General features: G+C 64.3%; 100 protein-coding genes, 2 tRNA genes and 1 riboswitch (1 of these 103 running past the window's edge). Of the genes, 35 read left to right on the top strand and 67 right to left on the bottom strand.

Annotation, left to right across the window (positions count from 1 at the left end; translation table 11 throughout):
- Positions 1–224 carry the 5' end (the start) of an apolipoprotein N-acyltransferase gene (lnt, locus tag BLV04_RS00530; protein WP_093027060.1) on the bottom strand. 1,300 nt of this gene lie to the left of the window's left edge, so 224 of the gene's 1,524 nt are visible here — the first part of the coding sequence; the start codon lies at positions 222–224; its stop codon lies off the left edge, out of view.
- Between the two features lie 149 nt (positions 225–373).
- Positions 374–1,150 (bottom strand): hydroxyacylglutathione hydrolase, encoded by a 777-nt coding sequence (gloB, locus tag BLV04_RS00525; RefSeq protein WP_093027058.1) that lies wholly within the window; start codon positions 1,148–1,150, stop codon positions 374–376.
- Between the two features lie 337 nt (positions 1,151–1,487).
- Between gloB and BLV04_RS00520 the strand changes: the two genes are divergently transcribed.
- From BLV04_RS00520 to BLV04_RS00510, 3 genes are all read left to right on the top strand, one after another.
- Positions 1,488–2,504 (top strand): hypothetical protein, encoded by a 1,017-nt coding sequence (locus BLV04_RS00520; protein ID WP_093027056.1) that lies wholly within the window; start codon positions 1,488–1,490, stop codon positions 2,502–2,504.
- Between the two features lie 206 nt (positions 2,505–2,710).
- The gene (locus tag BLV04_RS00515; RefSeq protein ID WP_245731631.1) at positions 2,711–3,796 is read left to right on the top strand and encodes an AAA family ATPase; all 1,086 of its coding nucleotides are present in this window, start codon (positions 2,711–2,713) and stop codon (positions 3,794–3,796) included.
- 18 nt (positions 3,797–3,814) lie between these two features.
- Entirely contained in the window at positions 3,815–5,173 is a 1,359-nt protein-coding gene (locus BLV04_RS00510) for a vWA domain-containing protein (RefSeq protein ID WP_093027052.1), read from the top strand.
- A gap of 127 nt (positions 5,174–5,300) precedes the next feature.
- On the opposite strand, the gene BLV04_RS00505 is transcribed toward BLV04_RS00510, so the two are convergent.
- From BLV04_RS00505 to BLV04_RS24730, 11 genes are all read right to left on the bottom strand, one after another.
- Positions 5,301–5,660 (bottom strand): sulfur globule family protein, encoded by a 360-nt coding sequence (locus BLV04_RS00505; protein WP_093027050.1) that lies wholly within the window; start codon positions 5,658–5,660, stop codon positions 5,301–5,303.
- Positions 5,661–5,802: 142 nt separating this feature from the next.
- Positions 5,803–6,369, bottom strand: a complete 567-nt coding sequence (locus BLV04_RS00500) for a protein disulfide oxidoreductase (protein ID WP_093027048.1) — start codon at positions 6,367–6,369, stop codon at positions 5,803–5,805.
- A complete protein-coding gene (locus BLV04_RS00495; protein ID WP_175534426.1) occupies positions 6,359–7,636 on the bottom strand; it encodes an MgtC/SapB family protein in 1,278 nt (425 codons plus the stop codon). Before BLV04_RS00495 ends, BLV04_RS00500 begins: the two co-directional genes overlap by 11 nt.
- Before the next feature lie 195 nt (positions 7,637–7,831).
- Positions 7,832–8,905, bottom strand: coding sequence for a tRNA pseudouridine(13) synthase TruD (gene truD / locus BLV04_RS00490; protein WP_093027044.1), 1,074 nt, complete (start codon positions 8,903–8,905; stop codon positions 7,832–7,834).
- 1 nt (position 8,906) lies between these two features.
- A complete protein-coding gene (ispF, locus tag BLV04_RS00485) occupies positions 8,907–9,380 on the bottom strand; it encodes a 2-C-methyl-D-erythritol 2,4-cyclodiphosphate synthase (protein ID WP_093027042.1) in 474 nt (157 codons plus the stop codon).
- A gap of 100 nt (positions 9,381–9,480) precedes the next feature.
- Positions 9,481–10,191 carry a 2-C-methyl-D-erythritol 4-phosphate cytidylyltransferase gene (ispD, locus tag BLV04_RS00480; protein ID WP_093027040.1) on the bottom strand — a complete coding sequence of 237 codons (711 nt, stop codon included), beginning with the start codon at positions 10,189–10,191 and terminating at the stop codon, positions 9,481–9,483.
- Positions 10,188–10,496, bottom strand: a complete 309-nt coding sequence (ftsB, locus tag BLV04_RS00475; protein ID WP_093027038.1) for a cell division protein FtsB — start codon at positions 10,494–10,496, stop codon at positions 10,188–10,190. The genes ispD and ftsB overlap by 4 nt, the downstream gene beginning before the upstream one ends.
- A 61-nt stretch (positions 10,497–10,557) precedes the next feature.
- Positions 10,558–11,835 (bottom strand): phosphopyruvate hydratase, encoded by a 1,278-nt coding sequence (gene eno / locus BLV04_RS00470; RefSeq protein WP_093027036.1) that lies wholly within the window; start codon positions 11,833–11,835, stop codon positions 10,558–10,560.
- Between the two features lie 232 nt (positions 11,836–12,067).
- The gene (gene kdsA / locus BLV04_RS00465) at positions 12,068–12,904 is read right to left on the bottom strand and encodes a 3-deoxy-8-phosphooctulonate synthase (protein WP_217633632.1); all 837 of its coding nucleotides are present in this window, start codon (positions 12,902–12,904) and stop codon (positions 12,068–12,070) included.
- Positions 12,901–14,544 (bottom strand): CTP synthase, encoded by a 1,644-nt coding sequence (gene pyrG, locus BLV04_RS00460; RefSeq protein WP_093027034.1) that lies wholly within the window; start codon positions 14,542–14,544, stop codon positions 12,901–12,903. Before pyrG ends, kdsA begins: the two co-directional genes overlap by 4 nt.
- Before the next feature lie 210 nt (positions 14,545–14,754).
- Positions 14,755–15,039 (bottom strand): hypothetical protein, encoded by a 285-nt coding sequence (locus BLV04_RS24730; protein WP_175534419.1) that lies wholly within the window; start codon positions 15,037–15,039, stop codon positions 14,755–14,757.
- Here BLV04_RS24730 and fnr point away from each other — a divergent pair.
- Positions 14,957–15,715, top strand: coding sequence for a fumarate/nitrate reduction transcriptional regulator Fnr (gene fnr / locus BLV04_RS00455; protein WP_093027032.1), 759 nt, complete (start codon positions 14,957–14,959; stop codon positions 15,713–15,715). The genes BLV04_RS24730 and fnr overlap by 83 nt on opposite strands.
- 204 nt (positions 15,716–15,919) lie before the next feature.
- Here the strand turns inward: fnr and dnaQ are convergent, their stop codons facing one another.
- The 3 genes from dnaQ to BLV04_RS00440 all read right to left on the bottom strand — a co-directional run bounded on the left by dnaQ (position 15,920) and on the right by BLV04_RS00440 (position 18,017).
- Positions 15,920–16,642, bottom strand: coding sequence for a DNA polymerase III subunit epsilon (gene dnaQ / locus BLV04_RS00450; protein WP_093027030.1), 723 nt, complete (start codon positions 16,640–16,642; stop codon positions 15,920–15,922).
- A gap of 189 nt (positions 16,643–16,831) precedes the next feature.
- Positions 16,832–17,263 (bottom strand): ribonuclease HI, encoded by a 432-nt coding sequence (gene rnhA, locus BLV04_RS00445; RefSeq protein ID WP_093027028.1) that lies wholly within the window; start codon positions 17,261–17,263, stop codon positions 16,832–16,834.
- Positions 17,256–18,017 (bottom strand): class I SAM-dependent methyltransferase, encoded by a 762-nt coding sequence (locus tag BLV04_RS00440; RefSeq protein WP_093027026.1) that lies wholly within the window; start codon positions 18,015–18,017, stop codon positions 17,256–17,258. The genes rnhA and BLV04_RS00440 overlap by 8 nt, the downstream gene beginning before the upstream one ends.
- Positions 18,018–18,196: 179 nt before the next feature.
- Here BLV04_RS00440 and BLV04_RS00435 point away from each other — a divergent pair, with 179 nt between their 5' ends.
- From BLV04_RS00435 to mobA, 4 genes are all read left to right on the top strand, one after another.
- Complete coding sequence (locus BLV04_RS00435) at positions 18,197–19,615, top strand: transglycosylase SLT domain-containing protein (protein WP_093027024.1); 1,419 nt, start codon at positions 18,197–18,199, stop codon at positions 19,613–19,615.
- A 76-nt stretch (positions 19,616–19,691) separates the two neighbouring features.
- Positions 19,692–20,063: a DUF2237 family protein gene (locus BLV04_RS00430; RefSeq protein ID WP_093027022.1), complete on the top strand. Its 372-nt coding sequence runs from the start codon at positions 19,692–19,694 to the stop codon at positions 20,061–20,063.
- Positions 20,064–20,148: 85 nt separating this feature from the next.
- Positions 20,149–20,637, top strand: coding sequence for a L,D-transpeptidase family protein (locus tag BLV04_RS00425; protein ID WP_093027827.1), 489 nt, complete (start codon positions 20,149–20,151; stop codon positions 20,635–20,637).
- Positions 20,638–20,668: 31 nt separating this feature from the next.
- Positions 20,669–21,283 (top strand): molybdenum cofactor guanylyltransferase MobA, encoded by a 615-nt coding sequence (gene mobA, locus BLV04_RS00420; RefSeq protein ID WP_093027020.1) that lies wholly within the window; start codon positions 20,669–20,671, stop codon positions 21,281–21,283.
- A gap of 189 nt (positions 21,284–21,472) precedes the next feature.
- Here mobA and BLV04_RS00415 read toward each other — a convergent pair whose 3' ends face one another.
- From BLV04_RS00415 to BLV04_RS00390, 6 genes are all read right to left on the bottom strand, one after another.
- Positions 21,473–21,685: a cold-shock protein gene (locus tag BLV04_RS00415; RefSeq protein WP_007193172.1), complete on the bottom strand. Its 213-nt coding sequence runs from the start codon at positions 21,683–21,685 to the stop codon at positions 21,473–21,475.
- 592 nt (positions 21,686–22,277) lie between these two features.
- Positions 22,278–23,621 carry an EAL domain-containing protein gene (locus tag BLV04_RS00410; protein WP_093027018.1) on the bottom strand — a complete coding sequence of 448 codons (1,344 nt, stop codon included), beginning with the start codon at positions 23,619–23,621 and terminating at the stop codon, positions 22,278–22,280.
- A gap of 105 nt (positions 23,622–23,726) precedes the next feature.
- Positions 23,727–25,757 carry an ABC transporter ATP-binding protein gene (locus tag BLV04_RS00405; protein ID WP_093027825.1) on the bottom strand — a complete coding sequence of 677 codons (2,031 nt, stop codon included), beginning with the start codon at positions 25,755–25,757 and terminating at the stop codon, positions 23,727–23,729.
- 81 nt (positions 25,758–25,838) lie between these two features.
- Positions 25,839–27,257, bottom strand: coding sequence for an ABC transporter permease (locus tag BLV04_RS00400; RefSeq protein WP_093027016.1), 1,419 nt, complete (start codon positions 27,255–27,257; stop codon positions 25,839–25,841).
- Entirely contained in the window at positions 27,254–28,234 is a 981-nt protein-coding gene (locus BLV04_RS00395) for an ABC transporter permease (protein ID WP_093027014.1), read from the bottom strand. Before BLV04_RS00395 ends, BLV04_RS00400 begins: the two co-directional genes overlap by 4 nt.
- Positions 28,231–30,405 (bottom strand): ABC transporter substrate-binding protein, encoded by a 2,175-nt coding sequence (locus tag BLV04_RS00390; RefSeq protein ID WP_093027012.1) that lies wholly within the window; start codon positions 30,403–30,405, stop codon positions 28,231–28,233. Before BLV04_RS00390 ends, BLV04_RS00395 begins: the two co-directional genes overlap by 4 nt.
- Before the next feature lie 269 nt (positions 30,406–30,674).
- Here BLV04_RS00390 and BLV04_RS00385 point away from each other — a divergent pair, with 269 nt between their 5' ends.
- Positions 30,675–31,451 carry an enoyl-ACP reductase FabI gene (locus tag BLV04_RS00385; RefSeq protein ID WP_093027010.1) on the top strand — a complete coding sequence of 259 codons (777 nt, stop codon included), beginning with the start codon at positions 30,675–30,677 and terminating at the stop codon, positions 31,449–31,451.
- Between the two features lie 81 nt (positions 31,452–31,532).
- Here BLV04_RS00385 and BLV04_RS00380 read toward each other — a convergent pair whose 3' ends face one another.
- From BLV04_RS00380 to htpG, 17 genes are all read right to left on the bottom strand, one after another.
- Positions 31,533–33,455 (bottom strand): SurA N-terminal domain-containing protein, encoded by a 1,923-nt coding sequence (locus tag BLV04_RS00380; protein ID WP_093027008.1) that lies wholly within the window; start codon positions 33,453–33,455, stop codon positions 31,533–31,535.
- Positions 33,456–33,544: 89 nt separating this feature from the next.
- Positions 33,545–33,621: transfer RNA gene (locus BLV04_RS00375), tRNA-Asp, on the bottom strand.
- 40 nt (positions 33,622–33,661) lie between these two features.
- Positions 33,662–33,737: transfer RNA gene (locus BLV04_RS00370), tRNA-Val, on the bottom strand.
- Between the two features lie 13 nt (positions 33,738–33,750).
- Positions 33,751–34,023: an HU family DNA-binding protein gene (locus BLV04_RS00365; protein ID WP_093027006.1), complete on the bottom strand. Its 273-nt coding sequence runs from the start codon at positions 34,021–34,023 to the stop codon at positions 33,751–33,753.
- A 439-nt stretch (positions 34,024–34,462) separates the two neighbouring features.
- Positions 34,463–36,922, bottom strand: coding sequence for an endopeptidase La (gene lon / locus BLV04_RS00360; RefSeq protein ID WP_093027003.1), 2,460 nt, complete (start codon positions 36,920–36,922; stop codon positions 34,463–34,465).
- Between the two features lie 196 nt (positions 36,923–37,118).
- A complete protein-coding gene (gene clpX / locus BLV04_RS00355; protein ID WP_093027001.1) occupies positions 37,119–38,393 on the bottom strand; it encodes an ATP-dependent Clp protease ATP-binding subunit ClpX in 1,275 nt (424 codons plus the stop codon).
- A gap of 204 nt (positions 38,394–38,597) precedes the next feature.
- Positions 38,598–39,242, bottom strand: coding sequence for an ATP-dependent Clp endopeptidase proteolytic subunit ClpP (gene clpP / locus BLV04_RS00350; RefSeq protein ID WP_093026999.1), 645 nt, complete (start codon positions 39,240–39,242; stop codon positions 38,598–38,600).
- Positions 39,243–39,365: 123 nt separating this feature from the next.
- Positions 39,366–40,670: a trigger factor gene (gene tig, locus BLV04_RS00345; RefSeq protein WP_342721879.1), complete on the bottom strand. Its 1,305-nt coding sequence runs from the start codon at positions 40,668–40,670 to the stop codon at positions 39,366–39,368.
- Between the two features lie 128 nt (positions 40,671–40,798).
- Complete coding sequence (locus BLV04_RS00340; protein WP_093026997.1) at positions 40,799–42,370, bottom strand: AMP-binding protein; 1,572 nt, start codon at positions 42,368–42,370, stop codon at positions 40,799–40,801.
- Between the two features lie 14 nt (positions 42,371–42,384).
- Positions 42,385–43,770: an oxygen-independent coproporphyrinogen III oxidase gene (gene hemN / locus BLV04_RS00335; RefSeq protein ID WP_093026995.1), complete on the bottom strand. Its 1,386-nt coding sequence runs from the start codon at positions 43,768–43,770 to the stop codon at positions 42,385–42,387.
- A gap of 64 nt (positions 43,771–43,834) precedes the next feature.
- Positions 43,835–43,996: a hypothetical protein gene (locus tag BLV04_RS00330; RefSeq protein WP_245731629.1), complete on the bottom strand. Its 162-nt coding sequence runs from the start codon at positions 43,994–43,996 to the stop codon at positions 43,835–43,837.
- Positions 43,993–44,919 carry a 50S ribosomal protein L3 N(5)-glutamine methyltransferase gene (gene prmB / locus BLV04_RS00325; RefSeq protein WP_093026993.1) on the bottom strand — a complete coding sequence of 309 codons (927 nt, stop codon included), beginning with the start codon at positions 44,917–44,919 and terminating at the stop codon, positions 43,993–43,995. Before prmB ends, BLV04_RS00330 begins: the two co-directional genes overlap by 4 nt.
- A 140-nt stretch (positions 44,920–45,059) precedes the next feature.
- On the bottom strand, positions 45,060–45,530 hold the full coding sequence (locus tag BLV04_RS00320; protein ID WP_093026991.1) for an Rrf2 family transcriptional regulator: 471 nt from the start codon (positions 45,528–45,530) through the stop codon (positions 45,060–45,062).
- Between the two features lie 182 nt (positions 45,531–45,712).
- Complete coding sequence (locus BLV04_RS00315; RefSeq protein ID WP_245731627.1) at positions 45,713–46,147, bottom strand: DUF1249 domain-containing protein; 435 nt, start codon at positions 46,145–46,147, stop codon at positions 45,713–45,715.
- A 106-nt stretch (positions 46,148–46,253) separates the two neighbouring features.
- Positions 46,254–46,637 carry a thioredoxin gene (gene trxA, locus BLV04_RS00310; RefSeq protein ID WP_093026987.1) on the bottom strand — a complete coding sequence of 128 codons (384 nt, stop codon included), beginning with the start codon at positions 46,635–46,637 and terminating at the stop codon, positions 46,254–46,256.
- 180 nt (positions 46,638–46,817) lie between these two features.
- Complete coding sequence (gene adk, locus BLV04_RS00305; protein WP_093026985.1) at positions 46,818–47,477, bottom strand: adenylate kinase; 660 nt, start codon at positions 47,475–47,477, stop codon at positions 46,818–46,820.
- A 199-nt stretch (positions 47,478–47,676) separates the two neighbouring features.
- Entirely contained in the window at positions 47,677–49,596 is a 1,920-nt protein-coding gene (gene htpG / locus BLV04_RS00300) for a molecular chaperone HtpG (protein WP_093026983.1), read from the bottom strand.
- Between the two features lie 305 nt (positions 49,597–49,901).
- Here htpG and BLV04_RS00295 point away from each other — a divergent pair, with 305 nt between their 5' ends.
- On the top strand, positions 49,902–51,536 hold the full coding sequence (locus BLV04_RS00295; RefSeq protein WP_093026981.1) for an alpha-D-glucose phosphate-specific phosphoglucomutase: 1,635 nt from the start codon (positions 49,902–49,904) through the stop codon (positions 51,534–51,536).
- A gap of 152 nt (positions 51,537–51,688) precedes the next feature.
- Positions 51,689–52,249 (top strand): gamma carbonic anhydrase family protein, encoded by a 561-nt coding sequence (locus BLV04_RS00290; protein WP_093026979.1) that lies wholly within the window; start codon positions 51,689–51,691, stop codon positions 52,247–52,249.
- Between the two features lie 128 nt (positions 52,250–52,377).
- On the opposite strand, the gene ccoS is transcribed toward BLV04_RS00290, so the two are convergent.
- From ccoS to surE, 13 genes are all read right to left on the bottom strand, one after another.
- Positions 52,378–52,638, bottom strand: coding sequence for a cbb3-type cytochrome oxidase assembly protein CcoS (ccoS, locus tag BLV04_RS00285; RefSeq protein ID WP_093026977.1), 261 nt, complete (start codon positions 52,636–52,638; stop codon positions 52,378–52,380).
- A 233-nt stretch (positions 52,639–52,871) separates the two neighbouring features.
- Positions 52,872–55,346: a heavy metal translocating P-type ATPase gene (locus BLV04_RS00280; RefSeq protein ID WP_245731680.1), complete on the bottom strand. Its 2,475-nt coding sequence runs from the start codon at positions 55,344–55,346 to the stop codon at positions 52,872–52,874.
- An 85-nt stretch (positions 55,347–55,431) separates the two neighbouring features.
- Positions 55,432–55,947, bottom strand: a complete 516-nt coding sequence (locus BLV04_RS00275; RefSeq protein WP_093026973.1) for a FixH family protein — start codon at positions 55,945–55,947, stop codon at positions 55,432–55,434.
- Between the two features lie 111 nt (positions 55,948–56,058).
- Complete coding sequence (ccoG, locus tag BLV04_RS00270) at positions 56,059–57,489, bottom strand: cytochrome c oxidase accessory protein CcoG (RefSeq protein ID WP_093026971.1); 1,431 nt, start codon at positions 57,487–57,489, stop codon at positions 56,059–56,061.
- 337 nt (positions 57,490–57,826) lie between these two features.
- Positions 57,827–57,973: a hypothetical protein gene (locus BLV04_RS24725; protein ID WP_175534425.1), complete on the bottom strand. Its 147-nt coding sequence runs from the start codon at positions 57,971–57,973 to the stop codon at positions 57,827–57,829.
- Between the two features lie 71 nt (positions 57,974–58,044).
- Complete coding sequence (gene ccoP, locus BLV04_RS00265; protein ID WP_093026969.1) at positions 58,045–58,959, bottom strand: cytochrome-c oxidase, cbb3-type subunit III; 915 nt, start codon at positions 58,957–58,959, stop codon at positions 58,045–58,047.
- The gene (locus BLV04_RS00260; RefSeq protein ID WP_093026967.1) at positions 58,946–59,161 is read right to left on the bottom strand and encodes a cbb3-type cytochrome c oxidase subunit 3; all 216 of its coding nucleotides are present in this window, start codon (positions 59,159–59,161) and stop codon (positions 58,946–58,948) included. Before BLV04_RS00260 ends, ccoP begins: the two co-directional genes overlap by 14 nt.
- A complete protein-coding gene (gene ccoO / locus BLV04_RS00255) occupies positions 59,154–59,900 on the bottom strand; it encodes a cytochrome-c oxidase, cbb3-type subunit II (RefSeq protein WP_093026965.1) in 747 nt (248 codons plus the stop codon). Before ccoO ends, BLV04_RS00260 begins: the two co-directional genes overlap by 8 nt.
- 18 nt (positions 59,901–59,918) lie before the next feature.
- The gene (gene ccoN, locus BLV04_RS00250; RefSeq protein ID WP_093026963.1) at positions 59,919–61,352 is read right to left on the bottom strand and encodes a cytochrome-c oxidase, cbb3-type subunit I; all 1,434 of its coding nucleotides are present in this window, start codon (positions 61,350–61,352) and stop codon (positions 59,919–59,921) included.
- 228 nt (positions 61,353–61,580) lie between these two features.
- Complete coding sequence (gene rpoS / locus BLV04_RS00245) at positions 61,581–62,615, bottom strand: RNA polymerase sigma factor RpoS (RefSeq protein ID WP_093026960.1); 1,035 nt, start codon at positions 62,613–62,615, stop codon at positions 61,581–61,583.
- Between the two features lie 30 nt (positions 62,616–62,645).
- Complete coding sequence (locus tag BLV04_RS00240; protein WP_093026958.1) at positions 62,646–63,542, bottom strand: peptidoglycan DD-metalloendopeptidase family protein; 897 nt, start codon at positions 63,540–63,542, stop codon at positions 62,646–62,648.
- A gap of 14 nt (positions 63,543–63,556) precedes the next feature.
- Entirely contained in the window at positions 63,557–64,189 is a 633-nt protein-coding gene (locus BLV04_RS00235; RefSeq protein ID WP_175534456.1) for a protein-L-isoaspartate(D-aspartate) O-methyltransferase, read from the bottom strand.
- 29 nt (positions 64,190–64,218) lie between these two features.
- Complete coding sequence (surE, locus tag BLV04_RS00230) at positions 64,219–64,968, bottom strand: 5'/3'-nucleotidase SurE (RefSeq protein WP_093026954.1); 750 nt, start codon at positions 64,966–64,968, stop codon at positions 64,219–64,221.
- 680 nt (positions 64,969–65,648) lie between these two features.
- On the opposite strand from surE, the gene BLV04_RS00220 reads away from it, so the two are divergent.
- The 3 genes from BLV04_RS00220 to lgt all read left to right on the top strand — a co-directional run bounded on the left by BLV04_RS00220 (position 65,649) and on the right by lgt (position 69,256).
- Positions 65,649–66,197 carry a Smr/MutS family protein gene (locus BLV04_RS00220; RefSeq protein ID WP_093026950.1) on the top strand — a complete coding sequence of 183 codons (549 nt, stop codon included), beginning with the start codon at positions 65,649–65,651 and terminating at the stop codon, positions 66,195–66,197.
- Between the two features lie 4 nt (positions 66,198–66,201).
- Positions 66,202–68,301, top strand: a complete 2,100-nt coding sequence (locus tag BLV04_RS00215; RefSeq protein ID WP_175534424.1) for a hypothetical protein — start codon at positions 66,202–66,204, stop codon at positions 68,299–68,301.
- Between the two features lie 127 nt (positions 68,302–68,428).
- The gene (gene lgt, locus BLV04_RS00210) at positions 68,429–69,256 is read left to right on the top strand and encodes a prolipoprotein diacylglyceryl transferase (RefSeq protein WP_093026948.1); all 828 of its coding nucleotides are present in this window, start codon (positions 68,429–68,431) and stop codon (positions 69,254–69,256) included.
- A 170-nt stretch (positions 69,257–69,426) separates the two neighbouring features.
- On the opposite strand, the gene rpsT is transcribed toward lgt, so the two are convergent.
- Entirely contained in the window at positions 69,427–69,690 is a 264-nt protein-coding gene (rpsT, locus tag BLV04_RS00205; protein WP_093026946.1) for a 30S ribosomal protein S20, read from the bottom strand.
- 421 nt (positions 69,691–70,111) lie between these two features.
- Here rpsT and BLV04_RS00200 point away from each other — a divergent pair, with 421 nt between their 5' ends.
- The 8 genes from BLV04_RS00200 to BLV04_RS00160 all read left to right on the top strand — a co-directional run bounded on the left by BLV04_RS00200 (position 70,112) and on the right by BLV04_RS00160 (position 79,949).
- Positions 70,112–70,408: a YMGG-like glycine zipper-containing protein gene (locus BLV04_RS00200; RefSeq protein ID WP_093026944.1), complete on the top strand. Its 297-nt coding sequence runs from the start codon at positions 70,112–70,114 to the stop codon at positions 70,406–70,408.
- Positions 70,409–70,674: 266 nt separating this feature from the next.
- Positions 70,675–72,210, top strand: coding sequence for a murein biosynthesis integral membrane protein MurJ (gene murJ, locus BLV04_RS00195; protein ID WP_093026942.1), 1,536 nt, complete (start codon positions 70,675–70,677; stop codon positions 72,208–72,210).
- A gap of 120 nt (positions 72,211–72,330) precedes the next feature.
- Positions 72,331–73,326: a bifunctional riboflavin kinase/FAD synthetase gene (gene ribF / locus BLV04_RS00190; RefSeq protein ID WP_093026940.1), complete on the top strand. Its 996-nt coding sequence runs from the start codon at positions 72,331–72,333 to the stop codon at positions 73,324–73,326.
- A gap of 136 nt (positions 73,327–73,462) precedes the next feature.
- Positions 73,463–76,294, top strand: a complete 2,832-nt coding sequence (ileS, locus tag BLV04_RS00185) for an isoleucine--tRNA ligase (protein WP_093026938.1) — start codon at positions 73,463–73,465, stop codon at positions 76,292–76,294.
- 94 nt (positions 76,295–76,388) lie between these two features.
- Complete coding sequence (gene lspA / locus BLV04_RS00180; protein WP_175534423.1) at positions 76,389–76,871, top strand: signal peptidase II; 483 nt, start codon at positions 76,389–76,391, stop codon at positions 76,869–76,871.
- Positions 76,868–77,773 carry a 30S ribosomal protein S6--L-glutamate ligase gene (gene rimK, locus BLV04_RS00175; protein ID WP_093026934.1) on the top strand — a complete coding sequence of 302 codons (906 nt, stop codon included), beginning with the start codon at positions 76,868–76,870 and terminating at the stop codon, positions 77,771–77,773. Before lspA ends, rimK begins: the two co-directional genes overlap by 4 nt.
- A gap of 458 nt (positions 77,774–78,231) precedes the next feature.
- Positions 78,232–79,275, top strand: coding sequence for a succinylglutamate desuccinylase/aspartoacylase family protein (locus BLV04_RS00165; RefSeq protein WP_093026930.1), 1,044 nt, complete (start codon positions 78,232–78,234; stop codon positions 79,273–79,275).
- Positions 79,276–79,484: 209 nt separating this feature from the next.
- Entirely contained in the window at positions 79,485–79,949 is a 465-nt protein-coding gene (locus BLV04_RS00160) for a DsrE family protein (RefSeq protein WP_093026928.1), read from the top strand.
- A 202-nt stretch (positions 79,950–80,151) separates the two neighbouring features.
- Here BLV04_RS00160 and ppdK read toward each other — a convergent pair whose 3' ends face one another.
- The 13 genes from ppdK to BLV04_RS00095 all read right to left on the bottom strand — a co-directional run bounded on the left by ppdK (position 80,152) and on the right by BLV04_RS00095 (position 98,572).
- Complete coding sequence (ppdK, locus tag BLV04_RS00155) at positions 80,152–82,926, bottom strand: pyruvate, phosphate dikinase (protein ID WP_093026926.1); 2,775 nt, start codon at positions 82,924–82,926, stop codon at positions 80,152–80,154.
- 459 nt (positions 82,927–83,385) lie between these two features.
- Positions 83,386–85,248, bottom strand: a complete 1,863-nt coding sequence (gene atzF / locus BLV04_RS00150) for an allophanate hydrolase (protein WP_093026924.1) — start codon at positions 85,246–85,248, stop codon at positions 83,386–83,388.
- Positions 85,245–88,910 (bottom strand): urea carboxylase, encoded by a 3,666-nt coding sequence (gene uca / locus BLV04_RS00145; RefSeq protein WP_093026922.1) that lies wholly within the window; start codon positions 88,908–88,910, stop codon positions 85,245–85,247. Before uca ends, atzF begins: the two co-directional genes overlap by 4 nt.
- 133 nt (positions 88,911–89,043) lie before the next feature.
- Positions 89,044–89,724, bottom strand: a complete 681-nt coding sequence (locus tag BLV04_RS00140; RefSeq protein WP_093026920.1) for an urea amidolyase associated protein UAAP2 — start codon at positions 89,722–89,724, stop codon at positions 89,044–89,046.
- 10 nt (positions 89,725–89,734) lie between these two features.
- Complete coding sequence (locus BLV04_RS00135; protein ID WP_093026918.1) at positions 89,735–90,472, bottom strand: urea amidolyase associated protein UAAP1; 738 nt, start codon at positions 90,470–90,472, stop codon at positions 89,735–89,737.
- A 141-nt stretch (positions 90,473–90,613) separates the two neighbouring features.
- Positions 90,614–91,420, bottom strand: a complete 807-nt coding sequence (locus BLV04_RS00130) for an ABC transporter ATP-binding protein (RefSeq protein WP_093026916.1) — start codon at positions 91,418–91,420, stop codon at positions 90,614–90,616.
- Positions 91,417–92,241 carry an ABC transporter permease gene (locus BLV04_RS00125; RefSeq protein WP_093026914.1) on the bottom strand — a complete coding sequence of 275 codons (825 nt, stop codon included), beginning with the start codon at positions 92,239–92,241 and terminating at the stop codon, positions 91,417–91,419. The genes BLV04_RS00130 and BLV04_RS00125 overlap by 4 nt, the downstream gene beginning before the upstream one ends.
- Before the next feature lie 282 nt (positions 92,242–92,523).
- Positions 92,524–93,615, bottom strand: a complete 1,092-nt coding sequence (locus tag BLV04_RS00120) for a putative urea ABC transporter substrate-binding protein (RefSeq protein ID WP_093026912.1) — start codon at positions 93,613–93,615, stop codon at positions 92,524–92,526.
- 59 nt (positions 93,616–93,674) lie between these two features.
- A riboswitch (guanidine-I (ykkC/yxkD leader) is annotated at positions 93,675–93,848 on the bottom strand.
- Between the two features lie 527 nt (positions 93,849–94,375).
- The gene (locus BLV04_RS00115) at positions 94,376–96,220 is read right to left on the bottom strand and encodes a RyR domain-containing protein (protein WP_093026911.1); all 1,845 of its coding nucleotides are present in this window, start codon (positions 96,218–96,220) and stop codon (positions 94,376–94,378) included.
- Positions 96,221–96,231: 11 nt separating this feature from the next.
- Positions 96,232–97,005 (bottom strand): hypothetical protein, encoded by a 774-nt coding sequence (locus BLV04_RS00110; protein ID WP_371828624.1) that lies wholly within the window; start codon positions 97,003–97,005, stop codon positions 96,232–96,234.
- Position 97,006: 1 nt separating this feature from the next.
- Positions 97,007–97,468: an OsmC family protein gene (locus BLV04_RS00105; RefSeq protein ID WP_007193096.1), complete on the bottom strand. Its 462-nt coding sequence runs from the start codon at positions 97,466–97,468 to the stop codon at positions 97,007–97,009.
- A 31-nt stretch (positions 97,469–97,499) separates the two neighbouring features.
- The gene (locus tag BLV04_RS00100; protein WP_093026909.1) at positions 97,500–97,985 is read right to left on the bottom strand and encodes a gamma-glutamylcyclotransferase family protein; all 486 of its coding nucleotides are present in this window, start codon (positions 97,983–97,985) and stop codon (positions 97,500–97,502) included.
- Positions 97,985–98,572: a DJ-1/PfpI family protein gene (locus BLV04_RS00095; protein WP_093026907.1), complete on the bottom strand. Its 588-nt coding sequence runs from the start codon at positions 98,570–98,572 to the stop codon at positions 97,985–97,987. The genes BLV04_RS00100 and BLV04_RS00095 overlap by 1 nt, the downstream gene beginning before the upstream one ends.
- An 81-nt stretch (positions 98,573–98,653) precedes the next feature.
- Here BLV04_RS00095 and BLV04_RS00090 point away from each other — a divergent pair, with 81 nt between their 5' ends.
- The 13 genes from BLV04_RS00090 to BLV04_RS00020 all read left to right on the top strand — a co-directional run bounded on the left by BLV04_RS00090 (position 98,654) and on the right by BLV04_RS00020 (position 113,745).
- Entirely contained in the window at positions 98,654–99,778 is a 1,125-nt protein-coding gene (locus tag BLV04_RS00090) for a glycosyltransferase (RefSeq protein ID WP_093026905.1), read from the top strand.
- Between the two features lie 60 nt (positions 99,779–99,838).
- Positions 99,839–101,284, top strand: a complete 1,446-nt coding sequence (locus BLV04_RS00085) for a TrkH family potassium uptake protein (protein WP_093026903.1) — start codon at positions 99,839–99,841, stop codon at positions 101,282–101,284.
- Positions 101,285–101,563: 279 nt separating this feature from the next.
- Positions 101,564–102,037: a thioredoxin family protein gene (locus tag BLV04_RS00080; RefSeq protein ID WP_093026901.1), complete on the top strand. Its 474-nt coding sequence runs from the start codon at positions 101,564–101,566 to the stop codon at positions 102,035–102,037.
- Between the two features lie 8 nt (positions 102,038–102,045).
- Positions 102,046–103,290: a hypothetical protein gene (locus BLV04_RS00075; protein WP_139191830.1), complete on the top strand. Its 1,245-nt coding sequence runs from the start codon at positions 102,046–102,048 to the stop codon at positions 103,288–103,290.
- Positions 103,291–103,433: 143 nt separating this feature from the next.
- Positions 103,434–104,408 (top strand): VanZ family protein, encoded by a 975-nt coding sequence (locus BLV04_RS24720; protein ID WP_175534422.1) that lies wholly within the window; start codon positions 103,434–103,436, stop codon positions 104,406–104,408.
- 193 nt (positions 104,409–104,601) lie between these two features.
- Positions 104,602–104,880: an AbrB/MazE/SpoVT family DNA-binding domain-containing protein gene (locus BLV04_RS00065; protein ID WP_093027817.1), complete on the top strand. Its 279-nt coding sequence runs from the start codon at positions 104,602–104,604 to the stop codon at positions 104,878–104,880.
- Positions 104,881–104,917: 37 nt separating this feature from the next.
- The gene (locus BLV04_RS00060; protein ID WP_245731624.1) at positions 104,918–105,961 is read left to right on the top strand and encodes an IS630 family transposase; all 1,044 of its coding nucleotides are present in this window, start codon (positions 104,918–104,920) and stop codon (positions 105,959–105,961) included.
- The gene (locus BLV04_RS00055) at positions 105,948–106,367 is read left to right on the top strand and encodes a type II toxin-antitoxin system VapC family toxin (RefSeq protein ID WP_093026895.1); all 420 of its coding nucleotides are present in this window, start codon (positions 105,948–105,950) and stop codon (positions 106,365–106,367) included. The genes BLV04_RS00060 and BLV04_RS00055 overlap by 14 nt, the downstream gene beginning before the upstream one ends.
- Before the next feature lie 350 nt (positions 106,368–106,717).
- Complete coding sequence (locus tag BLV04_RS00050) at positions 106,718–110,209, top strand: class I SAM-dependent DNA methyltransferase (protein ID WP_245731623.1); 3,492 nt, start codon at positions 106,718–106,720, stop codon at positions 110,207–110,209.
- Positions 110,210–110,753: 544 nt separating this feature from the next.
- On the top strand, positions 110,754–111,026 hold the full coding sequence (locus BLV04_RS00045; RefSeq protein WP_093026893.1) for a BrnT family toxin: 273 nt from the start codon (positions 110,754–110,756) through the stop codon (positions 111,024–111,026).
- Between the two features lie 648 nt (positions 111,027–111,674).
- Positions 111,675–112,841, top strand: a complete 1,167-nt coding sequence (locus BLV04_RS00035) for a hypothetical protein (protein WP_093026889.1) — start codon at positions 111,675–111,677, stop codon at positions 112,839–112,841.
- A gap of 341 nt (positions 112,842–113,182) precedes the next feature.
- Positions 113,183–113,455: a DUF4160 domain-containing protein gene (locus BLV04_RS00025; protein WP_175534421.1), complete on the top strand. Its 273-nt coding sequence runs from the start codon at positions 113,183–113,185 to the stop codon at positions 113,453–113,455.
- Entirely contained in the window at positions 113,452–113,745 is a 294-nt protein-coding gene (locus tag BLV04_RS00020) for a DUF2442 domain-containing protein (protein ID WP_093026883.1), read from the top strand. Before BLV04_RS00025 ends, BLV04_RS00020 begins: the two co-directional genes overlap by 4 nt.
- Before the next feature lie 589 nt (positions 113,746–114,334).
- Here BLV04_RS00020 and BLV04_RS00010 read toward each other — a convergent pair.
- Positions 114,335–115,069: a DUF1275 family protein gene (locus BLV04_RS00010; protein ID WP_175534420.1), complete on the bottom strand. Its 735-nt coding sequence runs from the start codon at positions 115,067–115,069 to the stop codon at positions 114,335–114,337.
- Between the last annotated feature and the right edge of the window lie 274 nt (positions 115,070–115,343).

The following is a 115,343-nucleotide window of genomic DNA, read 5'->3' as shown; positions in this document are numbered from 1 at the left end:
ATCCAGAAGACCCCGAAGCCCATCAGGCCGACCCCGAAGAGCCAACCCCTCAGCAATCCGGCCTTCGGCGATGCGCCGTTCAGCGCAGCCAAGAACCCCAATAGGCCGATCACGACCAGCGGATACCACCCGAAGGGTGCAAACCCGAGCACCATGATTGCGCCGCTTGCACAGGCAAGCACGGCCGACAAAAGCGGTGTAAAGCGAAACGCCGGTGACAGCATGGGTTCACGCCCTGGGCTTGAGGATGACCGCGCGGGTTCTAACAGCCGAGGAGATCCCGGTCAAACCTAAACCGCAACCGTCTGGATTTGCACCCTCGTCGAGCCACGTCGGCCGCGTCTGCACCCGGAGACGTCTCGGCGGACGTAGTTCAGTCATATCGCTCGTCCTTCCACTGCCGCAACGCCTTGAAGACCTCGCGGCCGGGGCGGAGCGGTTGCCCGGCCGTGCGCTCGGCGGCTTGGACAACCTCCGGCACACGGGTGCGCAGGAAGGGGTTGGTGACCAGCTCCAGCTCGAGACGCGACGGGACCGTCGGTACCTCTAGCGCCCGTCGCCCGCGGTCGGACTCCATCCGCGCGCTCAAGGCTGGACTCCTGGGCTCGACCCAGGCGGCAAAGCCAAGATTGGCGAGCGTGTACTCATGTGCGCAATAAACCAGGGTCTCGGTCGGCAGCGCAGCGATCCGATCCAAGGAATCGGAGAGCTGCTCGAAGGTGCCGTCGAAGACGCGTCCGCAGCCGCCGGCAAACAGGGTATCGCCGCAGAAGAGGCTGCCGGCACCGAGATAGGCGATGTGCGTGGAGGTGTGACCCGGCACCTCCATCACCCGAAAATCCACGCTCAGACCCTGCGGACGCACGACAGCCCCCTCGCTCAGCGGATCGGTCAGGTCGCGAATCCTGCGGTCGACGGGGCCATAGACGCGCACATCCGGAAAGACCGCGCGCAGCTCGCTCAATCCGCCGATGTGATCGCCGTGGTGGTGGGTGATCAAGACGGCGGTGAGGACGCGATTCTCCGCGCGCAGGAGATCCAGGACCGGATCGGCATCGCCCGGATCCACGACCACTGCCGTTTCAGGCGTCTCGGCCAAGAGCCAGATGTAGTTGTCCTCGAAGGCAGGGATGGGGCGAATCTCGAGCATGGGCGGCTCCGGGGTATCAATCGTCAATAGGGATGAGCCGAAGGACCTCGGGCGTGCTCGGCGTTTCGGAGCGAGACAGGCACGAGCAGCGATCGTCGCGAATCGACGATTCCGGCGGCCTCGGCAACCCGTCTATGATCACACGAACCGGTGCCTGGCAGCGCCTTGCCCGCATCGCGCCCGGCCTAAGAACAAACCGGTGTCCGGACCGATAACCGGATTTTTGTTGATGTTGTGCACGGGTATCCGGGCGTTACAGTTGCAAGCTGGACGCGCGGTCCGCTCCGGATGCCGCGACGTTCGGGGCTTCCCCATCCGTTTCCGGCGAGGGTTGGTTATGAGCTCGCAGCCTTTGACACATCACGAGATCTTCACCCTGGTCGAGCCCTTTACGCGGCGCGGACGCCATGTCGACCTCGCCGCGAGCGACCGGATCGAGCGACGGCTTCTCTTCAAGCCGTTCGATCACGGCGAGGACGCGGCAGAGCTGAGCGGCGTGCGCGAGATCCTGCTGCTCGAAAACCCCAAACCGGACAGATTCCGGCTCACGCGCACACTGCGCCATCCCGATGGATTGGAGGCGGATCTCGTGATCGAAGGCCCGGACCCCGGCAACCTTCTCGACCGTATCGAGTCCATCGATCCGGGTCGCCATTTCCGCGGGAAGAGCGGATACAGGATCGCCCGAAGCTACCGTTTGGAATCCGCCACGGGAGGTATCGTCGACGCCGCCTCCGCGACGCGCCTGCTCCTGACGCGCGGTGCGGCTCACGTCGATGGCCTGACCCTGACGATGAAAGCGCAAACCGGGCGCGGCATGCCGGCGGAGCTTGAGCTGCACGCCGAGGACGGCGATACCATCGCGTTGCCGGAGGACATGCTGGCGGTGATCGGATGGGATTGGCGTCGTCTCAATCGAGTCAAGACCTGTTGGAAAAGCACCCTGCGGCTGCGCGGGAAGGAGCCCGGCCGCAGCCGCGACGCCGAGGTGAAGCTGACCCGAACCGTCGAGCATCTGGCCGAGACGCTCCGCGAGCCGCCTGCGCATTACCATGAGCGGCTGGTTGCGGCACGTTGGAATGTCGCCTTTCGGCGCGCACTCCCGCTGCTGATCGGTTTGGGTTTGATCTTCGGTGCACCCGCGATCCAGTTCCTGGAGCTCTCGGAGGGATCGCTGATCCGCATGCTGATCTTCCACTCCCCGCCCCTGCTGATGGTGCTCTTCTTCTCGATGAAGGAGATGCCGCGCATCGAGATCCCGCCCTTTCCCAAGCCTTTGACCATCTCCTCTTGGCGAGAAGGGCCCTTGAGCCCGCCCGGCGAGATCCCGAAGACCTCGACGCAGGACGCCTGACGGTGAGCGTCGCCGAAACCGAGACCGGATCGGATCGGATCGGTATCGGAATCGCCCAAGACGCCAAAAAGAATTCAATGACTTAAACCGCGTCCGCTGCGACGCTCATTGAGATCACCCAACGCCGAGCCAACTCATGGGGGTGCATGTCGTACCAGGACGCGGTTTAACCTCGGAGAGAAGCGCTCAAGATGCTCGGCAACCCGATGAACATCCCCCCCGTCTCGATCGCCGCGGCCAAGGCCGCACTGGTCGAGCAGTATTCCGATCCGACCTTACGGCGACGCGCCTCCATGCTCTGGGGTACGCGTGGCGTGGGCAAGTCCTCGATCGTGCGTCAGGTTGCCGATCACTTCGGGGTCCCCTTGGTGGATCTGCGCCTGACCACGATCGAGCCGGTCGACATCCGCGGCGCCATCTATGCCGACGACACCCTGGCCAAGACGGTCTGGTTCCCGCCCGAATTCCTGCCCTCGCCCGACCAACCGGACGGCATCCTCTTTCTCGACGAGCTCACGGCCGCGGATCAGCGACTGCAGATCTCGGCTTACTCGCTGATCCTCGACCGGCGCGTCGGTCACTATCGGTTGCCCGACGGCTGGCAGGTGGTGGCGGCGGGGAATGCGAGCTTTCACGGCGCAGTCTGTCACGACATGGGCACGGCCCTAGCCGATCGGATGTTTCATTTCAATGTCCAGACCGTCATCGATGCCTTTCTGGCACACGCGATGGCCATGGACTTTGCGCCCGAGGTGATGGCCTATCTCAAGGTCCGCCCGGACAAGCTCGACGACACCCAGTCGCAGCTTGCCAACGACCACCTGATCGGCGCCAGCCCGCGGGGATGGGAGGACATCTCCAACGTCCTGAAATCGGGGTTGTCGGAAGGGACCAAGCGGGTCTTCGTGCAGGGGCGCATCGGCGCCGCCAACGCGGCGGAGTTCTTCGGCGTGCTGCGCGAGATCCAGGCCGGCACCGACGTGGTGCGCCTGCTGGCCAGCCGGCCTGGCCCGGAAACCGCCGCCTTGCTGCCCCGCACGCTCGACGGGCTCTACGGCATGATCTACGGGCTGCTCGCCGCCAGTACGGACGCCGACGCCATGGCGCGCGCACTCGAGATCGTCGAGCAGTTTCCGGACATCCGAAGCGAGGTCCCCCTGCCGATACGCGAGTCTCAAACGCTCGCGATGGAGCTTCTGATGCAGAGGGCGTTGGAGCTCGGGTTGGAGGCGACCGTTTTGGACAGCGCGAGTTACCGGCATTATCTGGAGCAACGCCATGGCGAAGGGTGAGCTGCGAGCTGATGCGTGATGAATGATCTTTACCGGCACCGCGGGACGCGGGCGATTCAGCAGATGGTGGAATTCGCGCCGTCCACGGGCGGTCTTGCGCTCTGGGTGAAGCACCGGGATCTGCCGCCCGAGATCGACCCGGGCCCGGTCGCAACCGACGGGGACACCGTCTATTACGGCGCCTCCTTCGAGCGGCTTTCGCTTCATGCGCAGGTCGGTCTCGTCGCGCACGAGGTACTTCATATCGCCTTGCGGCATCCGCAACGTTATCTGGATCTGCAACACCTCTTGGGCGATGTGGATCTCGAGCTCTTCAACATCTGTGCGGATGCCATCGTCAACAGCGCCTTGAGTCACTTGAGCTGGCTCGAGCTGCCGGTGTCGTCGGTGTTTCTGGAGAAGCTCCTGCTCGCCACGCTCGGTGTGGATGTCGGTGTGGACAAGGCCCTGCTCGAATGGGATGTCGAGCGCCTCTATCGCGCCATCGACGACCGCCGGGCAGCAGAAAAGGGCCGCGCCCAAAAGACCCGCCGACGTCGCCGCGGCGGCATCGGCGACAGCCAACCGGGTGCGGAGGGTCGCGCATCGCGCAACCCGGTCGAGGACTCGACACGCTCGGAGGCGCGTGAGGACGGCCCGATGTCCGCGCGGGTCAGGTCACTCGGCGCCGAGACCCATGCCGATCTCTTCCCCCAGCCCGATGTGCAGAAGCAACCCGAGCTGGAGGCCGAGCAAGCACGCGAATGGAGCGAGCGCATCCTGCGTGCCCATGCCGGAGACGGCGCGCACTCGATGCTGCGCGCCCTGATCGCGGATCTTCCGAAGATCCGCACGCCATGGGAGCAGATCCTGCGCACACAGCTGGCACGCGGTCTCTCGATTCAGCCCAATCTCTCCTGGTCCAGACCGGCCCGATCCTACATCGCCAATCAGGGCCGGATCGGACCGGGGCGACGCCTGCCCTGGGAGCCCGGCATCAACTCGGCGAAGTCGGTGCCGCGACTGGTGGTGATCGTCGACGTCTCGGGCTCGATCGAGGACAACCTGATGGAGCGCTTCGCCGGCGAGATCGAGGCGATCACGCGACGCTTGGAGGCCGGCCTCGTGCTGGTGATCGGCGATCGCATCGTTCAACGAGTCGCGCACTTCAAGCCGGGGCAATCGGACCTGCGCGGCATCGCATTCAACGGCGGCGGCGGGACGGATTTCACCCCGCTGCTCGAAGAGGCCGACAAGCACGGCCCGGATATCGGCGTCGTCCTGACCGACCTGGACGGCCCCGCGCGTTTCAGACCACGCTGGCCTGTCATCTGGGCCGTACCCGAATCCTATGCAACGCCGGAGCAGCCGTTCGGGCGCAAGCTGATCCTGAGCTGATGTTCGGTCTCGGCGGATGCGATGGTCCGCTGATCGAGAGCGCACGCGCACAACGAAAAAAGCCAGGCTGATGCCTGGCCTTTTTCGTTCCGGCGCACCCGAGGCGCGCCGGCGGTTCAAGCAGCTCTTACTTGACTTGGGGCTGAGCCGGAGCAACAGGCGCCATCGGGGCGACCGGCGCTGCGTAGGGGTAGGCGTAAGGGTAGCCGCCTCCGTAGTAAGGCGCGCCATAGCCGTAGTAGGGGTTGTTGTAGCCGTAGCCATAACCGCGACCCTGACCGCGGCCGTAGCCACGACCGCTGCCGCCGCCGCTCATGCCGAAGTTGAAGTCACCGTAGCCGTCGCCGAACATGTCGCCCATGGCATCGCCGAGACCGGAGCCGTAGCCCGGGCCGTACCCGCCGGCACCCGGACCCCACCAAGCGGAGGCGGACGCGGAAGCACCGAGGAGGGCGGCGATGGCAGCAGCAGTAGCAAGCTTGTTCATTCTATTCTCCGAATCGATTTTATGTTGTTGGCAGCAAGCGTGAAGTCCGTATCGGCCTCCACTGACGAGCAGTATATTAGAAATTACTAAATTAGCAAGCGCTAATTTACGATTGGATTGCGGATTGCCGTTGTTCACCCGGCTATCCTGATGCTGCAGGCTCCAGTGCACCCTCGGGCGATGCCGGGCCGGCGCGCCACAAACGCCAACGCAGGCCGGGCTGGGTCGCGATCCCGACGACGGCATCGCGGATCCGCCCCGAAGGATCGACCACGAAGGTGGCCGGCACCCCGACGACGCCCCAGCGACTCGCGATATCCCCGGTCGGGTCGGCGATGACCGGGTAAGCGTGCCCCGCCTCCGCCATGTACCGACGCAGCTCCTGCGGACCGCCCGATTGCATCGCGACGGTCACCACGGCGTGATCCTCGGCGATCGCGGCGACGGCACCGTCCATCAGACCGCAGACCGGGCACCAGCTCGCCCAGAAGTGCACCAGCACAGGCCGCCCGGCAAGCGCGGCAAGGTCGAACGCCTGTCCATCCAGTGTGACACCGACGAGCGGCGGTGCCGTGCCGGTGACCAAGGGTCGCGCCTTCCACCATTGGACGGCGCCGACAATCGCCAGGATCAGCGCGATGTTGATGACCCAATCGCGCAGACGTTTGGCTCGCCGAGCCGAGACGCTCGGGGACTGATTACCGGACATGCGCAAGACCGTCGAAGACGCAAGCGACGACAGGGCCGGCCAGACCCGCACCGAGGAGCGGCAGGGTGACGCGCAGACCCAGCGCCCGGCCACCGATCGATGCTGCAATGATGCCTTTGACCAGGCTATTGACCGCCGCGGCAATGACGATGCTCGAGACTGCAATCCCCGCGGGGAGCGCGTCCCTGCTCATGCGTGCGATCGCGAGGGTGATGGCATCCACGTCCGCGATACCCGAGGCGGCGGCCAGCATCATGACGCCGCTCGCACCGATCCAGCTCTCGATCCCCTTCGCCGACACCATCACCAACGCCAGCAGAAGTCCGAAGCCGACCGCGGATTTCAGCTCAAGCGGGTTGTCGAGAAGAGCGTCCGCCTCCACGTCGCCGCGCGGCTGGGTCAGCCAGAAGAAGGCCGCGAATCCGTAGGCGATCAGGGCCATCGTCGCGGCAGGCCAGAGCAAGGACAACAGCAGTGGCGGGTGAATCAGCGTCGACACCAGCAGCATTCGGGGGAACATGGTTGCGCAGGCCACCAGGATTGCTGCGGCCAGCACGGGGGCCATCTCAACGCGAGCACGCGCCAGACGCGAGAAATGCAGAGTCAGCGCGGTCGAAGACGCAAGACCGCCGAAGAGCCCGGTAAACAGGATCCCGCGCCGAGCTCCCACCAGCTTCATCGCGTAATAACCGACAAAGGAGATGCTTGCGATCAGCACCACCATCCACCAAATTTCACGCGGGTTGACGGCATTCCAGGGGCCATACCCTTGATCCGGCAACACCGGCAAAAGCACCACCGAGATGAGCAGAAGGGTGAGACCTGCCCTGAGATCCTTCTGCTCGATGGCGTGGATCCAGCGATGGATGAGCGGCTTGGATCCGAGCAGCAAGGCGGTCACGACGGCCGCCGCCGCAGCGGCGGCCGGATCGCCGAGCACCGCGAGCGCCCCGAGCAAGAAGGTCATCAAGCCGGCGACGAGGCTGGTGATGCCGACATCCTCGTCGTGCCTGTAGTCCAGGACGTGCGCAACCGTCAGGGCCCCGGCAAGCCCCACGAAGATCAGCCCCAGCGTCAACCCGCCCGAACGCCCGGTCACAAGTCCGGAAATCCCGCCGAGAAAACCGAGCAAGGCGTAGGTGCGAACACCCGCGACGCGTCGTCCTTCCTCGGCGCTGCGCTCCTTCCAACCGCGCTCGACACCGATCAGCAGACCGATGGCCAAAGCGACGGCCAGCCCGGCGAAGACCTGGTGATCCTCGAGCATCACGTGACCGCGTCGGCTTCGCTAGGGTTGCTTCGGGCCGGCCGTCGGAACCACGCTCCGCGCGGTGGCCACGCGGGTGTACCCGAGATCGTGCCGTAATCGGCGCCGGGGCGCCCGGATCTCGTTCATGAAAGCCCTCCACGCGCGGTTGTGCCGTTGCTCCCGAACCCTCGCATTCTGCTCTGTCATCTTAGATCAATGGTCGGGTGTCGGGCGGATCGCTGCGGTCTCGCTCACGTCGACGATCTCGTGCAGAACCGTCGTCGCATAGGCGCCGGCAGGCAGGGAAAAGCTAAGCCGCAATCCGCCGTCGACCCGTTGCTCGCCCAGATCGGCCACCGGTAGACGTAGAGACCGACGCTCCTGCGCCAGACCGAAGGCGGCAAGTCCCTCGCACCAGGTCGGAAAGCGCATTCCGACGCCGTCTTCGAGCAGCCGGACCGATCCACGCGAAGGCAGCTCGCCGTTGCCCCACAAGGGACCCGTCGGGTGCACGTCCATACCCTCGCAGCGCGCGCTCGTCAGGGCGTCGATGGTCTCGGCGAGGAAATAGGAGTTGGATCCGGCAAGCTGGAGACAGTCCCCGTCGAGCGCCGAGTCCCAGTCGCCACGCCGAACCCGTTCGGCCAAGACCTCGTTGAAGATCTGCGAGCGTGCCGCGGAGAGCCAGAGGCCGGACAGATGACGGGGTACACGACCGGCCGTCCCGGCGAAGAGTGCATGGGCACGCACCAGATTGGAGTGGTCATGCCCGAAGCGTTGCTCGCCGAAGTAGTTCGGGATCCCGCGCACGCGAATCCTCGCGAGCCGCTCGTCGAGCCCGGGTAGGGTCTCGCGGTCGAGCTCGCGGACCAGGATCTCGAAACGGTTTCCGGCCAGGGCGCCCCGCTTGAGCTTACGTCGATGCGGGTGCGATTCCAGGACCTCGATGCCCTCCTCGACAAGGCCCGACCAATCGGGTATGCCCTCGCGCGGACGCGGGATCGAGAACCACTGGAGGGTCACGGCGTGACGGTCCTTCAGGCCGGCATAGCCGACGGTGGAGACCGACACACCGGCCACACGCGCCAGGCGGCGTGCCGCCCATTCGGTGTTCGCGCCGGTCTTGCGCACCCACAACAGCAGATGATCGCCCTCGCCGTCCGGGGCGAACCCGAGCTGCTCCTCGACCCGGAAGTCTTCCGGTCGAGCACGCAAGCGCCCACGGGCAAGGGCAGCGCCGTGCGCTCGGGGTAGTGCGTCGACCGGTATCCAGCTCGGCAGGGACACCTCAGGCGTCCGCCAACAGCACCACGGCGCTCGCCGCGATGCCCTCGCCTCGGCCCGTGAATCCCATCTGCTCGGTCGTGGTTGCCTTCACGTTCACGCGCGCGGGGTCGCACCCCATGTCCGCGGCAAGACGGGCGCACATCTGCGGGATATGAGCCGCGAGCTTAGGGCGCTGGGCGATGATGGTGAGATCAGCGTTGTGCACGCGCAGCCCACGCTCGGCGAGGCTCTCGATCACGCGCCGGAGCAAGATGCGGCTGTCGATACCGGCATAGGCTGCATCCGTATCCGGAAAATGCCGACCGATGTCGCCGAGCCCGGCCGCACCGAGCAAGGCATCGCAGAGTGCGTGGATAGCCACGTCGCCGTCGGAATGCGCGAGCAAGCCCTGATCGTGCGGGATCTCCAGACCGCCGAGCACTAGCGGGCGTCCGGGGCCGAAACGATGGGCGTCGAAGCCCTGACCGATGAGCATGTTGGAAAGCCTCCAGCCTCATGCCTCGTGCCTCCTGCCTCCTGTACGCTCGCGCGACGGTGGCCGGAGGCAGGAGGCCGGAGGCTCTTGCGAGTTTGGATTAGCCCAGCCGTCCCTGCTGTTGCAGGTAGAAGCGGGCGAGCGGGAGATCCTCGGCGCGCGTGATTTTGATGTTGTCGGCATGGCCTTCGATCAGACGCGGTGCTTGACCGATGCGCTCCATGGCCGAGGCGTCGTCGGTCACCAGATCATTGGCGGCCAGTGCGTCGGTCAGTGCGGCACGCAACCGGCCAAGACGGAACATCTGGGGCGTGAAGGCGTGCCAGAGCGAGGCGCGATCCACGGTCGCGCCGATGCGATCGTCCGGCTCGGCCCGTTTCATGGTGTCGCGCACCGGGATGCCGAGCAGGCCGCCGACCTCGTCCTCGATCAGCGCCTCGATCAGCCGATCGAGATCGGCCGGGCGCAGACAGGGTCGCGCCGCATCATGCACCAACACCCAATCCTCGGCATGGGCACGGGTACCCAGTGCGTCGAGCGCATTCAGGACCGAATGGCAACGCTCGGCACCGCCGTTCGCGCGGGTCACCTTGGGATGGTCGGCATAGGCCGTCGCGTCCCAGTAGCGATCGGTCGGGTCCAGCGCAACCACGACGCCCCGGATCCGCACGTCGGCCACGAAAAGATCCAACGCATGATCGATCACCGCGCGACCGGCGAGATCCAGATATTGCTTCGGCGTCGCACTGCCCATGCGCCGACCCACCCCGGCGGCAGGGAGCACGGCCCACAAGTCCGGTGAAGGGCTCATCGCTTCACCTCCGGGGGCGTCTTCTCCGGTGCGTCGCGCTCGATGACCTGAATGAAGATCTCGCCCGGTTTGATCATCCCCAGATCGCGGCGCGCGCGCTCCTCCAATGCCTCGACCCCTTCGCGCAGGTCCATCACCTCGGCCTGGAGCTCCTGATTACGTGCACGCAGACGCTCCAGCTCCTCCTCCTGAGCCGCGATCTCGTTCTTGAGCCCGTGCACCTCGGCCAAGCTCCCCTCCCCGACCCACAGCCGAAACTGCAGGCCGGCCAGCAAAAGGATCAGCACGAGGATGAGAAGGCGCATGGAGGGTGTCTTCAGCGTCGGCAGCAGGGGACGGAGACGCCCGACCCCTGAGCGCCAACCATCAAAGCCACTTGAAGGCAGAGCGACCCGCATAGGTGGCCTCGTCGCCCAACTGATCTTCGATCCGCATCAGCTGGTTGTATTTGGCAACCCGGTCGGAGCGCGAGAGCGAGCCGGTCTTGATCTGGCCCGTGCCGGTCGCGACGACCAGATCGGCGATGGTGGTGTCCTCGGTCTCGCCGGAGCGGTGCGAGACCACGGCGGTGTAGCCGGCAGCGTGGGCCATGGCGATCGCCTCAAGGGTCTCGGTCAGGGTACCGATCTGATTGACCTTGATGAGGATGGAGTTGGCGATGCCCTTGTCGATCCCTTCCTGCAGGATCTTGGTGTTGGTGACGAAGAGGTCGTCGCCGACGATCTGGACCTTGCCCCCGAGACGCTCGGTCTGGCGCTTCCAGCCGTCCCAATCGCCCTCGGCCAAGCCGTCCTCGATGGTGATGATGGGGTATTTCTCGACCCATTCGAGTAGAAGGTCGGTCATGCCGTCGGAGTCGAGCGTGCGGCCTTCGCCCTTCAGATGATACTTGCCGTCCGCGTAGAACTCGGAGGCCGCCACGTCCATGCCGAGATAGATGTCCGATCCGGCCTTGAATCCCGCCTTGTGGATCGCCTCCAGGATCGCCTCGATCGCTGCCTCGTTGGAGGGCAGGTCGGGGGCAAACCCGCCTTCGTCGCCGACGGCGGTCCCGAGGCCACGCCCGTGCAGGACGGACTTGAGGGCATGAAAGACCTCGGCACCGTAGCGCACCGCCTCGCGGATGCTGGGCGCGCCGACCGGCAGGATCATGAACTCCTGGAAGTCCACGCTGTTGTCCGCGTGCTCGCCGCCGTTGATGATGTTCATCATGGGCACGGGCAGACGGTAGGGTCCGGTCGAGAGCGACATGAAGAGCGGCAGCGCCTTCTCCTGCGCTGCGGCATGCGCGGCGGCGATCGAGACGCCGAGCAGCGCGTTGGCGCCGAGACGGGCTTTGTTGTCGGTCCCGTCGAGCGCAATCATGGCGCGATCGAGCGCCGCCTGGTCACCGACCTCCATGCCGACGACCGTGTCGCGCAGCTCGCCTTGGATGTTGGCGACGGCGGTCAGGACGCCCTTGCCGCCGAAACGGGAGCGGTCGCCGTCGCGCAGCTCGAGGGCCTCGCGCGAGCCGGTCGAAGCACCGGACGGCACGATGAAGCGGCCGATCGCACCGTCGGCCGTGATGACATCGGCCTCGACTGTGGGATTTCCGCGAGAGTCCAGTACCTCGCGGGCGCGGACATCGACGATCTCGGACATGGCATGTCTCTCCAAAAACAAAAGCAAGAACGGCGCGATTCTTCAATAGAATCGCATGGGTATATAGACCTCAGCGGGGAGTCTCGCGACGATCGGTCCGACGCAGGCGCGTGTCCGATTCCGTTGTGCAATTCACATCGGCTCCGACAGAGCGACCCCGGAGGTCGACCCGATCGAGCACGCGCAGGGGGACAGGCTCGCCGGCCCTACCGCACGCGGCCTCATGCCGACCTCAAAGCGATTGCTCTGCGAAACCTGCCGATTTTACCAGTCGGTCGATCTGAACCAGGGTTTCGAGCAGGGCGCGCATCTTGTCCAGAGGCCAGGCGTTCGGGCCGTCGCTCAGGGCCACATCGGGATTGGGGTGGGTCTCCATGAAGAAACCGGCGACCCCCACGGCCACCGCGGCGCGGGCCAAGACCGGGACAAACTCGCGCTGACCTCCGGAACGATCGCCCTGCCCGCCCGGCAGCTGTACCGAATGGGTGGCATCGAAGACGACCGGGCAGCCCGTCTCGCGCATCACCGAGAGTGCGCGCATGTCCGAGACCAGATTGTTGTAGCCGAAGGAGACGCCGCGCTCGCAGACCAAGATCTGCTCGTTGCCGGTCGCGCGCGCCTTCTCGACCACGTGGCGCATATCCCATGGTGCGAGGAACTGACCCTTCTTGATGTTGACCGGCTTGCCCTGGCTGGCGACCGCTTGGATGAAATTCGTCTGGCGACAGAGAAAGGCCGGCGTCTGAAGCACATCCACCACGTCCGCGACCTCGCCCAGCGGCGTGTCCTCGTGCACGTCGGTCAGGATCGGGACGCCGATCCGCGCGCGCACGGCATCCAGGATCGTCAGCCCCTGCTCCAGCCCGAGACCGCGGAAGCTGCCCGAGGAGGAGCGGTTGGCCTTGTCGAAGGACGACTTGTAGATGAAGGGGATCCCCAGATCGTCGGTCATCTCCTTGAGCGCGCCGGCGGTGTCCTCGGCCAGTCCGGCGCTCTCGATCACGCAGGGACCCGCGATCAGAAAGAGCGGCCGATCCAGCCCGACCTCGAAACCGGGGAGGAGCATCATGCGGGGGCGCCCTGCACCAGCTCACGCCGCGTCAGCGCGGCACGAACGAATCCGCAGAAGAGCGGATGACCGTCGCGCGGGGTCGAGGTGAACTCCGGATGGAACTGGCAGGCGATGAACCAGGGATGGTCCGGGATCTCGATGATCTCCACGAGCCGGTTGTCGAGCGACCAGCCGGAGAAGCGCATCCCTGCGTCCTTCATGACGTTCAGATAGCAGATGTTGAACTCGTAGCGATGCCGATGACGCTCGCGGATCTGCGGCTTTCCGTAGACGCTGCGCGCCAGGCTACCGGGTTCCAGACGACAATTCTGGCCGCCCAGGCGCATCGAGCCGCCCAGATCCACGCCTTCGGCACGGGTCTCGATCCGCCCACGCTCGTCGCGCCACTCGGTGATCAGCGCGATCACGGGATGCGGGGTCTGGCGATCGAATTCGGTGCTGTGCGCGCCCTCCAGCCCGGCGACATGACGCCCGTACTCGATGACGGCGATCTGCATCCCCAGACAGATCCCGAGATAGGGGATGCGGTGCTCGCGCGCGTACCGGGCCGCCTGGATCTTGCCTTCGATCCCGCGCTCGCCGAACCCGCCCGGCACCAGGATGGCATCGAGCCCTTCGAGACCGTCGGTCCCCTCCTGCTCGATCACCTCCGAGTCCAGATAGACGATCTCGACCTTGGTCTTGGTGTGCACTCCGGCGTGGGCCAACGCCTCGGAAAGCGACTTGTAGGCCTCGGTGAGGTGCATGTACTTGCCGACCATGCCGACGCGTACGAGCTGCTCGGGGTGATCGAAACCTTCCAGGACGCGATCCCATTCGCGCAGATCCGCCTCGGGGGCATCGATCCCGAACTGACGCACGACCAGATCGTCGAGCTTCTGATCATGCAGCAGACGCGGGATGCGATAGATGTTGTCGGCATCCACGGCCGAGATGACCGCATCCTCGGTCACGTTGGTGAAGAGTGCGATCTTGCGACGCTCCTCGTCGGGCAGATTCTTCTCGGCGCGGCACAGCAGGATATCCGGCTGGATACCGATCGAGCGCAGCTCCTTCACCGAGTGTTGCGTCGGCTTGGTCTTGATCTCGCCGGCGGTGCGGATATAGGGCACCAAGGTCAGGTGCATGAAGAGCGCGTTCTCGCGCCCCTCCTCCACCCGCATCTGGCGGATCGCCTCCAGGAAAGGCAGCGACTCGATGTCGCCGACCGTGCCGCCGATCTCGACCATGGCGACGTCGGCGCCCTCGGCACCCAGACGAATCGCCTGCTTGATCTCGTCGGTGATGTGCGGGATGACCTGGACCGTGCGCCCGAGATAGTCGCCGCGCCGCTCCTTGCGGATGACGCTCTCGTAGATCTGCCCGGTCGTGAAGTTGTTGTTGCGGCCCATCGGGGTGCGCAAGAAGCGCTCGTAGTGGCCGAGATCCAAGTCGGTCTCGGCCCCGTCGTCGGTCACATAGACCTCGCCGTGCTGAAACGGGCTCATGGTGCCCGGATCCACGTTGATGTAGGGATCGAGCTTGATCATGGTCACCCGCAGGCCGCGAGCCTCCAGAAGCGCCCCGAGAGACGCCGACGCGATGCCTTTACCGAGCGACGAGACGACACCGCCGGTGATGAAGATGAACTTGGTCATGGGGGTAGAGGAGGCTGTCGAGGGCAGAGGCCCGTATCCGCCGACAAGCTACCAAAAACCCCGCAACGGCTCAATGCGAATGGCGCCGGACCACCGCTCGGAAGGGGCTCGACGGAAGACGTCGGGCGTTCCGGCAGAGAACAACTCCGTGTACCCGAGGACACGCGAAGCCTTCACAAAACCCGAGGAGGTTTTTTTATGGTCGTCGCCCTATGTCGCGCCGGAAGCTCGCGCGACCGGCGAAGGGAAGTAGACCAAACGCAGATTCGGCATGCTCCCGTCAAGGCCGCGCCCGTGAGAGCGCGGCTTTTTTGCGGGTTCAGGACGGTCCGGTGACAAGAAGATAATCTTCGCTTGATCCAGATCAAGCGACGGTTCAAAATCCCGCGACCGAAGACCGAGGGGCGATGCCGTGAGCCACCATAAAGTAATCTCGCTGGAGACGATTCGCATCGCCTGCAGGAACTGCTCTCTGTCGTCGCTCTGCTTGCCCATGGGCCTTGCACCTGACGACGTCGAGCGACTCGACGAGATCGTGAAGCGCACGCGCCCGCTCCACCGCGGAGACTTCTTGTTTCGCGACGGGGACCGATTCCGCTCGCTCTATGTCGTGAAGACCGGCTCCGTGAAGACCTTCGCCCCCAGCCCCGAGGGCGGCGAGCAGGTGTTGGGTTTTCATCTCCCCGGCGAGGTCATCGGATTGGATGCCATCGACAAGGACATCCACGCCTGCTCGGCAAAGGTGCTCGAGACGTCTGCCATCTGCGAAGTCCCTTTCACCCGGCTCGAAGAGCTCACCGCAACCATTCCCAGCCTGCAGCATCAGATGTACCGCCTGCTCAGCAAGGAGATCGGGCACGACACGGATATGCTCCTGCTGCTCGGCAAAAAGAACGCCGAAGAGCGTCTCGCCGCCTTCCTGCTCAGCCTGTCCAAGCGCCTGCACAAACGCGGGTTGTCCGCGACCGACTTCTATCTGAGCATGTCCCGACATGAGATCGGCAATTACCTGGGTCTCGCGGTGGAGACCGTCAGCCGACTCTTCACGCGCTTCCAGGACGACGGCCTGATGAACGTCGACCGCAAACACATTCAGCTGCTCGACGTGGACACGCTGGAGTCGTTGGTGGGCGGCGCCGGGCAGAATCGCCGCCAACAGCAGCAGAGCTAAACTGCGCCCGGTGCGGTGCGAGAGGCTCGTCGGATTGGATCAGACCCGGAGCGATCGATGACCCTTGGAGTCGGCGCAGTTTAGAAGATTGAAAGATATGGCATTCTGAACCGTATCTCCACCGAGACTGCGGGGACACCCCGGGACCACACTCGATTCAGATGACGCATTTCTCGCTGGACGCGGTTTAGATCGCGCCTTGCGTCATCCCTCGGCGCGAAGCCAAAGACAACCCTCGGCACTTGCCGCCTGGATCGCTGCGAGACGTTCGGCGTGGGCGGCGAGTGCGGCCGTGTCCGCCTGAATGACCCGCAGTCGCGGCCGACTCGGATCCAGTCGGCCGCGCTGCCGACCGTCCGGCCCGGGCTGAGACGGCGTCGCAAGCTCCTCCCCGAGACTCAAGGCCACCTGCCCCCCCGTCATGGCGAGATAGACATCCGCCAGGATCTCGGCATCCAGCAGAGCGCCGTGCAGGTCGCGATGGCGATGATCCACGCCGTAGCGCTTGCACAAGGCATCGAGGCTGTTGCGCTGCCCCGGGTGCATGCGCCGGGCCATGAGCAGCGTGTCCGTCACCTCGCACAGGTCCCCGATCCGCGGCGCCTCGGCATTCCAGCCGGCAATCTCGCGATCGAGAAACCCGAGATCGAAGGCCGCGTTGTGGATGATCAGCTCGGCCCCTTCCACATAGTCCAGGAAACCCTCGGCAACCTCGGCAAAGCGCGGCTTGTCGGCGAGAAAGGCGTTGGTGATGCCGTGCACGTCGGAGGCGCCCGCATCGATCTGCCGATCCGGCTGGAGATAGCGGTGGAAGTTGTTTCCGGTCAGGCGGCGGTCGATCAGCTCGACACATCCGATCTCGATGATGCGATGGCCGGCCTGGGGATCGAGACCCGTGGTCTCGGTATCGAGCACGATCTGTCTCATTTAAACCGCGTCCAAAGTAAAACCCGCCGGGTTGCAGACAGCCGAATCCCCGCGGACTCCAACTGCCTCGTACCTGGCGCGGTTTAAAAAAGAAAAATTCGAACATCTGAATCGCGTCTGCGCCGACGCAAACCGAGTCAGGCGACGCCGAATCGAATCGAAAACCGCGCATGTCCTGCCGAACGCGATTCAGCCCCCGATCCCTCGATTCGCCAGTCGGTCCGCGCGCTCGTTCTCGGCGTGCCCGGCATGGCCCTTGACCCACTTCCAGCGCACCTGATGGGCGCCGATGGCGGTATCCAAACGCTCCCAGAGGTCGCGATTCTTGACGGGCTTGCGATCGGCCGTCTGCCAGCCGTTGCGTTTCCAACGCGGCATCCATTCCTCGACACCGCGCTTGACGTATTGAGAGTCAGTGACGATCTCGAGACAGGTCGGACGCTTCATGGTCTCGAGCGCCATGATGACCGCCATCAGCTCCATGCGGTTGTTGGTGGTCGCGCGCTCGCCGCCGCAGAGCTCCTTCTCGACCTCCCCCCATCGCAACAGGACACCCCAGCCCCCGGGGCCCGGGTTGCCTTTGCAGGCACCGTCGGTGTAAGCGCGCACGCAATCAGGCATGACCGGCTCTGCGTGTCGTCGGCTCCGCAGCACCGCCGCGCAACAGCGACCGCCGCCCCCAAGCCGGGCGCAATGGCGTCAAGGTCGCGACGCGTTTGACGGCTCGGATCAAATAGACCCCGCCCAGGATCGGCCAGAGGCGCCGCCCCAAGGTGTCGAATGCCGCACAGCTCGGCCCCAAGGCGCGCCGAAACGGCGGCCGAAACATAATGTGCTCGCGAAGCTCGATATCGAAACCCAACACGGACAACCAATCCTCGATTTGATAGGCGGTGCGAAAACGCCCGCACCAGGGAACCTGCGTACCGGAACCGTGCAGCAGGGACCAAAGGCCCCAGGCACTGAGCGCGTTGAAGCCCAGTATGATCACCCGCCCCTCCGGGATCAGGACACGCTCGACCTCGCGGAGTACCGCCTGGGGATCGGGCGAGAAATCCAAGGTATGCGGCAGCAGGAGGGCGTCGATCGAATCACTCGCAAGCGGCAGCCGGCTCGGCAAGCCGACGATCTCGCGTCCACCGTGACCCGACGGCTGCTCGCAGGGCATCAGGATTCGATGGCGGATCCGACTCGAGGCCATCGCGTCTCGAAAGCTCTCGGTCACGCCGATCTGGACTAGGTAATAGCCGAAGGTGTCACTCAGCAGTCGCTGAACGCACGCGCTCTCGAGCGCCGCCACCTCGGCTCCGAGCGGCGACCGATACCAGTCTTGTAGTTGTGCCAGGGGTGAACCCGGGCCCTTGCGCACAGTCATGCCGATGCCTCTTCAAGAGGCGCATGTTAACCGTGATTGAGCGTACTGTCGTGCGGGCGTGGGGCCGAATTTCCTGCGGCCGGATCTGGAATTGACGGCCCGCTTTGGGTATGATGCTTTCCTAATTCCTGGAAAACTCAATTAAACAATCGCTTACCGGGAATTCTTAGGGGGGAAACATGCCTGATGCCGCTGGTTTTGCGCGCACGCTCAGCGCGCTCGGCGTACTGACGCTGCTCTTGAACGGTTGCGCGACGGAGACCCGCACGGTCGAGAATGACCTCGGAGACTCTGGCTACTCAGGCATGGTTTCCGCTCGCGAATACGGTTACGTCCGACCGGCAACCGATGTCGTGGTCATGGAAAGGCGGACCGCCGGGCGTTTGGATTCGCGTGGTGACCTCTGGAACCGTGTCCGCACCGGGATGACCCTTGATCTCTACGCGGACGCGCGCATCGACAGCACCGTCGAGCGCTTCCGCCGAGACCCCCAGTATCTGTCCAGGATGTCCCAGCAAGGGATGCCCTATCTGCACATGATCGTGACCGAGATCGAGCGGCGCGGACTGCCGATGGAGCTCGCCTTCCTGCCTCATGTCGAAAGCCGCTTCAATCCGGTTGCCACGTCACCCAAGGCGGCCGCCGGGATCTGGCAGTTCATGCCCTACACCGGGCTTGAAATGGGCTTGCGACAAGATGCCTGGTACGACGGCCGACGTGACCCGCTGGCCTCCACCGGCGCGGCACTCGACTACCTGGAGCAGCTCAACCGACGCTTCGACGGCGACTGGACGCTCGCCATGGCTGCGTACAACTGCGGTCCGGGTCGCGTGGCCGCCGCACAGGCTGCCAATCGCCGCAGCGGCAAGCCGACCGACTACTGGTCGCTCAACCTTCCGAACGAAACCAAGCAATACGTCCCGCAGATCCTCGCCACCGCACGCCTGGTCGCCGCACCGACCCGCTACGGCCTCAACCTTCCGCCGGTGCCCGATCGGCCCCAGCTCGAAGTGGTCCGCACGCATCAGCCGATCGATCTGAACCGGGTTGCCTCGGCGACCGGCGTTCAGCTCTACGAGCTGCAGCGCCTCAACCCCGCGCTTAAGCTCGGAAGGACGGCCCCCGACGGCCCCGGCCATATCTTGGTGCCGGCAGGGACCGGTCAGCGGATCGGCAAGAAGATGGGCCAGGTCCAGATCATGCCGGCCATGGCCTCCGTGGCCCAGCCCAGACCCAGTGCCGCAACCCGCTCGAAGGTCGCGCGCGCCGAGCGCCATAAGTTACATACGGTGAAGGGCGGCGAGACCATCGCCTCGATCGCGCGCGCGAACGGTATCGAGCCGCGCACACTCGCGGATCTGAACGGCGTCTCCGTTCGTGAGCCGCTGCTCTCGGGCCAAACACTCAAGGTCCAGGCAACCGATGACTCCGCCTTGATCACGCACTTGGTCACCAAGGGCGATTCAGTCAAGACACTGGCAAAACGCTACGGCGTGAGCGTCAAGGATCTCCAGCGTTGGAATCAGCTCGCCGAGACGCGACTGAATCCAGGCGACCTGATCCTCATTTATCCGCCGGGGCGCGCGCCGACCTCCTGACGCCGGGTTGTTTCGCCTGATACACTCGCCGGAATCGCGCTACCGCCCCAGGGGGCGCTCCCGACGGGACAGTCCGATGAACGACCACAAAAACGTCTTGGGTGAGCCGCTCGAGGTCTGCTCGCTCGATCCCTTGACCGGCTTCACGCGCAACGGTGACTGCGAGACCGGCCCGCGGGACGCGGGATCCCACACGGTGTGCGCGCGCATAACCCGCGAGTTCCTCGAGCTGAGTCTCGCCCGCGGCAACGACTTGGTAACCCCCCAGCCCGAATACGGTTTCCCCGGTCTCAAGCCGGGCGATCGCTGGTGTCTCTGTGCCGCGCGATGGCAAGAGGCCCTCGAAGCCGGAGCGGCCCCGCGTGTCGTCCTGAGAGCGACCCACGAGCGCGCACTCGAGGTCGTCAGCCTCGCCGACCTCAAGTCGCATGCCTTCGATCTGTCGTGACGCCAGGGCGAGATCAGGTCGAGCCGCAGGTCGCGTATTGATCATCGCCGCGGTGCTGTCGATGCTTTCGGCGCACGCACCGGCGATGTCGTATCTTCCCCTCGTGGATCCGAGCACACCCCGAAACCTCGACCAATCTCATCGCGCACCCTCGGGCAACGCCGACCGGTTGGTCGTCAAGAAGGCCGAGCGTCGCCTCTACCTGATGCGGGGAGACCGGGCCTTGCGGAGTTACGAGATCGCACTCGGGTTTCGACCGATCGGGCACAAAACACGCGAAGGCGACGGCCGTACTCCGGAGGGACGCTACCTGCTCGACCGCCGGAACGACCGAAGCCGGTTCCATAAGGCGCTGCACATCTCCTATCCGAGCCCCGGCGACCGGTGGCGCGCCGAGCGTCGCGGCGAGCCGCCCGGAGGGATGATCCTGATCCACGGCCAACCGAACGAAAAAAACCGCTCGACGCGGATCGAGGACGATTGGACGCTTGGCTGCATCGCCGTCTCCAACCGGGAGATCGACGAGATTTGGTCACTGACCGTCGACGGGACGCCGATCGAGATCTTGCCATGAACACCGAGAGAGCCCCGCACTCGGACTAGGAATGAATCGATATCCCCCGACACCACTCGATATCACCGGGGTCATCTTGGCAGGTGGCCGCGGAAGTCGCATGGGGGGCGTGGATAAAGGGCTGGCGGAGCTCGCCGGTCGCCCGATGATCGAATGGGTGCTGGAAGCGTTCGCACCGCAGGTTGGCGCGCTGCTCATCAACGCGAACCGTCACCGCGAGATCTATGCGGAATACGGCGTGCCTGTGATCGCCGACTCCGACCCCGTATTCAACGGACCCTTGGCCGGGATGCTGAGTGCCATGCGCGCAGCCCGAACCGATTGGATCTTGACCGTCCCGTGCGACGGGCCTCTGTTGCCGCCGGATCTGGCAAGCCGACTCATCGCGGCGTTGGTCTCGGGCGAGATGACTTCGGCGACGGTAACCGAAGGTGGGCGCATTCACCCGGTCTATGCACTCCTGCCGGTCTCGCTCGAACAGGCGCTTTCGGCCGATATGACAGCAGGCGCTCGGAAGGTCGGAGAGTGGGTCGCGCGACATCGGCCAGCCTTGGCGGATTTCAGCGATCAGCCGCAGGCATTCGCCAATATCAATTCGGCCGAGGACGTCGCGCGGCTCGCATCGCAGCTGATGCCATCGAGGTGAAAGGGAGACGAGAGCCCGGTCCTTGCAGAGGATAGGACCCGGCGAAACCAGAAGAGACAAAAGCTCTCAAGGGCCGAGGCCATTGAGAGCAGTGCGACGGGGAGCGGGGGCCGCAGGGTCGATCCTACGAAGAACCCCGGCCCCCGTCGGATCGAGCAATCCAGCTCGGCTCCGGGTGGTGTCGCGACCTCAGTCGGGAGTCACGTTCTCCGCCTGAGGGCCCTTGGGGCCTTGAGTCACTTCCATGGTGACCCTTTGACCCTCGAGCAGCGTTTTGCGCCCGGAGCCGTTGATGGCGCTGTGATGGACGAAGACGTCCTTGCCGCCTTCGCGCTCAATGAAGCCATATCCCTTCTCGTCATTGAACCACTTGACCGTCCCGGAAACCAATTCACCTGGCATATCAACCTCATCACTTAACGGACCAACCTGAGTTGGCTTTACTTAAACCCAGCCTTGAAACAAGGCTAGTGTGTCCTCCACTCGGTCTGGAGTGGAATCTGAATCAAGACCATCTGACTCAGTCTTTATCATGCGTCGGATCCCGGTCACCGAAGGGCGGTCCATGGTTCGCGTGCAGCATGCCTTAACCGGATTTTTTGTTGTTGTTCCATACCCCATAGCGCCGTGCAGCGCACCCTACCCGACGACATCGATGTCTGCAATCGGCTTTGCTCCGCAGACGCCGATAAAGCGCTCGAAAGCGAATGCGCTGAACCGGACACGAAAACGTCTAACGGAAGGCGGATGCTCATCGTAACGGGATTGAAGAGGAGGCAGGAATAAGATGCGGATGTCGGAATGGGGTCGATCGTCTGATATCGGTATCTAATCTTGTACAAGATCGGCATCAAGGGGTGTCGAGCGATTCGAAGAACCTGATCCGAATTCCATGCGCGAGGCGTTCACTTGCGCCTAGTGTACCGCGAAATTCGAAAAATGCGCGCCGATTGCAGCCGTCGGAGCAAAAAAATTTGCGCCTGGACGAAACCTCTCAGCCCGACCGCACGGGCCCCTGCCAAGCCGGTCCGGAGCTGGACTCGACCCTTTGAATGCTGGGATACATGAGATTCCGGTAAGGCATACTGACGAAATGCCCCTGAATCGCGTCCACGCCCGCGGCGAACAGCATGGGCAGAAGCTCGGCGTTGTCGACCGCCAGAGCGATCACCCGCATGCCCTCCTTCTTCGCACACTGTACCAGCGCGTTGACTGCATCCTGCGGGACGCGCCGCTCGACCAACCCCTGCGTCATCGCACGCTCGAGCTTCACATGCGTGATGAGGTCGCGGTGCTCGGCGAGAAAGTCGCAGTCCTCGACCCCGGCATCTTCGATTAAAAGGCCATGATTCTTCGCTTGCAGCACCTGGGCAAACCGCTCCAAGGCGGCCCGCGCATCGGTAAAGGCGGACTTGCGCACCTCGATGACAACCGAGCCGCGGGCAAGTCGGGCGGCCGAGATAAAGGCGCCGAGCGCCTTCGCCGTCTCCGTCGAGCTCAGTGTCTCGGTGGCGACGTTGATGAACAGCACCGCATCCTGCGCTCCGCCCTCCTGCATCTCCTGAAGCGTCGCCAAGGCACGGCGCAGAATCCACAGGTCGATCTTGGCCATCCAGCCGGCAGACTCCAGGACGGGCAGAAACTCACCGGGCATCAGCAGCTTGCCGGTGTCGTCCTTGAGGCGCACCAGGGTCTCGAACATGCTGCGATGCTCTTCGTGGGTACTCAGGGAGATGATCGGCTGAAACTCAAGCGTGAGCCCGCCTGCATCGATCATTGCACGGATGCGGGCCTGATCGGCAACCGGACTCTCCCCGACCGCCGGTGCGTTGGGCGGGGAATCGTCGTTGCCCCCGCGCGCAGTGCGACTCAGGTCATGGATCGTCGCCAGCATGACCGACCGCGGGGCGCCCTGATCGAGAAGGCCCGCCGAGCGGCGAAGACCGCGCAGCTCCTTTCGAAGGGCACAGCTCTGGAGCTCGCGCTCGCACACCATCAGAAGGTGATCCAGATCGTCCCGCACGACTAGGTCGGCGGCACCGAGACGATGGCCCTGTTTCGCACTCAAAGGATTCCCGGCCGCCTTCACCAGGACCAGCGAGGCATCGAGATCGTCCCGAATAGGCAGGATAACGGTCTCCACGCCGAGGGCCTCGAAGCTCGCGCCATCACACAGGATCAGGTCCCACCAATCGGGGCGCTCCAAGGCGTCGCGCAAGCCCTCGGGCGAGGTGACCTCGGTCAGATCGACCGCAATGCCCTGCCGGTTCAAGAGCGCTGCAATGCGAAGGTCCGAGGGCTCGGGGTCGATACAGAGGATTTGCTTCGCTTTGCTCATTGCGATTGGACGGGGCCGCGCACGGATCCTAGTGGAGTGACAGGACCATACGGTGCGCGGGCCAGCAAGACAAGAGGTGCCGTCGAAACACTCTGAGCGCGCGCGTCAGACCCGCAGGCAATGGACGAGACGGGTCGTGCTCAGGCGCGTCTCCTCCGGATACGACAGCGCGCAGGCCGCGACTGCATCGGGGCAGCGCGGGTGGAAGTAGCAGCCCGAGGGCGGGTTGCTCGGCGAGGGCATGTCGCCTTCGAGACGAATCACCCTGCGCCGCTTGGCTCGGTCGATGACAGGCACGGCCGAGAGCAGCGCCCGCGTGTAGGGATGGCGCGGATCGTCGAGGATCTCGTCGACGCGACCGCACTCGACCACGCGCCCGAGATACATGACCGCTACCTCGTGCGCAAGATAGGCCACCACCGAGATGTCGTGGGTGATGAAGAGATAGGCGAGCCCGAGCCGATCCTGGAGATCCTTCAGCAGGTTGAGGATCTGGGCCTGGACCGAGATGTCCAGCGCACTGGTCGGCTCGTCGCAGACGATCAGCTTGGGCTCGACCGCGAGCGCGCGGGCGATACAGATGCGCTGGCGCTGCCCGCCCGAGAATTCGTGCGGGTAACGGTCGACGGCATCGGAGTCCATGCCGACCAGATCGAGCAGCTCGGCGACGCGCCGCATCCGCGCGGCCCGACTGCGCTCGATCCCGAGCGCTTGGAGGCCCTCGCCGATCAGATCGCCGACCAACATGCGCGGATTCATCGCCGCGTAGGGATCCTGGAAGATGATCTGAAGATCCTTGCGGAACGGACGCATCCGCCGATGCCCCAAACCCACCAGCTCCGCATCCAGATAGCGGATCGAGCCGCCGGTGGGCGTCGTCAGCTGCAGGATACCCTTGCCGGCGGTGGTCTTGCCGCAACCGGACTCTCCGACCAACGCCAAGGTGCGGCCCGGTGTCAGGTCGAAGGTCAGGCCGTCGACGGCGCGGACCTGTCCGACCACACGCCGGAAGACGCCGTCGTGGATCGGGAAGTGGACCTTCAGATCCCGGACCTGCAGCATGGGTGCGACGGCTGCTTCCGGATCCGGCGCGCCTTCGAGCGCCGTTTCGGGCGCTGCAGCCGCATCCCCCACCCCGCGCGTCAGACCCTCGGGTTGCCCGCCGGCCTGGTCCCAGAGATGGCAGCGCACGCCCTGCCCGGTCTCCAGGTCGCGCCAGACGGGCGCCTGGTCACGGCATCTGGGCATGACCGCATAACAGCGCTCGGCGAACCGGCAGCCGACGAACGCCTGATCCAGATGCGGGACGCGTCCCGGGATCACGGCCAGACGCGCGCTGCGCTTGTCCGCACCGGGCAGGCTCTCCATCAGCTTGCGGCTGTAGGGATGCGCCGGCGCGGCGAAGAAGGCATCGGTCGTCGCGGTCTCCAGGATCTGGCCGGCGTACATCACGGCCAAACGATCCGCCGTCTCGGCGACCACGCCGAGATCATGCGTAATCAGGAGCACGGCCATCCCGGTCTTCGCCTGAAGATCCTTCAACAGTCGAAGCACTTGGGCCTGGATGGTGACGTCGAGCGCGGTGGTCGGCTCGTCGGCAATCAGGAGCTGCGGGTCGCCGGCCAGGGCCATGGCGATCATGATGCGCTGCTTCATGCCGCCCGAGAGCTGATGCGGGTATTCGTCGACCCGTCGGGCGGGATCCGGGATACCGACCGCACGCATGAGCTCGACGACACGCGCCGGTGTCCGATCGCGCGATCCGCCCTCATGGACCCGGACGGCCTCGGCGATCTGGTCGCCGACGCTCATGACCGGGTTGAGCGAGGTTTGCGGCTCCTGGAAGATCATCGCCATCCGCCCGCCGCGGACTTGGCGCATCTCGGCCTCGGTCAGGCGCAGCAGGTCCGTTCCGGCCAAACGCACCGCGCCGGCCGCGACGCGCCCGGACGGCGGCAGGAGGCGCATCAGCGAGAGCGCCGTCATGGACTTGCCGCATCCGGATTCACCGAGCAGCACGAAGGTCTCGCCCCGGCGAATCTCGAGATCGATCCCGTCGACGACCCGAACGGGCCGCGCGGCATCCCCGAGCAACGTCGTCAGTCCCGAAACTTCGAGCAGAACATCGGACGACATCAGACGCTCACCCTTTTCGTTTCGAAACAAGCGATCGAACCGCACGGATGCACCGCAGGCGCCGGGGGCTCGCAGACGCAATCAGCGTGCACCCTTGAGCCTCGGATCGAAGGCATCGCGCACCACGTCCGCGAAGAGGTTCGCCGCGAGCACCAAGGCGAACATGAAGACGAAGGCCGCGGTCAGGGACCACCAGACGACCGGATCGCGCGCCAGCTCGAGTCGCGCGCTGTTGATCATGTTCCCCCATGAATTCATCGTCGGGTCCACCCCGATATTGATGTAGGAGAGCACGGCCTCGGCAAGCACCAGTCCGCTGAAGTCCAACACCAGGGTGATGAGCACGATATGCATGACATTGGGCAGGATATGGCGGCCGATCAGGGTGAAGTGACCGACCCCCAAGGCGGTGGACGCCTGGACATAGTCGACCTCGCGCAGCTTCAACGCCTCACCGCGCAGTAGACGGCACAGGCCGGTCCAACTGGTCACGCCCAGGATCAACACCAGGAACAACAGGCGCAGATCGGCGCGCTCCACCAGGCTCGCGAAGTCGTCGGCATGGTTGCTCATGTAGACCTGCAGCAAGAGGATGGCCGCGGCGATCAGGAGCACGCCCGGGATGGAGTTCAGCGTGGTGTAGAGATACTGGATGACATCGTCGACCCAGCCCCGGAAATAACCGGCCATGATGCCGAGCAAGACCGCGGCGGGGAGCATCACCAGGGTGGTGAGCGTGCCGATCAGGAGCCCGGTGCGGATGCTTTTGAGCGTCTGATAGAAGACGTCCTCGCCGACCTTGTCCGTCCCCAGGATGTGATATTTGAGCGCCAGCTCGCCGGCAATGGCGCTGAGCACCAGCATGATGCCGAGCATAATCAGGGCGGTCCGCCAGGGGATCGGCGTGCGTCCCGCCAGGATGGCCGCACGGGTCGCCGCCGAGGTCTCCCCGCGCGAGCGGGCGATCAACCAAAGGATGCCGGCCGCCAGGACCACCCAGATGACCAGGCCCTGCAGCGCGCCCCAAGCGGCGCGCCAAGCGATGTCGAAGCCGCGCTGACGCGCGGGATCCTCCAGATGCGCGCCACCGTATTCAAGCCGAGGATAATCGCGCAGCAGGGTCCCGTCCGGCTGCTCGATCGCCTCCTTCACGAAGAGATGGGTGGCGAACGGCGCCGAATAGGTCTTCTCCTGACGCTCGCGCAACCCGCTCAGAGCGAGGTCGAGCAGACTCAAGACCTCGGGCGAATAGCGGGTCTCGGCGCCGTTGTCCCCTTGCCGGTCGAGCGCGAGTCGAAAATGCACCGTGTCGAGCAGCCCGACGACCACATAGAAGCCGAGCACGACGATGGTCGCCACCCCGACCCGGGAGCGCACCACCCGCCGCCAAGGCGCACGCATGTGCTCGTGCCGCGAGGCATAGAGCACGAAGGCGCCGATCAATGCCAACAGCAGAAACACCAGACCATCGGTCCAGAGCACGACCGGCATCACGCTCATGGCTGCAATCTAACCCGCGGATCCACCAGCGTGTAGGAGATATCGGTCAGGATCAGCCCGACGATATAGAGCACGGCTCCGAGGAACACCATCGAGCGCACGATCGCGAAATCCTGGCTGTTGATGGCGTCGATGGTGTAGCTGCCGAGCCCCGGGATCCCGAAGAAGGACTCGCTGATGAGACTGCCCATGAAGAGCAGCGGCAGCACCACGACGACACCGGTCAGGATGGGGATCAGGGCATTCTGCAAGACATGGCGGAAGAGGACACGCCGCTCGCTCAAGCCCTTCGCCCTTGCGGTGCGGACATAGTCTTTTGAGATCTCCTCCAGAAAGAGTGTGCGATACCAGCGGGTGCCGGCCCCGATCCCCCCGATCACGCCCACGATCACAGGAAGGATCAGGAATTTCCAGGCTTCCACGCCGGTGTCGTAGCCCGAGATGGGCACCAGGTGGAAGAGCTTGCCGAGCAGAAACTGCCCGCCGATGATGTAGAAGAGGCCCGAGATCGACATCATGGCCACCAGCAGGACGACGCTGCCGATGTCCACATAGGTCGCGCGAAAGAAGACGATAAAGAGCGCATAGGAGATGTTGAAGGCGAGTCCGACCAGCAGCACGGGGATGGCGATGGCCAAACTCGGCCACATCCGCTGAGAGATGTCGTAGCCGATATCGCGACCGTTGTCGGACGAGCCGAAGTCGAAGACGAACAAGCGGATCGATTTCTCGAAAAAGATGGTCTCGGTGAAGCGCCCGAGACCGGAGGCATCCGGGTTGTAGAGCAGCGGCCGGTCGTAGCCGTGCTCCTGCTTCCAGGTCTGGATCGCCTCCTCGGTCACCCGTTTCTCGCCGAGATGCATCCGCGCCATGTCGTCCGGGGCGTTGACCACGAAGAAGAGCACGAAGGTGATAAGGTTCACCCCGATCAGGATCGGGATCGCGTAGATCAATCGCCGGATGATGTAGGCGGTCACAGCGCGGTGCTCCGCTCGCGCCGCCACACCAGCCAGAGCGCCGGAAGGATGATCACCGAGAGGAGTCCCCCGATCGCCCACAGCGGCCAAAGGATCGGCGGGTTCCAATCACGGCGCAGCCGCTCGCGCAGCTCGGGGTCGACCCGGCGGTATTTGAGCGTGTTGTTCGCCATCTGATTCGGACTGGCGTTGTACATCCATCGATGGTGCAGGCTGAACGCCTTGGGGTTGAAGCCCCACAGCCAGGGCGCGTCGGTGCGCGCAAGCTCGACCATGCGGTCGATCGCGGCCTGACGCTCCGGACCGTCGTCCATGAAGCGCATCGCGTTGAAGAGACGATCGAATTCCGGATTGGCATAGTTCGACGCGTTCTCGCCTTGATGCTCGACCTTGCCGTTCGGCCCGTAGAGCAGGAAGAGGAAGTTCTCCGGGTCCGGGTAGTCCGCGTTCCAGCCCCACATGAAGACCTGACCGGTCCCGTTGCGGATCTTCTCCTGAAACCGGTTGTAGTCGGTCGAGCGGATCACGAGCTCGATGCCGAGCTTGGCGAACTGCTTGCGGATCCAGTTCAGACGGGCGCGGTCGTCGGGGCCGGTCGCGATCGCCTCGTAGTTGATCGTGAGTGCCCGCCCGGTCGCTTGGTCGCGACCGCCCGGATACCCTGCCTGCTCCATCAGGACGCGGGCCTCGTCGAGACTGCGCCGCACGGCCCGCCCACCGACCCATTCGTAGACGAACGGATTGATCCCCGCCTCGCCCTCGCGATAGCCGAAGATTCCCGGCGGGATGGGGCCTTGCGCGACCAGACCGCGACCGTTGGTGAAGATGGAGATGAACTCCTCGAAGTCCACCGCGATCGAGATGGCCCGCCGCAGGAGGCGTGCCCGCTCCGAGTCGCCGCCGATCACGGGATCGAGCATGTTGAATCCCATGTACATGACGGACGGCTCGACCGATGTCAGCAGGCTGATCCCGCGCTCGCGCATCGCATCGGTCAGCACGGGCTCGCCCCCTGCGTCGATCTGGACGGCTTGATCGAAGGCGTCGGAGGCGATCCCGGAGCTGTCGTAAAAACCCTGCAGGAACTTATTCCAGCGCGGGATGCTTTCCTTCTCGAGGCTATAGATCGCCTCCTCGATGAAGGGCATCGGCCGGCCGGCATCGGCGAGGATCCCGGATGCCGTATCCTCGGGCATGCCCTCGCTCGGATAAGGCTCGCCGCGGAAATTCGGGTTGCGCTCGAGCACCATCCGCAGGCTCGGATTGTTCTCCCCGAGCATGAAGGGACCGGTGCCGACCGGGTACCAGTCCAGCGTGATGTTGCGCTCGTGCAGCCCCGGCTGGGCGTAGAAGACCTCCGCTTCCCAAGGCATAGCGGCAAAGAAGGGCATAGCCAGCCAGTAGGCGAACTGCGGATACTTACCCTTGACGCCGATGCGGTAGCTGTAGGGATCCACGACCTCGACACCCGCGATCTCGGAGTCCCGCAGTCGGGCCACTCGCTGCAACGGATCCGTTTCGGCCGTCTCCGCAAGGCTTTGCGCATACTCCTCGAACCCGAGGATGTGCTTCTGCATCACCCCCGCGATCGGCGAATGTGTCCAGGGCGCGGCCAGCCGCTTGATCTGGTGGACGTAGTCCCAGGCCGTCAGCTCGCGTGTCCCGGTCTGCTCGAAGTCTCCGAGCTGGTTGATGCCGCGCAGATCGCGTGCCGTCAGGGCATGATAACGATAGTCGCCCGAATCGTACGCGGCGAAGGCCGGATGGGGCTGGTAGCGGATCCCGGGCTGGATGCGGATCAGATAGTCGCTGCGATGGATCGACTCGGCCGGCGCATCCTGCGGGAGCGGGTTGCCGTCCGCGTCGAAATAGGCGGGCTCGGGCACCTCGAGCGCCGTGAGCGGCACCAAACGATAGGGACGCAGCAGAAAGTGGTACTGCAGCGGCGGCTCGTAGATTTGTGCGAGGAAGGCATACTCGTCGGCGCTGTAGGAGCGCGCAGGGTCCAGGTGCTTGGGCCGCTCGGCGAACGAGCTGTAGATCCGGTTGCCGGTCGCGTCGCCCGCCGGGTAGGGATCATTCCAAGGCGCCTCGCCGCATCCCGCCAGCAGGATGGCGGCCAGGCCAAGCAGGAAACGTCCTCGGATGTCGAACCGCTCGATTGTCCGCACGCCTGACCCTTTCACCGATAACCGAGTTTCTGTAATGTTAGCGAGGCACATGGGGGTAAGAAGAGGGATTGCATCGGCCTCGAGGTGTCCGCGCCGAGGCGCAGACCTCGCCCGCCGGACCCGCGGCGGCGGCGATCGCGATCTTCGAACGATCGCGCGGACAACCTCTCGGGTGAATTCATCCGTGCAAGCCCTTCCCGCCCCCACCGATCCGCGCGCCTTGCGGCGCCGCCCATTGAACGCCCACTGAACGGAAGAGATATCGAATTATGGGATTCCTAAGCGGAAAGAAGATCCTCGTCACCGGGGTCGCGAGCAACCGATCCATCGCCTGGGGTTGTGCCGAGGCCATGCACCGCGAGGGTGCCGAGATCGCCTTGACCTATCAGAACGACAAGCTCAAATCCCGCGTCGAAGACATGGCGGCCAAGTGCGACTCGAATATGACCTTTCCGCTCGATGTAGGCAGCGACGAGGACATCGAGGCCCTGTTCGCCGCGCTTGCCGAGCGCTGGGACGGCTTGGACGGGATCGTCCACTCGGTGGCCTTCGCCCCGCGCGAACAGCTAGAGGGCGACTATGTCGACGCCGTCACGCGCGAAGGCTTCGCAACCGCCCACGACATCAGCTCCTACAGCTTCGCCGCTCTGGCAAAGGCCGGCCGCGGGATGATGCAGGGGCGCAACGGCGCGCTCGTCACCATGACCTATCTGGGCGCCGTGCGGGCGGTTCCCAACTACAACGTCATGGGTGTGGCGAAGGCGAGTCTCGAGGCGAACATGCGTTATCTCGCGGCCTCTCTCGGTCCGCAGGGGACGCGCGTCAACGCCGTCTCCGCCGGTCCCATCCGCACGCTTGCCGCAGCCGGAATCTCGGATTTTCGCGATATGCTCAAGAAGGTCGAGGAACGCACGCCGCTGCGGCGCAACGTCAGTATCGAGGAGGTGGGAAATGCTGCCGCCTTCCTCTGCTCGGATCTGGCGAGCGGCATTACGGGAGACGTGCTGTACGTCGATACCGGTTACCACATCCTGGGCCTGGGCTAGAGTCGCGGCGGGGCGGCCGGGCAGTCGTACCGGCCGCCCGGCCGAGCGGTTGTCCGCGGCGGAGCCGGGCCCGAGGTCGGGTCAGAGGTCGGAGGTCGTCTTGATGGGATTGCGCTCCACCTTGGCCCGCAACTGCATGTCCCCGAGCATCCCGTCGTAGAGGTGACGCCCGAGCAATTGGGCGAGCATCTCGGCCTCGGATGCGGGTGAAGGACCTTCCGACGGAGCCTCTCCGCCGTCCTTGACCTCGGTGACTTGAATCACCGCAACATCTCCGTTCTCGAGCACGGTCGTGCCGACGCTTGCCGTGCCCTCGACGGGTGCAGGCAGGGTAAAGGCCAACTGCCGAACCGGCGCCGGAACGCTCTGGAGATCTCGGCCCACGGCACCCAGGGTTTCGACCACCGCCGAGGGCATCGCCTCGGACCAACTCACGCCCTGCCGAAGCTGCTCGACAGCGGTTCCGGCCGCCTGTAGAGCCGCCTCGCGGGCACGCTCCGAACGCAGCTCCTCGGCAATCTCGTCGCGCACCTCGTCGAGCGGACGAATCGCCGCCACACGGTGATCCGCGACGCGCAGGACGACGGCCCGAAGGACCTCGGGCTCGGGCTCGATCAGATCACTGTTGTTGCGACCCACGAGAACCTCGTCGCTGAACGCGGCACCGGTCACCCGGGGATGCGCGAGCACGCCTTCCCCACCCGAGCGACCGATCCAATCGCTCTGCAGGAGCGTCAGGCCAAGCTCGTCCGCCGCAGGCTGCAGGCTGTCCGGGGTTTCGTAGGCGACATTGGCGAGCCGCTCGCCGAGATCATAGAAGAGCGATTCGGCACGCTGGCGCGAGACCTCGGCGCGAAGCTCCTCCTTGACCTCGTCGAACGTTTTCAACGCCGGCGGAATAATCTCGGTCACCTCGATCAGGTGATAGCCGAAGCGCGTACGGACAGGCTGGCTGAGCTCACCCTCGGGGAGCGCGAAAGCGACCGAATCGAACACCGGATCCATGATGCCTTGCTCGATGGTCCCGAGCGATCCGCCCTCGCCCGCGCTTCCGGGATCCTGCGACTCGGAGCGCGCGACCTCGTCGAACGCTTGGCCCGCGAGGATCCGCTCCCGAATGGCCTGAATCTGCGCCTCGACGGCCTGCGCCGCGGCGTCGTCGGCGTCTTGCGGGACGGTCAGCAGAAGGTGGCGCACGCTGCGCTGCTCGGGCCGACCGAAGCGTGACTGATCCTGCTCGTAGAGGCGCCGAAGCTCGTCGTCGCCGATCTCCGCACCCTTTGCAAGCTCGGCGACATCGAGCACCAGATAATCCAGCTTGACCATTTCCGGGCTTTGGAACCGCGCCCCGTTCGCCTCGTAGAAGGCCTGGATCTCGGCCTCGCCGATCGGCGCATCGCTGCGGAAATCCGCCGCGGGCATGACGGCATACGACAGCTCTCGCCTCTGGCCGGCGAGTCGCCGATAGTCGCCGAGCTCTCGGCTCGTGATGAGCTCGCTTCCGACCACGGCGCGCAGCAGCTGGTTTCCGATCAACTGCTGACGCAGCTGCTCCTCGAATTGTGCGGGAGAAAGCCCTTGTAGGCGGAGCAGTTGCTCGTAAGACTCGCGATCGAAGCGGCCGTCGCGCTGAAAGGCAGTCTCGGAGAGGATCTGCATGCGAACCTCCTCGTCGGACACCCGCATACCGATGCGGTTGGACACGTCCAACAGCAGCGTTTGCCGAATCATGTCGTCAAGGACCTCGGCACGCAGGCGTCCTTCCTCGAAGAGCGCCGGGTCGTAGGCCGCGCCGAGGCGCTCGCGCAGCTCGATGCGCGCCTGTTGAGCACGCCGACTTAGATCACGGTCGGTAATCTCGACGCCATTGACCTTGGCGACGACAGGCTCACCCCCGACACCCAGGTAAGACTGGATGCCCCAGAGGGCGAATGGAATACTGATGAGTGCGACGATGACCCAGGCGAGCCAGCCCTGGGCACGTTCCCGAATGGCTTGAAGCATGAGGCTTTCAACTGCTGATTGGGGCGGTGGAGGACGGATCCGGGATAGAAGTCGGGAATACCGAAGGCGGTATCCCCGACTGGCAGTGATGGCGGAGCGGACGGGGCTCGAACCCGCGACCCCCGGCGTGACAGGCCGGTATTCTAACCAACTGAACTACCGCTCCGAAAAAACGTCGGCTTCGAAGAAATTGGCTTCGAAGCACTTGGTGGGTGCTGCAGGGATCGAACCTGCGACCCTCGCCTTGTAAGGGCGATGCTCTCCCAGCTGAGCTAAGCACCCTTTAGACGAACGACTATTGTACTGCGTCCTTCAGGGCTTTGCCAGCCTTAAATGAAGGTGTCTTCGATGCCTTGATCTCGATCGCCGCACCCGTCTGGGGGTTACGACCGGTGCGCGCGGCACGCTCCTTCACTGCGAAGGTTCCGAAGCCGATCAGGGAGACCGTATCGCCCGCCTTGAGCGCACCGGCGACGCCATCGGTGAAGGCATCCAGGGCCTTGCCCGCCGCAGCCTTCGAGATATCCGCGGCATCCGCCATTTTTTCGATGAGTTCCGACTTATTCATTGCTCCCCCTGTTGATTCGTTCACTTTGCGCAAATGCGGGCCCCGACGCCGAGGAAACCAAAACCGGCTTCCGCCCGATGAGCGGGACCGCAACACCGCCTCAGCGGCCCGACCGACCTGCGCTGCATGCTAAATCGGAGTCCAGACGAGGGCAACCGGCTTTTTGCCTTTCGTGCCGATAAAACGGCGTTCTGTAGACGAAACGATAACGACTCGCGCACAGCCGCACCGGACAACGCGCGACGGTGTCCCCCGAGGCGTAATTCGTCGCGGCAAGACATGCAGTCGGGGCGCTTCGAAGACGCTGCGACAGCCCGATGATCGGCGCCTGCGACGATCCGATTGGCCGGAGAATGTGGGCGGGAAGGAGATCCGAGGGTCGCACCGCGGCCAGAAGAGACCCAGGTCGCCCCGAGCGCCCTTCCGGCCCGGGTCGGCATCAATGGTGGAGCCGAGCGGTCTGATCGCGAACGGGCTCTGCCGGGGCCTCGCGCTTGTCCTCTTCGACCGTGATCGGGTCGCTTCCATCGGCCTCGGCAGCGATGCGCTCCGGGTGTTTCGTCAGCGCGATGTCTAGCACCTCGTCGATCCAGCGTACCGGATGGATCTGCAGGTGCTGCTTGATGTTCTTCGGGATCTCGGTGAGATCGCGCTCGTTCTCGAGCGGAATGATCACCGTCTCGATACCGCCCCGGTGCGCGGCGAGGAGCTTCTCCTTCAGCCCGCCGATCGGCAACACCTCCCCGCGCAGCGTGATCTCGCCGGTCATAGCGACGCTTGCCTTCACGGGGATCTTCGTCAAGGCGGACACCAGGGCGGTACACATCGCCACGCCGGCACTCGGACCGTCCTTCGGGGTCGCCCCCTCGGGCACGTGGATGTGCACGTCGAGCGTGTTGTGGAAGTCCGGAGGAACCCCGAGTGCGTCGGCGCGCGAGCGCACGACCGTCATCGCGGCCTGGATGGACTCCTGCATCACGTCGCCCAGCTGCCCCGTATAGGTGAACTTTCCTTTGCCGGGGACCAAGGCCGACTCGATCCGAAGTAGCTCGCCTCCGACCTCCGTCCAGGCCAGACCGGTGACTTGGCCGACTTGGTCGTGCTCGTCCGCGCGGCCGTACCGAAAACGCTGAACGCCCAGATATTTTTCGAGGTTCTTTGCGCTGACCGTCGTGGCCGTGTCGCGTTTCTTGAGCAGCACCTCCTTCACGACCTTGCGGCAGATCTTGGAGATCTCGCGCTCGAGACTGCGGACACCGGCCTCGCGCGTGTAATGGCGAATGATGTCGCGCAACGCGCTCTCGCGAATCAACACCTCGCCGTCCTTTAGACCGTTGTTCTTCATCTGTTTGGGGAGCAGATAGCGCTCGGCGATCGCGACCTTCTCGTCCTCGGTGTAACCCGAGAGACGGATCACCTCCATGCGGTCGAGGAGTGCCGGCGGGATGTTCAACGTGTTCGCGGTACCAACGAACATCACCTCGGAAAGATCAAAATCGACCTCGAGATAGTGATCGTTGAAGGTATGGTTCTGCTCCGGATCCAAAACCTCGAGGAGCGCCGAGGCGGGGTCGCCGCGGAAGTCCATCGCCATCTTGTCGATCTCGTCGAGCAGGAAGAAGGCGTTGCGCGAGCCTGCCTTGGAGAGGTTCTGGATGATCTTGCCGGGCAGCGCGCCGATGTAGGTCCGACGGTGGCCACGGATCTCGGCCTCGTCGCGCACGCCGCCGAGCGACATGCGCACGAACTGACGGTTGGTCGCCCGCGCGATGGACTGACCGAGCGAGGTCTTGCCCACACCGGGCGGGCCGACCAAACAGAGGATGGGACCTTTGAGCTTACGCACCCGCTGCTGGACCGCGAGATACTCGAGGATGCGTTCCTTGACGCGCTCCAGGCCGTAGTGGTCCTTGTCCAGCACCGCCTCGGCGACCTTGATGTCGTTGCGGATGCGCGTGCGTTTCTTCCAGGGCACGGCGACCAGGGTGTCGATGTAGTTGCGAACCACGGTTGCCTCGGCCGACATCGGCGACATCAGCTTGAGCTTGTTGAGCTCGCCTTGCGCCTTGGCCTTGGCCTCGCGCGGCATCCCGGCGGCCTCGATGCGCTTGGCCAGGTCCTCGATCTCGTTGGGCGCGTCCTCGAGCTCGCCGAGCTCCTTCTGGATCGCCTTCATCTGCTCGTTGAGATAATACTCGCGCTGATTTTTCTCCATCTGGCGCTTCACACGCCCGCGGATGCGCTTCTCCATCTGCAGGATGTCGTTCTCGGACTCCATCAGACCCATCAGATGCTCGAGGCGCGCCTGGATGTCGATCATCTCCAGAACACGCTGTTTTTCGTCGAGCTTCAGCGACATGTGCGCGGCCATGGTGTCCGCGAGCCGACCCGCCTCGTCGATGCTCGACAGCGAGGTCAACACCTCCGGCGGCACCTTCTTGTTCAGCTTCACGTACTGGTCGAACAGCGTGACCGCCGAGCGCATGAGCACTTCCTGCTCGCGCTCGTCGACCTCCAAGGTCTCGTCCATCGGCTCGATGTTGGCCGAGAAGGAGCTTTCGGTGGTCAGGAAACGGTCGATACGTGCCCGCTGATTGCCCTCGACCAAGACCTTCACGGTCCCGTCGGGGAGCTTGAGCAGCTGCAGGATGTTGGCCAGGGTGCCGATCTCGTGAAGATCCTTCACGCCCGGGTCGTCGACATCGGCGCTCTTCTGGGCGATCAGCAGGATCTGCTTGTCGCTCGCCATCGCGGCATCGAGCGCACGAATCGATTTGTCCCGGCCGACAAAAAGCGGAATCACCATATGCGGATAAACGACGACGTCCCGCAAAGGAAGAACCGGAACCTCCTGAAAAGTGCCGGATGCCGAGCTGGATACTGAATCGTGGTGCGCCATGTTGATCCGTTCTCGTGAAGTGGACGACCCGAGCCGGCGACTTGTGTCGCCGCGGCTCGCGAGCGTGCGTCGGCTCGGGGCGTCGGTGGAGTAGTGGTCTGCGGTAAGGATCAGGGCGCGCCGAGCCGACTTCAACAGAAACCCGGTGCAGTCGGTGCCCGCAACGTCTGCGGGACACGGGGGAGACGAGCGTGGTTCAGTCGGCCGCGACGGCCTGCTTTTCCAAACCTTCGTAGATCAGAAACGGCTTGTTTTCGCCCGCGATCACCGATGCATCGATCACGACCTTGCCGACGTGGTCCATCGAGGGAAGATCGTACATGGTGTCCAGGAGCACTTGCTCCATGATGGTTCGCAAACCGCGCGCTCCCGTCTTTCGCTCCATGGCCTTGCGCGAGATCCCGTGCAGGGCGTCCTCGCGAAGCTCGAGCCCCACGCCTTCCATCTCGAAGAGACGCTGATACTGCTTGACGAGTGCATGCTTGGGTTCGGTCAGGATCCGCATGAGTGCCGGCTCGTCGAGCTCTTCCAAGGTCGCCATGACCGGGAGTCGGCCCACAAACTCGGGGATCAGACCGTACCGGATGAGGTCCTCGGGCTCCACCGCGCTCAAGAGCTCGCCGATCTGGCGGCGATCGTCCTGACTGTGGACCTCGGCGGCGAAGCCGATACCCGTCTTGCGCGAGCGGTTTTGAATGACCTTGTCCAGACCCGCAAAGGCGCCGCCGACGATAAAAAGGATGTTGGAGGTGTCGACTTGGAGAAACTCTTGCTGCGGATGCTTGCGACCGCCCTGCGGCGGGACCGAGGCAACGGTGCCCTCGATCAACTTCAGCAGGGCTTGCTGAACACCCTCTCCGGAGACATCGCGGGTAATCGATGGATTGTCCGATTTGCGCGAGATCTTATCGATCTCGTCGATATAGACGATGCCGGTCTGCGCCTTCTCGACGTCGTAGTCGCACTTCTGAAGCAGCTTCTGGATGATGTTCTCGACGTCCTCGCCGACATAGCCGGCCTCGGTCAAGGTCGTCGCATCGGCGATCGTGAAGGGCACATTCAGCAGGCGTGCGAGTGTCTCCGCCAGCAGCGTCTTGCCCGACCCGGTCGGGCCGATCAAGAGGATATTGCTCTTGGCGATCTCGATGTCTTCCTTGGCCTCGGCGACCTCGAGACGCTTGTAATGGTTGTAAACCGCGACCGACAGAACCTTCTTGGCCTGCTCTTGACCGATCACGAACTCGTCGAGCCGCGCTTTAATCTCGCGCGGCTTGGGAAGGTTGTTGGTGGCCTCGCCGACACCGTCCTGCATCTCCTCGCGAATGATGTCGTTGCAGAGCTCGACGCATTCATCACAGATGAAAACGGACGGGCCGGCAATAAGCTTGCGGACCTCGTGTTGACTCTTGCCGCAGAACGAGCAGTAGAGTAGTTTCCCATCGTCGCTCTTGCCGTGGCTATTTCCACTCATCGCGGTCGAGTCTCCGTGCGGTCGGTTGGTTTCAGGATGACAGGCTCCCTGAAGGCGCAAACTCAATCATAACGGTTTGCTGTTGGATGGCAAGATGGTGACGATTCCCGCCCGTCACCACGGGATCCGGCATCCGATCCGCGGTATCCGGCGCAGAGCGACGATCCGAAGCCGGATGTACGCGACCCGTGCGGGATGTCGAAATCAGGCCTTCGTCGGCGCCGGACCGCGCTCGTCGATCACCTTATCGATCAAACCGTATGCCACGGCCTCCGCGCCGCTCATGAAGCGGTCACGCTCGGTATCGTCCGCGATCTTCTCGATCGGCTGGCCTGTGTGATGGGCGAGAATTTGGTTGAGTCGATCGCGAATATACAGAATCTCGCGCGCGTGGATGTCGATATCCGTCGCCTGGCCTTGGAACCCGCCCAAGGGCTGATGGATCATCATGCGCGAATGGGGCAAGCAGACGCGCTTGCCCGGCGCACCGCCCGCCAGCAGCAAGGCACCCATGCTGGCCGCCTGACCGATGCACATGGTGCTGACGTCGGGCCTGACGAACCGCATGGTGTCGTAGATCGCCAAACCCGCCGTGACTGAGCCGCCGGGCGAGTTGATGTAGAGATGGATGTCCTTATCCGGGTTCTCGGACTCAAGGAACAGGAGCTGCGCCACGACGAGATTCGCCATGTGATCCTCGACCTGGCCGACGAGGAAGATGACACGCTCCTTGAGAAGCCGCGAGTAGATATCGAACGACCGCTCGCCGCGCGCCGTCTGCTCGACGACGATGGGCACCAGCCCCAGCCCGGAGGGCTGCCAATCCGAACGGATCGAGGTATAGCTCATAGGATGTCTCATCGTCTTAAACCGCGTTCAGAGTGAAAACCGACGCCCGACCGCGGAGCGTCGCCGCGAGCGGATATACGACCGGGCCGACGCATGGATACCGGCCCGTCACGGCCGCTGCCGTCAAAAGCCGGGGCGAGGACCCGACTCGGACAACTGAGCGAAGGTCAGAACCTCTTCTTCGACCTCGACCTGTCCCAGCACCCAGTCAACGACCTGACCTTCGAGCACGAGACTCTCGACCGAGGCAAGATGCTTGGGGTCGGAGTAAAAATAATCGACCACCGCCTGCGGATGCTCGTAGGTCGAGGCGTTTTCCTCGACCGCAGCACGCACGCGTTGCGCATCGGGGCGAAGCCCTTGCCGCTTCACGATCTCGCCGATAATGAGACCGAGCGAGACACGTCGCTTCGCGGCTTCCTCGAACATCCCGTCCGGGAGCGCCATACCCTTGGAGCCGAGCGTCTCGAGCATCTGCCCCTTCATCGCGCGAATCTCCTCCGCAACCAAGACTGCGGGCAACTCGATCTCGTGGGCCTCAAGGAGCAGATCCATCACAGCATCCTTTCTGCGGGCGTCGAGCCGCTGTTTCATCTCCCGTTCCATGTTTTGACGCACATCTTGGCGAAACCGCGCGATATCCCCGTCGGCGACACCGAACACCTCGACGAAGGTCGCATCGACCTCGGGCAAAACGGACTCCTCCACCGTCTCGACGGTCACCTCGAAACGTACCGGCTTGCCGGCGAGATGCTCGGCCTGGTAGGGATCGGGAAACACGAGATCGAGCGTGCGCTGATCGCCGGCGCAGGCGCCGATCAAGCCGTCCTCGAACCCCGGGATCATGCGGCCCGAGCCCAGCTCGAGCTTGACCCCGGTGGCGGAGCCGCCCTCGAACGGCTCGCCGTCAAGGGTTCCGACGAAGGAAATGGTCAGAAGATCGCCCGTCGCCGCTGCTCGCTCCACCGGCTGCCGGGTGGCGTGCTGTCGACGCAGACGCATGACCATCGCATCGATATCCTCGTCGGAAATCTCGGCGACCGGGGACTTCACGACACGCCCGGCCAGGGATGCAACCTCCACCTGCGGCAAGACCTCGAAGATCGCCGTATAGCCGAAACGCTGCTCGACCGGATCGATCTCGGGCTCGATGCGCGGCATCCCGGCGGGACGCAGCGATTCCTGCATGAGCGCCTCGGAGAAGCTGGACTCGACGAGCTCGCCGAAGACCTCTTGGTGCACGGCCTCGCCATAGCGTTGACGCAGCACCTTCATGGGTACCTTGCCCGGCCGGAATCCGGGCATACGTGCGCTGCGACCGAGCTTCTGCAAGCGCTTCTCCACCTCGGCCGCGATCTGCTCGAAAGGCAGATCGATCTTCATCCGTCGCTCCAGTCCCTCGCCCGTATCCACCGAAACCTGCATCATGTCTCTCCGGTCGGCCCCTCGCCGAGAGGGTCCGTAGGTTGTTGAATCTTGGATCGGGCAGAGACGCCCAAACCGCATAAAAGCTGTCCAGTATAGCGCACGCGCCGGCCGTGGCGAACGCTATCGGATCACCCGGGCGCTCGCCCCGTGTCGACCCCACGCTCGTGCTCGCCGGAGCGGCGTAGCTCGCGCTTGAGGATCTTTCCCGCCGCATTCTTCGGCAAGGCGTCTCGGATCACCAGTCGGCGCGGGATCTCGTGCCGCCCCAGATGCTCACGGCACCAGGCACGCAGACTCGACTCGGTCGCCGAGGAGCCGCCGCGCAGGACGACGTGTGCGACCGGGATCTCGCCGTGACGTGCATCCGGATCGCCGACGACCGCCGCCTCCGCAACCTCCGGATGCGCATACAGCGCCTCCTCGATCACGCGCGGATAGACGTTTATTCCGTTGGTGATGATGAGGTCTTTGATGCGGTCGACCAAGTAGACGTATCCGTCCGCATCGCGATAGCCGAGATCGCCGGTACGGAACCAGTCTCCGAAGAAGCTCTCGCAGGTCGCCTCGGGCTGGTTGTGATAGCCCTGCATCACGCTCGGTCCGCGGACACAGACCTCGCCGTAGGTCCCGTCCGCCACCTCGCGCCCTTCGGGATCGAGGATCCGGGTCTCGACCGTGGGAATCGGCAACCCGATCGAGCCGGGCTTGCGTACGCCCGCGATCGGATTCACGCAGGTCACGGGTCCGCATTCGGTCGGGCCGTCGCCTTCGAGGATCGGAATCCCGAAACGCTCCTGAAAGGCCGTCATCAATGCAGCCGGCATAGCCGCGCCGCCGCTCACGCAGACCCGAACGCTGCGCCAGTGCGCAAGCATATCGGCATCGAGCCGCAGCAGTACGCCGTAAAGGCTCGGCACGCCGAGAAAGACGCTCGCACCGTGACGACCGATCGCCGCGGAGATCGCTCCCGGATCGAACTTGGGAACAGGCACGATGCCGAGACCATGCAGCAAGGGTGTGAGCACACCGACCGTCGCGGCGAAGGCGTGAAACATCGGCAGTACGACCAGGATGCGGTCGGCCGGGGTGAGCGCAAGCGCCTGCGCGACGCCATCGGCGTTCGCGATCAGATTGGCGTGCGACAGCATGGCGCCCTTGGGACGACCGGTGGTGCCGGAGGTGTAGAGGATCGCGGCAGTCGCGTGCTGCGGATCGCGCGCGCCGACGGGCGGGGGCTCCGTGCTGCGCATCATGGCGCCGAAATCCAGCATCGCCGGATCGGCCGAGGGGGCCGCACCGATCCGCACCCGCACAGCCACGTCGGTCAGGCCGTCGAGCGCGGCGGCCGCTGCCGCATCGTACGCCTCGTGATGGATGAGACCGACCGCCCCGCTGTCGGCGAGGATGTAGGCCATCTCTTTGGGGTTGAGCAGAAGGTTGAGCGGCACCAGCGTGCCGCCGGCCTTGAGCGCACCGAGATAGGCGACGACGAAGTCGGCACCGTTGCCGCAGAGCAGGCCCAGCCGATCGCCCTCGCGGATGCCGGCCGCGGCCAGCGCACCGGCGACCCCGTCCGAGGCCCGATCGAGTGCGGCGTAGCTCCAATCACCCTGATCGGAGCAGACGCCGATCGACTCGCCGTACCTTGCCGCCGTCGCCCGAAAGCGCGCGGGGATGTCCGGCGAAACGCTCGTACCCACCAGCGAGGATGCCGTCAGATCACCTTCGAGAAGCCGATCGGCCCGGTCTTGGTGGCCAGATAGGCGTCGAAGGCCATGCAGATGTTGCGCACCAAGAGACGCCCGCGCGGCAGGATGCGGATCTTCCTCGCGTCGACCTCGAGAAGACCGTCTCCGGCCATGTCGCGCAGCTTCATCAGGGCATCGGCGAAATACTCGTCGAAGCGGATATCCCAAGCGGCCTCGGCTGACGGGATGTCCAGCTCGAAGTGACAGATCAAACGGGTGATCATGTCGCGGCGAATCAAATCGTCGCGGGTCAGCTCGATACCGCGGAAGACCGGCAGGCGCCCGGCGTCGAGATCCGCGTAATACTCTTCCAGACCACGCCGATTCTGGCCGTAGGTGTTGTCGATCTTGCCGATCGAGGTCACCCCGATCCCGATCAGATCGCAGTCGGCGTGGGTCGAATAGCCTTGGAAGTTGCGATAGAGGGTCCCGGCCTGCTGGGCACGGGCGAGCTCGTCGTCGGGGCGAGCGAAATGGTCCATGCCGATATAGACATAGCCGGCCTCGGTGAGGCGCTCGATCGTCGACTGAAGGATATCGAGCTTCGCCTCGGGCGCCGGCAGATCGGCCTCGTTGATCCGCCGTTGCGGCTTGAAGCGCTCGGGCAGATGGGCGTAGTTGAAGACCGACAGGCGCTCCGGATCGACCGCGATGATGCGCTCCAAGGTCCTCGCGAAGCTCTCGGGGGTCTGGAAAGGCAGACCGTAGATGAGATCGATGCTGATCGAGCGGAAACCCTCCGAGCGGGCCGCCTCGAGCACCGCCATGGTCTCGGCCTCGGTCTGGATACGGTTCACGGCCTGCTGAACCCGCGGATCGAAGTCCTGCACGCCCAGGCTCATCCGGTTGAAGCCCAGACGGCGCAGCAACGCCACACCGGCGGCATCGGCCTCGCGCGGATCGATCTCGATCGAGTACTCGCCGACATCGTCCCCGGCCAGGTTGAAGTGCCGGCGCGTGGTGTCCATCAGCTCGGTCATCTGAGCATGACTGAGGAAGGTCGGCGTGCCGCCGCCCCAGTGCAGCTGCTCCACGACACGGGACTTGTCGAACAGCTCCGACTGCAGGGCGAGCTCCTTGTACACGCGCTCCAGATAGGGCGGAGCCAGGGAACGGTCTTTGGTCGCGATCTTGTTGCAGGCGCAATAGAAGCAGACGGTGTCGCAGAAGGGGATGTGGAAATAGAGCGAGAGCGGACGACCGCTGTGATTGCTGCGCTCGCAGGCCGCGCGATAGGCCGCGGCGTCGAAGGATTCGTCGAACTCCACCGCGGTCGGATACGAGGTATACCGTGGGCCGCTTTGATCGTAGCGACGGATCAGATCCAGATCGAATGAAATACCTTGTTCCACCGTTCAACCCTCCGGCCGCGGGGTCGGCTGTGCCACCCGCTCGGCCATGTTCGTAGCGCCTGTCTCAGGCATCATCCCCGCCGACATCGAGGCCGCGACGGTGCGTCTCGTTGATCTGTTTGAGCAGGGTATGGAATGGAATCTCTTCCGCGTACTTGCCGGCCGGATCCATGAACGGCAGATCCTCGCGCTCGAAGGCTTCGCTCTTCGCCCGAGGCAAGCTCATCGGGCCGTGGCCTCTTCGAGCAGCTCTAGCTGATGGCGATCGAGCTGCTCGCGCGTCAGCAGGAAGACACCCTCCCCGCCGCGCTCGAATTCGATCCAGGTGAAGGGTACGCTCGGCAAGCGGCGCTCGAGCTCCGGTGCTGCGCTCCCGACCTCGACGATCAGGATGCCCTCGTCGGTCAGGTGGCTTGCAGCATCCGCCAGGATCCGCACGACGAGATCCAGACCGTCTTCGCCACCGAAGAGACCTAGCTCGGGCTCGTTGCGGTATTCGAGCGGCAGGGAATCCAGCTCTGAGCGAGAAATGTATGGGGGATTGGAGACGATGACGTCGTAGCGGTCATTCGGAAGGGATGCGAACAGATCCGAATCAAGGACGCGAACCCGATCCTCGACACCGTGACGCGCGACGTTGCGTCTTGCCACCCCCAAGGCGTCGGGCGAGATGTCCACCAAGTCGACGTCCACATCCGGCAGATGCACGGCCGCGGCAACGCCGATACAACCGCTCCCGCAGCACAAATCGAGCACTCGACCGACGATCTCGCCGTCGATCCAGGGCTCGAATCCGGCCTCGACCAACTCGGCGATCGGAGAGCGCGGCACCAGGACATCCGGTGTCACGATCATCTCCAGACCGGCAAACCAGGTGCGCCCGGTCAGGTAGGCCGCCGGAATACGTTCCAGGACGCGGCGCTCAAGCATATTGCACACCAGCACGCGCTCCGCCGGGGTCAACCGACAGTCGCGAAAGGCGGCGGGTAGTCCCGGATCCAGAGTCAACGCGCCGAGGACCAGGTGAGCGGCCTCGTCGATGGCGTTGTCGGTCCCGTGACCGAAGAAAAGTCCGGCGGCGTTGAAACGGCTTGCGCCCCACCGCACGAAGTCTTGTATCGTGATCAAACCATCCGGCTGCTCGGCCATACGAGGTATCGAGGAAAACGCGTCAGTGAATCCAGCGCTGCAGGATACCACTACCGCGAGCCCCTGTTCAGCCCCGTTGCCGGGAGACACCAAAGACGGCGCGGACGCCGGTCCCGCCCCGGGATGCCGCGGCGGGTCGGCTATGCCGCGCGGCGTTTGGCGTCGTCTTCGAGCTCCTCGACCCCGATCTTCGGCGCTCCGGGTCGACCGCGGCCGCGGTCGACCAAGTCCTGCAGGGAGATGTCGCTGAGAAAACGAAAGATTTCGTCGCTGAGCTGATCCCATAGATGGTGCGTCAGGCAACGCTGCCCGTCCCGGCAGTTCTCCCGACCGCCGCAGCGGGTGAACTCCACCCACTCGTCGACCGCGCAGATAATGTCGGCGATCGAGATCTCCTCGGCCGGCCGGCCGAGATAATACCCTCCCCCCGGTCCGCGTACGCCCCGTACGAGCTTTTTGCTGCGCAGTGCGGCAAACAGCTGCTCGAGATACGACAACGAGATCCCTTGATTCACCGAGACGTCCGCCAGCGTCACCGGCCCGTTGCCGGAATGCAGAGCGAGGTCGAGCATAGCGGTTACCGCATATCTGCCTTTCGTCGATAGTCTCATCGTAGGATGCCTGGAGTGAGTGAGCCGACGGGCGCGCGGATCGTCGCGAGAGCGCCCGGTATCCTCCAGTTAAGTAGTCAACAATTTCGACATTTCAATGCGCAACCGATCGATCGGCGCCGGAGAAGGGGCTTGGAGAGAAGGGATCTCGCGGGAACAGACCCGCTTTCAGAGACGGCGCGCTAAGGGCAGAGCGTCACCCGCGCGCCGGACGCGAACGTCGGCGGAGTGACCGGCGCATCTCCGAAGACGCGCCCCTGCCGCTGGCAATACGTCAGCCACTTGCCGATGAAGGCATTCGCTCGCCATTTCTCGACCAGCGCGGGCGCACGATAATCGGCCCGCAGCGGCAAGACCGTTTGGCTCAGATCGATCACCTCGACCTGACGGGCGTCGTGATACACCCTCAAGCGGGCGTCCGGATCCGGGAGCACAACCCCTTGAACGGGGAAAAGATAGGTCAGACGAAGGATGGTCGTGAAGCGCGCCTGTTCTTCGACCTCGAGATAGAGATCGACCCCTTCGCTGCAACACGATCCATAGACACCCGGGGGACGCGCGACTAGATCCGGGACCAAACGGGAGAGGCGCGCGAAGTTCTCTTCGCAGAGACTCATGAGCGCGCCGACATTGGGGCGACCCGACAGGACGCATGCGGTCGCCCAAGGGTGGCAAAAGCGCTGCATCGAGACCGGAACCGAGACGGGGTGCGCGACTGTCGAGCTAAGCGTTGCCGGATGCCTGGGCCTGCGCCTGCTCTGCGATCTGACGCTTGACCTCGACCATGTCGAGCTCCCCTGCCTTGGTCAGGAGATCTCGAAATTGACTCTCCGGGAGCGCGCCGGGCTGCGAGAAGATGATGATCTGCTCGCGAAAGATCATGAGGGTCGGGATCGAGCGAATATGGAAGTGACCCGCGATCTCTTGTTGCTCTTCGGTGTTGATCTTGGCGAAGACGACATCGGGCAGGTCCTCGGAGACCTTGTCGTAGACGGGCGCGAAGGATCGGCAGGGACCGCACCAAGGCGCCCAGAAATCGACGACGACGAAGGCGTTGTCGCGAATGGTGTCTTCGAAATTGGTCCCGTCGAGCTCGATTACGGCCATGAAGAAATCCTGCTATGCATTCGGCGATTAAACATTGCCGAAGATGGTATCAGAATCCCGGCCCCTCGGCAGTTTCACCGGTTCGAAACAGGGATATTCCGAAGGCGCTCGCCCCGGTCGGGCCGGCACAGCCGGCCCGACGTGCGGTGCCGATCATCGGCGACACACGATGGGACGACGTCAGCTTGCGGAGAGTTTCGTGATGATCTCGTCGCGGATCCCGTCGACCGAGCCGATGCCCGTCACCTTGACGTAACTGGGTGCATCCGCGCCGCCCTGCTCGGCCCACGCCGAGTAATAGTGGATCAGCGGCTCGGTCTGGTCGTGATACACCCGCAGCCGCTCCTTGACCGTGTCCTCGCGGTCGTCGTCGCGCTGGATCAGGGGCTCGCCCGTCTCGTCGTCCTTGTCGGCCTCCTTCGGGGGATTGAAGAGGACATGGTAGGTCCGACCCGAGCCCGGATGAACGCGACGACCCGACATGCGTCGGATGATCTCTTCATCCGGCACGTCGATCTCGACCACGACATCGATCCCCACGCCGGCCGCCTTCAAGGCATCGGCCTGGCCGAGGGTACGCGGAAAGCCATCGAAGAGGTAGCCGCTCTTGCAGTCCTCGTCGAGGATGCGCGCCTTCACCATGCCCATGATGATGTCGTCGGAGACCAGGCCGCCCTCGTCCATGATCTTCTTGGCCGCTTTGCCCAGATCAGTCCCCTGCTTGACGTGCGCCCGCAGCATGTCGCCGGTGGAGATCTGCGGGATCTTGAAGTGCTCCTTGATGAAGCCGGCCTGCGTTCCTTTTCCCGCGCCCGGGCCGCCCAATAGGATGACGCGCATGTCGCTTTCCCCCAGTGATGTTTATTTAAGGTGCGCCCGAGTGTGCCACAGTCGGATTCGACAGGACCACAGAACAAATCCATTGCGGGATCGGGCGGGCTTATGGCTAGAGGCGACTCCGACGACCGCTCGACGCCGTCGCGCCGGCCAGGACCGGCAGGCGCGGGAAGACAACCTCGTGCGGTCGCAGCGTCGACCCTCAACGCCCGGCGATCATCATACCGAGCATCAGCTTATTGAGACGCGCGACGAAGGCCGCCGGATCGTCGAGCTGCCCACCCTCGGCGAGCTGAGCCTGATCGAGCAGGATGAGTGCGAGATCGGCGAACCGGTCGTCTTGGGTCTCGGATTCCAGACGCTTGACCAAAGGATGACCGAGGTTGACCTCGAGGATCGGCTTGCTCTCGGGTGCGCTCTGACCGACCGCCTTGAGCACGCGCGCCAGATTGGCACTCATGTCGTGCTCGCCGACCACCAGACAGGCCGGGGAGTCGACCAGACGGGTGCTCGGCCGGACCGACTCGACGCGCTCGCCCAGGGTGGACTTAAGCCGATCGAGCAGACCGCCATGTTCGGCAACGGCCTTCTCCTTTGCCTCCTTTTCTTCCGCATCCGCCAAGCCGCCGAGATCCAGGTCGCCCTTGGCGACCGAATGCAGCGTCTTGCCCTTGTACTCGGTGAGATGGCTCACCAACCACTCGTCGACGCGGTCGGACAACAGCAGCACCTCGATGCCCTTCTTGCGGAAGACCTCCAGATGCGGGCTGTGACGCGCCGCCGCCGCGCTGTCGGCGGTGATGTAGTAGATCTTCTCCTGGCCATCCTTCATGCGATCCAGGTAGCCGTCGAGCGACTCGCGCTGGGCATCGCTCTCGCCTTGGGTGCTGGCGAAGCGCAGCAGGCCGGCGATGCGCTCCTTGTTCGCGAAGTCCTCGGCCGGACCTTCCTTGAGCACACGTCCGAACTCGTCCCAGAACTCGCCGTACTTCTCCGGCTCGTCCTTGGCCAGGGTGTCCAGGAGTCCGAGGATCCGCTTGGTGTTGGCCTGGCGGATGGTGTCGATCTTGCGGTTGTGCTGCAGGATCTCGCGCGAGACGTTCAAGGGCATGTCGTCCGAGTCGACCACGCCCTTCACGAACCGCAGATAGTGCGGCATCAGCTTGTCGGCCTCGTCCATGATGAAGACGCGGCGCACATAGAGCTTCACGCCGTGCTTGGCGTCGCGCTCCCAGAGGTCCCAGGGCGCACGCTTGGGAACGAAGAGCAGCGTGGTGTACTCGTTCGTCCCCTCGACCCGGTTGTGGGCATAGGCGAGCGGGACATCGAAGTCGTGCGACACATGCTTGTAGAAGTCGTGATACTCCTCCTCCGTGATCTCCGACTTGTTGCGCATCCAGAGTGCGGTGCCGCGGTTGACCTGCTCGTACTGCGGCGGCTGATCCTTCGCCTTTTCGGCCTCCTCGCCGTAAAGCTCCTTGCGCATCTCCACCGGTAGGGCGAGATGGTCGGAGAATTTGCCGATGATGCTGCGCAGCCGCCAGGCATCCAGGAACTCCTTCTCGTCGTCCCTCAGGTGCAGGATAACGTCCGTGCCGCGCCCGGGTTTTTCGAGCGTCTCCAGGGTGAAGCTGCCGCGGCCGTCGGACTCCCAACGCACCCCGTGCTCGGCACCCAGACCGGCGCGGCGCGAGATCAGGGTCACCTTGTCGGCCACGATGAAGGCCGAGTAGAAACCGACGCCGAACTGGCCGATCAGCTTGCTGTCTTTGGCCTGATCGCCCGAGAGCGCCTCGACAAATCGGCGCGTGCCGGAGCTGGCGATGCTGCCGATGGTGTCGATCACCTCTTGGCGGCTGAGCCCGATGCCGTTGTCCGACACCGTGAGCGTGCCGGCATCCTTGTCGACCTCGACGCGAATGCGCAGATCGCTCTCGCCTTCGTAGAGCCCGTCGTCGCTCAGCGCCTCGAAGCGCAGCTTCTCGGCCGCGTCGGAGGCGTTGGAGACCAGCTCGCGCAGAAAGATCTCCTTGTTCGAGTACAGCGAACGGATGACGAGATCCAGCACCTGGCTGACCTCGGCCTTGAACTCCAGTGTTTCTTTGTGCGCTTCGACTGTCATCGTCTGTAGTACCTCGATCGTTCTTCGATCCAACTGAATTTAAGGGGGTATCACCCGGACGCGCCCGGTCGCCGGAGACCCCGCGCGGGGTCCGAGCGCCGCGCACCCGAGCCGATCCGGTATTGTCGCATGGGCTTGCGGGGATACAATGCCGCGCGAGTACGCCTTTCGGGACGGGAACCCGCATCGCCGACAAAGCCGGCCGAAGCCGCTGGCCCGATCCGATCTGAGTCATGCCCTCGCGCCCGCAGCCGGCCACTTAGTGGCCGGGGCCGGCCATGTCAATACACGTCAAGGGGTTGAAGATGCAACCGCAAGTGATCGCGACAACGCCATTCGAGGGGCAGCGCCCCGGCACCTCCGGCCTGCGCAAGAAGGTCGATGTGTTCCGGCAGCCGCACTATCTGGAGAACTTCGTTCAGGCGATCTTCGACACCCAGACCGATGTCGCGGGCGGGACGCTGGTCGTCGGCGGCGACGGACGTTACTACAATCGCGAGGCGATCCAAACCATCCTGCGCATGGCGGCCGCCAACGGGGTCAAACGCGCGCTGGTCGGGCGCGGTGGGATCCTCTCCACACCGGCCGCCTCCTGCATCATCCGCAAGTACCGCACGCGTGGCGGCATCATCCTCTCGGCGAGCCACAACCCAGGCGGCCCGGACGGCGACTTCGGCATCAAGTTCAACATCGCCGCAGGCGGACCCGCGCCCGAGTCGGTCACCGACGCCATCTTCGCGCGGACCCAAACGATCCGCGAATACCGCACGCTCGACTGCCCGGCGACCGATCTGGACGCGCTCGGCACGGTGCGTATCGGCGACATGGAGGTCGAGATCATCGACCCGGTGAGCGATTACGCCGAGCTGATGGAGTCGCTGTTCGACTTCAACGCCATCCACCAGTTGTTCAATTCCGGCATCTTCCGCATGCGCTTCGATGCCATGCATGCCGTGACCGGCCCCTATGCCAAAGAGATCATCGAGACGCGCCTGGGCGCGGCACCGGGCACCGTCCTGAACGGCGAAGCGCTGGAGGATTTCGGCGGCGGACATCCGGATCCGAATCTCGCGCATGCCAAAGAGCTGGTGGCCATGACCGAGGGACCGGATGCGCTGGACTTCGGTGCGGCCTCGGACGGCGACGGCGACCGCAACATGATCCTCGGCAAGAAGTGCTTCGTCACCCCGAGCGACAGCCTTGCGGTGCTCGCGGCGAATGCGCACCTGGTTCCCGGCTATCGCGCCGGCATCCGCGGCATCGCGCGCTCCATGCCGACCAGCCAGGCCGCGGATCGTGTCGCCGAGCAGTTGGGCGTGGAATGCTTCGAGACCCCGACCGGCTGGAAATTCTTCGGGAACCTGCTCGACGCCGGCCGGATCACGCTCTGCGGCGAGGAGAGCTTCGGCACCGGATCCGACCATGTCCGCGAGAAGGACGGTCTCTGGGCCGTGCTCTTCTGGTTGAACCTGCTGGCCGTGCGCCAGCAATCGGTCGCCGAGATCCTGGCCGAGCACTGGCGCCGTTTCGGCCGCAATTTCTACACCCGGCACGATTACGAGTCCGTCGACGCCACCGCCGCGGAAGGTCTGATGGACCACCTGGGGATTCTGCTCCCCGGCCTGCCCGGTCGGCGGCTCGGCGATCAGACGGTGAGCTACGCGGACGATTTCGCCTACACCGACCCGATCGACGGCAGCCGCTCCGAGCGACAGGGCATCCGCATCGGCTTCGAGAGCGGCGCACGCATCGTCTTTCGTCTCTCGGGCACGGGTACCGAGGGGGCGACGCTGCGGATCTATCTCGAATTCTTCGAGCCGGATCCCGATCGTCACCAGCGGGACACCCAAGAGGCGATGCAACCGCTGATCCTGATCGCGTGCGAGCTCGCTCAGATCGAGGCACGGACCGGGCGCAGCGAGCCGGACGTCGTCACCTAAAGCGCGTCCAGAGCGAGATGCTCATTTTCGAGTGAGCTCGACGTTCGGTGCATCCAAAACCCTTAGCGGAGACGCGCTTTAAAATGATCTATTTTTTAAAATCTTAAACCGCGCCGGCTCCAGCGAAGGACTTATCCAGACAGGCATTCCGAATGATCCGCAAGAACCCTTCCGGCGATTTGCCGGTGATCGACGAATCCGCTTACATCGACAAGACCGCGATCATCTGCGGGAAGGTCATCATCCACGAGAACGTCTTCGTGGGTCCCTACGCCGTCATCCGCGCCGACGAGGTCGATGCACAGGGTGAAATGGAGCCGGTGGTGATCGGCGCCAACTCGAACATCCAGGACGGCGTGGTCATTCATTCGAAGTCCGGCGCAGCGGTCACCGTCGGAATGAACACCTCGATTGCGCATCGCTCCATCGTCCACGGCCCCTGCCATGTCGGCAACCGGGTCTTCATCGGCTTCAACAGCGTACTCTTCAACTGTCGGGTCGGCGACGGCTGCGTGGTCCGCCACAACGCGGTGGTCGACGGCTGCGACCTCCCGCCCGAGTTCTACGTCCCCTCCACGACGCGCATCGGCCCTTCGACCGATCTGGATTCCATCCAGCGGGTCACGCCTCAAGCGAGCGAGTTCTCGGAGGACGTGATCCGAGCCAATGTCGATTTGGTCCGGGGATACAAACGCCTTCAAAACGAGTTCTAAATTAAACTTCGGCCCTCTGGGGTTTGAGATGTCGGTAGGCTCCGGTGATGTCGGAGCCCCCTGGATCGCCGGTGGATGCCGAAGTTTAAGTAATTTTTTAATGTTCTTTATCTCCTGAATCCCGTCGTCTACCGAGGCTCTTGATCGGGATGGCGTCGATGGCGCATCTCACCTTGCGGATCACTCTCTACGGGATTCAGATCGGGCTCGGCGTCCATGGGGGGCGCACGCCGCGGGTCGACATCCTCCTCATCTTCGTCCATGAGGATACGCCGACCGTCGCCGTCCAGATCATCGTATTGGCCGGTTCGGGTCGCCCAGAAGAGCACGGCAACCGCAGCGAGTCCGAGGACCAGCATGCCGGGGATCAGGCCGTAGATCACGTCCATCGTCGATCGAACCTCCACTTCATGCCATTAAACCGCGCCCATTGCGGTATGCGATGTTTTTGGATGGGATCGGCCCCGGCAGTGTTGTCGACCGCTGGGCACTGCGCGGTTTAAGAGATTAAAAAATAGATTATTTTAAACCGCGTCCCCGCTAAGGCCATGGATGTGCCAAACGTCGAGCTCACTCGAAAGTGAGCATCTCGCTCTGGACGCGGTTTAAGCGCCCGCTCGCGTCAGGGCGCGCGCGGAGCGCCGTCGTCCCTCGGCTTAAACACCGCACGTATCCGCGCCGAGTTGCCGATGACCGCCAGCGAGCTGAGCGGCATCGAGACGGCGGCGATCAGGGGCGTGATGACCGCGGCCATCGCAAGCGGGACCATGATGAGATTGTAAACCACCGAAATACCGATGTTCTGGCGGATGGTCCGAAGGGTGCGTCGCGACAGTCGGGCCGCCTCCTCGACACGCCCGAGCTCGCTGGACATGAGCACGATATCCGCGCTGGCGATCGAGACATCGGTCCCGCTCCCCATGGCGATACCGACATCTGCCCGCACCAAGGCAGGCGCGTCGTTCACCCCGTCGCCCACCATGGCGACCCGATGCCCGTCGCGCTGAAGCTCGGCGATCACGCGGTCCTTGTCCTCGGGCATCACCTCGGCGATGACCTCGATCCCGCCTCCGAGCTGTGCTGCGATCGCCTCGGCCGTCTCGCGGCGATCACCGCTCAGGAGCGTCACCCGGATCCCGCGCTCGCGCATCCGCGCGATAACGCGTGCGGCGTCGGGACGCAGCGGATCGGCGACGCCGAGCCGCAGCACCTCTTGGCCGGCCCGCGCGCAATGGACGAGGCCCGAGGTACCGGCGGACTGCTCGTCGCCGTCGAACCAGGGCTGCACGCCGTTGCGGATTAACCACTCCCGCGAGCCCGCGAGGATCTCCACACCCGCGACAATCCCCTTGATCCCGAGTCCGGGCGCGACCTCGACCGCATCCACCGGCGCGGCGATGCGGCCGATCTCGGCACGCTCGCAAAGGTTCAGGATGGCGGCGGCAATCGGATGCTCGGAGAGCCGTTCGAGCGCTTGGAGCACACCGAGGACATCGCGCTCCTCGGGCGTCAGATCATGCGGTCCGTCGAGTTGGCGCCAATTACCGGGCTCGCTCGCGAGCCCCGTCACGGCGGGTCGCCCGAGAGTCAGCGTCCCGGTCTTGTCGAAGACGAAATGATCGATCGAGGAGAGCCGCTCGAGTACGGCACCGTTCTTCACCAGGATGCCGCGCGAGGCGGCAAGCCCGGTCGCCACGGCGACCGCCATGGGTGTGGCCATTCCGAAGGCGCAGGGACAGGTGATAATAAGCACGGCTGTCGCCGCCATGACCGCGACCTCGACATCCACCCGCATCCAAATCAGGAAGGTCGAGGTCGCCAGACCGAGGGTTGCCGCGACGAACCAGGGCACGATCCGGTCGGCAAGCCGCTGGATCGGGGCCTTGCTGGCTTGAGCGTCCTCGACCAGCCGGATGATGCGACCCAGCGCGGTCTCGCGCAGCAAGGCACCGATGCGCACCGTCAGGACACCGGCACCGTTGATGGTACCCGCGACCACCTGATCGCCCACCGCCTTGGCGACCGGTCGCGACTCGCCGGTCAACATGGATTCATCCACCCCGCTGCCGCCCGCGATCACCTCCCCGTCGACGGGGATCCGCTCGCCGGGACGCACCAGCACGCGCTCGCCGAGCTTGAGTGCGCGCACGGGAACGACCGACTCGGTCTCCCCGCCCTCTCCGTCCAACCGGGTCGCGACCTTCGGCTGCAGATCGAGCAGCCGTTGTGTCGAGGCGACGGCCTTGCGGCGCGAGATCGCTTCGAGATAGCGCCCGACCAGGATGACGAAGAGGAAATTGACGACGGTGTCCCAGTAGACGTCGCCGATGCGCGAGATGCCGAGCGTGACATAGAGGGAGTAGATGTAGGTGGTCGTCACACCGATGGCGATCGGCAGGTCCATGCTCAGATGGCCCGAGCGCAGACCGGACCAAGCGCCGCGAAAGAAGGGCGCACCCGAATACAGCAGCGTGGGTGTGGCGATGGCAAAACCGAGCCATTGAAAGAGACCGCGGAACTCGCCTTGATCGGCGCCGGCATAGAGCGCGATCGAGATCCACATGAGGTTCATCATCGCGAAACCGGCCCAGGCCATGCGGTAGAGCATGGCGCGGTTCTCGCGCCCGATCGCACCCTCGGCGGATTCGGGATCGAAGGGCGCGGCGGCATAGCCGAGATCGGCGAGTCGGCGCAGGATCCGCGAGAGCTTCAAGCGCCCGTTGTCCCAACGCACGCGCAGCCGCCGGCCGGTGAGATTCACACGGGCCTCCTCGACCCCCGGCATGGCACAAAGCCCCTTTTCGATCAGCCAGACACAGGCCGCGCAGTGGATGCCTTCGACCAGCAGATTGATCTCGCGGGACTCGCCGGCGGTGTCGGTAAACTCCTCCTGCACGGCGTCGAGGTCGAAGACGCCCAAGTCCTTCGGCGGCTCGGGAGGCGGACCGAAGATCTCGCCCTCGGGGGTGCGCTTGTAGAAACCCTCGAGTCCGGCGGCGAAGATCGCCTCGCAGACCGACTTGCAGCCGATGCAACAGAAGGCCCGCTCGCGACCGGCAATAAAGGCCGTCTCGCGCGCAGATTCGGCGACCGGCAGACCGCAGTGAAAGCAGCGCGTTGGGGCCGAGGACGCATCCGGCTGCGGCTGCGATTGGAGGCTCGAAACCGGAGGCGTTCGAACCTCAGGGGCGAGCGACGTTGACACGCTCGCCGACGCTGTATTCGTCCTCGCCGCTCTTCGCGGCGATCAGGATGTCCCAAACACCGATCAACGGAAAGGATGTCTCCACCAGATAACGGCCCTTGGCCTCGCGAATCATCGGCAAAGCGAAATCGCGCGAGACGTCCGACGGTCGATAGGCGTAGAAGGTCGCCTCGTCGACGTCGACAGGCTGACCCGCATGATCGACCAGGACAAGCCTCATCGACTCCTCCACACCGGCCGTCAGCGGTCTAGGGATATCCGCACGCATCAGCCAACCCGGATCGCGTGCCTGGCGCGAAACCAGGTTGCGCTCGTAGTCTTGTCCACGCTCGTAATAATTTGCGTTGACCAACCCGGGATTGGTGCGGATGGCGAGAAACACGAAGATCAGATTAACGGCCAGCACCGTGACGATCAGGCCGATCCAGGCCAGAACCCAGGGGCTGCGCAGGGCAGGGGTCGGTTTGGAATTGGTTTCAGTGGTGTGGGTCATCGAGCTCATCGCTTTATATTGCCTCAATCTTTTTTCGCCATTCCCCGGATTGCCCGGGAACCGCTTCGAGAGAGCCGACGCAGGCGTCGGCTCTCGATCGCCCGAACCTGCCTAGCGACGCGGCCCGATGAAAACGCTTTCCCGGTCGGCCTCGACCACAGCGCCCGACGGCCTCGCCGCTTCGACATGAAACTGCACGGGGTGCTGTTCGCCGTCGAGCGAACGCTTCGGCACCTTGACGAAGACGACGGCGGGGGTCACTCCGCCCGGCGGTGCCACGATCGGCTCGTCCGCGCCGACGAGCGTCAAGCCGTCGGGGCCCGTCACGCTGATCCGCACGGAGAGCTCCTCGGGCATCTTGTTGAGGATCTTCAGTGTGTATTTGTTCTGGATGGATCCGTCGCTGAGCCGCACATACAGCGGCGCGCGCTCGTGCAGAACCTTGAGGTCGATCGCCGCCAAGGTGGAGAACCCATAGAGGATCCCGGCCAGCGCGACACTCATGATCGCCGCGTACACCCAGACACGCGGACGCAGCAAGAGTGTCTTGGTGGGCAATCCTTCGAGCTCGTCGAGCGAGGCATAGCGGATCAGTCCGCGCGGACGTCCGACCTTATCCATCACCTGGTCGCAGGCATCGATGCAGAGCGCACAGGTGATGCATCCCTCCTGTTGCCCGTTGCGGATATCGACACCGGTCGGGCAGACGGCGACACACTGGTTGCAGTCGACGCAGTCGCCGCCCGTGCGCGTTTCGCCGACTCCGCCGCGTTTCACGCGTCCGCGCGGCTCGCCGCGCGCGACATCGTAGGTCGGCACAATGGTCGTCTTGTCGAGCATGACGCCTTGGATTCGCGCATAGGGGCAGAGCCAGAAGCACGTCTGCTCGCGCATGAAACCGGCGAGGCCGTAGGTCCCGACGGTGAAGAGCGCGACCGTGATATAGGCCACGGGACCGGACTCGCCGGTGAAGAAGCTCCCCCATAGAGCGGGTGCGTCGGTAAACCAGGCCACGAAGCTGATACCCGTGATGAAGCCGATCAAGAGCCAAAGGGCGTGCTTGGTCGCCTTGATCCGAAACTTGCTTGGGGACATGGGCGCCTTGTCGAGCTTCCGGCGCTGCGGCGGACTGCCCTCGAGCTTCTCCTCGATCCAGGTGTAGATGTCGGTCCACACCGTCTGGAAGCAGAAGTAGCCGCACCAGACACGGCCGACCAACGCGGTCGCCACGGCAAGCAGGATGGCGAAGAACAGCAACAACAGCGACAGCATCCAGAAGTCCTGCGGAAGGACCGTCGCGCCGAAGATGTGATATTGCCGGTTCGGGATATCGAACAAGACCGCCTGTCGGCCGTCCCAACGCAAATAGGGTCCCAGGAAGTAGATCAACCAGACCGAGGCAGCCGCCCACTTGATGGTGCGCCACCGCCCGGCAAGACGTTTGGCGTGAATCGTCTCACCGCCGGTATTGACATGCCAATGCTCGGCCTCGGCATAGAGGTCGTCGACGGCGGTTTGGGTTGCGACAGGATTCGTGCTCACTGACCATCTCCACGACGGGGTCAAGGTTACGACAGGCGCGCTCGAGCGTTGCTGTGCAGGCGCATCGTGATGGCGCGCGAGGGGGAAGAGACGCAGGCGTGGTCCGGCCGATCAGACCCACGGGATCGAATCCGGTCGGGCGGATCTACCCGAAAACGACGTCGGCCGGTCGAAATCACCCGATCGCCGCATCCATAAATAAGCCAGCTTACGCCTCCGGCTGCTTTTTGGCCATGCGTTTTCGCAAGCGCAACCAGTTGATTCGGAAGCCGTTTACGGTACAAAAAAAGGGGGATCTCAGATCCCCCTCGATGACATGACAGCACGTCCAACGCCTTCAATGCTCGTTGTTCTTATGCGCCTCCGCATCCCTGTTCATCAAAGTGATGACCTTGTAGACCAGGAACACGATAATCAGGATAGCGATGACCACCATTGCAAGCGACATCCAAGTCACGAAGTCCCACGTCAGTCCTCCGGTCATGTCGATCTCCCCCCTTGCACCCCTCGTTGCCTGCGGGCCGGTGTGCCGGCCCACACTTCATCCCGATCGACTCATCCGCCCCCGCCGAGCTGGTGGACGTAGATGGCGAGCTTCTTGATATCCTGATCGTTGAGCTTGCGAACCTCGACATCGTCCACCTTCGCGACCGATCCGAAGGCCGGCATCACCGCATCGCGGGTTTCGGGCACGCCCGGCTGGTTGACGCCATACATGATCGTGTGTCGCGCACTCTCGAAGCCGCCCGGCTCGAAGCGCCAGATGCTGTCGGTAAGATTCGCCGCACCGACACTCACGATCTCGCCGTCCGCCAACTCGACCAGCACGCCGTTCGCCTTCTCGCCGTGACAAGCGTTGCAGCCCTTGGCGCGATACAGCTCCCAACCCTCCGCACTGCCTGCGCCGCCTTCGTTCATCTCGACAACCCAGTGTGCAAGCGCATCGATCTCTTCCTGGGAGAGGATCGTCGCGTGCGCGGTCATGGCGCCTTTGCGCCCGTTCGTCAACGTCTCCTTGATCTTCACCATCGAGCCGCCGTAGAGCCAGTCGTCATCAGCCAGGACAGGGTAGCCGGGATTGCCTTGCCCACCGCTGCCGTGGCAGGCGGAGCAATAATCCCCGAACAGCACCTTGGCCGATGCCAGCGTGTACTGCAGCAGACCCGGATCGGCGATGATCTCCTCGGCGGTCATCTGGCTGATCTGTTCTTCGAACGGACCGCGCTTCGCGTCGACCTGAGCGACACCCTGCTCGTACTCCTGGATCTGCGTCCACCCCAACAGGCCGGGTGTCGCCTGCTGACCGACCGGCCAGCTCGGATAAAGGATCGTGTAGACGATGACGAAGAGGATGGACGCCCAAAATCCGAGCATCCACCACCGCGGCGGCGGATTCGCCAGTTCCCGCAGGTTGTCGTCCCAGACATGCCCGGTATTGTTCTCACCGGGGAAGGGGTTATTTTCGGCCATGTGGGTCTCCGGTGTTCTCGTTGTCCTCTTCGAACGGGATGTGTTTCATGGCTTCGAGCTTTTCCCGGTTCTTGGGACGAAAGACGTAGAAGTAGGCACCGACCATCAGCAGGAAGATAACGACGGTGAGAATCGTGCCGATCCAATCATTCGTCGTCATCGCCTGCCAATCGGTCTGGAAGTAGTCGCTGAGCCTACTCACGGTAGGTCTTGGACTCGTCGAGAGCGACCATCGTGCCGAGGACCTGAAGATAGGTCACCAGCGCATCCATCTCGGTCTTTCCTTCCACGAGGGCCGGTGCGGCGTCGATATCGGCATCGGAATAGGGCACCCCCACCGCCCGCATGCCGCGCATGTGCCGCTGCATCTTCTTGCCGCTAAGATAATTCTCGTCCAGCCAGGGGTAGCCCGGCATCACGGACTCCGGAACTAGGGAACGCGGTGCACGCAGATGCTGACGCTGCCATTCGTCGGAGTACTTGCCGCCCACACGCGCCAGATCGGGGCCCGTCCGCTTCGATCCCCACTGGAAGGGATGATCGAACATGGACTCGGAGGCCAGCGAGTAGTGGCCGTAACGCTCTCGCTCGTCACGGAAGGGACGAATCATCTGCGAGTGACAGAGATAACAACCATTGCTCTGGTAAATATCGCGCCCGGCCAGCTCGAGCGCCGTGTAGGGACGCATCCCCTCGCCCGTCTTCCAATTCCATTGCTGCTGACCGGACTCGTCGACGGTCACGATCGGCTCTTTTCCGGCCTTGTCCCACACGATCTCCGGATAGGTGTGATACTCCATGGTGTTCTTCATATAGAAGAGCGGGACGATCTCGACCAACCCGCCTACGGACAGCACCAGGGCCGTCACGATGAGCAGGCCCCAGATGTTGACCTCCATCCATTCCTGAAAGGACTTCGGCTTCGTCTTTTTATCGGCCATTAGATGCTACTCCGGAGATCATGCCGCCGCCGGCAAGGCGCGCGCCTTGCTCAGGCTGCCTTCGGACAACGACTTGCGCACGGTCATCAAGATGTTGAAAAGCATCACGACGGCACCGAGCAGGAAGATCGCACCACCGACGGTACGCATCGCGTAGTAGGGGTGCATCGCGTCTACGGACTCGACAAAGGTGTAGGCCAAGGTGCCGTACTCGTCATAAGCCCGCCACATCAGACCCTGCATGATCCCCGAGACCCACATGGCCACGATATAGATCACGGTGCCGATCGTCGCCGTCCAGAAATGGAAGTTGATCAGACGCACCGAGAACATCTCGGTGTGATACAGACGGGTCATCAGGTGGTAGATGGCACCGATCGAGATGCCGGCCACCCAACCCAGCGCGCCGGAATGTACGTGACCGATCGTCCAGTCGGTGTAATGCGACAGTGCGTTGACCGTCTTCAGCGACATCACCGGTCCTTCGAAGGTCGACATGGCGTAGAAGGCGAGTGCGATGATCAGGAAACGCAGAACATAGTCGGTCCGCAACCGATCCCAGGCACCCGAGAGGGTCATCATGCCGTTCACGGCACCACCCCAGGAGGGGATGATCATTGCGATGGAGACCGCGGCCCCGAGCGATCCGGTCCAATCGGGCAGCGCGGTGTACTGCAGATGATGCGCACCGAGCCAGACATAGCCGAACATCAACGCCCAGAAATGGATGACCGAAAGGCGATAGGAGTAGATCGGACGCCCCGCCTGCTTGGGCACAAAGTAATACATGATCCCGAGGAAGCCGGCCGTCAGGTAAAACCCGACGGCATTATGCCCCCACCACCACTGGATCATGGCGTCCTGGACGCCGGAGAAGACCGAATAGGACTTGAAGAGTCCGACCGGGATGGCCAGGCTGTTCACCACATGCAGATAGACGATCATGATCATCATGCCGAGGAAGAACCAGTTCGACACATAGATGTGCGAGGACTTCCGGTTGGCGATCGTCATCACGAAGTTGATGGTGAAAGAGAGCCAAACCACGGCGATCAGGATATCGACCGGCCATTCCAGCTCGGCGTATTCCTTCGATTGGGTCAGACCCAGCGGAAGGGTGATGACGGCAAGCACGATGACGAGATTCCAACCCCAAAAGGTAAACCACGCCATCTTGTCGCTCCAGAGGCGTGCGCCGCAGGTGCGTTGGACGGTATAGAAGGCGGTGGCCATCAGGGTACAGCCGCCGAAGGCGAAGATGACGGCGTTGGTATGGAGCGGGCGCAGGCGCCCGAACGATAGATAGGGGCTATCCAGATTCAGGGCCGGCCAAGCCAGCTCCGCTGCGATATAGACCCCGACAGACGCGCCCACCACCAGGTAGACGACGGCCATGATCGTGAACCAGCGTACAACGTCGAAGTTGTACTTCCGTTCCAGACTGGCTTCCATTAGACCCTCCCAGAAAACGTCGGGAAAACAACAAGGATTATAAGGCGATCCAGCCGTCTCGTTATGTCGCTCCATCGGGCGACAGTGCGCGGGTCATATCACTGGATCAGAGTCGTAAAGTCAACATGGGAGCAGGGCATCCGACCTGACCCATATGGGATATACCGCTACAGTCATTGACCTGGATCAGTTCCATGTGGTGGCAATCACATATCCGGACGAACGGTATCACTTGAAAAAAGCGTCGATCGAAAACCCTTCTTTTTCCAGGATATCGCGCAGGCGCCGCAACGCATCCATTTGGATTTGACGCACCCGCTCTCGGGTCACACCCAGCTCCTGTGCGACGTTCTCGAGGGTCGAGTTCTCGTAACCGTGCAGACCGAAGCGACGTTCCACCACCTCGCGCTGCTTGGCGTTGAGCTTTCCGAGCCAGTGCTCGAGATTGGCTTGAATATCCGTGTCCTGGATGCGGTCGGCAGGATCGTCGGCGGCCTCGTCCTGGAGCATGTCGACCAGCGGCTTGTCGGCATCCTTGCTGTAGGGCGTGTCCACCGACGCGATGCGCTCGTTCAGCCCGAGCATCCGCTTGACCTCACCGATCGGCTTGTCGAGCAGGACCGCGATGTCCTCCGTGGTCGGCTCATGATCCAACCGTTGCGAGAGTTTTCGCGCCGCTTTGAGATAGATGTTGATTTCCTTGACGACATGAATCGGCAGACGCACGGTCCGTGTCTGGTTCATGATCGCCCGCTCGATCGTCTGACGGATCCACCAAGTGGCATAGGTGGAGAAACGAAACCCCCGCTCCGGGTCGAATTTCTCTACGGCGCGGATCAAACCGAGGTTGCCCTCCTCGATCAGATCCAAAAGAGGGAGGCCGCGATTGAGATAGCGCCGGGCGATTTTCACCACCAACCGGAGGTTGCAGACGATCATGCGGTGGCGCGAGGCGTTGTCGCCGCTCTGGGCTGCCCGCGCGAGACTGACCTCTTCCTCCGCGGTGAGGAGCTTGGACTCGCCGATTTCGTTCAGATAAAGACGGGTCGCATCGAAATCGCCTTCGCCCGAGCTGAAGCGCTCGGCGGCGGGTTCGACGGCCGCCGGCTCGATCGGCTCGGACTCGACCGGATCGGCCTCGTCGGAGTCGATCTCCTCGTCGGTCGGCTCGGAGTCCTCGCCGTCGAGCAGGATCTCGCCATCAAGGTCCGAGGCGAAATCGGCAACATCGACCTTGGGCTCACGAGCGTCGGCGCTTGACATCCACATCTTCCTCCGTCGGGTCGGACGCGGTTACCTTCGCGGAGGCAGATAGAGTAGCGGGTCGACGGCCGTGCCGTCTCGGCGAATCTCGAAGTGCAGGAGGTAGCCGCCGCCATCGACCGCTTGACCTACTTCCGCGACCGCCTGTCCGCGCTTGACCCGATCCCCCTCGGCAGCGAGCAGCCTGCGATTGAACCCGTAAGCGCTCAGATATTTGTCGTTATGTTTGATGATGATAAGGTTGCCGTACCCTTTGAGTCCACCGCCGCTGTAGACGACCTGGCCATCGCCTGCGGCCTTCACCTGCTCGCCGGCGCGCCCGCGGATCCGGATGCCTTGGCGCGTGCGGTCGCCGGCGCTGAACCTCTGCGCGAGCGAGCCCTCGAGCGGCCAAGTCCAGGACAGGCCCGAGGCTGCGGCGGGGCCGGCCTTCGCCGCATTCCCGGCTGCGTTAGACGTGCCGGTAGCTTGCGGAGCGCGCTGCGGGGTCGCAGGCGCAGGCGCCGCGACGACCGCAGGAGCACCCTGGGCCGCGGATGGCTGCGGCGCGGGCGAGCCGTCCGGAGGCACCACCCGAAGGAGTCGACCGGCATAGATCGAGTAGGGTGACTCAAGGCCATTCCAATCCGCGAGTGTCCGAACACCGACGCCGTGCCGAGTCGCAACCTCGCTGAGCGTGTCGCCCCGGCGGATGAGGTAGTAGCCGTCCGGAACCGGACCGACCCAATCCCAGCCGCCGACCGGTGCCGGCCCCTTGGAGGCACAGCCTCCGAGCAGTGCGATTAAGCACAGGGCAAGCAACCAGAGGCCGATCGACGGCCTCGCAAGACGCCGCACCGCATCCGCGACACGGCCGTCGCAGGCCACCGATAGCGACGGCGGCCATCCGCACGTCGAGGCGGCATGGGTATGCTCCAGACCGAGCATCCGAATCTCCTTCTCTAAGACACGCCCGAAACCAGGGGCACGAAACTGACTGGCTCGAGGACCTCCTGCTCGAAGCCTTGAGCGGTGCGCGTGACGCGCAGAAGCACCTGAGCATCCCCTTCCCAAACCGGCAGGATCATGACGCCCCCGGGCGCCAACTGCTCGGCCAGGACGCGCGGGACACCGCGCGGTGCCGCCGTCACCAGGATACCGTCGAAGGGGGCATATTCGGGCCAGCCGAGCGCACCGTCGTCATGGCGAAAGCGGATATTTCGATACTCAAGCAGGCGCAGTCGATCCCGAGCGCGCTCGAGCAAGGCCCCGATCCGCTCGACGCTGTAGACCCGACGCACCAGCGATGCAAGGACAGCCGTCTGAAACCCCGAGCCCGTGCCGATCTCAAGCACGGTATCGGGCTTGGATGGCTCCATCAGCGCCTGGGTCATCCGCGCGACCGTGTAGGGCTGAGAGATGGTTTGGCCATGACCGATCGGCAGCGCTGAATCCTCGTAGGCCCGGCTCGCCAACGCCTCGTCGACGAACAGATGGCGTGGCAATCGGCGAATCACGTCGAGGAGCTCGGGCATTCGGATCCCCGCCTCTTCCAGACGCTGAATCAAGCGAGCGCGGGTGCGCTGCGAGGTCATCCCGATCCCTTGGTGGACAGTCCCGGCGCTCAAGGGCGCGTATCCAACCATTGGCGAACGGATTCCAACGCACTGTGTCGTGTCAGGTCCACCTGCAAGGGGGTGATCGAGACAAAACCGCTGCGCACGGCGAAGAAATCCGTGCCGGGCCCCGCGTCCTGCTCCGGTCCGGCGGGTCCGACCCAATAGATGCGACGCCCGCGCGGATCCAGCGCCGGGACGACGGCCTCCGCCTTGTGCCGATGCCCCAAGCGGGTCGCGACGAAGCCCTTGATCTGGTCGTATGGAACGTCCGGTACGTTGACGTTCAGGATGATGGTGGACTCGAGCGGCGCCTCCCGCAACCGGGTGACCAGTTGAACCGCCACTGCCGCGCCGGTTTCAAGGTGCTGCGGCTCATGCGCGTACATGGAGACCGCAATCGCCGGCAGCCCGAGGAAGCGCCCCTCGGTGGCGGCCGCAACGGTCCCGGAATAGAGCACGTCGTCGCCGAGATTCGGACCGTGATTGATCCCGGCCACCACGATATCGGGGTCGACATCCACCAAGCCGGTCAAGGCCAGGTGGACGCAATCCGTCGGGGTTCCGTCGACACGGATGTAGCCGTTCGCCATTCGGGTCGCCCGCAGCGGCACATCCAACGTCAAGGAATTGCTGGCACCGCTGCGATCGCGCTCGGGCGCCACGACAAGGACGTCTCCGAGCGCGGAAAGGGCGTCGGCAAGCCTGATCAGGCCCGGCGACTGGTAGCCGTCGTCGTTGCTCACGAGAATCTTCATGTCGTCCTAAACCGCGCCCGGCGCAGTATGCGATGTTTTTGGATGGGATCAGCCCCGGCAGGCTTGACGAGCGTTGGAGTCTGCGCGGTTTAGGATATTAAAAAATATATCATTTTAAACCGCGGCCCCGCTAAGGGTCGTGGATGCACTAAACGTCGAGCTCACTTGAAAATGAGCATCTCGCTCTGGACGCGGTTTAAACCGCATCCGAAGAAAGCCGATACTCGATCAGGGCCCACCGCGCCGGGGACGCCCGGATCATACTCAAAAGCACCCACACCGGCACCCCGGGCGCTTGAGCCCGTCTCGGCCGGGCAGCGCTGCTATACTGCGGCGCCGAGCGACGACTCCGAGCGAGCCGAGCCGACGCGTCCCGTCGAGAGCGACCCGACGGATGCCTGCGTGATCATGGATGCGGACTTTCGCCTCCTCGGACTGCCCTAAACCGCGCCCAGTGCGGTATGTTGATGTTTTTGGATGGGATCGGCCCCGGCAGACTCGACGTTTGTTGGAGCTGGCGCGGTTCAAAAAATAAAAATTTAAACCGCGTCTGCACCACGGGTGGTGAAGTCCCCAAGGCCAAATACAACAGGAAAGTAACGCATGTCGCTCTGAACGCGGTTTAGGCCGGACCTGCAGGCGACACCTTCCGTCGAAGCGCAACGATACCCTGTTCAGACATGAAGAAACAAATCCAAGAATCTGATTTGGCATTGTTTCGCGAGCATGTCCAGGACGCAGAGCCGGTTCGCCATGACCAGGTCGAGCACGAACGACGCAGACCGCCACCCGTCCCGCGCCCGCGCCCCGTCGAGTTGCCCGAGGCACAAGGCGGCGCCCTGTTGTCCGAGTCGGAGGTGGAGACGCATGAATTTCTCCTCTTCACGCGCCCCGGTGTCCAGCGGCGCCTGATGGCTGAGCTGCAGCGCGGCGGCATCGAGGTCGGACTGGAGCTCGACCTGCACGGACTGCATGCCGAGCAGGCGCGCGGACTCCTCGCCGAGTTCCTTGCCGAATGCGCCCGGCGCCACGTCCGCTGCGCCCTCATCGTCCACGGCAAGGGCTATCGCTCGGCCGGCCGGCAGCCGGTGCTCAAACAGAAGGTGAATTATTGGCTGCGTCTCTACGAGGAGGTGCTGGCGTTCTGCTCCGCCACGCGGCGCGACGGGGGGACCGGCGCCGTCTATGTCCTGCTGCGCAATCCGAACAAATCGAGCCGGACGCCCTGAGCCCGTGACGTCCCTCGCCGTGATTCTCGATCCCGCCGCACCGAATCCAAGCCATCCGACGGGGAAGACAGGCCGTCGGATATGGCGCGAGACCACGGTCGGCGTCCTGCGGATCATCGCGATCCTGATCCTTGTTCCCGCGGAGGCCGGAGCGGCAGGGTTAGACGGAGGGGCAGGCGGCCCGATCATGGGACTCGCCTATCAACCCTATGTCGGTCAATGGAGCGCCACTGCCGACAACCCCTTCGCACCCGACCGGCTTTATACCCCGGCGTTCAACAGCTATCGCGGCGGCATCTCCGTGACCCAGCCGCACGCCGGCCTCTGGGCGGCCCGCCAACAGGTGGCGCTGCATTTCGATCGCGAAGGCCGGGTGAGCCGGATCGAGGCGCAGGGCGCCTTGGACCTGGACATCTCCGCGCTCCGAGACGCGAGCGCAAGCGCGTGGAGCCGAACCTACTTCAAGCACTTCGATGGCCCGACACCGCAGACCGCGGTCTCCATCGACCATCGGGGCTCGGTCCATCGCCAGCTCGCCTTTCTGGTGCAGGAGGCCGGCGGCGCCCCGCTGACCCTCTCCACCTACGGCACCGGTTTCGACCTCGGCTATTGGCGCAGACTCGGCGAGGAGGACTTCGTGGTCCTCCCGGTCTGGGCCGAGAACCGGGTCGACTTCTTCGCCGCCGATGCGGAAACGCCGACGACCCAAACCGCGATCGACGAGCTCTACGTCTACTTCCCGCCCGAGGCGACCTTTGTCGTCCCCGCCCCGGACCGAGTGATCTTGGAAACGACCGGAACGGCCGGGCATGATCTCGCGCTCACGGCGGTCCATCTGCGCATCTTCGAGCCGGCGGATCGGGACGCGCCCGGGGCCGCCCTGAATCCCGGCTTCTTTCTCGGCGACGCCAACGCGCAGATCGCCCTTGCTGCCTCCGAGATCAACGCCCGTGCCGGCAAGACTCTCCTGACGATCAAACAGGGTGTGCCGAACATCGCCGTCGACGGCACCCTGATCAACCCGCGCATGCGTTTCGCCATCCGCTCCGCACTCGCCCAAGCGCAGGTCGCCAACGAACGCCACCCGGGGACAGTCACCCATCTGATCGTCTCCAACGAGTACGCCGAGGTCACCGCACCGCTCGGCGACACCATGACGCCGACCCGACAAGTGACCGAGATGGTGCGCTTCGCCCGTGCGCAGATGGCGCCCGGCGGCGACTTCGAGGGACTCGGACTCGCCGTCGGGGTCCGGAGCCACGCCTTCCGGGGCGCGGATGCCGACTCGACCGATCCCGCGATCCAACGATTCACGCAGGATGTGCGCGAGCTGACCCGGGTCGCGGACGTCCTGATGGAAAACATCTATCCAAGCCCGGAGGCGGTGGAGCAGGCACGAGCGACCGGGCACTGGGACGCCTTCTTCGACCACGAAGACGGCGAGCTGTCCATCCAGTGGCGCCGGTTGGAGGCGTCGATCGCGGGTCTCTCCGACGGCAAGAGGGTGGAGCTCATGATCGGCGAGATCGGTCATCCCACCAACGGCATCGCCTTCAACCTCCCGGGCTATGTCGTCGGCGCCCGGCCAGTTGCATCCGGATCGGCATTCGCCCGTGTTCGCGAGCATCTCGTCGCGAGCGACACCCGTGTCGAGCAGCCGGGCATCGATGTCTTCCAAGCGTATTTCAACGCCTCGACGAGCGCCCGCTTCTTGACCGAGGCATTCCGCTGGTCGCGAGACACAGGGGTTCAGATCCATGCCTTCGAGGCCTTCGATGAGCCGCACAAATCAGCCCAAGACCTCCCGCTCGCGGGCCTCGGTCTCGCGGAATCGACCTTGAATCACGGCGGGAGCTATGGCGCCGAAGGCTTCTACGGGATCTTCCGATACACGGGCGTCGCCGGCTTCTCCGCAACGTCCCCGGACCTGATCACGCCCGGGGCCAGGCTTCTCGACCCGCTCCCCGAGGATCGCGAGGGGGCCGTTCCGCAGTGGGCGTCTCAATTCGCCGGGCAGTTTCTGTCCAAACTGCCGAACTTCGACTTCCGAGGCACGGCGCATGCGTTCGTCCGAGGGGTTGCGGAGCCCAGGCACGGCGAATGATCACGCCGACGCTCCACCGTCGGCCGTCGACCGGGATCGCCGACCGGACGCCGCCCCGGCGCTCGGTGCGATGCGTCTCGAAACTTAAATCTTCCAACCCGAAACCGCCCTGTATACTAGCGCCGCCATGTTGACCTATCCCGATATCGATCCCGTCGCACTCGGCCTTGGACCCCTTCGGATCCACTGGTACGGGCTCATGTACCTCGTCGGATTCGCTGCCGCCTGGATACTGGGGCGCTGGCGGGCAGGCCGCCCCGGGTCGGGCTGGACCACCGAGATGGTCGACGATCTCATCTTCTACGGCGTCATCGGGACCATCGTCGGCGGGCGACTCGGCTACATGCTCTTCTACGGGTTCGACCAACTGGCCGCGAACCCGCTGAACATCCTCAAGGTCTGGGAGGGCGGAATGGCCTTCCACGGCGGACTGATCGGGGTCTTGATCGCGATCTACTTGTTCGCACGCAGCCATCGCATGCGGTTCTTCCAGGTCGGCGACTTCCTCGCGCCGCTCGTTCCTCTGGGACTCTTCGCCGGGCGGATCGGCAACTTCATCAACGGCGAGCTCTGGGGTCACCGGACCGATCTCCCCTGGGGGATGCGTCTGCCCTGCCTGGAATTTCCGGCGCAATGCGCGGATCTTCCCCAAGGGACGGCGTGGAGCATCCCGGTGCATGCCTCGCAGCTCTATCAGGCCGCGCTCGAGGGTCTCGCACTCTTCATTGTCCTCTGGGTCTTTTCCAGCAAACCGCGCCCCATGATGGCCGTCTCCGGGGTCTTCCTGCTCGGCTACGGGCTCTCCAGGTTTGCCGCTGAATTCGTGCGCGTGCCGGACGCCCATATCGGCTATCTCGCCTTCGACTGGCTGACGATGGGGCAACTGCTGTCGACGCCCATGATCCTGTTCGGCGCACTGCTGCTCGCGCTCGCCTACGGACGCCGCTCGTCGTAAGCCGACGGAGGGGTTCCTCCGTCGCCTTGGTCTCAGCTGTCAACATCCTGCACCCAGAACGCTCACGGCTGATCGCTGATAGCTCTCTCTAGTCTCGCCCGAGAAGGCATAAAAAAACCGGCCTCGAAGGCCGGTTTTTTTGTGCGCCGGAGATCGGTGCCGAACAGCGGCTAGCTCATACCCTTGATGTGGGCATTCATCCGGCTCTTGTGACGAGCGGCCTTGTTGGCATGGATAAGACCCTTGCGCGCAGCCCGGTCAATACGCGGAACCGCGTCCTTGAAGGCTTGGACGGCAGCTTCTTTGTCGCCGGCCTGGATGGCTTTGATGACCTTCTTCATGAAGGTACGCAGGGTGCTTCGCTGCGAGGCGTTCTGCTGACGACGGTCTTCCGACTGACGGGCGCGCTTGCGGGCTTGTGCTGAGTTGGCCAAAGGGGTCTCCTGAAAATCCGGCGCTCTAGTGCTGTAATCCGAGTAAAGACCGCGTAGTATCCATGTGCCCTCGGGTGCTGTCAATGCGTGCGTGCCCATGCGCGCGATGGCCGAGTCGCCTGTCTGACCCGACAGCGCCACGTTGCGCCTCGCGGGAGAGCCGGCTAACCTGATCCCGCACACCGGACTTCAGATATCCGAACGGACATCCGAACGCCGCGTTTATCGCGATCTTGTTCGGCGAGGAACCGCGTCAATCCGTTATGCGTCAACACCTCCGACGCCACCGATCCATGAACGCTTGAATTCCTCACCTTTCGTCCCAGATCCCGCAATTCAAGACATCATTCGGCGTGCTCTCGATCAGAGCCGCACCCAACATCGAGCAGAAATGCTCGCGCATCATTCGGAGATTGGAAGTATGAGAACCCTGCCCTTGCTCATCACCGCTATTCTTGCCGCGGCCCTCGTCGGCTGCGGCACCACCACGGCCTCCCGGACCACCACCGGAGCGGCTGCCGGTGCCGCCACAGGCGCGGCCATCGGCTCACTCAGCGCCAATGCCGGTCGCGGCGCTCTGATCGGCGCCGGCGTCGGGGCACTCGGCTCCTTCGCGTACGACCAGCATGAGAAGGAGCTGCAACAACAGCGGGACCGCGAGGCATGGGAGGCACAGCGTAACCAGCAGCAGTATCGGCAACAGTCCACGAGCTACTGACGATCCGCGGAGCCGGTCCCTGCGCCGCCCGAGCATTCGGCTCTCGCGGCAACGCCGATCCGCCCGACGCGCCATCGCCCTTGCGGCCACGGCGCCGCGGTGCTTCGCACCGACGGCGCCGCCCTCCGGACACCGAGGCGTCGCACACATCCGAGACCGAGAAACGCGGCGTCCTGCCGGCGTGCCTCGGCGGATCCGAATAGATCGATCGCCGCCGCCCTCCCCACACCCCTATAATCCGCGCTTTTTGCGGAGTCGTATCAGCCGTGGCCTCACTCGCAGCCTCGATCGCCAAGGTCGGCAGCAACACCTTTCTCTCGCGGGTCCTCGGCTTCGTGCGCGACCTGGTGGTCGCCCGGATCTTCGGTGCCGACGCCGGAACGGATGCCTTCTTCGTCGCCTTCAAGATCCCGAACTTCATGCGCCGGCTCTTCGCCGAAGGCGCCTTCTCCATGGCCTTCGTGCCGGTGCTCAACGAGTACAAGGAGAAGCGCGGCTTCGCGGCCCTGAAAGCCTATGTGGATGCGGTCGCCGGCACGCTCGGTGCCGTTCTGCTGCTGGTCACCGTGCTCGGTGTCGTGGGCGCGCCGGTGTTGATCCTGGTCTTCGCCCCGGGCTTCGTGAACGAGCCCGAGCAGTTGGCCCTCGCCACCGAGATGCTGCGGCTGACCTTTCCCTATCTGTTGTTCATCTCCCTGACCGCCTTCGCGGGCGGCATCCTGAATACCTACGAGCGTTTCGGCATCCCGGCCTTCACGCCCGTTCTGCTCAACATCTCGCTGATCCTCTGCGCCGTCTATCTCGCACCTCTGATGGACAGGCCGATCGTCGCGCTGGCCTGGGGCGTCTTCATCGCCGGAATCGCGCAGCTGCTCTTTCAGATCCCCTTCCTGCGACAGCTCAAACTGCTGCCGCGTCCGCGCCTGGCGACCACGGATCCCGGCGTACGTAAGACGGTTAAGCTGATGGTGCCGGCACTCTTCGGGGTCTCGGTCGGCCAGATCAGCCTGTTGCTGGATACCCTGCTGGCGTCTTTCCTGGTCACCGGGAGCATCTCCTGGCTCTACTATTCGGATCGGTTGATGGAGTTCCCGCTGGGGATCCTCGCCGTCGCGCTGGCGACCGTGATCCTGCCGCGCCTGTCGCAACGTCATGCCGCCGACGATCCGGTTGCCTTCTCCTACACCATGGACTGGGCACTGCGTTGGGTCTTGTTGCTGGGCGTGCCCTGCGCAGTCGGTCTCCTGCTCTTGGCCGGCCCCATGATCGCGACACTCTTCTATTCGGGCGAGTTCGGAGCCAACGATGTCGATAAGGCCAGACTGAGTCTCATGGCCTACTCGCTCGGTCTGGTTGCCTTCATGGGGATCAAGGTGTTGGCGCCCGGTTACTATGCCCGTCAGGACATGAAGACCCCGGTGCGGATCGCGGTCATCGCGCTTGTGACCAACATGGTCCTCAACCTGATCCTGATGTTCCCCTTCGGTCATGCCGGGCTTGCGGCGGCCACGACGATCGCGGCCATCACCAACGCCGGCTTGCTGCTGCGCGGTCTGCTGAAGGAACGCATCTTTCGCCCGAAGCGCACATGGATCCCTCTGATGATCAAGGCGATGATCGCCAATCTTCTAATGGGAATCGTCATTTATCTGGGGGTCGGCGTGACCGCGGACTGGATCGCGATGGGTCTCGGCGAGCGCATCTGGCGCTTGCTGATGTGGATTCTGATCGGCGGTGCTGTCTATGCCGGTGCACTCCTCACCTTGGGCATTCGCCCGCGGCACTTCATGGGGCGGGAATAGGTCGGGGTCGCCGGCGGCGGACGATCGGCAGTCGACTCGACCGGACAATGCCCGCTTGACGGTTCGGGGCGTCGCGGTGCTCGCGTATACTGACGCTCCGGCTTCCCGAGGCAGATGGCAATGCGGCTGATCCGAGGCTTACACAACCTGCGCCCGACCGACCGAGGTTGCGTTGCGACCATCGGCAACTTCGACGGTGTCCACTTGGGACACCGGACCGTCTTCCAGCGGCTGTTGGCGCGCGGGCGGGAGCTCGGTCTGCCGGCGACCGTCATCACCTTCGAGCCGCAGCCGATGGAGTTCTTCGCGCCCGAGTCGTCCCCCGCACGGCTCACGCGGCTGCGCGAAAAGCTGGCGGCGATCCAGGACTGCGGCATCGAGCGGGTGATGCTCCTCGAGTTCAACCCGAAGCTCGCCGGGATGGGGGCACGCGACTTCGTGCAACGGCTCCTGCTCGACGGGCTTGGCGTGCGTTATCTCCTGGTCGGCGACGACTTCCGCTTCGGTCGCGGACGTGAGGGAGACTATGCCCTGCTGCATGCGATGGGACAGGCCGGCCGGAATGACGACAGCGGGTTCGAGGTCGAGGATCTGCACACCATTACACACGGCACCGAGCGAATCAGCAGCACCCGGGTGCGCGATGCGCTCGGTCGCGGCGACCTCGAGCAGGCCCGTCACCTCCTCGGGCGCCCCTACCGGATGCAGGGACGCGTCTCCCACGGCGCCAAACGGGGTCGCAGCATCGGCTTTCCGACCGCGAACATCGATCTGCACCGCCGCTTCAGCCCGGTGCGCGGCGTTTATGCCGCCATGGTGTCCGGGCTCGGCCCGAACCCGCTCCCGGGTGTGGCCAACGTCGGCACACGCCCGACCGTCAACGGCAAGGACTATCGCCTGGAAGTCCATCTCTTCGACTTCGATCGCGAGATCTACGGGCACCACCTGGAGGTCGAGTTTCGCCTGAAGCTGCGCGACGAGAAGCGCTTCGAGTCCTTCGATGCGCTCAAGGAGCAAATCCAGGTCGATGCGCGCGTGGCGCGCGAGTATCTCCGATCGACCGGGCCGCATGACCCCGAGAGCCCCCGGGTCCCGGCCGCCGGCCACCGGCCCTGAGTCGGCTCGAGGCTCCGACCCGGACGCGATCGCCTTTGCCTCGCGCGACCGAGCAAGCCACAATCGCCCTTTGTTCGCCCCGGAGCCCGTTCGAGGATCCTACGCGACCCCTTCCGACGCACCGAGACCAAGCCACGTGACCGATTACAAAGACACCCTGAATCTCCCGAACACGGGCTTCCCGATGAAGGCGAACCTCGCCCAACGCGAGCCCGCGATGCTCGAGCGCTGGGAGTCGATGGCGCTCTATGCCCGCATCCGCCAAGCCCGCGCGGGGGCTCCGACCTTCATCCTCCACGACGGTCCGCCCTACGCGAACGGCGAGATCCATATCGGTCACGCGGTCAACAAGGTGCTCAAGGACATCATCGTCAAGGCGCGCACGCTCGACGGATTCGATGCGCCCTACGTGCCGGGCTGGGACTGTCACGGACTGCCGATCGAGCTGCAGGTCGAGAAGAAAAAGGGCAAACCGGGACACAAGATCAGCGCCGCGGAGTTTCGCGTCGCCTGCCGTGACTATGCCGCCAAGCAGGTCGACGGCCAGCGTGCCGACTTCAAACGTCTCGGCGTCCTGGGCGACTGGGAAAACCCCTATCTGACGATGGACTTCGCCTTCGAGGCCGAGATCATCCGCTCGCTCGGGCGCATCATTGCCAACGGCCATGTCCAGAAGGGCTTCAAGCCGGTGCACTGGTGTATCGACTGTGGCTCCGCCTTGGCCGAGGCCGAGGTCGAGTATGCCGACAAGCAATCGATCGCAATCGACGTGCGTTTCCCTGTCGTCGAGCCCGAGACGCTCGAGGCCCGCTGTCACGGCACGCCCAACGGCTGCGGCGAGGGTCCGGCCTCGATCGTGATCTGGACCACCACGCCTTGGACCCTTCCGGCCAACCAGGCGGTCGCACTCAATGCCGAGCTCGAGTACGTCGTCGTCGCGGTCGAGTCCGCGCAGGGCCACGAGCGACTCATCGTCGCCGAGGGTCTGCTCAAGGACACCATGGCCCGCTGGGGCATCGAGCAGTATCGCGTGCTGGGCTACGGTCGCGGCATCGATTTCGAGGGTCTCAAGCTCAAGCACCCCTTCTACGATCGCGAGGTGCCCGTGATCGTCGGCGAGCATGTGACGCTCGACGCCGGGACCGGAGCCGTTCATACCGCGCCGGGCCATGGTCTGGAGGACTATATCGTCGGTCAGCGCTATCACCTGCCGGTCCACAACCCGGTCGGCGGCGACGGCCGTTTCCTGCCCGACACGCCGCTCTTCGCGGGCGAGAACGTCTTCAAGGCCAACGAGCAGGTCGTCGAGACGCTGAAGGCCAAAGGCGCGCTGCTGCTGGCGACCCGCTTCACCCACAGCTATCCGCATTGCTGGCGGCATAAGACCCCGATCATCTTCCGCGCCACGCCGCAGTGGTTCATCAGTATGGATAGGCAGGGTCTGCGCAAGGCCGCCTTGCGCGATATCGGCCATGTCAGTTGGATGCCTGATTGGGGTCAGAGCCGGATCGAGGGCATGGTCCAGGGCCGGCCCGACTGGTGTATCTCGCGCCAGCGCACCTGGGGCGTGCCGATTACGCTGTTGGTCCACAAGGTGACCGGCGAGCTGCATCCGCGCACCGCCGAGCTGATCGCGGAGGTCGCAAGCCGAGTCGAGCAGCAGGGCATCGAGGCCTGGTTCGCGCTCGCGCCGGCCGACCTGCTCGGCGAGACCGAAGGTGCCGAATACGACAAGGTCCAGGATACGCTGGATGTCTGGTTCGATTCGGGCGTCACCCACGCCTGCGTGCTCGAGCATCGCGACGGGCTGCGTGCGCCCGCCGATCTCTATCTGGAAGGCTCGGATCAGCACCGCGGCTGGTTCCAAAGCTCGCTCATGACCTCGGTGGCCATGCACGACCGTGCTCCTTATCGACAGGTTCTGACCCACGGCTTCACGGTCGACGCCAAGGGCGAGAAGATGTCCAAGTCCAAGGGCAACGTGGTCAAGCCGCAGGATGTCATGAAAACCCTGGGCGCGGACATCATCCGTCTGTGGGTCGCGGCCACCGACTACCGCACCGAGATGAGCGTGAGCGACGAGATCCTCAAGCGCACCGCGGATGCCTATCGGCGCATCCGCAATACCGCGCGCTTCCTGCTCGCCAACCTGAACGGCTTCGATCCTGCGACCGACTGTGTTGCACCCGAGGCCATGATCGAGCTGGACCGCTGGGCCGTGGATCGCGCCTGTCGGCTTCAAGACGAGATCATCGAGGCCTATCGCGACTACCAGTTCCATCTCATCTATCAGAAGGTCCAGCAGTTCTGTGTCGTCGACATGGGCGCCTTCTATCTCGACGTCATCAAGGACCGTCAGTACACCACGCAGGCGGACAGCCTGCCGCGCCGCTCCTGCCAGACCGCGATGTACCACATCGCCGAGGCCATGAGCCGCTGGCTCGCCCCGATCCTCAGCTTCACCGCCGAGGAGATCTGGCAACACCTGCCGGGCGAGCGCGCCGAGACCGTCTTCGCCGAGACCTGGTACGCGGGGCTCTTCCCGCTCGCCGACGGCGACCCCACGGACCGCGCCTTCTGGGATCAGGTCATCGCGACCCGGCTGGCCGTCGGACCCGCGCTGGAGACCGCACGCAAGGCGGGGCTGATCGGCTCGTCGCTGGATGCCGAGCTGGATCTCTATTGTGCCGAGCCCCTCGGCGCCGTCCTCGCTCGCCTGGGCGAGGAGCTGCGTTTTGCGCTCATCACCTCGGAGGTCCGTCTGCACCCGTCGAGCGAGCAACCGACGGATGCGCTCGAGACCGAGCTGAAGGGACTTGCCGTAAGGGTCAGACCTTCCAAGCACACCAAATGCGTGCGCTGTTGGCACCATCGACCCGATGTCGGCACACACGCCGAGCACCCGGAGCTCTGCGGTCGCTGCGAGGAGAATGTCGCAGGCAGCGGCGAGGTCCGCCGCTATGCCTAAAGCTCAGGCGTCGGCGACGGACGCCTCCCCTGGTCAATCGGGGACCCACTCGGAAATTGGCTCGGCGATTGGCCCGAGCACCGGAGGCGGCGTCATGAAACACTGGCTCTGGCTCTCGCTGGTCGTCCTGGTTCTGGACCAGGCGACCAAGTGGTTCGTGCTGGGCCTGCTCGAGCCGTTCGAGGTCATCGAGCTGATCCCGAACCTCAACCTCACCTTGATGTTCAACACCGGCGCCGCCTTCAGCTTTCTGGCCGATGCCGGCGGCTGGCAGCGCTGGCTGTTCGCGCTCGTCGCGGTGGGTATCACCGTCGCCCTCACGGTCTGGTTGCTGCGCCTGAGGTCGGGCGAGGGCTGGCTGGCCCTCGGCCTGGCGCTGTTGATCGGCGGCGCAGTCGGCAACCTGATCGACCGGGTCCTGCTCGGTCACGTCGTCGACTTTATCCAGGTGTATCTTCCCCTCATCCCGCTTGCCGTCTTTAATCCCTGGCCCTCGTTTAACATCGCGGACAGCGCCATCAGCGTCGGCGTCGTGATCATGTTGATCACCACCTTGGCAACGCCCGAGAAGACATGAGAATCGCCATCCTTTCGCGCAATCCGACCCTCTACTCGACCCGCCGCATCGTGGAGGCCGCACGCGCCCGAGGACACGAGACCAAGGTCGTCGACGTCCTGCGCTGCTACATGAACATCACCTCGCACGCACCCTCGATCCACTATCGCGGCGATGAGTTGACCGATTTCGACGCGGTCATTCCGCGCATCGGCGCCTCCGTGACCTTCTACGGCACCGCGGTGCTGCGTCAGTTCGAGATGCTCGGGGTTTATCCGCTCAATGAGTCCGTCGCCATCAGCCGCGCGCGCGACAAGCTGCGCTCCCTGCAACTGCTCTCGCGCAAGGGCATCGGGCTTCCCATCACCGGGTTCGCCCATGCACCGGACGATGTCGAGGACCTGATCAAGATGGTCGGCGGTGCCCCGCTCGTCATCAAGCTCCTGGAGGGCACGCAGGGCATCGGTGTCGTGCTCGCGGAGACCGAGCAAGCCGCGGAGAGCGTCATCGAGGCATTCATGGGCCTCAAGGTCAACATCCTCGTCCAGGAATACATCAAAGAGGCCAACGGCGCGGATATCCGCTGTTTCGTGATCGGCGACAAGGTCGTTGCAAGCATGAAACGCCAGGCCAAACCCGGCGAGTTCCGCTCCAATCTGCATCGCGGCGGCAGTGCCTCACTCATCCGCATCACGCCCGAGGAGCGCTCGACCGCCACCCGAGCCGCCAAGATCATGGGCCTGAACGTTGCCGGCGTGGACATCCTGCGCTCCAATCATGGCCCGGTGGTGATGGAGGTGAACTCCTCCCCCGGACTCGAGGGGATCGAGCGGGCCACCGGCAAGGACATCGCCTCGCAAATGATCGAGCTCGTCGAGAAGAACGCCGCGCTCGGCAAGACCCGCACACGCGGACAGGGGTGACCCCGGGAAAGCCGCCAGCTGCCAGCTGCCAGCTGCCAGCTGCCAGCTGCCAGCTGCCCCATTATTCTGCATCGCCTTTGCGGCTCAACGGCTTCGTTCAGGTGATCGCCGGGAATAGGCATCCCGACTGCACATGCCCGGAAGACCTGAGGGGGCTGTGCGTGCGAATAAATTCGCACCTACACGCCGGTAGCTCCTTTCTCGGAAATCACCTTAGACTGAAAGCCGAGAGCTGATAGCTAATAGCTGGAGGCAAGAGGCAAGAGGCAAGAGGCAAGAGGCAAGAGGCAAGAGGCAAGAGGCAAGAGGCAAGAGGCAAGAGGCAAGAGGCAAGAGGCAAGAGGCAAGAGGCAAGAGGCAAGAGGCAAGAGGCAAGAGGCAAGAGGCAGAAAGCCAAACCCCACAAGATGGCAATTTCATGACAAGATCGCGGCGTCTGTCTCCAAGGACGCCAGCCGATGACCGCAGACTCAGTCACCATCGCCGGTCGCGAGATCCAACCGGGAGAGCGCACCCGGGTCGACATCCCGCTACCCAATCTCTACACCACCACGCCGGTCTTCATGCCGGTGCATGTCGTTCGAGGCCGAAAGCCCGGCCCCCGTCTTTTCGTCACGGCGTCCGTCCATGGCGACGAGATCAACGGGGTCGAGATCATCCGGCGGTTGCTGTTGCAGAAGTCATTGAGCCGCCTGCGCGGTACCCTGCTGGCCGTACCTGTCGTCAACGTCTACGGCTATGTCCGCCAGTCACGCTACCTACCGGACCGACGCGACCTCAACCGCAGCTTTCCCGGATCGGAAAAGGGCTCGCTCGCGGCACGCCTCGCCGCAACCCTCATCAGTGAGGTTGTCGAGGGTTCCACCCACGGGATCGACCTCCATACCGGGGCGATCCACCGCGAGAACCTTCCGCAAATCCGGGTCACTCTCAACGCGAGCGAGACCATGGCCGCTCTCGCCAAGGCATTCGAAACACCGGTCATCCTGGACGCGGAGGTTCGGCCGGGCTCGCTGCGTGCGGAGGCCGCCGCACGCGACATCCCCATCCTGCTTTACGAGGGCGGCGAGGCGCTGCGTTTCGACGAGTTTGCCGTGCGTGCGGGCCTGCGCGGCATTCTCGGGGTCATGCGCCACATCGGCATGATCCGCGCCAACCCCGCGAGGCGGGCCATCGGACACGAACCGCTCGTCGCCCGCTCCAGCGTCTGGGTTCGTGCCCATCAAAGCGGCATTCTGCTATCCCTCACCCCGCTCGGCGCTCATGTCAACAAAGGCGATACCCTGGGCATCGTTACCGACCCCTTTCGACCGGTCGACGACCCGGTGCTCTCGCCGGTGAGCGCCATTGTCATCGGCCGCACAAACCTCCCGCTCATCACCGAGGGCGAGGCTCTATATCACCTCGCCTGCTTCGGCAAGCCGGAGGCCGCCGCGGCCTTGTTGGAGCAGTACCGGGATGCACTCGATCCGGATGACGAGGAGGACACCGTCATCATTTAACCGACCTGACGGCGAAACGGCATCGGATACGCCGGACATATCCATGCTCAAAACGCTGAAATGTCGGCGCGGACTCTGCTATAACCCGGTTACGGGGTCGGAAATCCGTTCGAGGCTGCATACACGACGCATTCGCGGATCGCGTTGCACGCAGACCCGGCAGATCCCGCGCACGAGAACCGACAACAACCATCATCGGATCAAATCGAATGAAACGTATCGTCCTGGCTTCCTCCCTCTTCCTGCTTGCCGCCGGCGCCCCTTACGCCGACGAGGGATACCCTCCCCAGAAGGTCGTCTACCACATCAACGTCGACGACGCGGAAACGCAGGTTGCCGCTCTGCGCAACATTCAGAATCACATCGACGCGGTCGGAGCCGACAACATCGAGGTCAAGGTCGTGATGCACGGCGACGGGATCTCGTTGGTCGTCGAGCCGGACGCTTTGGAGGGAACCAAGATGAAGGCAGCCAACGCCGACGCGGACATGGCCGCCCGGATCGACGGACTGAAGCAGCAAGGCGTAGCATTCGAGGTCTGCGCGAACACCCTGAAGGGTCGCAATGTCGAGATGGACGACATGTACGACGTGAGCGAGGCCGATATCGTCCCGAGCGGCGTCGCCGAGTTGTCGCGACTCCAACAGCAAGGCTTCACCTATATCAAGCCTTGAGAGCCTTGCGGCTAGCCGAAAACGCGCGGGTTGGGCAGCGTGCCCAACCGCGTATCGCATTCTCCGGTAATCGAAGCGCATCCCTGCGCAGTGCGACCGACCATCATATCCCCTCCGACGGTTGATGTGATGACGTGCCCGCGAGGACGACTGCGCTCCCGCAACGAACGGCCATCCCTGGCCGGACAACCGGCCCCCTTCCCTATCGAGCCGCCTTCAGAGCCGCATGGGCCGCCGCGAGCCGGGCGACCGGAACGCGCGGACCCGAGCAGCTGACATAATCCAATCCGGCCTGGTGGCAGAAGGCGATGGAGGCGGGGTGGCCGCCGTGCTCGCCGCAGATGCCGACATGCAGGTTGGGCTTGACCGAGCGGCCCCAGTCCACCGCCAGCTGCATCAGCTTGCCCACGCCCTTCACGTCCAACACCTCGAAGGGATTGTCCTGCAGGATGCCGGACTGGTTGTAGAGCGGCAGGAACTTGTTCTCGGCATCCTCGCGCGAGAAGGAGAAGGTCGCCTGCGTCAGGTCGTTGGTGCCGAAGGAGAAGAACTCGGCCTCCTCGGCGAGCGACTCGGCACGCATGCATGCCCGCACCACCTCGATCATGGTGCCGAACTTGAAGTTCACCGGCTGGCCGTAGGTCTCGGTGACCTCGTCGTGGATGGCATCGACGAAGGACTTGACCAACCGCAGCTCCTGCGCGGTGCAGACCTGCGGCACCTTGATCTGGGGATGGACCTCGATGCCCGCCTTGGTGCATTCGGCCGCCGCTTCCAGGATCGCCCGGATCTGCATCTGGTAGATCTCGGGGAAGGTGATGCCGAGACGCACGCCACGATGACCCAGCATGGGGTTGGTCTCGTAGAGCGCTCGAACCTTGCGCAGCATCGCCTCCTTCTTGGCGATGGCCTCCTCCACGATCGCCGGATCCACCATGCGCCGAAGCGACTCGATGTCCTGGCGGACGTTGTCGGGCGAGTGCAGCAACCCCATGGCCCCGGCCAGCACCGTCATGCCGCGGGCGCTGCGGGCGAGCACGCGCAGATCGGTCAGCTCGCGCTCCAGGACATGCTCGTCCGGCAAGAACTCGTGGATCGGCGGGTCGAGCAACCGAATGGTGACCGGATTCGGCGCCATCACCTCGAACAGGTCGCGGAAGTCCTTGCGCTGAAGCGGCAGCAGCTTGTCGAGTGCCGCCTGACGCGTCTCCGGCGTCTCGGCGACGATCATCTCGATCACGACCGGCAGACGCTCCACGTCGTTGAACATGCGCTCGGTGCGCGCCAAACCGATACCGACTGCACCGTACTTGCGCGCGCGACGGGCATCCACGGGGGTGTCCGCGTTGGCCATGACCTTGAGCCGGGCCACCTCGTCCGACCAGCCGAGGAGGACGTCGAGCTCGGGGGTGAAGTCGGGCTCGACCGTCGGGATGGCGCCGAGGTAGACCTTGCCCGAGGTGCCGTCGATGGTGATGACGTCGCCTTCCTTGAAGCTGGTCAAGCCGACCCGCGCCTCGCGCCGGTTCACATCCACGCTGATCCCTTCGGCGCCGGCAACGCAGGGCTTGCCCATGCCGCGCGCAACCACGGCGGCGTGCGAGGTCTTGCCGCCGCGCGAGGTCAAGATGCCTTCGGCCGCGAAGAAGCCGTGAATGTCCTCGGGCTTGGTCTCCTCGCGCACCAGGATGACCTTCTGCCCGAGCTCATGGCCGAACTGCTCGGCGCGATCCGCATCGAAGACCGCGATGCCGGAGGCGGCACCGGGCGATGCCGGCAGGCCCTGCGCAACGGACTCGGCCTTGACGCTCGGATCCAGCCGCGGGAAGAGCATCTGCTCGAGCAGATCGGGCTGGATGCGCAGCAGCGCCTCTTCCTTGTTGATCAGGCCCTCGCGCTCCATCTCCACCGAGGTGCGCACCATGGCGACCGCGTTCATCTTGCCGTTGCGTGTCTGCAGGCAGAACAACTGGCCGCGCTCGATGGTGAACTCGAAGTCCTGCACCTCGCGATAGTGGGTCTCGAGTTTCTCGCGCAGGATGTCGAGCTGAGCGGCCATCTCGGGCATCTCCACGCGCAGCCGCGAGATCGGCTTGGGCGTGCGGATCCCGGCGACCACGTCCTCGCCCTGGGCGTTGACCAGATACTCGCCGTAGAGCTTGTTCTCGCCCGAGCCCGGATTGCGCGTGAAGGCGACACCGGTGGCGGAGTCGTCGCCCCGGTTGCCGAAGACCATGGTGACCACGTTGACCGCGGTGCCGTTGGCCATCTCGGGCGTGATGTGGAACTGTCTGCGGTAGTCGACCGCGCGCTTGCCGCCCCAGCTGTTGAAGACGGCCTTGATGGCGATCTCCAATTGACGGTAAGGGTCCGACGGGAAGGGCTGACCGGTATGCGCCTCGACGACCTTCAGGAAGCGCTCGCTGACCTCTTTGAGATCACTCGCGCTGAGGTCGACGTCCTGCTTGGCGTGGGCCGCCTCCTTGACCGCTTCGAGCTCATGATCGAAGGCCGCATCCGGCACGCCGAGCGCGACCTTGCCGAAGAGCTGGATGAAGCGCCGATAGGCGTCGTAGCCGAAGCGCGCATCTCCGGTCGCGCGGATCTCGCCCTGCAGCGTCTCCTCGTTCAACCCCAAGTTCAGAATGGTGTCCATCATGCCGGGCATGGACATGGCGGAGCCGGAACGCACGGAGACCAGCAGCGGCTTGTCCGGATCGCCGAAACCCTTGCCGGTCTTCTTCTCCACGGCACGCATCTGCGCGTGCACCGCATCCATCAGCCCGGCCGGCAGCGCATGATCGGGGGAGTCGAGGTATTCCAGGCAGGCCGCGGTGGAGATGACGAAACCGGGCGGGACGTTCAGCCCCATCTGGGTCATCTCGCAGAGATTGGCGCCCTTGCCCCCGAGCAGTCTCTTGTCCTTGCCGTCCCCTTCTTCGAATGCGAACACGTGTTTGGTGGTTTGGGATGCCATTGTTCGAATGTACCTCTCTCGTCTTCTTGTTGCGGGTTGTCTGGACTCGGGCGCGCGGGCCCGTGCCGCGGCGACCGGCGTATTGTCGCAGAGCTTCGCGGTTCGGTCGGGGGGAATTTCGTGTGGAGGGTGCCGGGGCCTGCTTTCTGCTGCCTGCTTTCTGCTCTCGCTGTCATCTCTCCGGACAGATTTAAAAGCAACCGGACAACGTAGGATGGGTAGAGCGAAGCGAAACCCATCCTCCCGGCACCACGCCCCAAACTAGAAAACCCAGCCCGAGCGCAGCGAACTCATCTTTTCCGCGCCGCCACCCAATACGCGACTGAGCGGACAGGATGGGTTTCGCTGCGTTCTACCGCCACCCGGGTTGAGCGTTAGAGCTGTAAGGATGGGTTTCGCTTCGCTCTACCCATCCTACGTTTTTCGTGAGGCGTTGGCGCGGGCAGCTGACCGCCGTCATCAACCTCCATCGCCACCCAGATACGCCCGCCAACCCCCGAGCGCACTGATGTCTCGCGCACCCTCGGCCGCGAAGCCCTCGCAGATGAAGCCTTTTTCCCAACGGCCGTCGGCCAGCTCGACGCTGCCCAGGCCGAGCGGTGCGGGGATGCCGGCGAGGAAGCTGCCGACGGTCGTCTGCGGGAGCGCCCAGACCTCGACCTCGATGGCGACGCCGCCGGTCGGGACGCGGATCAGACCGGGACGCTCGGGCGGGCCGCCGGGGAGTGCGTAGAGGCGATAACAAGGCGCGGTCTTGGTTGCGCACAGGAGGCGGGCGCCGCGCTCGATCAGTTGGTGATTGAGCGCGAGTCCCGATAGGTGTGCGCCGCAGACGACCAGCGGGAGCACCTCGGGCTCGGACTCCTGCAGGTTCTCCGCGGGACGCCTGGGCTGCTGAATCGAACCCGGCGACACCGGATGCCCGGTCGCGCCTTGGGTCGGCCAAGCGGTCTGGCTCGGATCCAGGTGCAGGCGCTCGGCCAAGCGAGCGAGGATCCCGTCGCTGAAGGCGGGACCGAAAAGGGTCACGCCGAACGGCAGACCGTCGGGCCGCATCCCGGCGGGCACGGCCACCGCGGCCAGGTCGAGCAGGTTCATGAAGTTGGTGTAATAGCCCAGATTGCTGTTGAGCCGAATCGGATCGGCGGCGACCTCGGCGATGCGGTAAGGCGTTGCGATCGTCGGGGTCAGGATGCAGTCCAGGTCTGGCCAGAACGCATCCGTCCTGCGCTTGATCTCGGCCAGTCGGTACTGGGCCTTGAAGGCGTCGACCGCGCGCGCCTCGGCGGCCGGCTCGATGATGGCGCGGGTGACCGGGTGCAGGGTCTCGGGGCGGGTCCGGATCCAGTCTTCGATTGCGGCATAGCGCTCCGCGACCCAAGGCCCCTCGTAGAGCAGACGCGCCGCCTCGACGAAGGGCGTGAAGTCGACGGTGACCGCCTCGCCGCCGAGTGCGCTCAGTCGTCTCACCGTTGCCTCGAAGAGACTGGCACTCGCCGTGTCGCCGAACCACTCAAGGTCGGCGGGTACGCCGAAGCGAAAGGATGCCTCGGCGCGTCCATCAGCCGACGACGCCGCCGTCAACGAGGGTGCAGGCCGCGCGAAGGGATCCTCCGGATCAAAGCCGACAGCGATCGGCATCAGCATGCCTGCATCGACCAGATCCAGCGTGAAGAGACTCACACAGTCGAGCGTGCGGCAGGCCGGCAGCACGCCGCGGGTGCTGACGAGACCGCGGGTCGGCTTGATGCCGACCAGGTTGTTGAGCGCCGCCGGGACACGTCCCGAGCCGGCAGTGTCCGTCCCCAAAGCAAAGCTGACGAGCCCGTGCGCAACCGCCGCGGCGGAGCCCGAGCTGCTGCCTCCGGCGATATAGTCCGGATCGAATGCATTGGGCACCGCGCCGTAGGGCGAGCGGGTGCCGACCAAACCGGTCGCGAGCTGATCGAGATTGGTCTTACCGATCGGCAGCGCACCGGCGGAGATCAGACGCTCGACGACGGTGGCGGAGCGCTCCGGTGTCCAGGCGAGCTCCGGCAGCGCGGCGGTGGTCGGCACGCCCGCGAGGTCGATGTTGTCCTTGATCGCGAAGGGGATGCCGTAGAGCGGGAGTGTCTCCGGATCGGCCTCGGACAGACTTGCCAGGTAAGGCGCCAGCTCGGCGTCCGACAGGACATGGATCCAGATGTTGTCGGCCGCGTGCTCGGCGATCCGAGTGCGGATCTGTTCCACAAGCGTCGCCGGCGTGAGCCCGCCCTCGCGATAGGCGGCGCGGAGATGACGGATCGAGAGGTTCAGGGGCGAGTGCGGTGTTCGGCTCATGCTGTCGTCTCCGTTGCATCGGCGGCGGTATCCAGCACCAGCAACGCCTGACCGGGTGTCACCTGGGCGCCGCTCCGACAGAGGATGCGCGCGACCCGTCCGCTGCGGTCGGCATGCACGGCGATCTCCATCTTCATGGACTCCAAAACCAGCAGCACTTGGCCGGATTCGACCTGCTGCCCGACCTCGACAGCAAGCTGCCAGACACTGCCGTGGACATGGCTCTCGATCGCCAGCTCGCCGGGCGCGAGCCGGAGCGACTCGGCCTGCTCGTCGATGTGCGCGGAGGCGCCGTTGCCGACATCCCGATCGACCTCGAGCTGACCGGCCGCGGCCCAGCGCTCCCGCTCGGCCTCGAAGGCGGCCTGTTGGCGCGCCTTGAAGGCCGCGATCGACTCCGCATTCGTTTGGAGAAACGTCTGGTATTCGGCCAGGCTGAACTGCGTCTCCTCGACCTGAAGCCGAAAACCGCCGCGCGGAAAGGCCTCGCGCAGCTCGGTCAGCTCCTGCTCGGAGACCGGATAGAAGCGGATCTGGTCGAAGAAGCGCAGAAGGTAGGGCCGCTCGAAATCCGGGGTGCGTTTGAAACGATTCCACATCTGGAGCGTGCGTCCGACGAACTGATAGCCGCCCGGCCCTTCCATGCCGTAGACGCAGAGATAGGAGCCGCCGATCCCGACCGCATTCTCGGGCGTCCAGGTCCGCGCCGGGTTGTATTTGGTCGTCACCAGTCGATGTCGCGGATCGAGCGGCGTGGCGACCGGCGCGCCCAGATAGACATCGCCCAGACCCATCACCAGATAGCTCGCCTCGAAAAGGATGCGCCGGACCTCCTCGATGCTGTCGAGCCCGTTGATGCGGCGGATGAACTCGATGTTGCTCGGACACCAGGGTGCGTCCGGTCGTACCGACTGCATGTATTTCTCGATCGCGAGCCGGGTGGACGAGTCGTCCCAGGACAGGGGGAGATGCACCACGCGCGCCGGAACCGACAGAGACTCGACATCGCCGAGCGCCTGCTCGCGTTCGACGAGCCGATCCAACAGAGCGCCGAGCTTCAGTGCACGACTGTCGTAGCGCACCTGCAAGGAGCGGATGCCCGGCGTGAGCTCCAGCACACCCGGGATCGGCTCGGCCCGGAGCGAGAGCATCAGGGCATGGACCCGGAAGCGCAGCCGAATATCCAGCACCTGCGGGCCGTACTCCACGAGCAGATCCTTGTCGCCCGAGGCCCGATAGGTGACGCCGACCGGATGCTCGGGGGGATCGATCCGACGCAGGCGCGGGTCGGCAGGAGGCACCGGCTTGGCCTTCACCGCGGCCGGCGCCGCGAGCCGGAGGATCATGTCGTCCCGTGCGGCCTCCAGCGCATTGGCGGTCTCCTGAGAGACCGGCACGAAACGCACCCGATCGCCCGGTCGGAGCTGACCCAGACACCAGCGATCCGCCGAGACGACCGTCGCCGGGCAGACGAACCCGCCCAGGCTCGGCCCGTCCGGACCCAGGATCACGGGCATGTCGCCGGTGAAATCGAGCGTCCCGAGGGCATAGGCGTTGTCGTGGATATTGGATGGATGCAGCCCGGCCTCGCCGCCGTCGGGCCGCGCCCAGGTCGGCTTGGGGCCGATCAGACGCACGCCGGTGCGGCTTGAGTTGTAGTGCACCTCCCAGTCGGTCGCGAAGAGGATCGCGATGTCCTCCTCGGTGAAGAATTCGGGGGCACCGTGCGGCCCGTAGATCACCCGCAAGGTCCAGGTGTCGCCGTAGTGCGGGATGATGGATTTGGGGAGACCGGGCACGCTCGGGCGCCCATCGCTCCCATCCGTGATCGGCTCGGCGAGCGGATCCGGGTCGGTCGCCAGATGCAGCACATCCCCGACCTGCAACGGACGCCCGCCGTGCCCGCCGAATCGGCCGAGCGTGAAGGTGGCGCGGCTACCGAGATAGGTCGGAACCTGCAGGCCGCCGCGCACCGTCAGATAGGCGCGCGCCCCGGACCCGACCAACGCGCCGAGACGCAGCAACTGCCCTGCGCGTATCGGCACGGGACGCCACCAAGGCAGCGGACGTCCGTCGAGCTCCGCCGCCATCTCGGCCCCGGTCAGACAGACGAGCGCATCGCGATTGAAGCGCAGCGTCGGGCCCGTGACCGTCAGCTCGAGCCCTGCGGCGTCGGGCGCGTTGCCGAGCAGACGGTTGCCGAGCCGGAACGCCAGATCGTCCATCGGCCCGGACGGAGGAATGCCGACGTCCCAGTAGCCCAGTCGGCCCGGCCAATCCTGCACCGTGGTCTGGGTGCCGGCCGCGAGGACGTCGATGGTCTCGGGCCGATAGTCGAAACTCGCCAGCGTCGCGGTATGGTGGCGCCCGGCCACGACCTCGGGATCGCGCATCACTTGGCGCAGATAGGCAAGATTGGTCTCGATGCCGGCGATCTCGGTCCGCTCCAGCGCCTCCCCCAAGCGTGCGAGCGCCGCGGGACGATCCTCCGCATGGACGATGACCTTGGCGAGCAGCGGATCATAGTAGGGCGAGACCTGCGTGCCGGTCTCGATCCAGGTGTCGACGCGGACATCCAACGGCAGCGCGACATGGGTCAAGAGCCCCGCGCTCGGCTGAAACCCCTTGCCCGGATCCTCCGCATAGAGACGGACCTGGATTGCGTGGCCTCGCGGCTCGACGGCCAGCGCGCCGAGATCGGGCAGACTGCCCGCCCCCAAACGCACCATCCACTCGACCAGATCGACCCCGGTCACCGCCTCCGTGACACCGTGCTCGACCTGAAGACGCGTGTTGACCTCCAGAAAGTAGAAGGCGGCCCGTTCGGGGTCGTAGATATATTCGACCGTTCCCGCCGAGCGATAGGCCACCGCGGCACCGAGTCGGCGTGCGGTCTCCAGCATGGCGGCGCGTAGCTCGGGCGGGAGATGCGGCGCGGGGGTCTCCTCGACGACCTTCTGATTGCGCCGCTGCAGGGAGCAATCACGCTCGCCGAGCGCCACGATGCCGCCGAGCCCGTCGCCGAAGATCTGCACTTCGATGTGCCGCGCCCCGCGGACATAGCGCTCGAGGAAGATCCCGGCATCGGCGAAGTTGCTTTGACCAAGCCGACGCACCCGCTCGAAGGCATCGGTCAGCTCATCGGCATCGGAGCATTGCTGCATCCCGATCCCGCCGCCACCCGCCGTGCTCTTGAGCATCACCGGGTAGCCGATCCGGGCCGCTTCGCGCCGCGCCTGCTCGGCGTCCTCCAGCAGACCGCTGCCGGGCAGCAGAGGTACGGCGTTGGCCGCGGCCAGCTCGCGCGCGCGGTGCTTGAGCCCGAAGTCGCGCAACTGTGTCGGGGTCGGTCCGAGGAAGACCAGACCACGCTGCTCGCAGGCCTCCGCGAAACTCGCGTTCTCGGACAGGAAGCCGTAACCCGGATGGATCGCCTGCGCCGCGGTCGCCTCGGCCGCGTCCAGGATCCGGCCCATGTCCAGATAGGACTCGGCCGCCAGCGCCTCGCCGATACAGACCGCCTCGCCCGCCAGGCTCACATGCCGCGACCCGGCATCGGCGTGCGAATAGACCGCCACCGACCCGACACCCAAGGCGTCGAGCGTGCGGATGATGCGGCAGGCAATCGCGCCGCGGTTGGCAATCAGGACCTTGTCGAACATCGTCGGCGATTCCGAGCGGTCGCGGGTCGTCCCGCGTCGAAGAAATGACCCGCGGGGTCGTCCCCTGGGTCGTCAGCCGTAGGTCGGATAAGCGCAGCGCAATCCGACATTCACCTGATTGCGGGCACCGCAATCAGTCCCAGATGAGCATGCGCACCGGTGTCGGGTTATAGGCATTGCACGGATTGTTGAGCTGCGGACAGTTCGAGACCAGGACGATGAGGTCCATCTCGGCACGCAGCTCGACATACTTGCCGGCGTCCGAGATGCCGTCCTCGAAGGTCAGGTGCCCTTCGGGTGTCACGGGCACGTTCATAAAGAAGTTGATGTTGGCGGTCAGGTCGCGTTTGCCCATGTCATAGGCGGATTCGGCCAAGGCGATCAGATAGTTGTCGCGGCAGTTGTGCATCGGCCGCTTCTCCAGCGCATAGCGCACCTGATTGGATTCGGCGGCGCAGGCCCCGCCCAAGGTGTCGTGACGCCCGCAGGTGTCGGCGACGATGGTCGCCATCGGGTTGCCGTCGTTGGAGAGCAGGACCGAGCCGGTTGTCAGATAGAGGCTGCCTTGGGCGCGGATGGTGTCGACGGCGCTGTAGCGCTCGGCGGAGTCACGGGCGTTGTAGAAGAGGGTGTCCACCGCCTGGTTGCCCATGAGATCGAGGATGCGCAGGGTCTGGCCGGCCCGCAGCTCATGCAGCCAGGGCTCGCCGGCTGGGATCTCGTGATCGTAGACGGCGTCGGACGGATCCAATGCGCTTTGGACCAGGTTGGCCGTGAAGTCCGCAGCGGGATGGGGCTGGGTCGGGGTCGTCATGCCGGTACCCTCAGAGCTGGCAGTGATAGATGGCGGTATTGGCGAAGCCGCGGCCGTTCTCCGGACAGGAGATTCGGCAGGGGTCATCCTCGGCGGCGGGATCGGCGCGATAGATGGTCAGATCGACCGGCTTGGGCGACCACTCGGTCGCCGGGTCGAGCGGATGCGGACAGCTGTTGAGGACCACCAGCGTATCCATCTCGGCACGCAGATCGACATGATCGCCGGGCGTTGAGTGACCGGGCTCGAAGCGCATGACGCCGGTCTCGTCGACCGCGACCTTGCTGAAGAAGTTGACGTTGGCGACCAGGTCGCGACGCCCGAGACCCCACTTGCCGAGCTCGATCAGAAACAGCTCGCGGCCGTTGCGCAAAAAGGCATTGCGCGCCTCTTGATAACGCGCCACGCCGAAGCGCTCGCGCACCAAGGCGGCATCGCTCACCCCACAGAAGGTGTCGTGCCAGCCGCAGGTATCCCCCGTGATCGAGACGAGGATCCGACCCATGTCGGAGTAGCAGACATGACCCGCGGTCAAGAAGGCCGTGTGCTGCGCCTTGAGCGTATCGGCCATGTTGTAGCGCTCGAGCTTCTCATGCGCGTTGTAGAAGAGCGCCGAACAGTTGGCTCCGCCCCGCCGATCGGTCAGGCGCAGCGCGAAACCGCGGCGTATGACGAAGGACCAGTTGCGCGCACCGGGCAGCAGCTCGGTGTGGACGATGCGCGAGGGGTTTAAGGGGGCGTCGGTCATTCGTGGTTTCCTCGGATGATGGGGTTGTCGGAGCGTCCTGCTGCCTGCCTCCTGCTCTTAGCTATCAGCTACAAGCTATCAGCTATCAGCTATCAGCTATCAGCTATCAGCTATCAGCTATCAGCTCTTAGATGGGTGTGCTCACCGCTGGAGGCCGGGGGCTGGCGGACGGTCGCTGGCGGCCGCCCCCGGCCGCCCCAACACCGCAGCCAGCGTCTCCGAATCCGCCTGTCCGATCGGCAGGTCGTAGGTGATTCCGGCGCCGTAGGCTTGGGGTTCGTCCGGGTCGTAGCGCAGCTTGTCGAAGACCAGCAGGCGCGTGCCCAGGTAGAAGCCTTCGCGGATGTCGTGGGTGACCATGAAGACGGTCAGGTTGTTCTCGCGCCAGAGCCGCAGGACCAGCTCGTGCATGTCGCGGCGGATACCCGGATCGAGCGCGCCGAAGGGTTCGTCGAGCAGCAGGATGCGCGGGTGCATCACCAGCGATTGGGCGAGCGCGAGGCGCTGCTGCATGCCGCCGGAGAGCTGGGTCGGATACTTGCTCAGCGCCTGCCCGAGACCGACCGCCTCGAGCATCGCAACCGCCTCTTCCTGCGCGTTGCGACGGGCGGCACCGAGGAGGCGGCCGGTCACGGGCGAGGCGCGCAGCTCCAGTCCCAAGAGCACGTTGCCCAGGACGGAGAGATGCGGGAACACCGAGTAGCGCTGAAAGACGATGCCGCGATCCGGCCCCGGCTCGGCGGGAAGCGGCTCGCCGTCGAGCAAGATCCGCCCGCGGCTCGGTGTCTCCTCCCCCAGCAGCAGGCGCAGCAGCGTGGTCTTGCCGCAGCCCGAGGCCCCGACGATGGTGCAGAACTCGCCCGGCGCCACGGTCAGGTTGAGTCGCTCCAGCACGACCTGATCGCCGTAGGTCATCCAGACGTTCTCGAAGCGGATGCGCGGTGTCATCGGCCCGGTTCTCCGGTGTGATACCAGGGGAAGGCCCGGCGCGAGGTCTGCTTGAGCAGGAAGTCGGTCAGATAGGCGAGCAGGGTGATCCAGACCACGTAGGGCAGGATCACGTCCATCGCGAGATACCGGCGCACCAGGAAGATGCGGTAGCCGAGCCCCTCGGTGGCCGCGATCGCCTCGGCCGAGATGAGGAAGAGCCAGGCGGTACCGAGCGAGAGCCGCACCGCATCGATCAGCCGCGGCACCACCTGCGGGAGGATCACCCGCAGGACGATCTGCCAACTATTCGCGCCGAGGGTCTGCGCCTTGATGATCAGCTCGCGCGGCAGCTCCTGCACCCTTTGCTGCAGATCGCGCACGATGAAGGGCGTGATCCCGACAACGATGAGGACCACCTTGGAGACCTCGCCGAGCCCGAAGACAATGAAGAGGACCGGCAGCACGGCCATCGGCGGGATCAGCGACAGCACCGCGACGAAGGGTGCAAACCCGGACCGGATCAGCGGGATGGCGCCCAAGGCCACACCCACTATCAGGCCGATCGCCGCGCTGATCCCGACGCCTTGAGCTAGCCGCCGCAAACTCGCCTCCGTGTCCTGCCACAGCAGGATCTCGCCGGTGCGCTGGCTCGGCTCGGTGGTGAGGCGGACGAAGGACTCGGCGAGCGTACTGAAAGAGGGCAACAGCTTGTCGTTCGGGTTCTCCGCCAGCCGCGCATCCGAGGCGAACATATAAAAGAGCGCCAGGACCACGAAGGGCAGGAGCGCGAGTGCCGCGGTCGAGACCCGTCCGGGGCGTTGGTTGATGAGTCGTTTCATCGGTGTCCTGGTTTGGGGAGGGAGCGAGTCGGCTTCAGCTGTCAGCTATTGGCCATGAGCCGTCAGCTTCGGGAGAACGCGACGCCACGTCATCGTATGGGCGAAAGCGTTGCGTGCTTGCCGCAGGAGCAAGTGAACACGGCAAACCCACGAGGCTCGCAGCTGATCGCTGACGGCACCCGTAGGTTGTGCTGACGACAGGAAGCACAACACCCGCCGGCGGTGCGTTGTGCCTCGCACGGCTCGGCACAACCTACGCCCGGATCGCCGATGGCTCTCCGCTCACAGCGCCCCGTCCGCCGCCATCTGCATGTAAGCAGAATCGAAGCGCAGCTTGAGATTGCCGTCGTCGCCGAAATAGCGTTCGCCCGGGAAGGCGACGCCGATGAAACCCGGGTTCGGCGCGCCTTCGCCGAGCAGACCGTGATCAAAGGAAAAGCTCGCCACCTCTTCCATGGTGAGCGGCAGCTGCTCGCTCTTGGCGAAGGCCACGGCCTCGGCCGGCTCGAAGAACATCTTGGTGCTGGCGAGCTGGGCGTCATAGCCGGCCAGATCCGTCCCGGACGCCTTGCCCATCGCGGTGCGCGCGGCGCGACCGGCCTCGTCGTCCTTGGACATGATCGACAGGGTCTCGTACCAGGCGCCGACCAGGGCCTTGCCGAGCGCCGGGTTGGCCTCGAGGGTCTCGGTGTTGACGACCATGAGGTCGATGATCTCGCCGGGGATTTGGCTCGAATCGAACACCTTGGCGGTGTTCGGCATGGCCAGGATCTCGGAGACCAGCGGATTCCAGGTCACCACGGCCGTGGGACCGCCGGAGGCAAAGGCCGAGACCATGTCGGCATCCGAGGTGTTGACGACGGTGACGTCGCGCTCGCTCAGACCCACGCTGGCGAGCCCACGCGCCAGCAGATAGTGCGAGACCGAGAGCTCGACCAGGTTGACCTTCTGACCGGCGATCTCGGCCAGCTCGGTCTTGTCGCGCAGGATGACGGCGTCGTTGCCGTTGGAGAAGTCGCCGATGATGAGCGCCGTGGAATCCACGCCGCCGGCCGCCGGGATGGTGAGCGCGTCCATGTTGGTCATGACGCAGCCGTCGAAGGCCCCGGCGGTGTATTGGTTGATCGACTCGACATAGTCGTTGATCTGCACGACCTCGATCTCGATGCCGTACTTGTCCGCCCACTTTTTCACGATGCCGGACTCGGCGGCATAGTCCCAGGGCATCCAGCCGACATAGATGCTCCAGGCGATGCGGAACTGATCCTTGGCCAACGCGTTGCCGGAGATGGACAAGGCCGTGAGCAGGAGGACGGCCGGCACGAGGACGCGGCCGACGCGGCTCTTGGGACGGTTTGACGGAGTGAAGGTCATTGCAGGCTCTCCCGAGGTCAGGTTACGAAACGGAACGCGGGAGAACCTGCATGCAGGTGATCTCCCGGGCTTTTATCCCGCCGTGTAACCCGCCCCGGTCGATGCGCCCTGGACCTTTCGAAGACCGGGTTTAGCCGGCTCGGGAAGGTGCTCGGACGGATCGGCGGATCAGGTCGGCAGCTCTCGGACCAGACACCCGCCGTCAGCGGATCGGAACCCTAGCCACCTATTCGCCGAATTGTCGCGTGAGCTGCAGGGCGGACGACGCACCTGCAGGTTCTCCTGCAACAGTGGAGAGCAAATCATGCGCCAACGACGGCAAGTGTCGCTGCGAATCAGCCGGTCGCCCCCTCCCCCCCGGCCCCCTCCCGCGAGGGGAGGGGGAGAGTCGAATACCTTGTTTGGACGCACTTCCGCCCCCTGCGGGTGATGGCCAGGGACGGCACGAGCGCTTTGGAGCGATGCAGAATCGATATGAATCGGTAGGTTGGGCAAAGCGCACCGTGCCCAACGGTTCCCCGTGATGCCGGCGCGGGTTGGGCACGCTGCGCTTTGCCCAAGCGACAGCTGATGGCGTTCGCGCATCGACGTATGTTGTTTTTGAACCCTCGCTTACCGCTGCGGCGGCGCCCTTAAGTCACCGGCATCCCGGCGAGTGTCCATCCAGCCCCCGGCTTTTGCACAGCACGGGCGCATTTCTAGCCGATCGACGCCCAATTCCGGTGCAACCCTATGGACGCGCCTCGGGGCCATCGATCCGTCAGTACTCGAAATTCCAGTCGAGACCCGAACCACCCGGATCCAGTCGAACCCGCTTCTCGACCACGCCCTCGGGGACCCGATCGCCCAGGATCAGACTGATGTCGGCGCGCTCCGATAGCCAGGCCGCCAAGTCGGTCTCGCCGTTTAGGCCGATCCGCCGCACGGCCCGCGCCGCGAGCGTCAGGAAATCGCGTCGCTCGTACGGATCGGGCAGCTCGGCAAGGACATGACCCAAAGGGCGCGGCAGCAGCAGAAAGAGACCCACGCCCTGCTCGCGGTCCATCGCTTCGCGCACCAGCTCGCGCGAGCGCCGATCGGTCAGGGTCGAGGCGAGGACGAGGGCACGATCCGGGTAACGCACGATCAGTCGGTCGAGGGCCTGATCGGCGAGCCGCCGCAACCGCATCCCGCCCGGACAACCCGCAGCGGGCTGCGGGATACCGACGATGAGCAAACGCAGGATCCCGAGCCCCTGGCGCGCGAGCAGGGTCGGCAGACCGCGCACCGCAAAGCGATCCAGGTCCTTCATCGGCTCGGACAGATCGGCGTAGGGGATGAGCTGGGGGTGGTGCTTGAGCTGATTGTCGCGCACGGGTGCGTAGCTCCAGCCGTCGAGATGACGATCCGCCGCCCAGCGCTCGTGCTCGATGATGGCGAGTCGCTCGACCTCCAGGGGTGTCAGGACGAAGGATTCGACCATCTCCTCGGGCACCGCCCGGGCGTCGGTCACGGCGAGCTTGGCCCAGACGTGATCGGCCTGATGGCGATTGGCCTGCCGATAGGAGGTCGCCAACAGCTCCCAGGGCTGACCTGCAGGCTCCAGGTTCGGATCGCGGCCTTGTGCGGCGATGCTGTCGCGATAGTGATCGTGGATGGTCCGGGCGACCTCGTCGCCGCGTCCGTCCAGCAGCACCGCCGGGCGACAGGCTTCGCGCAGATAGGACACCGGGATGATCTGACCGTCCCAATCCTCGATGCCGGCGGCGGGCGTTCTCCCCGGGCCCGACGTCGCACCGGTCTCCAACAGGACCGGGGGCGACACGCCCTGGAGTGCGGCGAGCGTATCGACCAGGCGTCTCGCAAGCTCGATGCCCTCCCCGGCCGGGTCGCCCGGGCAGACGAAGGCGAGGGTCACCGGAGGCCGCGTCTCGGGAACCCGGCCCTCGGATGCGCTGCGCCCATCCATGACCCGGGAGACAGGGGCGAGAAGGGTTTCTAGATCCTCGACGGGTGCGAATCGGATGTCGGCAATCGCGGTGGCTTGAGGATAGGCGCTGCGGAAGCGCGTTTCGGCCGCGTCTCTCTGCGCACACAGGACGCTGACGCACGGCCTGCCGGTACCGTATTGGATCAGGCGCAGGGCATGCACCACGAGCGCCTGCGCGGGATCGGCGAAACCGGCGATCAACAGATGCGGCCGCTGGCCGAAGCGCGGATCCAGGCCGAGATGCAGCGGCCACCGCCCAAGCAAGGCACGCGCCGCGCGATCGAGGATCGCAAAGGTCTCCGGACGCCACGGGCTGTGGGGCTCCGGCATCGTGAACCGGGGCGGCGGATCCTGCCGATGCATCAGGATCAGGCGACGCATCGCTTGCCGACCTGGGCGCCGGCCCGGTCGACGGTTGTATCGTCCACGGGCGACGAGCGCCGCAACCAGAGCCGCCGCATGGGGTGGATCGGCCAGGATCAGGGTGCGGATCCGTCGCGGATCCAGCTCGAGTAGGCGCTCCCGGTCGAGCGCTTCGGCCCTGCGACCCTCGCCGCGCAGACCCGCGACGACCTGTCCTGCGAGCGGCTCGGAGCCGCAGACGAGGACCGGGGGTGGACCGAAGCCAAACGGCATCCGAGCGGACCTCAGGGCGCGAATGCTCGGGCAAGAACACCGGGGAGATGCTCGCCCGCGTCCGCCAGGTCCAAGACATCGATCAGTGCGCGCTCGGGGGCCTCCGCGTCGAAAACTGCGGGACCATCCAGACCCGCTGCACCGTGACGACGCCAATCGACCAGCTGATCCGCGGTGCCGCCACTGCCGGCAAGCACCAGGACACGACCGCCGGTCCGCAGTCGATGCATCACATCACAACGGGTAATCTCCCCGCCGGCCACGACCAGCATCAGGGTGCCGCGCCCGCGGGCAAGACGATCGGCGACGGCGCTGATCCAAGGCGACTCCTCGCCCCAGCCGTCGCCCGGCACCAGCAGGAAATGGGTGTGGTTCGGATCGAGCCGCGCCTTGCCGTCCTTGCCGGCGGGTTGGTCCGGCTTGCCGGTGTCGATCGCCACCGCACCCTGCGGCGCAATCCCGATCAGCGGGAAGCGCGCACCGGTGCTGAGGCGCGCCCGACCCATCAGCGCCATGACACCGAAGGCGGTGCCCCCGTCGATGACGGCCGCGCCGAGCGCATCCAGCTCCGGCGCGATCCGCTCGAAGAGTGTGAGCAACGCGGGCGCCACCGCCTCGGACAGATTCGCTGCGCCGCCGACCAAAACCAGAACGGGTCTCGGGTCGGTCAAGCCCACAGCGGCCAGCGCGGCGTCGAGCTCGACGGGCTCGGGGCGAGCGTGCGGCCGGGCGATCCACACCGACGGGGCGATCCCGGCGGGGCTTATCGTCGCGTCCAACGGCACCTCATTCCGTCTCGTGCAGGACGTTGCCCGCTTCGTCCCGAAGCGTCACGCGCATCGGAATCCCCTGGCGAATACTGGCCGAGACCACGCAGAAGTCCTCGAACAGATCCTTGCAACGCGCGAAGCGCGGCGACGCCGTCACGGCCTCGGCGAGGATCAGGGTGATCTCCATCCGGCCGACGCGCAGACGCTTCTTCTCGTTGCGGACCATAACGCAGACCGCCTCGGCGCGCAGGCAGTTGTCGGGCGGCTCCTCCTTGAAGACGCAATAGAGCAGACTCGCGCTCAGACAGTTGGCCGCGGCGGCGGCGAGCAAGCGCGAGGCGTTCGGTCCCTTTTGCTCTCCCAACGGGGGCGGCTCGTCCATGAGCAGATCCGCGGCGCGCTTCCAGTCGAAGGCGACATTGATCTGAAAGCCTTCCTGCTGCTCGAGATGGATCTTGAAACGGCCTTCTTCGGACATCGGGCTTGCTCCCACTTCAATAGGGCTCGGATTAGACGGACGAGCGGACCGGCTCCGCGTCGCTCCGCTGCGCATCGGTCTTGCGGCTCGCATCGCCGAGCAACGGGCCGCGGGTCTTCGGATCGCGCGCCCGGCGCACGCCGGCGGCTCGGATGGAATCCGGATCGGCCGCGAAGCTCCGCCAGTCGCCGCCGGGGATCAGCGGGCGATCACGCACGGATCCGCGAAAGAGATAGATCCAGGCCCGTCCGTACGGCGTCGCCAGCAGTCGGCGGTCGTAGAGTGCGGGATAGTCTTCGAGTCGATCGAGCCGGCGCAGGCCGGCATGATCCACGGCGTAGACCTCGCCCCGGATCGCGGTTGCCCCTCCACGCACCGCGCCCGGATAGGCGCGGAGCAGATACAAGGAGAAACATGCCGCCGTGCGATGCGACCCGAGAAACTCCGCCTGCGCGAGCAGATGGTGATTGACCTCTCCGCGCAGCAGGGTCCCGTAGACAAAGACGCGCTGTCTCATCAGGTTTCGATGCGGGTTCCCAGCAGATCCAGGAACTTGCGCATCCACTCAGGATGCGCCGGCCACGCCGGGGCGGTCACCAGATTGCCGTCGGTATAGGCATTGGAGACGGTCTCGTTGACCTCGCACCAGGTGCCGCCGGCGCGCTCCACCTCGGGGCGCACGGCCGGGTAGGCGGTGCAGCGCTTGCCTTCGAGAATCCCCGCGGCGGCCAGGATCTGCTGACCGTGACAGACCGAGGCGATCGGCTTGTCGCCGGCCGCGAAGTGCCGGACCAGCTCGATCACGCGTGGATTCAACCGGAGATATTCCGGGGAGCGGCCGCCCGGGATGACCAAGGCGTCGTACTTGGCGGGATCGACCGTGTCGAAGTCGGCCGTGATCGCGAAGCGATGCCCCGGCTTCTCGCTGTAGGTCTGGTCGCCCTCGAAATCGTGGATCGCGGTGCGCACCCAGTCCCCGGGTTTCTTGTCCGGGCAAACGGTATAGACCTTGTGGCCCACCATCTGCAGGATCTGAAGCGGTACCATCGCCTCGTAGTCCTCGACATAATCGCCGACCAGCATCAGGATCTTCTTCACCGCCATGATTCTGTCCTCGTTGGGTTCAAATCTCATGCAGACCTCAGACTATAGCATTTGGTCAAGGTGACGATCGCCACCCGCCACATGCCGAGCGCCGTACCCGACACGCGGCGGCCGCTTGCCGTCTTCGCGTCCTTCTCGGGGGCCGGCGGGGTCGAGCGGATGCTCGTGAACCTGATCGGCGGTTTTCTCGATCTGGGCCAACCGGTGGACCTCGTCCTGCTACGCGCGTCCGGACCTCACCTCGCCCGACTCCCCGCGGAGGTCAATCGGATCCGGCTCGGGACCGAGCACAGTCTGCTCGCCGCCCCCGCACTGGCACGTTACCTGCGGCGCTGTCGCCCGGCCGCCCTGCTGGCGGCGAAGGATCGCGCCGGCCGGGCCGCCGTGCTGGCCCGCACGCTGGCCGGGACGGACACGCGTCTGGTGATGCGTCTGGGCACCCAGCTCTCGGCGGCGATGGCCGAAAAATCGGCGTTTGAGCGCTGGCTGCGCTATGCACCCATCCGCCGCGCCTACCCCCGGATCGACCATATCGTCGCCGTCTCCGCCGGCGTGGCCGAGGATACCGCCCGGATCGCGCGCCTGCCGCGCGAGAGGATCAGCGTCATCCGAAACCCGGTCATCACGCCGGACCTGGAGCGCTTGGCGGCCGAGCCCTGCCCGCACCCCTGGCTCGCACCCGGCCAGCCGCCGGTCATCCTGGGCGCGGGGCGCCTGCAGCGTCAGAAGGACTTCCCGACGCTGATCCATGCCTTCGCGCGGCTGCCGCGGGACCTCGATTGCAGACTCGCGATTCTCGGCGAGGGCGGCGGCCGAACCAAGCTGGAGGAGCTGATCGGGCAGCTCGGGTTGAGCGACCGCGTCGCGCTGCTCGGCTTTCAGGACAATCCTTATGCCTATCTCGCGCGTGCCCGTCTCTTCGTGCTGTCCTCCGCCTGGGAGGGCTCGCCCAACGTCCTGACCGAGGCCATGGCGCTGGGCACCCCGGTCGTCTCGACCGACTGTCCGAGCGGTCCTTTCGAGCTATTGGACGGCGGGCGCTTCGGCCCGCTGGTGCCGGTGGGCGACGTCGAGGCGCTTGCCGCGGCGATGCAACGGACACTGGAACAGCCACTCTCGCCGGCAATTCTGCGCTCGGCGGTGGCCGAGTACGAGCAAGGACGCAGCGCCGAGCGCTATCTCGAGGTGCTGGGTCTTGCCCGCTGAACCCGTTCGAGGCGCCCGGCGTCGAGGGGGGCGACGCCTCGCGACAGGCGCGGCACCCCGATGAACCTCTTCTTGGTCGGTCGGATCGTCGGCATCTATGCGCTGATCTTCGGCGTCACACTGGTGACCCCGATCCTGGTCGGTCTCTGGTATCGCGAGCCCGAGGTCCTGCACTTTCTCTGGCCGATGGCCGGCTCGCTCGGGTTCGGCGCCCTCCTCTGGCTGATCGGTCGACGGCGCGCGCGCGACTTGAGCGTAGGCGACGGTTATCTGGTCGTGACCCTCTTCTGGGTCCTGCTGAGTCTCCTGGGTGCTTGGCCGCTGATGAGCGGCTTCGGTCTCTCGCCGGTCGATGCCCTGTTCGAATCCACCTCCGGGATCACCACCACGGGTGCAACCGTGATCGCCGGTCTGGACACCATGCCGCGCTCGCTGCTCTTCTACCGCCAGCAGCTGCAGTGGTTCGGCGGGATGGGGCTCATCGTGCTCGGGGTGGCGGTCATGCCCATGCTGGGTATCGGCGGGATGCAGCTCTACCGGGCCGAGGCGCCGGGTCCACTCAAAGAGGAGAAGCTGACCCCGCGCCTGACCCAAACCGCCCGCGCGCTATGGCTGATCTACTTCTCGCTCACCCTCGCCTGCGCCGCCGGTTACTGGCTGGCGGGGATGACCCCGTTCGATGCCGTCTCCCACAGCCTGTCCACGGTCTCCACCGGCGGCTTCTCGACCCACGACGCCAGCATGGCCCACTTCGCAAGCCCCGCCGTCGAGGCGGTCGCCGTGGTCTTTATGCTCTTGGCCGCGATCAACTTCGGCGTCCATTACCTGGTCTGGCTCGATCGCAATCCGCTGCATTATCTACGCGACACCGAGGCCCGGGCCTTTCTCGGCTTCGTCCTCGCCATGGTCGCGCTGGTCGGTGTGATCCTCTATCTGGAAGGCCCCTACGATCAGGTGCATGCCAGTCTGCGCGATGCCGCCTTCGAGGTGGTCTCCATCGTCACCAGCACAGGGTTCGGGACGGTCGATTTCGCTCACTGGCCCGACTTCCTCCCGCTCCTGCTCATCTACATCAGCTTCGTCGGCGGATGCGGCGGCTCGACCGCCGGCGGCATTAAGGTGCTGCGCGTCCTGCTCATGGTCAAGCAGGGCGCGCAGGAGGTGCGCCAGCTGATCCATCCGCACGCCATTCTGCCGCTGCGCTTGGGCCGACGCATCGTCGACCCCCGCCTTGCACGTTCGGTCTGGGGTTTTTTCGCGCTCTATACCTTTGCGGTCGCAACCTTGACCCTCCTGATGATCCACGCCGGGCTTGCCCCGCTGGATGCCTTCAGTGCCGTCGCCACCTGTTTGAACAATCTCGGTCCGGGCCTCGGCGAGGTCGCCCTCACCTTCCAATCGGTCAGCGATCTCGGCAAGCTGCTCGGCGTCGTCGCCATGCTTCTCGGGCGGCTGGAGATCCTGACCATCCTGGTGATCCTCTCGCCGGCCTTCTGGCGGCGTTGACCGCCGGATCATCTCGACGCGCCGGGAAAGGTTGAACAACCGAGATCCGTAGGATGGGTAGAGCGCAGCGAAACCCATCCTCACCGCTCAGACGCACGATCCGAATAGCGTTCCGTTGTTCATGACACCCGCTAGGCGTTGTCGCGCTCGCCCCGCGGCGCTCTGCGCCACGTGCCAAGATGGCCGGAGTCACGAGCAACCCCTGGGTGCCCGTTCGCATCGGCTTTTGATAAGGTGCCGGTATGCAGCTTTTTCATCGCCTCGCGGGAGCTTGAACCCATGACCCGATTCGCTCGATCGGCCCTCCTCGGCCTACTCCTGATCTCCGCTGCCGCAGCCCGCGCCGAGGCACCGGACGGCTACGCCTTCAAGCCCTTCGACCAGGCCATGCAACAGGCAAAATCCGAGGGCAAACCGCTGTTCGTCTATTTCGGCCGCTACGGCTGCGGCTACTGCGAGAAGACCAACAAGGAAGCCTTCTCCGACGCGCAGGTGCGCGAGCGTTATTCCGCGCATTACGCACTCGCCTACGTCGACGCCGAGAGCGGCGAGCGTCTGCGCCTGCCCAGCGGCGAGCGCATCACGGAGCGCGAGCTCGGGACCCGCTACGACGCCTTCGTGACGCCCGTCTTTTCATTCATGACGCCGGACGGCGAGCTGGTCCTGCGTCTGGTGGGCGTGCAGCGGATCGAGGATCTGCTCAAGGCCGACGCCAAGATCCAGGAGGCGCTGGCCGCCGCGGGTGCCTCGTGAGCCGTTTCGTGATCCGGTGCACAGAACATCCGGGCCACGCCTCGCTCGTCGGGGCGCTCGTTGCCGGTCTAGCCTGGGCGACGGCCTCGGGGTCGGCCGCGGCGCAGCCCTGGACATTCGATGAGCCGCCGATCGAGGTGGCCGGGACCTCCGCGGGCGTCTTTCATCAGATGTCGTCCGCCGGGCGACGTAGCCTTGCGGTTTCGGACGGGATGGTCGCGGTGGTCTGGGACGACGAGCATGCAGGCGCCCCGCGCGCCTACCTGGCGCTGAAAGATCCGACGACGGCCGGCTTTGCCCCCGCGATCCAAATCAGCGGCGAAGGCGAGGCCTTCGAGCCCGCCGTCGCCGCCCTGTCCGATCGCCGCTTCGCCGTGGCCTGGGAGGAGGACGGACGGATCCTCGTGCGGCTCGCAACCCCGGAGGGACTCGGACCGCCCGTCGAGGTCAGCCCCAAAGGAGCACAGGTCAGCCTTGACGCCTCCGACGGGGATCTCGTCGCGGTCTGGGCGGATCGGCAGACCGGCACCGCACGGATCATGACGGCGACGCTCGGCCGCGACGGCGAGCTCGGCCTGACGGTGACGACGCGCTGTCCGGCGGACGCCGTCGCCCCGGTCGCCGATCAACTTGTCCCGACCGCTGCGCAGGTCGGCGAACGGCTCGTGGTCGCCTGGGAGGATCGCCGCCCCGGCCACACCATCATCATGGCCACGGCAAGCGCACCCGGTCAGCCCTGCCGTTTCGACCCGCCGGCGCGGATCAGCGAGGACCCACCCGGTCCCGAGCTGCCGTTCGGCGCTGGTCACGGCGTCGCACGTGTCGCGGTAGCACCCTATGGCGCCGATCGCCTGCTCGCCGCCTGGGAGGACAAGCGCAACTTCCGTCACGGCTACGACGTCTATGCCGCGCACTTCGGCCCGGACGGATTCGGCCCGAACGAGCGGGTACAGGACGACTTCGGCGAGCTGTCCGCGCAATGGCACGTCAGCGCAGCCGGCCACCCCGACGGCACCCTCGTCGTCGCCTGGACCGACGAGCGCGAAGGACAAGGCGACATCCTCCTGAGCTGGTATGCCGACGGCACCTGGAGCGAGGACCTTGCGCTTCCCGGGGCATCCGGCCCCGATGAGCAGGGCCATCCGTCCGTCGCCCTGGACGACGCCGGCAACCTCCACGCCGCCTGGGTGACACGCGAGACCAAAGGCGGACCGACCCGCATCCAATACCGCTTGGGGCTGCGCGCCGACTGACGCCCGAGCAACGCAGCTCAACCTGAGCCGATTTCCGGCAATGAACATCTCGACTGCCCACGCCTGTGGGCGAATTCATTCGCCCACAGGCCCGCACACCCTGTCCATGAAATCACCTGAAAGCCCGCAAGGACACGCACGAGATGCTCAGCCGCAGCCCGACCAAGGTCCTGATCCTCGTTCTCTTTCTGCTCGGCTACTGGGCAGTGGGCCTGTACCCCTTCACCTTCGAGCCCCCGAAGCATGTCGTGAATCAGGCCGAACGCACGGCCGACGGAGGCTTGTCTTTCCCGGGGGTCGGCATCGCACGTACTCCCGGCGCTCCGGAGTGGTTGCGTGGCCTACAACACATGAGCCTGTTTGAGGTACGGCTCGTCGCGCGCACGGACGATCCCGATCAACAGGGTCCGGCCCGTCTCTTCACCATCTCCGACGGTGTTTCCGATCGCAATCTGACGCTCGGACAGGAGGGCGAAGATCTCGTCATCCGCGTCCGCCGCCCGGGATCGGACGCCAACGGCACGCCCGCCCTGCAGGTTCCCGGCCTCTTCCGCGACGCCGACTGGCATGAGATCCGCCTGCGACTCGGGCCCGATCGCCTGACCGTGACGGTAGACGACAAGCCCCGGGGCGATCTGCCGCTATCCGGCTCGCCGTTCCCCGAATGGAATCCCGACTACGCGCTTGCGATGGGCAACGAGCTTCCCTACGGGCGGGCTTGGACGGGCGAGATCAGCGCCGCCTCGGTCGAGATCGACGGCAGCACCATCGATTATCTGGATCCCGCCGAGATCGTGCTCCCCGGAGGCTGGTGGGAGGTCAAGGCGTTCGATCCCTGGGACCTCGAACAGAAACAGCCCTACTACGCAAACGCCGACATCTACGTCAACTTTTTCGGATTCATCCCCTTCGGCGCCCTGCTCGTGCTCCTCTTCGGACGCCGCCTCTCCATCGGGCACATCATGCTCCTCGGAGCGGCCTTGAGCCTCTCGATCGAGACCCTGCAGATCCTGCTGCCCCGCCACCCCTCGGTCACCGATCTCGCCCTCAATACCATCGGCGCAGGGGTCGGTGCCGCTCTCGCGCGGACGGCAATTCGGAGCGGCGCAAGCGCCTGAATGCAAATCCCCGTCGGCTCCGAAAGCATCGAGCGCAGGCACCATCGACGTGGCTCTTTGCCGCTTTTTCCGAGGACCGCCGCTCCGGTTCTCCCCCGGTTTCCCGCTCGGCGGGCGGCATGTCTTGCTTGAGTCTTTCGCTCTGAGTAGGATCAGGTCTTACGTTTCGTGGGCACGGCTTGTCTACAACATCATGGAAACAACACGTCTTTCCAACAATGGACAGGTCAAACTGCCCAAGTCCATTCGGGAACAGTATCACTGGCCGGCGGGCACCGAGCTCGAGATCGAGGAATGTCCGGACAGCATTGTTTTAAGGCCAAAGAAACCCGTCCCGACAACCTTGCTCAGTGATGTGGTGGGCTGCGCGGGCTACCGAGGTCCGGCCAATTCCTTGGATGACATGGACGAAGCAATCGCTTGGGGAGTCAGCGAAAGCCATGCTCGCAGTCGATATACCGGTCTCATCTGAGTTTTTCTCTCAGGAGTCTAGCGCAAGCTACTGAAGCTTGGCTATCATTGCTGCCATGGTCGACTACAGGCTCACATCGGAGGAACTGACGCAGTTGCGGGCAGCGCACCGGCGCACGCGTGACCAACGCGAGGCCGATCGCATCAAGGCCGTCATCCTGCTCGCCTCCGGCTGGCGGGCCGAGGACATTGCCGAGGCCCTGCTGGTCGACCCCAATACGGTGCGCACTCACTTCAAGCGCTATCGCGGCGGTGGCCTGGAGGAGTTGCTCAAGGTCGAGTATCGCGGCAGCGATGTGCAGTTGAGCGAGACCCAACTCGATCGGCTCGATCTGCATCTTCAGGAACACCTGTACCTCTCGGCCAAGGACATCGCAGCGTGGGTCCAAACCGAATGCGGGGTCACCTATACTCCCGGCGGCATGACGGCCTTGCTGCATCGCCTCGGGTTCGTCTACAAGAAGCCCAAGCTCGTTCCCGGCAAGGCCGACCCGGAGGCCCAGCGCGCCTTTCTCGCCAAGTACGAAGAGCTCAAGAAAAACAAAGGCCCGAACGACGTGATCGTGTTCATGGATGCCGTGCATCCGCAGCACAATCCGGTGCTGGGCTACGGCTGGATCAAGCGCGGCAAAGACCACGAGGTACGTTCCAACAGCGGGCGTCAGCGCCTCAACATCAACGGCGCCATCGACTTGGAGCGGATGGCGCCGGTGGTGCGCTACGACGACACCATCAACGCCGACTCGACCATCGCGCTGTTCGATCAGCTGCTGTTGGCCTATGCCTACGCCGCGTGCATTTATGTGATCTGCGACAACGCACGCTATTACCGATCGAAAGCCGTCCAGGCGTACCTCGAGGATTCGCGCATCACGCTGGTGTTTCTTCCTCCGTATGCTCCGAATCTCAATCCGATCGAGCGATTATGGAAGCTCTTCAAGAAAACGACACTCTATAATCGCTATTATGAATCGTTCGGCGATTTTCGGAGCGCTTGCGAAGGCTTCTTCAACAATTCGCATCTGTATCGTGATCAAATGCGCTCATTGTTGACCGAGAACTTCGCGATTGTCGGCGAGTGAAAGTGCCGAAAATCTCGCATTCGGTGAGTATACTAACGTCGTCGTGCGGATTGTCGCTAATGACGATCCCGAGCAGAGTCCGAGAGCCGTCGCGCTATTCGAGCGGGAGCGTATTTTCCTCACCAAGACGGTGCTGCTGGAAACCGAGTGGGTGCTCAGGTTCTCCTACAAGCTATCCCGTGAGACCGTCGTATGTGCTTTGCGAAAAGTCATCGGCCTTCAACAGGTCGAGGTCGAAACGATAGGCGTTGTCGCCAAGGCGCTCGACTGGCATGAGCAGGGTATGGATTTTGCGGAGGCGCTGCATCTCGCCGGCAGCACAAAGGCGATCGAATTTGCAACCTTCGATGAGAAGCTGATTCAGCTCGCGCAGAGACTTCAAGCGAAGGGGATCGTAGCGGTTTGACCGCTAAGGCTATTTTCGGGAAAGGAACGACCAGCCTGTAGGTGCGAATTTATTCGCACACACGCCGGTTTCGCCGGCGAGACGCTCGGCGAGGCCACCGTCCGGCCTGTGCGAATAAATTCGCACCTACATCCGGGGATGCGCAGCCGGGATGATCATTCCCGGAAATCACCTAAGATGCGGGAACGATGTAGACGCCCGAGTGCAAAACCGCCGGCGGTACCGGAAGAGCCCCGGGCCGGAATGAGGGAGCGCGAATCCCGGCGTCCGCCGCCGCTGACCTCCAATGATCGCAACAGGCATCATCCACGCGAACACCCCCGACCGCCTATTCAGGAGCCCACACCGGCATGGCCATGGACGACATCGCAAACATCCCGAGTTTGAACGACCCGCCCGAGGACGACGCCCTCTCGCCCGACCTCATCGAAACCTTCATCGCCCGCTGGGCAGGCGCGACCGGCACCGAGCGCGCCAACTACCAACTCTTCCTGACCGAGCTGTGCGCGCTCCTCGGGCTGCCCCAGCCGGACCCCGCCCGGCAAGACACACACGACAACGCCTATTGCTTCGAGCGCCGCGTCGTCTTCCAGCACGGCGACGGGACCGAGAGCCACGGTTTTATCGACCTCTACCGACGCACCTGCTACGTGCTCGAATGCAAACAGACAGGCTTGAGTCTCGATACCGGCGGCTGGGACAAGGCGATGCTGCGCGCCCACGGTCAGGCGGTGCAGTACGTGCGCGCCCTCCCCGCCGCCGAGGGCCGCCCGCCCTTCGTGGTGGTCGTGGACGTCGGACGCAGCATCGAGCTCTACAGCGAGTTCAGCCGCAGCGGCGGTGCTTACATCCCCTACCCGGACCCGCGCTCGCACCGCATCCGCCTGGACGACCTGCGCCGCCCCGAGATCCGCGCCCGGCTGCGTGCCGTCTGGCTCGACCCGCTGAGTCTCGACCCCACCCGCTACGCCGCGCACGTCACCCGCGAGATCGCCGTGCAGCTGGCCCGGCTCGCCGTCTCGCTGGAGTCCGCCGGACATCCGCCCCAGACCACCGCGGCCTTCCTGATTCGCTGTCTCTTCACCCTCTTCGCCGAGGACGTGGGACTCCTCAAGCAAGACTGCTTCAGCGAGCTGCTGCGCTCGATGCGCGACAGCCCGGCCCAATTCGTCCCCATGGTCCAAGCGCTGTGGCAAGACATGGACCGCGGCAGCCCCTTCTCCACGGTGCTGCGCGATCGCGTCCTGCGCTTCAACGGCGGACTGTTCGCCGACCACACCGCGCTGCCGCTCGACCGCGACCAGCTCGATCTGCTCATCGATGCCGCCGGCGCCGACTGGCGTCACGTCGAGCCCGCCATCTTCGGGACACTCCTGGAGCGCGCCCTCGACCCCCTGGAGCGCCACCGGCTGGGCGCCCATTACACCCCGCGTGCCTATGTCGAGCGCTTGGTGATCCCGACCGTCATCGAGCCCCTGCGCGAGGACTGGACCGGCGTGCAGAGCGCCGCCTTCGCTCTGCATGAGCAGGGCAAGGACAGCGAGGCGATCCGCCTGGTCTCCGCCTTTCAGGTCGGACTCGCCAGCATCCGCGTCCTGGATCCAGCATGCGGATCGGGCAACTTCCTCTACGTCACCCTGGAGCACCTCAAACGCCTGGAGGGCGAGGTGCTCGACACCCTCCAGTCGCTCGGCCAGCGCCAGACCCTGCTCGAGCTCGAAGGGGTCAGCGTCGACCCGCACCAGCTCCTCGGCCTGGAGCTCAACCCCCGCGCCGCCGCCATCGCCGAGACGGTCCTCTGGATCGGCTATCTGCAATGGCACTTCAGAACCCACGGCGCCGTGCATCCGCCCGAGCCCATCATCCGCGACTTCCGCAACATCCAATGTCGCGACGCCGTGCTCGACTACGATCGGGTCGAGTACGTGACCGACGAGTCCGGCCGCCCGGTCACCCGCTGGGACGGGCGGACCATGAAACGCCATCCCGTCACCGGAGAGCAGGTCCCGGACGAGACCGCGCAGGCGCCGCTGGAGAGGTATGTCGATCCGCGTCGTGCCACGTGGCCGGAAGCGGATTTCGTGGTGGGGAATCCGCCGTTTATCGGCAACAAACGGATGCGCCTTGCACTGGGCGACGGCTATGTGAAGGCGCTGCGCGATGTCTGGACCGAGGTACCCGGATCGGCCGATTACGTCATGTACTGGTGGCATCGAGCCGCGGAGATCGCGCGATCCGGCGCGCTCAGGCGCTTCGGACTCATTACGACCAACAGCCTGACGCAGAGCTTCAACCGACAGATCATCGACGCTCATCTGACCGCGGCCGAGCCGCTGTCTCTGGTTTTCGCCATCCCCGACCATCCCTGGGTCGATTCCACGGATGGCGCCGCGGTGAGGATCGCGATGACAGCCGGTGCCCCCGGAAATCGACCGGGGGTTCTATTTCGCGTCGTGGCAGAGAAGTCTGAAGGCGGCAGCGAAGGGGTCGAGGTCGAATTGGACCGCGCAGAGGGGCCGATCAACCCGGACTTGAGCGTCGGCGCAGACCTCTCCGCCGCCGTGCCGCTCCGCGCCAATCTCGGACTCGCCTTCACCGGCATGTATCCGCTCGGCCAGGGATTCGTGATCCAGGCGGAGGACCTCGTCAAAGCCATCGGGACGGATGTCGGGACCGAGCAGGTCCTGAAACCCTTTGTCATTGCCCGCGATCTCACCCAGGTCGACCGGCGGGCGCGCATCATCGACTTCTATCCGCGGACGATGGAGGAGGCGCGGGCAGAGTTTCCCTGCCTCTTCCAGTGGGTGCTTGAACGGGTGAAACCGGAGCGGGATCACAATCCGCGACCGGTGCGGCGCGAGAACTGGTGGCGATTTGCCGAACCCAACCCGAGCCTGCGCAGGGCGATCGATGGTTTGGACCGGATGATCGCGATACCGCGCACCGCCAAGTGGTTCAGCTTCCAATTTGTCTCGATCGACACGATCCCCGATACCGCTGTCGTCGCGGTGGCGTCCTCCGATCCACTCCTGCTCGGTGTGCTGTCGAGTCGCGTGCATCTGTGTTGGGCAATGATGGCCGGCGGCCGATTGGGCGTCGGCAACGACCCCCGGTATCAGCACAAACAAACCTTCAATCCATTTCCTTTTCCGGCTCCCCAAGAGCCGGAAAAGGATCCGATCCGGCAGCTTGCCGAAGACCTCGACGCCCACCGCAAGCAGCGCCAGACCCTGCACCCGACCCTGACCATGACAGGGATGTACAACGTCATGGAACGCCTGCGCCGGGGCGAGCCGCTCGACCCCAAGGAGCGGATCATCCACGAGCAGGGTCTGGTCTCCATCCTGCGCCAGATCCACGACACGCTGGATACCGCCGTGCTCGCGGCCTACGGCTGGTCCGACCTGACCGCGCCGTTGCTCGCCTCCGCGCCGGGGAGCGAGCAGGCGGCAGCGATCGAAGAGACCATCCTGCAACGCCTGGTGGCCCTGAACACCGAGCGCGCCGCCGAAGAGCGACGCGGCCTGATCCGCTGGCTGCGCCCCGACTTTCAGAACCCTGGACAAGCCACCGGCGACACGGGCAACGTCCGCACCGGGGCGGAAACCGCCGACACCCAAACCATCGCCGCCGGCTCCAAACGCGACTGGCCGCGCACCCTACCCGATCAATTCCTCGCGCTTCGCGCCGCACTCGCCGCCCGGCCCGGCCCGGTCGCCGCCCCGGAACTGGCCCAAGCCTTCACCCGCACCCCGCGCGCCAAGGTCGGCGAGCTGCTTGAGATCCTCGTCACCCTCGGCCATGCCCGCCGCCTCGACGACGGCCGCTACCTCCCCGGCTGAACGCGATTCGGCGAGAGAGGCTCGCCGTTCGACATGGCCGGCCGGGACGCCGCTAGCGCGACGTTCGCCGAGCGCCGACATAACCCGGTCCCACTTTCCAGCGGGCCGGGACCCCCGCCGTCGGTTTCGAATGCAGCTCGCGAATGACCCGGCGTGCCCTGCAGGACTCACCGCCGAGGAGCTTGCCGAGGACACAGCGAACTCTTGAATGCTGGCGATCAGCAACACCTCACCGTTGCTCTACTTGCCGAGACGGACCGCACCGGACGGGCCACCTCGACCGTTTCGGAGGGCTTTACGGAAGCGTCAGCCTGGAAACGAAGGGTCAAGACGAAGGGCAACCCTCAATTAAGTGGCTTACCGCTGCTGAATCGCCTAACATTCGGTTTAAAAAGCCGGGCGCGGTTCAATGTCGTCGCTCAACCCTCGCATCGCGATAGGCGCACCCGCTTTACGCGAGATCGTTAGCGCTTGCAGAATGGCTAGCGCAGGATACTGATTTAGCCTTCCGAATTGAGAGAGTGACGATTGGGAAGCCCTAAGAATGACATTTGATTGGGATGAAGACAAAGCGACGCGGAACCTGGCAAAGCACGGTGTGGCCTTCGATGAGGCCATGAGCGCTTTTGATGATCCGCTTTTCATCGACTTCTTCGACCCGGAGCATTCGGAAGACGAGCATCGCTATATCAGGGTCGGAAGCTCAGAACGAGGACGCGTTCTAGTTGTCTCATATACAGAACGCAATGGCGTCATCCGTCTAATCAGCGCCCGATCCGCAACCAAGAGGGAGCGACAAACATATGAAGAAAACTAAGCTTGACCAAGAGGATGATCTCCTACCCGAGTATGATCTGAAAGCGCTCCGCGTTAGGAAATTCGGCCCCGAGCGCCGCATCTTCCCGCAACACGGTGTAGTTCTTGCGCCGGACGTCGCATCCGCTTTTCCCGATTCCAACTCAGTTAACGAGGCATTGCGCTTCTTATTGAGAGTTACAAAGCAGGGGGAGGCAATCTCTCATACCCAGGAAAGGCGACCCTAGCAGGGCAATCGCATCAACCTCGGCTAATATTTGGAGAACCTGATGGAAGAAATCGTAACGGAAAAGTAACGGAAAAGGGACCAGGCTTAATTAGATCCTCATCCTTCTTCCGGATTTAATTGAACCTGACCCCTTTTCGCTCTTTTCCGGAGCGTGATCGGCGTCCGTTTCCGAACCCGCCGACGACCGCAAACCGCCAGGTGTCGGGGCCGGGGGACAGGGCGCGGCGACAGCACCCCGGGCCGAGCCGATACAATTTCCTATCTATAGGGTGAGGCGCGCATCCCTCGGCGCCGTACCGGGATCGGATCAGTCCAACGCACATTTATCCGCCGTGCGCGACCCGCGTCTCCCCACAATCAGGGGTCACTGCCACGCGCACGCCGGATAAATGCTTATTCGTTAGGCATTAAGAAGTCACGATGAATTTTCCAGACGATATTGAGCAGCTAAAAAGAAAGGTTGAGAAAATTATCGACCCTATTGACTCTGCTGCAGAAAAAGGGACGAAGGCAGAGAAAGACTTTTTATTTACCGCCTCTCGCACTGATGCGGGGAGGTCTTTACCTCCTTATTATCTGGTCTATTTTCTATTTGTAGATCTCCTTGGTTACAAAAATCTTGGTCAATTTGAGAAGGTTGCTTGGTCAGTTCCGATTGACTACAACGGGACCGCTTATCTGTTAGAGCACAGAAAGCTAGGGATGGGGCTATTTGCGTCAGATAAAGAGAATCAAGAGTCTGAATGCCGAGAAATTGTTAATAAAATAACGAAAGCTGTTAGAGTCGCTAGCCCATATTTTGAATGGCTTGCAAGTGAAGCTGCAAAGCGTTCTGATCTGAATGTGCTAAATCATAGCCTGCGGCTACATGATAGATACGCGTTTCTTGTAACTGAATATAAGAAAACAATTCAAGAAGCAAACTCTCGTAAAGATGAAATAATACGAAAAGAGTACTTTAGCACTTCATGGGGCATTGAGATTCCGTACTATGGCCTTAAGAAGGAATCTGAATGGTTAGCAATATCAGCAATCGATGCGTTTTATAGCTTTACTGAGCATGTATTTATTCATGCAGCTATTTTGAAAGGCATGTTGTTAACTGGCGAAGATGTGGCAAATTTAGCTGACAAGGACTGGGCCACAAAATTCAAGTCATGCCTTGATATCGAGGATCAAGATGTAAAATCCCACTATGATCAACTAGTTTCTATAAAACGGCAGATAAGAAATTATGTTGCACATGGTGCTTTTGGCAAAAATGGTGAAGCTTTTCAAATTCACACTGGCGCGGGCGCAGTGCCTCTTCTTATGCCGCACCAGAAAGGAAGCTCCCGGTTTTCCATGCAGAGTGGAATTGAATTCAACGAAGCGGAAGCAATAAAAGCTGTAGAGGAGTTCTTGAGCTTTTATTGGGAGTCCAAGATGTTCCCGGAAGTTATCTACATGCAGAGTAGCCTGCCAACCATTCTTCCTTACGCGACAGACTCAACTTACTCCAGAGCCATGGCTTCAGTTGAAGATATGGAGGAATTTGTGGAGTATCTATCAAGGATGCATGACGATGCCGGGAATATGGATTGGTGAGACATGTCGGAGTTGGAGTTCCGGGGAGTTCCGGGAGTTCCGGGAGTTCCGGGAGTTCCGGGAGTTCCGGGAGTTCCGGGAGTTCCGGGAGTTCCGGGAGTTCCGGGAGTTCCGGGAGTTCCGAGTTCCGAGTTCCGAGTTCCGAGTTCCGAGTTCCGAGTTCCGGGGACAGTTTACTTAACTGAAGGCCCGCGCGGCAAAATGAAGAGAAGAAATCGCCAAACATTTTCCCCGGCGCCGACCCAATACTGCGCACCAAGCTCGGCGCAGGATTTCAAGGCCGTTTCAGCGCAGCATTGGGCTAGACAGCACGTCGGGCTCCAAACGAGGGACAGGGGCAGATGCCTATAATATCAATGTTCTACGGAATTTTGATACGGATGTTTTTCTATGACACGGACAAGCACAGTGCTCCTCACATTCATGCTGAGTTTCAAGGTCAAGTCGCCGTTTACTCCATATCGGACGGAGAATTCCTCGCTGGCAAGCTGCCTCCGAAGAAGCACAAAATGGTCGTAGCTTGGATTGCCATCCACGAAGATGAACTAATCGCCAATTGGGATCTCGCGGTCAACGGAAAAAAGCCTTTTCCCATCAGGGGACTCGATCAATGAGAATCGCTGAAGTCATACCTTTAAGTGAGCATTTCCTTCTCATTGCTTCTGACGAAGGTGCGACAGGGCTGTTTGATATGAAGCCTTATCTGGAAGGGGAAGTCTTCGCAGCCCTCCAAGATTTTGAGGAGTTCTCCGCTATTCACAACGGAGGGTATTTTATTGAGTGGGCCTGTGGCGCAGATCTTTCTGCAGATACCATTGAGGCACATCTGATGCCAGCGCCACCAGAGATCGCCCAGCAATTGGCTCAGAGCCGACCCAATACCGCGTACTCAGCTCAGCGGTAGAGCTCAATGTCGTGCCAGCGCGGTATTCGGCCGGCTAGCGTATCGTTGAACTCATCCGCTCCGCGAGTGTGCGATCGCGCCAAGATTCAATCTCTTCGGACTGCAGATCGATGGGTTCGAATTGGGGATCCGCGCGCATCTCCCGAATTGCGTCCCAGAACGTTGGCCGGACCGCACCTCGGCTCAGGCGACCGTACTCGGCTTCCGAGAGCAGCACGGCGGCGGGTAATGTGCACCGTCTCGCCGCGCTCGGCCTGGTAGATGAGGTGGGTGAGCCGGTTCCTTCCCTCGGCAATCGATGTCTCGGCCGTGGGCTTACACTCCTGCTAGGTTGTGGCCATGCTACTGCACATCCCGTCAGGACGACGACGCGGGCTTCGGAGTCGGCAGGGAGCGGCAAAGGGGCAAGCTCAGTTCACGCCCGCTCGGTCTGTCCGAGAATCGGGAGATCTGACGGCACCCTGTCACGGACGGCAATTCCGTCGGGGTCCCGTGCCCCCGGTGCTCTTTGGCGTTGACAGTCCGCCGCGGATCCCGGTGCTCGACTTGCGGGCGATGTCCGGGCGCCTGGACGTCGGAAGCCGGTCAGCTATCGATGGCTCCCGGGACCACCGTCTGTCTTCTCGGCCGGTGCCGAGACCTGGATGGCGATGACCGCGCAGATGGCTGCGATCGGGACAAGAAGGGCGAGCACGCCTGACCGGAGGAAGAGTATTCCGCACACGATGGCGCCGCTCAGGTAGACCAACCAGATGAGGCCGTTGCGCCAGGGTAGGCGGTCAGGCGGATGTTTCGCATCGGACTCGGCCGGCCGGATCCGGGGACGTCGGTGTCGAGCGGCGCGGATCCAGCGGACATATCCGGTACTGAAGGTGGCCAGCATTCCGGTGATGTAGGTGGTCGAGGGACCCTGCAACCGGAGTACGGCCGCGCTTTGGACCCCCATGGCCAACGCGGCAAACGCGACCACGGCGACTGCGGAGCGGCCGGCGGTGGGCTCGGCCGGCAACCAGAGCATGAGGAGGGAGATCAGGAGGAGGATCTCGATCAGCAGCGCCGGGAGAATGCCGGGTTCGCGCCGATGGCTCAATGGCGACCAACCACAGAGAACCTCCCCTGCAACCGCGCCAGCGACGAAGGCAGCGACCGAGACGGCGGCACTCGAGCCGGTCTCGGCATCGCCACGCGCAACGGCAACCGCCAGCAGAACCGTGTTTCCCGTCTGGGCCGCGGTGAGGACATTGAAGCCGAGGATGACCATGGCGTCCACGCCGGCTGCGGCCAGGGTCAGCAAAAGGGGAGAGATCTCGGAGCGCCAACTCATGTGCATTCCAAATCCTGTGCGCCGGATTCATGTGCGCCGAGGTCGCAAGCGATCGGGACGGGGCGCTCGGGGACCCGACTCCTTGGCGATGGTCGGTGGTTTCTCGGCGGCAGCACCGAGTGGCCCGGGGTGATCCCGTCCGATGTCGAGATCGGCGACGTGGAGGCGCTTGCTCGGCGCTAACGAGCATGCAGGCGTGGCGGCACCCCGGAAAATGAAAGATGCTGCGCGGGAGACCGTGCAGTGAGGTCGGTCAAGTGTTTGGCGACTCGAT

The organism is Thiocapsa roseopersicina (assembly GCF_900106925.1).
GTDB lineage: Bacteria > Pseudomonadota > Gammaproteobacteria > Chromatiales > Chromatiaceae > Thiocapsa > Thiocapsa roseopersicina.
The sequence above is the reverse complement of the archived record's forward strand: the minus strand, read 5'-3'. Positions and strand labels throughout refer to the sequence as shown.

Bases quoted from the DNA above. Each gene is read 5' to 3' on its own strand.
- gloB (WP_093027058.1), bottom strand. From the start codon at position 1,150: ATGCTCGAGATTCGCCCCATCCCTGCCTTCGAGGACAACTACATCTGG.
- BLV04_RS00520 (WP_093027056.1), top strand. From the start codon at position 1,488: ATGAGCTCGCAGCCTTTGACACATCACGAGATCTTCACCCTGGTCGAG.
- BLV04_RS00515 (WP_245731631.1), top strand. From the start codon at position 2,711: ATGAACATCCCCCCCGTCTCGATCGCCGCGGCCAAGGCCGCACTGGTC.
- BLV04_RS00510 (WP_093027052.1), top strand. From the start codon at position 3,815: ATGAATGATCTTTACCGGCACCGCGGGACGCGGGCGATTCAGCAGATG.
- BLV04_RS00505 (WP_093027050.1), bottom strand. From the start codon at position 5,660: ATGAACAAGCTTGCTACTGCTGCTGCCATCGCCGCCCTCCTCGGTGCT.
- BLV04_RS00500 (WP_093027048.1), bottom strand. From the start codon at position 6,369: ATGTCCGGTAATCAGTCCCCGAGCGTCTCGGCTCGGCGAGCCAAACGT.
- BLV04_RS00495 (WP_175534426.1), bottom strand. From the start codon at position 7,636: ATGCTCGAGGATCACCAGGTCTTCGCCGGGCTGGCCGTCGCTTTGGCC.
- ispF (WP_093027042.1), bottom strand. From the start codon at position 9,380: ATGCTCATCGGTCAGGGCTTCGACGCCCATCGTTTCGGCCCCGGACGC.
- ispD (WP_093027040.1), bottom strand. From the start codon at position 10,191: ATGAGCCCTTCACCGGACTTGTGGGCCGTGCTCCCTGCCGCCGGGGTG.
- ftsB (WP_093027038.1), bottom strand. From the start codon at position 10,496: ATGCGCCTTCTCATCCTCGTGCTGATCCTTTTGCTGGCCGGCCTGCAG.
- eno (WP_093027036.1), bottom strand. From the start codon at position 11,835: ATGTCCGAGATCGTCGATGTCCGCGCCCGCGAGGTACTGGACTCTCGC.
- kdsA (WP_217633632.1), bottom strand. From the start codon at position 12,904: ATGATGCTCCTCCCCGGTTTCGAGGTCGGGCTGGATCGGCCGCTCTTT.
- pyrG (WP_093027034.1), bottom strand. From the start codon at position 14,544: ATGACCAAGTTCATCTTCATCACCGGCGGTGTCGTCTCGTCGCTCGGT.
- BLV04_RS24730 (WP_175534419.1), bottom strand. From the start codon at position 15,039: ATGGGCAAGCAGAGCGACGACAGAGAGCAGTTCCTGCAGGCGATGCGA.
- dnaQ (WP_093027030.1), bottom strand. From the start codon at position 16,642: ATGAGACAGATCGTGCTCGATACCGAGACCACGGGTCTCGATCCCCAG.
- rnhA (WP_093027028.1), bottom strand. From the start codon at position 17,263: ATGCCTGATTGCGTGCGCGCTTACACCGACGGTGCCTGCAAAGGCAAC.
- BLV04_RS00440 (WP_093027026.1), bottom strand. From the start codon at position 18,017: ATGACTGTGCGCAAGGGCCCGGGTTCACCCCTGGCACAACTACAAGAC.
- BLV04_RS00435 (WP_093027024.1), top strand. From the start codon at position 18,197: ATGCCTGATGCCGCTGGTTTTGCGCGCACGCTCAGCGCGCTCGGCGTA.
- BLV04_RS00430 (WP_093027022.1), top strand. From the start codon at position 19,692: ATGAACGACCACAAAAACGTCTTGGGTGAGCCGCTCGAGGTCTGCTCG.
- BLV04_RS00425 (WP_093027827.1), top strand. From the start codon at position 20,149: ATGTCGTATCTTCCCCTCGTGGATCCGAGCACACCCCGAAACCTCGAC.
- mobA (WP_093027020.1), top strand. From the start codon at position 20,669: ATGAATCGATATCCCCCGACACCACTCGATATCACCGGGGTCATCTTG.
- BLV04_RS00415 (WP_007193172.1), bottom strand. From the start codon at position 21,685: ATGCCAGGTGAATTGGTTTCCGGGACGGTCAAGTGGTTCAATGACGAG.
- BLV04_RS00410 (WP_093027018.1), bottom strand. From the start codon at position 23,621: ATGAGCAAAGCGAAGCAAATCCTCTGTATCGACCCCGAGCCCTCGGAC.
- BLV04_RS00405 (WP_093027825.1), bottom strand. From the start codon at position 25,757: ATGTCGTCCGATGTTCTGCTCGAAGTTTCGGGACTGACGACGTTGCTC.
- BLV04_RS00400 (WP_093027016.1), bottom strand. From the start codon at position 27,257: ATGAGCGTGATGCCGGTCGTGCTCTGGACCGATGGTCTGGTGTTTCTG.
- BLV04_RS00385 (WP_093027010.1), top strand. From the start codon at position 30,675: ATGGGATTCCTAAGCGGAAAGAAGATCCTCGTCACCGGGGTCGCGAGC.
- BLV04_RS00380 (WP_093027008.1), bottom strand. From the start codon at position 33,455: ATGCTTCAAGCCATTCGGGAACGTGCCCAGGGCTGGCTCGCCTGGGTC.
- BLV04_RS00365 (WP_093027006.1), bottom strand. From the start codon at position 34,023: ATGAATAAGTCGGAACTCATCGAAAAAATGGCGGATGCCGCGGATATC.
- lon (WP_093027003.1), bottom strand. From the start codon at position 36,922: ATGGCGCACCACGATTCAGTATCCAGCTCGGCATCCGGCACTTTTCAG.
- clpX (WP_093027001.1), bottom strand. From the start codon at position 38,393: ATGAGTGGAAATAGCCACGGCAAGAGCGACGATGGGAAACTACTCTAC.
- clpP (WP_093026999.1), bottom strand. From the start codon at position 39,242: ATGAGCTATACCTCGATCCGTTCGGATTGGCAGCCCTCCGGGCTGGGG.
- tig (WP_342721879.1), bottom strand. From the start codon at position 40,670: ATGATGCAGGTTTCGGTGGATACGGGCGAGGGACTGGAGCGACGGATG.
- BLV04_RS00330 (WP_245731629.1), bottom strand. From the start codon at position 43,996: ATGAGCTTGCCTCGGGCGAAGAGCGAAGCCTTCGAGCGCGAGGATCTG.
- prmB (WP_093026993.1), bottom strand. From the start codon at position 44,919: ATGGCCGAGCAGCCGGATGGTTTGATCACGATACAAGACTTCGTGCGG.
- BLV04_RS00320 (WP_093026991.1), bottom strand. From the start codon at position 45,530: ATGAGACTATCGACGAAAGGCAGATATGCGGTAACCGCTATGCTCGAC.
- BLV04_RS00315 (WP_245731627.1), bottom strand. From the start codon at position 46,147: ATGAGTCTCTGCGAAGAGAACTTCGCGCGCCTCTCCCGTTTGGTCCCG.
- trxA (WP_093026987.1), bottom strand. From the start codon at position 46,637: ATGGCCGTAATCGAGCTCGACGGGACCAATTTCGAAGACACCATTCGC.
- adk (WP_093026985.1), bottom strand. From the start codon at position 47,477: ATGCGCGTCATCCTATTGGGCGGCCCGGGCGCGGGAAAAGGAACGCAG.
- htpG (WP_093026983.1), bottom strand. From the start codon at position 49,596: ATGACAGTCGAAGCGCACAAAGAAACACTGGAGTTCAAGGCCGAGGTC.
- BLV04_RS00295 (WP_093026981.1), top strand. From the start codon at position 49,902: ATGCAACCGCAAGTGATCGCGACAACGCCATTCGAGGGGCAGCGCCCC.
- BLV04_RS00290 (WP_093026979.1), top strand. From the start codon at position 51,689: ATGATCCGCAAGAACCCTTCCGGCGATTTGCCGGTGATCGACGAATCC.
- ccoS (WP_093026977.1), bottom strand. From the start codon at position 52,638: ATGGACGTGATCTACGGCCTGATCCCCGGCATGCTGGTCCTCGGACTC.
- BLV04_RS00275 (WP_093026973.1), bottom strand. From the start codon at position 55,947: ATGACCCACACCACTGAAACCAATTCCAAACCGACCCCTGCCCTGCGC.
- BLV04_RS24725 (WP_175534425.1), bottom strand. From the start codon at position 57,973: ATGACCGGAGGACTGACGTGGGACTTCGTGACTTGGATGTCGCTTGCA.
- ccoP (WP_093026969.1), bottom strand. From the start codon at position 58,959: ATGGCCGAAAATAACCCCTTCCCCGGTGAGAACAATACCGGGCATGTC.
- ccoO (WP_093026965.1), bottom strand. From the start codon at position 59,900: ATGGCCGATAAAAAGACGAAGCCGAAGTCCTTTCAGGAATGGATGGAG.
- ccoN (WP_093026963.1), bottom strand. From the start codon at position 61,352: ATGGAAGCCAGTCTGGAACGGAAGTACAACTTCGACGTTGTACGCTGG.
- rpoS (WP_093026960.1), bottom strand. From the start codon at position 62,615: ATGTCAAGCGCCGACGCTCGTGAGCCCAAGGTCGATGTTGCCGATTTC.
- BLV04_RS00240 (WP_093026958.1), bottom strand. From the start codon at position 63,542: ATGCTCGGTCTGGAGCATACCCATGCCGCCTCGACGTGCGGATGGCCG.
- BLV04_RS00235 (WP_175534456.1), bottom strand. From the start codon at position 64,189: ATGACCTCGCAGCGCACCCGCGCTCGCTTGATTCAGCGTCTGGAAGAG.
- surE (WP_093026954.1), bottom strand. From the start codon at position 64,968: ATGAAGATTCTCGTGAGCAACGACGACGGCTACCAGTCGCCGGGCCTG.
- BLV04_RS00220 (WP_093026950.1), top strand. From the start codon at position 65,649: ATGAAGAAACAAATCCAAGAATCTGATTTGGCATTGTTTCGCGAGCAT.
- lgt (WP_093026948.1), top strand. From the start codon at position 68,429: ATGTTGACCTATCCCGATATCGATCCCGTCGCACTCGGCCTTGGACCC.
- BLV04_RS00200 (WP_093026944.1), top strand. From the start codon at position 70,112: ATGAGAACCCTGCCCTTGCTCATCACCGCTATTCTTGCCGCGGCCCTC.
- ribF (WP_093026940.1), top strand. From the start codon at position 72,331: ATGCGGCTGATCCGAGGCTTACACAACCTGCGCCCGACCGACCGAGGT.
- lspA (WP_175534423.1), top strand. From the start codon at position 76,389: ATGAAACACTGGCTCTGGCTCTCGCTGGTCGTCCTGGTTCTGGACCAG.
- rimK (WP_093026934.1), top strand. From the start codon at position 76,868: ATGAGAATCGCCATCCTTTCGCGCAATCCGACCCTCTACTCGACCCGC.
- BLV04_RS00165 (WP_093026930.1), top strand. From the start codon at position 78,232: ATGACCGCAGACTCAGTCACCATCGCCGGTCGCGAGATCCAACCGGGA.
- BLV04_RS00160 (WP_093026928.1), top strand. From the start codon at position 79,485: ATGAAACGTATCGTCCTGGCTTCCTCCCTCTTCCTGCTTGCCGCCGGC.
- ppdK (WP_093026926.1), bottom strand. From the start codon at position 82,926: ATGGCATCCCAAACCACCAAACACGTGTTCGCATTCGAAGAAGGGGAC.
- atzF (WP_093026924.1), bottom strand. From the start codon at position 85,248: ATGAGCCGAACACCGCACTCGCCCCTGAACCTCTCGATCCGTCATCTC.
- uca (WP_093026922.1), bottom strand. From the start codon at position 88,910: ATGTTCGACAAGGTCCTGATTGCCAACCGCGGCGCGATTGCCTGCCGC.
- BLV04_RS00140 (WP_093026920.1), bottom strand. From the start codon at position 89,724: ATGACGACCCCGACCCAGCCCCATCCCGCTGCGGACTTCACGGCCAAC.
- BLV04_RS00135 (WP_093026918.1), bottom strand. From the start codon at position 90,472: ATGACCGACGCCCCCTTAAACCCCTCGCGCATCGTCCACACCGAGCTG.
- BLV04_RS00130 (WP_093026916.1), bottom strand. From the start codon at position 91,420: ATGACACCGCGCATCCGCTTCGAGAACGTCTGGATGACCTACGGCGAT.
- BLV04_RS00125 (WP_093026914.1), bottom strand. From the start codon at position 92,241: ATGAAACGACTCATCAACCAACGCCCCGGACGGGTCTCGACCGCGGCA.
- BLV04_RS00120 (WP_093026912.1), bottom strand. From the start codon at position 93,615: ATGACCTTCACTCCGTCAAACCGTCCCAAGAGCCGCGTCGGCCGCGTC.
- BLV04_RS00115 (WP_093026911.1), bottom strand. From the start codon at position 96,220: ATGCCGTTTGGCTTCGGTCCACCCCCGGTCCTCGTCTGCGGCTCCGAG.
- BLV04_RS00105 (WP_007193096.1), bottom strand. From the start codon at position 97,468: ATGTCCGAAGAAGGCCGTTTCAAGATCCATCTCGAGCAGCAGGAAGGC.
- BLV04_RS00100 (WP_093026909.1), bottom strand. From the start codon at position 97,985: ATGAGACAGCGCGTCTTTGTCTACGGGACCCTGCTGCGCGGAGAGGTC.
- BLV04_RS00095 (WP_093026907.1), bottom strand. From the start codon at position 98,572: ATGGCGGTGAAGAAGATCCTGATGCTGGTCGGCGATTATGTCGAGGAC.
- BLV04_RS00090 (WP_093026905.1), top strand. From the start codon at position 98,654: ATGCCGAGCGCCGTACCCGACACGCGGCGGCCGCTTGCCGTCTTCGCG.
- BLV04_RS00085 (WP_093026903.1), top strand. From the start codon at position 99,839: ATGAACCTCTTCTTGGTCGGTCGGATCGTCGGCATCTATGCGCTGATC.
- BLV04_RS00080 (WP_093026901.1), top strand. From the start codon at position 101,564: ATGACCCGATTCGCTCGATCGGCCCTCCTCGGCCTACTCCTGATCTCC.
- BLV04_RS24720 (WP_175534422.1), top strand. From the start codon at position 103,434: ATGCTCAGCCGCAGCCCGACCAAGGTCCTGATCCTCGTTCTCTTTCTG.
- BLV04_RS00065 (WP_093027817.1), top strand. From the start codon at position 104,602: ATGGAAACAACACGTCTTTCCAACAATGGACAGGTCAAACTGCCCAAG.
- BLV04_RS00050 (WP_245731623.1), top strand. From the start codon at position 106,718: ATGGCCATGGACGACATCGCAAACATCCCGAGTTTGAACGACCCGCCC.
- BLV04_RS00045 (WP_093026893.1), top strand. From the start codon at position 110,754: ATGACATTTGATTGGGATGAAGACAAAGCGACGCGGAACCTGGCAAAG.
- BLV04_RS00035 (WP_093026889.1), top strand. From the start codon at position 111,675: ATGAATTTTCCAGACGATATTGAGCAGCTAAAAAGAAAGGTTGAGAAA.
- BLV04_RS00025 (WP_175534421.1), top strand. From the start codon at position 113,183: ATGCCTATAATATCAATGTTCTACGGAATTTTGATACGGATGTTTTTC.
- BLV04_RS00020 (WP_093026883.1), top strand. From the start codon at position 113,452: ATGAGAATCGCTGAAGTCATACCTTTAAGTGAGCATTTCCTTCTCATT.
- BLV04_RS00010 (WP_175534420.1), bottom strand. From the start codon at position 115,069: ATGAGTTGGCGCTCCGAGATCTCTCCCCTTTTGCTGACCCTGGCCGCA.